Annotated in this window: 41 protein-coding genes and 6 pseudogenes; 19 read left to right on the top strand and 28 right to left on the bottom strand. The window is 70.3% G+C overall.

Annotation, left to right across the window (positions count from 1 at the left end):
• Positions 1 to 27: 27 nt before the first annotated feature.
• A pseudogene (locus J7I97_RS30880) lies at positions 28 to 1229 on the bottom strand (IS3 family transposase).
• Positions 1230 to 1858: 629 nt separating this feature from the next.
• On the opposite strand from J7I97_RS30880, the gene J7I97_RS30875 reads away from it, so the two are divergent.
• From J7I97_RS30875 to J7I97_RS30865, 3 genes are all read left to right on the top strand, one after another.
• On the top strand, positions 1859 to 2128 hold the full coding sequence (locus tag J7I97_RS30875; RefSeq protein ID WP_308369224.1) for an aldehyde dehydrogenase family protein: 270 nt from the start codon (positions 1859 to 1861) through the stop codon (positions 2126 to 2128).
• 732 nt (positions 2129 to 2860) lie between these two features.
• Positions 2861 to 3730, top strand: coding sequence for a papain-like cysteine protease family protein (locus J7I97_RS30870; protein WP_214941505.1), 870 nt, complete (start codon positions 2861 to 2863; stop codon positions 3728 to 3730).
• Between the two features lie 14 nt (positions 3731 to 3744).
• Complete coding sequence (locus J7I97_RS30865; protein ID WP_214941503.1) at positions 3745 to 4677, top strand: hypothetical protein; 933 nt, start codon at positions 3745 to 3747, stop codon at positions 4675 to 4677.
• A gap of 332 nt (positions 4678 to 5009) precedes the next feature.
• On the opposite strand, the gene J7I97_RS40480 is transcribed toward J7I97_RS30865, so the two are convergent.
• Positions 5010 to 5246 (bottom strand): IS3 family transposase, encoded by a 237-nt coding sequence (locus tag J7I97_RS40480; RefSeq protein WP_374195531.1) that lies wholly within the window; start codon positions 5244 to 5246, stop codon positions 5010 to 5012.
• Position 5247: 1 nt separating this feature from the next.
• A pseudogene (locus J7I97_RS40475) lies at positions 5248 to 5907 on the bottom strand (IS3 family transposase); the annotation flags it as partial.
• 204 nt (positions 5908 to 6111) lie between these two features.
• Here J7I97_RS40475 and J7I97_RS30855 point away from each other — a divergent pair.
• A complete protein-coding gene (locus tag J7I97_RS30855; protein ID WP_214941499.1) occupies positions 6112 to 6636 on the top strand; it encodes a DUF6879 family protein in 525 nt (174 codons plus the stop codon).
• 7 nt (positions 6637 to 6643) lie between these two features.
• Positions 6644 to 6790 (top strand): annotated as a pseudogene (locus J7I97_RS39100) (helix-turn-helix domain-containing protein); the annotation flags it as partial.
• A 195-nt stretch (positions 6791 to 6985) separates the two neighbouring features.
• Here J7I97_RS39100 and J7I97_RS30850 read toward each other — a convergent pair.
• From J7I97_RS30850 to J7I97_RS30775, 16 genes are all read right to left on the bottom strand, one after another.
• Positions 6986 to 10783 (bottom strand): SDR family NAD(P)-dependent oxidoreductase, encoded by a 3798-nt coding sequence (locus tag J7I97_RS30850; protein WP_251059316.1) that lies wholly within the window; start codon positions 10781 to 10783, stop codon positions 6986 to 6988.
• Between the two features lie 218 nt (positions 10784 to 11001).
• Positions 11002 to 11907: an SDR family oxidoreductase gene (locus J7I97_RS30845; RefSeq protein ID WP_308365732.1), complete on the bottom strand. Its 906-nt coding sequence runs from the start codon at positions 11905 to 11907 to the stop codon at positions 11002 to 11004.
• The gene (locus J7I97_RS30840) at positions 11900 to 12865 is read right to left on the bottom strand and encodes an acyltransferase domain-containing protein (RefSeq protein WP_214941493.1); all 966 of its coding nucleotides are present in this window, start codon (positions 12863 to 12865) and stop codon (positions 11900 to 11902) included. Before J7I97_RS30840 ends, J7I97_RS30845 begins: the two co-directional genes overlap by 8 nt.
• A 50-nt stretch (positions 12866 to 12915) precedes the next feature.
• Positions 12916 to 14163 (bottom strand): beta-ketoacyl synthase N-terminal-like domain-containing protein, encoded by a 1248-nt coding sequence (locus J7I97_RS30835; protein WP_214941490.1) that lies wholly within the window; start codon positions 14161 to 14163, stop codon positions 12916 to 12918.
• Positions 14144 to 14389 (bottom strand): acyl carrier protein, encoded by a 246-nt coding sequence (locus J7I97_RS30830; RefSeq protein ID WP_214941487.1) that lies wholly within the window; start codon positions 14387 to 14389, stop codon positions 14144 to 14146. Before J7I97_RS30830 ends, J7I97_RS30835 begins: the two co-directional genes overlap by 20 nt.
• Positions 14390 to 14393: 4 nt before the next feature.
• Positions 14394 to 15146, bottom strand: coding sequence for a polyketide synthase (locus tag J7I97_RS30825; RefSeq protein WP_214941483.1), 753 nt, complete (start codon positions 15144 to 15146; stop codon positions 14394 to 14396).
• A gap of 2 nt (positions 15147 to 15148) precedes the next feature.
• The gene (locus J7I97_RS30820) at positions 15149 to 15931 is read right to left on the bottom strand and encodes an enoyl-CoA hydratase/isomerase (RefSeq protein WP_214941480.1); all 783 of its coding nucleotides are present in this window, start codon (positions 15929 to 15931) and stop codon (positions 15149 to 15151) included.
• Positions 15919 to 17178, bottom strand: a complete 1260-nt coding sequence (locus J7I97_RS30815; RefSeq protein ID WP_214941477.1) for a hydroxymethylglutaryl-CoA synthase family protein — start codon at positions 17176 to 17178, stop codon at positions 15919 to 15921. The genes J7I97_RS30820 and J7I97_RS30815 overlap by 13 nt, the downstream gene beginning before the upstream one ends.
• Positions 17179 to 17219: 41 nt before the next feature.
• The gene (fabD, locus tag J7I97_RS30810) at positions 17220 to 18308 is read right to left on the bottom strand and encodes an ACP S-malonyltransferase (RefSeq protein ID WP_214941474.1); all 1089 of its coding nucleotides are present in this window, start codon (positions 18306 to 18308) and stop codon (positions 17220 to 17222) included.
• Between the two features lie 89 nt (positions 18309 to 18397).
• Entirely contained in the window at positions 18398 to 19762 is a 1365-nt protein-coding gene (locus J7I97_RS30805) for a PfaD family polyunsaturated fatty acid/polyketide biosynthesis protein (protein ID WP_214941471.1), read from the bottom strand.
• Positions 19759 to 29013, bottom strand: coding sequence for an SDR family NAD(P)-dependent oxidoreductase (locus tag J7I97_RS30800; RefSeq protein ID WP_214941467.1), 9255 nt, complete (start codon positions 29011 to 29013; stop codon positions 19759 to 19761). Before J7I97_RS30800 ends, J7I97_RS30805 begins: the two co-directional genes overlap by 4 nt.
• Position 29014: 1 nt before the next feature.
• Positions 29015 to 38107: an SDR family NAD(P)-dependent oxidoreductase gene (locus J7I97_RS30795; protein ID WP_214941464.1), complete on the bottom strand. Its 9093-nt coding sequence runs from the start codon at positions 38105 to 38107 to the stop codon at positions 29015 to 29017.
• On the bottom strand, positions 38100 to 46205 hold the full coding sequence (locus J7I97_RS30790; RefSeq protein WP_214941462.1) for an SDR family NAD(P)-dependent oxidoreductase: 8106 nt from the start codon (positions 46203 to 46205) through the stop codon (positions 38100 to 38102). The genes J7I97_RS30795 and J7I97_RS30790 overlap by 8 nt, the downstream gene beginning before the upstream one ends.
• Entirely contained in the window at positions 46202 to 59872 is a 13671-nt protein-coding gene (locus tag J7I97_RS39710) for an SDR family NAD(P)-dependent oxidoreductase (protein ID WP_214941459.1), read from the bottom strand. Before J7I97_RS39710 ends, J7I97_RS30790 begins: the two co-directional genes overlap by 4 nt.
• A 2-nt stretch (positions 59873 to 59874) precedes the next feature.
• Positions 59875 to 83301 carry an SDR family NAD(P)-dependent oxidoreductase gene (locus tag J7I97_RS30780; protein ID WP_214941455.1) on the bottom strand — a complete coding sequence of 7809 codons (23427 nt, stop codon included), beginning with the start codon at positions 83299 to 83301 and terminating at the stop codon, positions 59875 to 59877.
• A gap of 587 nt (positions 83302 to 83888) precedes the next feature.
• A complete protein-coding gene (locus J7I97_RS30775; RefSeq protein ID WP_214941453.1) occupies positions 83889 to 84272 on the bottom strand; it encodes a DUF4180 domain-containing protein in 384 nt (127 codons plus the stop codon).
• A 576-nt stretch (positions 84273 to 84848) separates the two neighbouring features.
• Between J7I97_RS30775 and J7I97_RS30770 the strand changes: the two genes are divergently transcribed.
• The 3 genes from J7I97_RS30770 (at position 84849) to J7I97_RS30760 (ending at position 88027) form a co-directional block, all read left to right on the top strand.
• On the top strand, positions 84849 to 86078 hold the full coding sequence (locus J7I97_RS30770; RefSeq protein WP_214941450.1) for a cytochrome P450: 1230 nt from the start codon (positions 84849 to 84851) through the stop codon (positions 86076 to 86078).
• A 568-nt stretch (positions 86079 to 86646) separates the two neighbouring features.
• The gene (locus tag J7I97_RS30765; RefSeq protein ID WP_374195530.1) at positions 86647 to 87297 is read left to right on the top strand and encodes a formylglycine-generating enzyme family protein; all 651 of its coding nucleotides are present in this window, start codon (positions 86647 to 86649) and stop codon (positions 87295 to 87297) included.
• A gap of 55 nt (positions 87298 to 87352) precedes the next feature.
• Positions 87353 to 88027, top strand: a complete 675-nt coding sequence (locus J7I97_RS30760; RefSeq protein ID WP_214941444.1) for a 4'-phosphopantetheinyl transferase superfamily protein — start codon at positions 87353 to 87355, stop codon at positions 88025 to 88027.
• A 187-nt stretch (positions 88028 to 88214) separates the two neighbouring features.
• Here J7I97_RS30760 and J7I97_RS30755 read toward each other — a convergent pair.
• Positions 88215 to 88538: pseudogene (locus J7I97_RS30755) on the bottom strand (DUF2000 family protein); the annotation flags it as partial.
• 100 nt (positions 88539 to 88638) lie between these two features.
• Here J7I97_RS30755 and J7I97_RS30750 point away from each other — a divergent pair.
• From J7I97_RS30750 to J7I97_RS30740, 3 genes are all read left to right on the top strand, one after another.
• Positions 88639 to 88842, top strand: a complete 204-nt coding sequence (locus tag J7I97_RS30750; RefSeq protein WP_214941441.1) for a hypothetical protein — start codon at positions 88639 to 88641, stop codon at positions 88840 to 88842.
• A gap of 79 nt (positions 88843 to 88921) precedes the next feature.
• Positions 88922 to 89881, top strand: a complete 960-nt coding sequence (locus J7I97_RS30745; RefSeq protein WP_214941438.1) for an ISL3 family transposase — start codon at positions 88922 to 88924, stop codon at positions 89879 to 89881.
• A complete protein-coding gene (locus tag J7I97_RS30740) occupies positions 89854 to 90483 on the top strand; it encodes a transposase (protein WP_214941435.1) in 630 nt (209 codons plus the stop codon). The genes J7I97_RS30745 and J7I97_RS30740 overlap by 28 nt, the downstream gene beginning before the upstream one ends.
• 470 nt (positions 90484 to 90953) lie before the next feature.
• On the opposite strand, the gene J7I97_RS30735 is transcribed toward J7I97_RS30740, so the two are convergent.
• Positions 90954 to 91820, bottom strand: a complete 867-nt coding sequence (locus tag J7I97_RS30735; RefSeq protein WP_214941432.1) for a hypothetical protein — start codon at positions 91818 to 91820, stop codon at positions 90954 to 90956.
• Between the two features lie 103 nt (positions 91821 to 91923).
• The gene (locus J7I97_RS30730; protein WP_214941429.1) at positions 91924 to 92232 is read right to left on the bottom strand and encodes a hypothetical protein; all 309 of its coding nucleotides are present in this window, start codon (positions 92230 to 92232) and stop codon (positions 91924 to 91926) included.
• Here J7I97_RS30730 and J7I97_RS30725 point away from each other — a divergent pair.
• Complete coding sequence (locus J7I97_RS30725; RefSeq protein WP_214941427.1) at positions 92231 to 93916, top strand: serine protease; 1686 nt, start codon at positions 92231 to 92233, stop codon at positions 93914 to 93916. The two genes, J7I97_RS30730 and J7I97_RS30725, sit on opposite strands and share 2 nt — an antisense overlap.
• A gap of 736 nt (positions 93917 to 94652) precedes the next feature.
• Positions 94653 to 95285 carry a GNAT family N-acetyltransferase gene (locus J7I97_RS30720; RefSeq protein ID WP_214941424.1) on the top strand — a complete coding sequence of 211 codons (633 nt, stop codon included), beginning with the start codon at positions 94653 to 94655 and terminating at the stop codon, positions 95283 to 95285.
• A 615-nt stretch (positions 95286 to 95900) separates the two neighbouring features.
• Here the strand turns inward: J7I97_RS30720 and J7I97_RS30715 are convergent.
• Complete coding sequence (locus J7I97_RS30715) at positions 95901 to 96518, bottom strand: hypothetical protein (protein ID WP_251059315.1); 618 nt, start codon at positions 96516 to 96518, stop codon at positions 95901 to 95903.
• Between the two features lie 205 nt (positions 96519 to 96723).
• On the opposite strand from J7I97_RS30715, the gene J7I97_RS30710 reads away from it, so the two are divergent.
• Positions 96724 to 97602 carry a transposase family protein gene (locus J7I97_RS30710; RefSeq protein ID WP_308378374.1) on the top strand — a complete coding sequence of 293 codons (879 nt, stop codon included), beginning with the start codon at positions 96724 to 96726 and terminating at the stop codon, positions 97600 to 97602.
• Between the two features lie 59 nt (positions 97603 to 97661).
• On the opposite strand, the gene J7I97_RS30705 is transcribed toward J7I97_RS30710, so the two are convergent.
• Entirely contained in the window at positions 97662 to 97823 is a 162-nt protein-coding gene (locus tag J7I97_RS30705) for a hypothetical protein (RefSeq protein ID WP_037792689.1), read from the bottom strand.
• 365 nt (positions 97824 to 98188) lie between these two features.
• Here J7I97_RS30705 and J7I97_RS39070 point away from each other — a divergent pair, with 365 nt between their 5' ends.
• On the top strand, positions 98189 to 98314 hold the full coding sequence (locus tag J7I97_RS39070) for a DUF6233 domain-containing protein (protein WP_251059313.1): 126 nt from the start codon (positions 98189 to 98191) through the stop codon (positions 98312 to 98314).
• Positions 98315 to 98689: 375 nt separating this feature from the next.
• Here the strand turns inward: J7I97_RS39070 and J7I97_RS30700 are convergent, their stop codons facing one another.
• Together J7I97_RS30700 and J7I97_RS39705 are read right to left on the bottom strand one after the other, a co-directional pair.
• Positions 98690 to 99343 (bottom strand): DUF5979 domain-containing protein, encoded by a 654-nt coding sequence (locus tag J7I97_RS30700; RefSeq protein WP_251059312.1) that lies wholly within the window; start codon positions 99341 to 99343, stop codon positions 98690 to 98692.
• Between the two features lie 662 nt (positions 99344 to 100005).
• Positions 100006 to 100128, bottom strand: a complete 123-nt coding sequence (locus J7I97_RS39705; protein WP_285441060.1) for a hypothetical protein — start codon at positions 100126 to 100128, stop codon at positions 100006 to 100008.
• A gap of 512 nt (positions 100129 to 100640) precedes the next feature.
• On the opposite strand from J7I97_RS39705, the pseudogene J7I97_RS39065 reads away from it, so the two are divergent.
• The 3 genes and pseudogenes from J7I97_RS39065 to J7I97_RS39055 all read left to right on the top strand — a co-directional run.
• Positions 100641 to 100733, top strand: a pseudogene (locus J7I97_RS39065) (hypothetical protein); the annotation flags it as partial.
• 31 nt (positions 100734 to 100764) lie between these two features.
• Positions 100765 to 101271, top strand: a complete 507-nt coding sequence (locus J7I97_RS39060; RefSeq protein WP_308369226.1) for an ISAs1 family transposase — start codon at positions 100765 to 100767, stop codon at positions 101269 to 101271.
• Between the two features lie 23 nt (positions 101272 to 101294).
• Positions 101295 to 101702, top strand: coding sequence for a transposase (locus tag J7I97_RS39055; RefSeq protein WP_308369227.1), 408 nt, complete (start codon positions 101295 to 101297; stop codon positions 101700 to 101702).
• A 743-nt stretch (positions 101703 to 102445) separates the two neighbouring features.
• Here the strand turns inward: J7I97_RS39055 and J7I97_RS30690 are convergent.
• Positions 102446 to 103567 (bottom strand): NAD(P)/FAD-dependent oxidoreductase, encoded by a 1122-nt coding sequence (locus tag J7I97_RS30690; protein WP_214941417.1) that lies wholly within the window; start codon positions 103565 to 103567, stop codon positions 102446 to 102448.
• 29 nt (positions 103568 to 103596) lie between these two features.
• The gene (locus tag J7I97_RS40055) at positions 103597 to 107079 is read right to left on the bottom strand and encodes a LodA/GoxA family CTQ-dependent oxidase (RefSeq protein WP_214941414.1); all 3483 of its coding nucleotides are present in this window, start codon (positions 107077 to 107079) and stop codon (positions 103597 to 103599) included.
• 320 nt (positions 107080 to 107399) lie between these two features.
• Between J7I97_RS40055 and J7I97_RS39040 the strand changes: the two are divergent.
• Positions 107400 to 107525 (top strand): annotated as a pseudogene (locus tag J7I97_RS39040) (IS982 family transposase); the annotation flags it as partial.

Below are 107525 nucleotides of genomic sequence, written 5' to 3'. Positions count from 1 at the left end.
CGGCCAAACGCAACGGTGTTGCGGTTGTCATGCGGCGGTGGCCAGCGTAGTTGATTGCTGTTCGTAGGTGATCGGGCTGATCTGGCCGAGGCGGGAGTGCCGGCGCCGGGTGTTGTAGCGGGGCGCCCATCGGAAGACCGCGAGCCGGGCCTCACGGGCGCCGCTCCACCGCTTCCGCCCCTGGAGTGTCTCGCGTTTCAAGGTCGCGTTCAGGCTCTCCGCGGTGGCGTTGTCCGCGCTCGTGCCCACCGCGCCGCGTGATCTGGTCACGCCGAGCCCCTCGCAGAGCTGGGCGAACTCATTCGACGCGTACTGAGCCCCGTTGTCGCTGTGGAAAACGACCCCGCGCAGTCCGTCGGCGCCCCGGGCGGCGGCTGCGGCTTTCAGGGCGTCGGTATAACCAGCGAGGTGCGCATGTGGTCGGCGATCGACCAGCCCGCCAGGCGTTTCGAACACAGGTCCAACGCTGTGGCCAGATAAAGGAATTGGCCACCTCCGATCGGGAGATAGGTGATGTCGCTCACGTACTTGGTGTTCGGTGCCGGGGCGGTGAAGTCGCGCCGCAGCAGGTCCGGCACTGGTGTTGCTGACGGCTCGGGGAGGGTGGTGCGGACCTTCTTGCACAGGTGAAAGCCGACAGGCGCATGACCCTGGCGACGCGCTTGTGGTTGACCCGTACGCCGTTGTCCCGCAGCTCGGCGGTGACGCGCGGGGCGCCATAGGTGCCATCCGATTCCCGGTGGATCTCAACGATCCGCTCCGCGAGTTCGGCGTCCGCCCGGGCCCGGCCGGCCCGTGCATCCGCGCTGGCCAGCCACCGGTAGAACCCGGAACGGGAGAGGTTCACTATCCGGCACAGCCGCTTGACGCCAAAAGCGCCACGGTGATCGTCGACGTACTGGAAACGGCTCACCAGCTGGTCTCGCCCGCAAAATACTTCGCGGCCCTGCGCAGGATCTCCCGCTCGAGTTCGAGCTCTTCACCCGCGCCCGCAACTGCCGGTTCTCCTTCTCCATCGCGCCGGCCTCGCCAGCACCGGGCCGGGCAGCCTGCTCGGCATCCCGCACCCATGTGCGCAGCGTCTCGTGGTTGACGCCCAGGTCCTTGGCCACCGACGAGTAACTGCCACCGGGGGTGGCCCGGTACAGCGCGACGGCATCGGCCCGGAACTCAGGGCTACTTCGACGTCCCCAACGGGAACTCCTGTCCTTCGGATCTTCACGATCCAATGATCAGGGTGTCCCCGATCAAGGGCCAGGCCCCGCTCACGCAGTCCATAGTCCGGTGGCAGCCATCCCTTCTTCCGCCTTTCAACGGTCTTTCGAGTATGGGGAGGCGGGTACGGGCAGCCCTGCATCAGATCGGGTTCAGCTCTGGCCCAGGAGAGCCCGAAGTGAGTGGTGCACACAGGCCAGATGGTCTTCTCTGCCTCCTTCACGCTCGGGGTCCTCCCACGCCGGCCACGTTTCTACGGTCGGCCAGCGCGAAGGGCTCTGCTGCGGTCTACCTCCGGAAGCCTCGCCGGGGGTCCCTGATGCTGCGGTTGTCGAAGGGGGCGAACCAGGCGGCTTCCCTGAGGTCGCCCACGCCCATGGACTGGTTCGCGGGGTTCTCAGGGTCCTCGATCCTGAGGCTGATCCTTCGGAGTGGACACCCTGACAATGGATCTTGATGGTCCAGGGAGGGATGTCCATGTGGGACGTAAGTCTCCGTATCCGGAGGAGTTCAGAAAGGACGCTGTCGCGCTCTATCGCGCCGCGGCCGGCAACAGGGTCATGCCCCGGTCGATGTCCTCGGCCGAAGCGGCCTGGGACTCGGCCATCCGCGCGGCGGCCAGCAGGTACGGCACGACGAGCTCGTGCAGGAGGAGATCTCTGGCCCCGTGGTGACCGTCCAGCCCTTCGCCGACGAGGCCGAGGCCCTGCACCCCGCCACCGGTGTCCGCTTCGGCCTGGCCGAGAGCGTGTGGACCGCCGACCAGGACCGCGCGATGCGCGCCACCCGCGCCCTCCGTGAGCGCCCGCTGACAATGCGTCCGGTGATCGAGCGGTCCAAGGCAGGCACTCATTCGCGGCTCGGTGGTCCTTTCCGCGCAAAACCTGGGGCCGGATTCTTCCTTTTGAAATGATGGAGAGTCACACGGCATACACGCTGGGCGATTTCACTATTTGACGTGGCGTCCAATAGAGGTTTGCGGTGTGCCAAGTTTACGTAAAGTCGTACGCCACTGGAGTGCCGAAAATGGCCTGGACCAAGAGGTGTCGGATCGTCAACTGGCAGCAGTCATGGCCCAGTTGGGGATCCATTGCATCATCTCTTTCCGGTGATTGAACTGGCGACATCTTCGCGCGTAGAGCAACGGCGTTCAGAACCCTCCGTCTCTCTGGCAGGATTCCCGGCACCCAATGCACTCAAGGAAAGAGGTGTGGTTGTGCCTGGTCATCGAGAACCGGAGCCTCAGCTTCACCGGCACCGCAAGGCCCTCGACCCGCCCGAATGTGACGTTCGGTCAGCCGATATCGCCAGGCTGTAGCCGTCCCTGGGCCGGCAAGCAAACGACAACAGCCGCGTGCGGATTCAGACCCGCACGTCCGTGAAGTGACGAGCCCGGCGGACCCCCGTGGCGGCGTGGTGGGTCGCCCGGCATTCGTGTTACGGCAAGACCCCGCGGCAGCGGCGGCTCGCGTCCTCGACGGCCGGTCCCCACGGCAGGAACCGGCCCGCCCACGAGGAGATGGTGGCTGTCCGGGGCCGTGTGGTCCTGCGCCGATCGGATCGGTACCGGCCGACGAGCTGACTGTTCACCACCTGTCGGAACGCCTCCAAGCAGGCGAGTTCCCGCATTCTCAGATCAAGGAGCATGATGCACAAACGTCGCGCGTCCCGCCGCAAGAAAGCGCTGATAGCCGCGATCACCGCCGCACTCTCCGGCGGTCTGCTGTTCGGCTTCGGTGCCCTCGCCCAGGCCGGTTCGGTCAGCGGCACGGTCGTCGGCGGGCAGGGCAACTACAAGACCGTCAACCACCGGGCCAAGCCGTCCCTCTCGGCCCAGGTGAACGGCTCCTCGAAGGTGGGCGACAGGATCCAGATGTCCTGCCGGACCACCGGGGACACCGTGGAGAACAACCCGCGGTGGATCTTCACCGGCTCGTACTACATCGCCGACACCTTCATCAACGAGAACACCACCGGCCTGCCGGTCTGCGGTTCGAACCCGAAGCCCACCCCCACCCCCACCCCTGCCCCCACGACCGCGAAGACGCTCAAGATCGACATGCAGAAGCAGGTCAGGACCCAGTGGTGCTGGGACGCCTCCGGCGTGACCATCGCCAAACACTGGGGCCGCTCCGTCAGCCAGGAGCAGTTCTGCCAACTCGCCGCCCAGGGAACCTGGGTGAACTGCAACAACCAGCCCGCGACGCTGGAGGACATGGCGAACGGCCTGGCCAGGCTGGGGCTGAGGGACAGTGGCCGCAGCCTGTCCCGCAACGCCTCGTTCGGCGAATCCGTCGCCGAGATCGCCGCAGGGCGGCCGTTCGCCGTCCGGTTCGGCTGGCGCACCGGCGGCGGTCACATGAACGTCATCTACGGCTACGACAGCACCACCAACATGATCGCGGTCGGCGACCCGTGGCAGACCACCCAGACCTACACCTGGTGGAACCACTCCACTTACGTGAACAACAACTCGTTCCAGTGGACCCATTCCCGCATCGGCATCCAGGGCTGAGGAGAAGACCGATCATGCAGACCATGCGACACTCCAGGCGGTCGGCAGTCCGGGCCGCCGTCCTCGCCACGGCAGCGCTCGCCGCCGCCCTGAGCGCAATCGTTCCCGCACAGGCTGCGGAGGGCGACGGCATCGCGGGCTACCAGTCCGCCCAGCAGACCCTCCGGAGCGACCAACTCCGCGACACCGTCTCCCGCTTCCTGGTCTCGGCCCGGCAGCACGGCACGGGCACCGGCGCGGACGGCGGCACCGTCGGCGCCCCCGGCAACGCACCCGCCTCGGTCGCCGCGCCGCCCCGGTTCGATCTCAAGGACCCGGTGCCGATGTTCGAAATCAGCCCCGAGTTCGTGACCGGCAAGACCCAGGCGACCCCGCAGACCGCGCTCCGGCTCTCCTACCTGGCCTCCCGGGTGACCGCCTCCGACGGCAAACCCGCCGCCGTACTGCTCGCGCCCAAGGGAGACGTCGCTACAACGGGAAGCGGCGTGCAGAACGTCGGAGCCGAGGGCTGGCAGCTGGCCGGTATCCGGGACGGTGACGCCGAGGTCGGCTTTGCCGAGCGAGGGACTCCCCAGGCCCGTACCTTCACCGAGCCGCAGATCCACGCCTGGTACCGGCTCACCGCCGAAGGCACGGTCGAGCCGCTCAACGAGGAGGCGACCAGCGGCCTCGGCGGAAAGCGCGGCATCACCCTCGCCGCCTACCAGAAGCTGGTCACCGCCCGCTACGGCGACAAGATGCCCGGCTCGGAGTACGACCGCAAGGGCCTGGCCGGCGGGTACGCCGGCCTCGGGGACGACCAGCCGGAGCAGGTCGCCGCCACGTCCGGGATACCGGCGACCGAGGCATCCTGGCAGTCGGTCTCCGTCACCGGGGCCGCGGCCCTGGCGGCGATCGGAGGCGCGGTGGCGTATGCGCGCCGCCGGGGGACTGCCACCACCCGCTGACCCGGCTATGTGAGGCCGGGCCCCTTCTCCGTACTCAGCCCGGCGCTTCCACCGTCGGATACTCGGATACGTACGAGCCCGGGAAGGAGGCCCGGCCCCCTTCCCGGGCGGCCCGAGTCACTGTTCCTGCGGGGGCTTGCCCTCCGCCGCGGACACCTCGACGAACGCGACCTGGCCCTTGCCGTTGAGGCGCAGGATCGGGACGGCCTTGTTCCGCGGATTGCCGTTGTTCTGGAAGGAGATGAACCCGCTGGCCCCGGCCACCTGCTGGGTGCCGTCCATCTGGTGGAACATGCGGGTGAAGCTTCCCCGTGATCTTGGACACGTTTCTGTTATGCCGCGAGTGTCTGATCCTGCTGGTAGCGCAGGCGAGTCTCGTGAGGCGTGAGGTAGCCCCAGTTGATGTGCTTGCGTAGACGGCGTCGGTTGTAGAAGGTCTCGATGAACGTGAAGATCTCGGCTCGGGCGGTGGCCCGGTCGGGCCAGAAGCGGGTGCCGATCTCCTCTTTCAGGACGGCGAAGAACGACTCGGCCGCCGCGTTGTCGAAGCAGATCCCGGTCCGGCCCAATGCTTTGCCGCAGACCCAACTCCTGGATCCGGTCCCGGCATTGGGCCGAGGTGTACTCCGATCCGCGGTCAGTGTGAATCACGCATCCCGGTTCCAGACGCCCCAGGCCGGCGGCCATGCCGAGGGCGTCGACGACCAGGTCGGCGCGGTGGTGGTCCGCCGTCGAATACCCGATGATCTCGCGGGTCGCCAGGTCCAGCCACGAGGCGAGGTAGAGCCAGCCCTCGGCGGTGGGGATGTAGGTGATGTCCCCGACGGCTTTGATGCCGGGGCGGACAGCGTGGAAGTCGCGGCCGATCAGGTCGGGCGCCGGGGCGGCCCAGGTGTCGGCCTTCGTCAGGCTGCGGCGGCCGGTGCGGCGACTATGGCCGGCGATGCCGTGCTCACGCATGACCCGCTCAACACGCTTGCGGTTGACCAGGTGTCCCCGACGGCGCAGTTCGGCACTCACACGCGGGACGCCGTAAGTGCCCTTCGAGGCAACGTGGATCACGGTGATCTCGTGCGCCAGCACCTCATCCGCAAGGCACCTGGCCTCGCGGACCTCGATCCCGGCCACCCACGCGTAGTACGTCGAGCGGGCCTTCTTCAGCACCCGGCACAACAGCGTGATCGCGTAGTGGGCCTTCTCCGCGTGGATGAACCGGCATATCGCGCTCACCGGTCGCTCTCCTTCACGAAGAAGGCCGTGGTGAGTTCAGGCGTCTTGAGGACCCGATCATGGTCCTGACGCCCAGCGGGACGTACGTCGTTCAGGGACTGGAGGTAACGGACCCCGAGGCCCTGTCCCAGATGGAAATTCCGGACTACGAGACCGTGGTCGAGGTCCCCAAGGCCGCGATCACCGCCCTACTGGAGGAACCGCGTGGAGTTGATCTCCAGCGCCCAGCGCAACCGGCTCTTTGAGACCTTCACGGAGGACGCCTTCCATCTGGAGCTGAGGGACGACTACTCCGTTGCCGACGAGAACGGCCCGTTCGAGAGCTGGCTCCGTGGGGAGCCCGTCGACTACTCGTACATGGAGCCGTGGACGCAGCTCATCGGGCGCCTCACCAGGGAGGGCAAGACCGTCCGGCGCGTGCGCGTCGTCACCGAACCGCATACGCCTTACATCCAGTGGGAGTACGCCGCCACCTCGCACAACGAGGTGGCCGGCGAGGACATCCGGTGGGTGAGCCGTCACCTTCTTGCCGACGAGCTGGTCTTCCCCGTGGGCGGCAACGACTGGTGGCTGTTCGACGGCCGTCTCCTGGCCGTGGGGCACTTCGACGGTGACGGTCGCGTGCTCGGCTCAGAGCTGGTCGAGACTCCCGATGTCGTCGCCGAGTGCGTCCGTGTCCGGGATCTGCTTTGGGCCCTGGCGACCCCCCACCGCGAGTACAAGCCCTGAACCATCCGTGAGCAACCAGGCACAAGAAACACGCGAGGCACTGGGTGCCCGGCTGCGCGGCTTCCGGAAGGACGCCGGATTCGCTAGCGGCCGGGCCCTTGCCCGCGAGCTCGGCTGGCAGGAATCGAAGGTTTCCCGACTCGAGCACGGGAAGTAGAACGCGAGCGAGCCGGACAATCCCACGGCGGCGAGGCACGAGTACGGGCCGCCCGGTTCCCCGCGGTCAAGACCCTCGAGGAACTCGACGTCACCCACCTGCGCGGCCTGACGCGCCAGGAGGCCGGTCCGGCTGGCGACGCCGCCGCCAGGCACGATCACGGACCAGCCGATACCGCCGACAAGCCGCGGCTCAGACCGGAAGGTGGTGGGCTGCTGCTGGGGTACTGAACGCCGCATGAAGCAGGCGATTGAGCTTCTGATCGAGCATGCGCGTGAGCGAAGGGTAGGCGTGCTTTCCCAGGTGCCTGTGTTCGAACACCCTGCGGAAGTCCCGGCCGAAGACCGGAGCAGCGGCCTGGAACACACCCGCTTCCCGCTCGCCCAGAGTCTGCAGCAGGGGAACATCGATCGGCCGGGCCTTCTCGAACACCCCGGCCCGCTCGTGGGCAGGTGACCGCCACGCCGACATCGCGATGAAGAACCGTACGCCGCCCAGTCCCACATCACTCCCCCGAGCCTGACGGTGGAGGGCCGCAGAGGCAACCGCGGCGCCTTCGCCGAATCCAGCAACACCGGTGAACGGTCCATGGTCTTCCGAAACCGACCGGAGGTACTGGAGGACCGAGTCCAAGGCTGCCCCGGGATCCGCGTCCCCCACGCCGACGGGAATGCCGTGGTACTGATTCCACAGCTCCGAAAAGCCCGCCTTCCACTCCCGATAGATTCCCGTGACGTCGTAGAGACCCTCCTCAGCCAGGGAGTCCAGGTCCCGGACTGCGAGTTGCTCCGGACTGGTGAAGGCCGGCATCGCGTAGGGTGCATCGGGAATGACGAACTCAAGGTCTTCGCGCCTGGTCCAACCAGCCTTCTTCAGCATGGCTCGTGCCAGGCGTCCGTCGGTCCCCTGCCCCGGCAGGAACAGCACCCTGTGTCGACGCGGCACGTAGATGCTCATCGAGCCGAAGTCGTCGCGCCTGACACGTCGCTCCACGGGAACCGCGGGATCCCGTCGGTGAAGCAGCGCCATGGTGGGGGACATCAGCCTCCAGAGCCCCTCCCCCTCATCCGCCGCCTCCCCCATCAGTGTGGAGTACGCCTGCCACTCGGCTTCCCGCTCTCTCTGAAAGCGGTCGAACGGGCAGAGCTCCGCGGTTCGCGATGCAACGTTCTTCTTCGCGCGCTCGATGAAATCCCACAACTCCACGAGCAACCGCTCGGAGGATGACTTGTCCGAATTTTCGACAGCAATTCTACCGAATAACACTTCCAACTCGGCGGGGTTTTCCAAGAAATGCAGATACGCCTCGGCGAATGCCTGCAGGAAGAACACGTAACTCGAACAGAGCAGGGATTTCGCCCTACGCGGTATCTGCGCGCCGTCGTTGTAGGCGAACAGATTGGGATCGCCGTTAATCCAGAATCCTTCGACCCTGCTGTCTTCTCCGAAGATCTTCGGCAGGATGCTCTGGTCCGTCTGCGACCCCAGACATTTGACCAACACATCGGCCCTCACCTCCTTTCCGCTCTCAGTGACGACCGAACGGGCCGACACGTAGTCGATCTCGCTTTCTATGACGGTCACCTTCCCGGTCGCCTGCGCCAGGAAGTAGACGTCCGAGGCCGCCGGAACCGTCGACTGGTCCAGCACAAAGCTCCCGTCCGCTTCCTGAGACAGCGAAGGAAGGGACTCTATGTCCACGCCGGAGAGCTCGTAGAACGGGCGCATCATGTCCACGACGTCGTTGAGCGGTGTCACTCCCTCGCTCGAATTGATCACCCAGTTGCAGAGAGTGGACACGACCAGATTTCGTCGCCGGCAGACGATCGTCACATGTCGCGCACCGTTCTCCAGGGCAGTTCGCATGTTCTCCAAGGCGAAAGCACCGTGCCCGACCACCACTACCGATGCGTCATTGAACTTTTCCGGCGGCGTGTCATCGGCAACTCCCAGCCCGACATGGCCCGTGAAGAGGTGCTCATCCCGAAATCGATGTCGCACGGGCCGGTGGAGCCCGCCCGTGAGGGCGGCTACGCCGGAGACCCGGACGGACTTGGTGACGCCTCCCTGGAGGTACACCGCCTCGTACTCCTGATCCTGGACCTTCCTGACAGAGAGCACTTCGCAGTTGAAGCGAATCGGCTCCTTCAGCTCGGACGACACCGAATTCGCCTGCTGCAGGACCTCGTCCCTGCCCGGGAACACTGATCGCCATCGATGGTCGTCACGCACCGCGGGCGACGCGCTGTCGAAACTGTATGCTGGAGAATCGATTTGAACTTTGGAATCCGCATTGGCAAGTGAGCTCCACACGCCGCCGACACGGTCCCGCTTCTCCAGAACCAGTGCTGCGACGCCGAGTTTCTCAAGCCGTCGAGCGAAGCCGATACCGCCCAGGCCAGCCCCGATGACCAGGATCGGCAGGCGGGGAGACGTGGGCGTCTGCGAAGGAGCAGGAATCCGTTGCACGGGCTTCTTCGGAACGAGCCGCTGTGGAGCTGGCCCGCTCTCGCTCGACCGCTTCCGCGTCTGCTCGAAAATGTATCCCACCAGGGAGCGGACGTCTGCCGACTCCACGGCGAACGTCGTTGGCAGCACGACTTGCAGGTCGGACGCGATCCTGTTGCGCAGCAGTACGCTTCCCAGCGAGTCCAAACCGGATTCCGACAATAAGACGTCGTCCTCGACATGCCCTCCCACGACGTCCCGAGCCGCCGTGCGAACGACCTGCTCCACGTCACCCCTCCCCGGTGGCACCACCGGCGAATCCGGTGCCTGCCGCCGGGTGGTGAAGCGTGAGACAAAGCGGCTATTCAGCGACAGCGTGTCCCAATCCAGCGGGGAGACGCAGACGGCTCCCCGCTCGGGCCCGGCCAGCAGCCGGCTCAACGCCGTGACCCCGAGATCGTTTCCGATCGTTCCGAAACCCGCGGCCCTCGCACGTTCGACCGCTCCGTGACGCACCGCGATGCCGGCCTCGGACCACGCGCCCCACCGGATCGAGAGAACGGGCTCACCCTGCAGCGACCACGACTCGGCCAACGCGTCCAACGTCGCGTTCGCCGCGGCATAGCTCGCCTGGCCGACGGCCCCGAAGATCGAAGAGGTCGAGGAGAACACCACCAGGAAGTCCGGCGGAGCGAACACGCTGCGAAGGTTCTTCGCGCCGTCGACCTTGACCCCGTAAGCCTGCTTCAGCTTCTGCTCCGACTGATTCGCCAACACGCCGTCGGCCAGGACACCCGCGGCGTGGATCACCCCCGCCACCGCCGGCATACCGGCCTCCGTCATGGCGTCCCGCGCCCGGCGAACGCTCCGCAGGTCGCTCACGTCACACGTCAGCAGCTCGACCCGAGCAGATCGGCGCAGTTCCGCGACTTCAGGCGGCACAGGAGATCCCGCGCGCGTCGACCGGGCCAGCAGCACCACGTGCCGCGCCCCCCGGTCCACCAGGAACCCGGCCGCCACCGTACCCAGAGCACCCGAACCCCCGCTCACCACGTACGTCGCGTCCGGACGGGCAGTGAACCCCTCGTCGCCGAGGGTGTGCCGTCGGAGTCTCGGTACTTCGAGGACGCCGGTCCCGGTGAACCGGTAGTCCTCCTCCAGACGGCCGCTCCGGCTCAGGGTCAACGCTCGGAAAATCTGCTCCCTCGATGCCTCGATGCAGTGAACCGCCAGGTCGGACCGCTCCAGCCGGGCAGTCCGGCCAAGCCCCCACAACCCCGCGTCGTCGACCGCACCCGCCGCCGGCAGGAACACGACCCTGCGCGGGGAGGAGGGCGCCCCCTCCGAACAGGCCTGCAGAACGCGCAGCCCCAACAACACATCAGCTTCTCGCCCGTCGCTCAGGACCGCCACGCAGCCCCAGGCCTGTTCGACGAGCACGTCGTCGAGCGCATCCGAGGCGCGCGCCACGCGGCTGACCCACCCGTCCGGCAGATCGACATCGACGTCCGAACCGGACAGCAACAGGTGCGGCCCGGGCAACGAAGCACCTGAGGGCCCCTCCGCCTCGACCCATACCGTCGAGTAGAGACAGTCAGCGGCCTCGGACGGGGGCACGGCAGCCGTGGCAGCACTCGTGGACACACCCTGGGTCCGCGGGATCGACCTGGGCTGAGGACGAGACGCCCCACTGATCATATCGGCACTCCCTGTTCACGTAAGCAGAGGTTTATGGATCCGGTGTGCGGTGATTTTCAAGCTCAGACGCCGGATGTCTCGCTCCTCCCAAGATCCCGGAACTTCTTGGTCGCAATATTCACGCAGAGAGTCGGCGACAACCTGAAAAGCCACCAGAAAGCCTTCCAGAACGCGGGAACCACAATGATCCCCTTGTTCCGGGCGACCGCGTCGAGCGACTTCTTGACGAATTCCTCCGGTGAGATCGGCTTCTGCTCCTCCCACAGGTCCCGCGTCATCTCACGGGTCACCCCCTCGACGCTGCGTCCGTACACGCCTCCCTCGATGAGGGGGGTCCGGATGACGCCCGGGCACAGCACGCTCACACGCACTCCGAGCTGGGCCGCCTCGATGCGCAGATTGTGCGAGAGCCCCACCACGGCGTGCTTGGTGGTGACGTACGAGGTCGTCCCCGCGCTCGGGACCAGACCCGCCAGGGAGGCGGTGTTCACGATGTGGCCGAAGCCCTGATCGATCATCAGGTTGTATGCGGCCTGAACGCCGTTGACGACACCGACGACGTTGACGTCGATCATGCGCCGCCAGTCCTCGATGCGGTAGTGCCGGGCGCCCGCACCCATGCCGTGGCTGATGCCGGCGTTGTTGAACAGGTAGTCCAGACGTCCGGTTCGCGCGACGGTGTCCTTGACGAGCTGTTCGAACTTCGCATGGTCGGTGACGTCGAGCCAGGCGGCGGTCGCCTTCCCACCGGCCTCCCGAAGGGCGACGGCCACCTCTTCGGCCTGCTCGATCTGGAGGTCGGCCAGCACGACCTCACAGCCTCGCGCCACAAGCTCCTGGGCCAGCGCACGACCGATCCCCGACGCGGCGCCCGTGATGATCGCGGTGGCGTTCCCGTAAATCCTGATCCCGCTTGATATTGACATGACCGGATGTCCTCCCTGGATCCCGTACTCGTCCTCAGCCACGTATGGAAGCTGTCTGCTCCTGAAACTCATGGAGCGATTTCAGGTCCTGTCCGAAACGATTGATGGTGTGCACCTGCGCAGAGCCGCTGCCCGGCGGCAGGATGTACTTCACGAACGTCGCGAGTGTCGCGCTGGGCCCGAGGTCGATGAAGGTCGCGTCGTCGGCGGCGGACATCTTCTCGATGGACTTCGCGAAGTCCACCGGCCTCCTCATGGCGGCCCAGATGCCGTCGGCCGTCACTTCGACGACCCGGTCCGTCGAGGCGGACGACACGATCGGGATCTTCGGCGGGGCCAGCGTCACGGTGCCGAGGATGCCGCGCACCTGTTCTTCGACCGGGTCGATGAGTTCCGTGTGCACGCCGTGGTTGACGGGGAGCCGCTGGCAGACGATCCCCTCCTGCCCCAGGGAGCGTTCGAGTCGCTCCACCGCCTCGACCCGACCGCTGACCACAAAGTTGCCGTCGAAATTGCGTCCCGTGACCCAGCAGTCGGCGAACAACCCGGCATGGCTGCACAGGAGTTCTTCCGGACCGAGGACCGCCAGCATCCCCGACAGCGGTGTCCGGTCCGCCAGCGTCCGGGCGAATTCCACGGCGAAGGAGATCCCGAGCTCCAGCGAAAGCACCTCCGCGACCACGGCTGCGGTGATCTCACCCAGGCTGTAGCCCACCAGGACGTCGGGCCGGTACCCCATTTCCTGCACGACCCGCGTGAGGCTGTACTCCACGCACAGCAGCGCCGCGTTCGAGTCCGCCAGCGAGTCGAACGGATCGCTCTTCGTGCGGTCCTGGTCGAAGATCGTGTCCACCACCGACTTGCCGAGCACGGGGTAGGCGATGTCGTCGCAGTGGTCCAGCCAGAGCCGGTAGCGCGGGTGCCGTTCATAGAGCTCGCGGGTCATGTGGAAGTACTGCGAGCCCTGCCCCGAGTACATGAACACGGTCGGTCTCGTCATCGCCGCTCCTTTCGCACGGTCTCCGGCACGGTCCCGGGATGCCGTCGTCGTCAGCATTTCTCAAGGCAGATCGCCGCGCTGACTCCGCCGAAGCCCATGCTCAGACTCACGGCCGTCCGGACTGCGCAGTCCTCCGCCTTCTCACGCACCCAGGGGAACGTCTCGTCCAGCGGATCGACCAGGTTGCGGGTGGGATGCAGCTTCTGCTCCCTCATCTGCAGCAGCGTGGCCACGATCTCCACCGCCCCCGCCGCGGTGAGCCCGTGCCCGGTGATCGACTTGGTCGCGTTGATACGGGCGTCGGTGAGCCCGCAGCGCGCGAGCGCCCGCAGTTCGACCGCGTCCCCGGTGGGCGATCCGGTGCCGTGCGCGTTGACGTAGTCGATGGCCGACGCGGTCAGGCCGGCTTCCCGGAGCGCCGCCTGGATCACGGCCACCTCCCCCTCCACCGAGGGGTGGGGATTGCGGGTGCCGTCCATCGCCCTGCCGCCGCCGCGGAAGCGCGCGTACGGCGCCGGATGCCGGCGCCCGTCTGCCCGCTCGACGACCACCGCGGCGCATGCCTCGCCGAAGATGAACCCGTCGTGGTTCCGGTCGAAGGGGCGGCAGGCCGCGGCCGGGTCGTCGGCCCAGCGGTGGGACCCCATGGCGCCCATCGACTGGAACGCGAGGCATTCCCAGTACGACAGGTCCATGAGCGCACCCAGGGCGATACAGACGTCGACCTCGCCGGACTGCACTGCCCGCACGGCCTGGAGCACCGCGAGCAGACCGCTGGCCGATGCGCCGCCGAGCGTATGGGCGAAGCCCCGGATCGGGAACTGCTCGGTGCAGAACCCGCACAGGTCGGAATCCATGAAACCCATGCCGTACGTCGGGCGCAGGAACTCGGGACGGTCCGCGTGGCGGGCGTGCAGAAGGGTCAACTCGCGCTGCTGGACGTTGGATCCGCCGACCACGAGCCCGATGCGGGACGGGTCGGCATCGTCCAGCCCGGCCTCGTGCCATGCCTCGTACAGCGTGGCCAGGGCTGCCCTGGCCGAGAGCGACGCCGTGCGCACGCTGCGCGCGGCGATGCTCCCGGGCAGGCTCAGCTCCCCTATTTCGGCGCCCAGGAAGACCGCGGATCCGTCGGTGGAGGGGGCCGGAGGCAGCCGGCCCGGGCGCTGCATGAACCCGAAGGCATGGCGACCGTCGAGAAGGGCTGCGACGAAGTCGTCCTTGCCCTGGCCCACCGCGGTGGTAACACCCAGGCCCGTGACGACGACGTCGCGGCCGTCAGACCGCGGACTTGTCATGGATGAGATCCGCCAGCTCGCCTATGTTCTTCGCGTCCGCCAGCTCGACCAGGGGGATGCGCACCGACAGCGACTCCAGGGCCATGATGATGATCTCTGCCCGGTCGATGGAGTTGGCGCCCAGGTCGCGCAGCGAATCGGAGGGTTCGAATCGGTGTCCTTCGAGCTCGGGGATCACCTCGCGGGTGTGTTCCACGATCAGATCGAAGACGCGCGTGTCCGGCATGTGGTCAGCCTCCTGCGTAGTGGGACGTGATGAGAGCCCGGACCTCGGGCTGGTGGAAGGTCTTCGCGTGCATGGCCACTTCGCGCTCGATGTAGTGCGGGAGTTCGGCGCGGAGTTCGGACACCAGATGGCTCTTGAGGGTGACCAGGGAGATCCTGGGCTTCTCGGCCAGCGTCTCCGCCAGTTCGAGGGCGTGGTGCAGCACGTCGGCGCGCGGCAGGACCGGGAAGGGGACTCCCCGTTCCTTCAGCTCGTGGCCGTAGTAGGTCTTCGCCGAGAGCATCATCTCCCCGGCCAGGCTCATGCCGAGTTTCCTGGGGAGGATCAGGGTCGCTCCCATGCCGGGAGTGAACCCGTACTTCATGAAGTTCGTCGTGTAGATGCTCTCCTGGCTGAGGATCACGAAGTCGGCGAACATCCCCATGGCGAAGCCGCCGCCGATGCCGTGGCCCTGCATCGCGGCGATGACGGGTACGGGGCAGTCGAGCGCCAGGCCGTAGATGTCGGCATCGGTGAAGCTGATGCGCCGCTCCTGGATCAGCAGCAGGCTCTCCTTGGTGCCGCCGCTCGCGAAGTAGTTGCCGTAGCCGGTGAGAACGACGGCCTTGCACCGTTCGTTGGCCGCGACCTTCGCGAAGGCGTCCTGCAGGCCCGTGATGAGCTGATCGGAGAAGGTGTTCTTGTGTACCAGGTCCTGCATCGTGATCTGGACGACGGAAGAGGTGATCTCCCGGTACTCGACGGGTGGGCTCTGCATTCCTACTCTCCTTCCCAGGGGAACTGCCCTGTCTTCACGTAGCGCTCGATCTTGCGCAGGTTGTCCTCGTCGGAGAACACCTCCTCGTTGGCCGCGACGGCCTTGTCCCGAGAGGGGAGCAGAAGGTCGTCGAGGTTGCGCAGGTACTTCTTGTAGCGGGTCACTCCCGTCTTGGGCAGATAGCGCAGGCGCAGGAGGTGCCGGCGCAGCAGGTTTTCGCTGTTCTCCGCGCTGACGTCGACGAGTCCCCAGTTCACCGCCTGTTCGGCGGTGAACGGCTGCGTCATCAGCGTGATGTAGTTGGACTTGGCCGGGCCGACCTTCCTGGTCAGGAAGGGCAGGACGCAGGCCGGCATCAGTCCGAAAAGCAGCTCGGACAGGCTGAACATCACCGTGTCCGCGCACACCACGATGTCGCACGCGGCCACGAACCCCAGTCCTCCGGCGTTGGCCTTGCCGCGCACATGTGCCACGGATACGAACGATCCGAAAGCCAGTGAGAGCCACAGGTCGTACAGGGCCGCCGCAGGCGATTCCCCGTTCCGGTCCTCCCCGTCCCCTGCCGCGAGCTCGCCGAAGTCGGCGCCCCAGCAGAACACCTCGGGCAGCCCTTCCAGGACGAGGATCGTGGCGTGCTCCTCGGCGAAGCGCACCACGTCGGCGCACTCCTCGACCAGGCGGGTGCTGATGGTGTTGCCCGCCTCCGGGCGGTGCATCTGGAGGAAGCAGATCCCGTTCTCGAAGCGAACCTTGACGGTTTCGTATTGCGCCTTCAGGACACCCACTCGTACTCCCGGTGGAACTCATCGATCCGCTTCAGGAAGAGGAGCTCCCGGCCGTTCCCGGTCCGGGCCTGCGGAACGATGTCCGTGCTCAGGAGGGCGTTCCGGGTGCCGAATTTCACCGCGTGATTGGCCTGCAGCAGTGAGTCGTACTCCGGCATGGTCAACTCGTACCGGGTGCTGAGGTGCTTTTCCATGCTGAGACCGCGCGTGCGGTCCTGGCTCTCCTGGCGGGACACCCCGCTGAAGAACTCGGAGCAGCAGCCGGAGCCGTACGAGAAGACGCCTATGCGCTGGGGGCTGGAGAGGTCCGCGTTGTCGATGGTGCTGGCCAGTGACAGCATCGTGGTCGCACCCATGATGTTCCCGACACGCTGGCAGTACGTCAGTCCCGGGTGCATGCGCCGCTGGAAGTCCTCCTCGATGACCGCCGGACGCGCCTTGGCGATCTTGCGCATCAGATTGCGGTGCGCGCCCTTGATCATTCCGCCGAAGGGGGTGTGGAAGGCGAGGTAGCCGAAGGACGAGACGAAGTCCACGTCGCCGACCCGGCGTTGGTACTCAAGGAAGGAGTTCTCGCAGCAGTCCAGGTAGGAGAGCAGGGACAGGTCCGCGTTGCCTGCCTCGCTGTCGGGCAGGGGGCGGCAGGTGTCCATCACCTCGTAGCCGTAGTAGCCGCTCGCGCCGACGTCTATCTGGAAGATGTGCGGGGTGTCGCTGATGATCATCGCCACGGCGCCGGCACCGCCGCTCGGCTCGGCGAAGGACCAGTCCTCGGAGAGCGCGTCGCCGCTCTCCGCGACCATGAAGCGCGTGATGTCGGTGGCGATGACCAGGGCCTTCGCGCCCGGTGAGGTCCCCGACAGGATGAAGTTCGCCGCCGTCTGCAGCGCCGCGACCCCCGAGTAGCAGGCGTTCTTGATCTCGAAGAGGCGGCAGTTCCGGTTCAGCCCGAGCAGATCGTGGAAGTACGTGCTCATGGACTTGCCGAAGTCGAACGCCGACTCGGTCGCGGTGATGACCAGCTCGATGGAGTCCCGTTCCTCCGGCGACAGCGCGTCGATGAGGGGTTTGGCCGCGTTGACACCGAACGTCACCGGATCCTCGTACGGCAGCGCGACGGTCTTCTCCTTCATGAGGAGGTTGTCGAACCTCGCGGTGTCGAGACCGCGGTGGATCGCCAGCTTCGCCACGTCGAGATGGCAGGTGCCGGCGAAGATGTTCATTGCTTCGATTCCAACGGTCGTCATGGGTTCTCTCCCTGGAGCTTGCCGTTCGATTGCGGTCCGATTCACTGCGCTGCCGGGACCGGCTCCAGTTCCTGGAGATCGAAGTACCCGCGATATCCCTGCATATAGACGGCCGCCCGGTGTCCGAAGAGGACGGCTGCCGGCGTGGCGGTCTCCAGGTGCCCGTAGTTTCCGGTGGTAGAGCGGAAGCGATTACCGATCGCATATCGCTCATTCCAGTTCCGGACCATTTCCCCGGCACTCTCGGCCGTCTGCGCGACACGCGGCAGGGGTTTATTCTCACTTTTGAGTTCGCGGCGGATCTTTTGCAGCAACTTGGTCAGCACATTCCCGTGACCGATCTCCTCGAATTCCATTCCGGAGTATGCGAGGAGGTGCTCCATGGTGTCCGACCACCGCACGGCCTGCACCATCTGCTTCGTCAGGTTCTCCTTGACGAGGTGATCCTCATAGACCCTCGCGGTCACATTGGAGACCACCGGAATGCGCGGCTTCGAGAAGGTCATTCCTGCAAGGAAATCTTCGAACTCCACGCGGGCCGGCTCCATGTACCGGGAATGGAAGGCCCCGCTCGTCCTCAGCGGCATGAACAGGTGGTTTCCGGTCTGGAACAGCGGCTTCGCAGCCTCGATGTCCTCGGCGCGGCCGGAAATCACCACCTGCGACGGCGTGTTGAAGTTCGCCAGATCGACGGAGTCGAGCCCGTTCTCCGCGAGGATGGTCCGGATCTCCGACTCCGAGGCGTTCAGCACGGCTGCCATCCCGCCGCCCGAAGCCCGGCCCATCAGCTCTCCGCGCTTGCGGACCAGCCGCAGGCCGGTCTCGAAGTCAAACACCTCGGCCGCCAGCAGCGCGTTGTACTCACCAAGGCTGTGACCTGCGACGAAGTCCGGCACCAGACCGGTCTCGCGGAGCTTCTGGTAGTAGGACAGGGCATTGACGACATACATCGCGGGCTGTGTGTACTGCGTCTGGCCGAGCAGTCCGTCTGGATCCTCCCGACAGAGGTCCTTGATGGAGTAACCCAGAATCGAGTCGGCCGAGCGGGTGAGATCCGCGAATTCATCGAAAAGGGAAGCACCCATTCCCTTCTGCTGCGCCCCCTGCCCGGGGAAGATATAGGCCCTCACGGTAAATCCTTTCCCGTCATCCTTCTCATTTGGTCCCGAAGACCGCGATCATGCTTCGCCTCACTCTGCCAGAAAATATACGCCCGCGGCTACCTGCATCCCGAGAGAATCGAGGACGCCTCACGCATCAGCTTCATCGCCATCCGGTCCGGATGGCGGTTCCTCCAGTTTTCCCACGGCGTGCCCCGCACCCATTGATTGAAAGCCCCCAGCGCAGGCCCCGTATGGATCTGCACATTGGCCCGGTCGAAATCGGTGTCCATGAACGACAGCCGGCTGCTGTAGCCGTAGTACCAGCGGAAGATCAGAGTCATGCGCCGCTTCGGACTACGCTCGGCCCGCTCGATCTCCGACTCACGGCCCGTCTTCCGCAGGTGCTCGCAGGTTTCACGCCACACCTCGTCGACGCTCTTCTTGAAGTAGGTGTCCTGGATCTGCCTGCGGGTCTCCTGCGGTATCTCCTCCCACGAGTCGTACCTCTTGTACAACGCGTGCAACCGGTTCGCCCGGGCGGGAAACAGCACGCCCTTCTTCAGGACCTGGACCAGGGCGCCGATCTCGAACATGTCGCCCGCCGGGCAGTAGTCGGTGTCCTGGACGTCGATGGTCTGCAACCGGTCCTTCACCGCATCGCTGATGCCGGCCTCGGCCGTGCACTGGTTGATGGAGCCGGTCATGACGAAGTCGGCGCCCATGGCGAAGGCGGCGGCGACCGCCTGCGGCGTCCCGATCCCGCCGGCGAGCCCCAGACGGATCTTCTCGCCGTAGCCGAACTGCCGTGTCATGTGCAGCCGCAGGCTCTGCATCGAGGGCAGCAGCACGGTGGACACCCCGCGGTCGGTGTGGCCCCCCGAATCCGCTTCGACGGTGAGGTCCTGCGCCACCGGAACCCCCCGGGCCAGCGCGGCCTGCTCGCGCGTGACGCGGCCCTCGGCCACCAGCCGGGCGACCACGTCCTCCGGCGCGGGGCGCATGAACTCGCCGGCCACCTCGGGCCGCGAGACCTTGGCGACGATCCGCGTGTCACGGGCGACCCCGCCTCCCGGCCGGGCCCGCAGCCCCGACAGATGGAACAAGACCAGGGCCGGGGTGACCTTGATGAAGGCCGACGCCTCGATGACGCGCACACCGTGGGCGAGCAGCATCTCGACGTTGGCCGTCTCCCGTGCCGGGTACTGGAGGTCACACAGCAGATTGACTCCGAAGGGCTGGTGGGGCTCCAGGTGCCGCCGGATGTGGACGATGTCGTCCGTCACCCGCTCGGGGTTCAGGCCGGCGGCGCCCAGGAAGCCCATGAAGCCCGCCCGCCCCAGGGCGACCACCAGCTCCTTCGAGGCGATACCCCGGTACATCGACCCCGCCAGGTAGGCGTAGTCGACGCCGAAGTCCCGGCGGAAGGACGCACAGCCGAGCCGCCCTGCCGCGTCCTCACCACGTTCTCCCCTCGCGCTCATTTCGTGTCCCGCGCCTTCTGGTGGCGGGTGGCCCACGCCTTCGCCACGGGGAGGCGCCTGTCCCGCTTGCCGGAGTAGAGCAGCTTGCAGAAGGACCGGACGGTGGTGAGTGCCGCCGGGTCGCCGAGCATCACGAAGTGGTTCGCCGAGTCCACGTCGACCTGGTGGAAGTTCGGCAGCTGCCGCTGCCACTCCGCCCAGTAGACGGCGTTGTCCAGGACCGCTCCGTCCTTCTGCGTGGAGAAAAGCGGCTCCATCTCCCCGTAGAACAGGCCGCTCCGGTTGCGGAAGTAGAAGCAGGCGACCGATTCCGGCCGGGGAAGCGGCGTGATGTCGTAGTCCAGCAGTCCGTAGGCCTCCTGGACTCCCAGATTGCGCAGCACCCGGGCGCGCAGCGTCTGCGCGTCCCCCTTCAGCCCGCGCTGTCGCGCGAGGGTGAGCATCTGGTCGAGCAGGTCGTCCTCCTCCTGGTCCCAGTCGACCTCGCGGACGGACAACAGCGTGGTGGCGAAGTCCTTCGGAGCCGGCTTGGAGGCGGCGAACAGCAGGGCGTTGACCTGCTGCAGCAGCATGTCGGTGCGCGACATGGTCACGTCCCCGACGCTGTCGTCGTAGGTGTCCACCATGACGATGCTCTCGACCGTCCCGCCCTGCTCCTGGAGCCGGCGGGTCACCTCGTAGGCCAGCAGGCCGCCGAACGAGTAGCCGCCGAGGTCGTAGGGCCCCTCGGGCTGGACCGTGCGGATGATCTGCGCGTAGTGCGTCGCCAGCGCCGGGATCCCGTGCAGTGGCTCGCTGTTCGTCATCCAGCCACGGGCCTGGATCCCGTAGAAGGGCCGCTCGATGCAGTCGGTGACCGTCGCGTAGACCTCCACCCCGCCGAGCCCGCCGTGGAACCAGAAGACCGGTCGGCCCTCGCGTCCACCGCCCAGGTGAACGACCTCGGGGATGCGCACCGGCGCGACGGGCGCCGTCCCGGACCCGGCGGATGCGCCGGCCCCGGACCCGAATCGCCGCAACAGGTCCCGGGTCGACCGGCACTCGCTCAGCGCATCGAGATCGGCCGTGGGGTCGACCTCGGCCTGCAGCGCCTGGAGCAGCTGCGTGGCGTGGATCGAGCTGAAGCCGAGGTCCTCCAGCGGCGTCGCGAGGTCGAGTTCGTTCGTCCGCATCCCCAGCAGCTCGGCGACGACGACCGTGATCCGGTCCGCGGCTCCGCCGGCCGGAGCGGTGCCCGTAGCCGGAGCGGTGACGGCCGCCGGAGCAGTCGCCGCCGGAGCGGCGATCGTGGTCGTGGCGTCCCCTCCCGGCGGCACGGGCACCCAGTACCGCTTCCGGTCGAAGGGGTAGGCCGGCAGCGACCGGAGCATCCGCGGGTTCCGCTCGCCGCGCCGTGCCGACGCCCAGGGCACCTTCCCACCCCGCGCCCACAACAGGGCCAGCTTCTCCAGGTGGTTCTCGGCCAGCAGCTCGCGGACCAACGCCTCCCCGGCCCGTCCGCCGAGCAGCAGTTCGAGGTCCGGGTCGTTCCGCCCGGCGTCGCCGGTGAACAGCGGTACGGGGGCGGTCCCCCCGGAACCGTCGAGGTAGTGGGCGAGGCCCTCGACGAGCTCCTTGAGGTTCCCCGCCACCAGCGCGAGCCGGGAGTGCATGGCCTCGCGCCCGCACTGGAGTGTGTGGGCGAGGTCCTCAAGGGACAGGTCCGCCTGCGTGGGCACGAACTCCAGCAGCCGGCTCGCGACGGCCCTCAGCCGGTCCTCGGTGCGCGCGGAGAGGAGCACGATCTGTGGCATCGGGTGGGCGTCCAGGGGCCCCGGTGCGGCGGCGTCATCGGCCCCGGGCTCCCCCACGTACTCCTCCACGATCAGATGGGCGTTGGAGCCGCCCGCTCCGAAGGAGTTGATGGTCGCCCGCAGCGGATACTCCCGTTCCTGGCCGTCGAGGTTCACGACGGGCCGGTGCCACGGCTCCGCCTCCTGCGGCAGGTAGAACGCGGTGCCCGCGAGTTCCACCCCCGGGTTGAGGCGGCCCTTCCCGACGAAGGGGACGAGCCGGCGGTGCCCGAGCTGCAGGACGACCTTGCTCAGCTGGGCTATGCCCGAGGCCGCCTCCATGTTGCCCAGGGTGGACTTGACCGTGCCGACGGCACAGAACCCCTCGTCGCGGGTGTGCTCGCCGAAGGCGTCCCGCAGCGCCGCGAATTCGATGGCGTCGCCCATCTGGGAACCGTTGGCCGACACCTCGGCATAGCTGATCGTGCGCGGGTGGATGCCCGCCCGCTCCAGGTTCTCCACGATCAGCCGCTCCTGCCGGGCCGGGCTGGGCACCATGGGGCCACTGGTGCGGCCCTTGTGGTTGGTCGCGCTCGACCGGATGACGGCGAGGATCTCGTCCCCGTCGCGGACGGCGCTGGACAGCGGCTTCAGCAGCACCGCTCCGACGCCCTCCGCGCAGATGAAACCGTCCCCGTCGAGGAGGGCCCGGCTGTCGCGGCCGCTCCCCGTGAGGCCGGTCAGGCTCAGCCCCTGGTACTTCTTGGGGTGCAGGGAGAGGTTGACGCCACCGGCGATCATCATCTCGCTGCCGCCCCTGCGCAGTTCCTCGCAGGCCATGTGGATCGCCACCAGCGACGAGGAGCAGGTGGTGTCGATCGCGAGGCTCGGCCCCTGCAGGTCGAAGAAGTGCGAGACCCGGTTGGCGATGGCGCTGTAGCTCATCACCGACGTGATGGACTCGTGCACGAGGTCGGACGACAGCAGCTGGTAGTGCTGGTACATCGCGCCGACGTAAACGCCGACCCGGCTCCCGTGCACGTCGCGCAGCCGGTCCCGGGTGTAGCCGGAGTCCTCCAGCAGGGTCCAGACGCACTCCAGGAACAGGCGCGTCTGCGGATCCATGATCGCGGCTTCGCGCGGTGAGACGTTGAAGAATGGTGCGTCGAAATCGGCCGCACCATCGAGGAATCCGCCCCACTGGGCGGGGGCGCCGCCGGGCTGGTTCCGGTCGGAGCCGCCGGAGGGGCGGTGCTCCCAGCGGTCCGGGGGCACCTCCGTCACGCAGTCCCGTCCCGCGGCCAGGTTCTCCCAGAATCCGTCCAGGTCCTCCGCGCCGGGGTAGCGGCCGGCGAGTCCGATCACGGCGATCGCGTCCTCGCGGGTCGCGGGCCGCACCGGCTCGGCCGGTGACGGCACCACGAGCGGCGCCGAGGGCCGTACGACGGTGACCGGGGCTCCGCCCTCGGGCGCGGGGGACCGGTCGGGCTCGCCGTGGTCGCCGACGACCATCCGGACCGCGTCCGCGTGGGCCTGGAGGAAGTAGGCGCTCAGCTCGTGGAGGTTGCGGTACTCGAAGAAGAGCGTCTTCGACAGCGAGCCGAAATCGGCCTCCAGCCGGTTGGTGAGGGAGAGCGCCAGCACCGAGTCGATGCCGAACTGCTCGAAGGGCGCCGCCGCGTCGATCCGGTGACCGGGCAGCTGGATCACCTCGCTCAGGGTCTGCCGGAGGCGCGCGACCAGGGCGGTACGCACCGGGTCGGACGCGTCGCCCGTCGCCCGGCGGGACCGGCCGGCAGCCGGGGCTTCCACCGGGGCGGCCGACCGCGGCGGTGCGGGCCGGGGCGCCTCGGGCGCCGCGGGCCGGCCCAGCACGGTGCGCCTGATCCGGCCGGCGTCGCCCGCGACGACCAGGACCTGGCTGTGCGGCGCCGCCAGAGCGGCGTACAGCGCGCCCATGCCCTCGGTGGTCGGCATGGGTGCCATGCCCAGCCGCTCGCGCATCACCGCCTCGGTACCGGGGTCCACCCGCATCCCGCCCTCGGCCCACAGCGGCCAGTCGACCGACACGGAGGCCCCCGAGCGCTCACCGCGGTCGACCAGCTGCCGCCGGTGGTGCGTGTAGGCGTCCAGGAACGCGTTGGCCGCCGCGTAGTCGCTCTGCCCGGCGTTGCCGAACACCCCTGCCGCGCCGGAGAACGACAGCAGGAAGTCCAGCGGTACGTCCTTGCTGGCCTCGTCCAGGTTCACCAGGCCGGCGACCTTCGGCGCGAGGACCGCGCGGCACTCTTCGGCGGTCTTGCCGCGTACGAGGCCGTCGCGGAGCACCCCGGCCGCGTGGATGATGCCGTGCAGGGTGCCGTGCTCCCGCAGGATGCCGTCCACCAGGGAGCGCACGGCGGCGGCCCGGGTGACGTCGACCCGCGCGTGGCGGACGTCGGCTCCCTGGTCGCGCAGCGCGTCCAGGACGGACTCCTGTTCGGGTCCGAGCGGTGAACGGCCCGCCAGGACGATCTTGACGTCGCGCACGCAGGCGGCCATGTCCCGCGCGACGAGCGTGCCGAGGCCGCCCAGTCCGCCCGTGACGAGGTAGACGCCGCCACTGCGCCAGGGCACCCGGGCCTCCGCAGGCGTGTCGTCCTCGCGCCAGCCGAGTGCCTCCACGCGGCCGGCCCTGAACCGCAGGCAGGACGCGTCGGGATGCCGGCGCGCGGCGGCGAGGCGGAACATCATCTGCTCGGCGGTCTCGTCCGGGTCGACGACCACGACCTGCGGCAGCAGCCCCGGCTCTTCCGCCTGCGCCGACTTCAGCAGCCCGAGCAGGCCGCGGGTGGTGGCGAGTCCGCTCTCGTCGGGGACGACGAGCTGGACGCGGACCCCGTGCCGTACGCCCTCGGCCATCAGGCGGCGCAGGTGGTCCAGCGCCTGGACGGTGTACTCGGTGAACCGCTCCGCGATCCCGGGCGCGGCGGAGGTCAGCCGCAGCAGCCGCGCCGCCGGATCCTGCCGGGCGAGGAGTTCGCCGAGGTCGGGCAGGTCGGGCAGCAGCACGACGCGTTCCCGCGGTTCGACGTCCGGGTCGCCTCCGGGGAAGGCTTCCCGCCAGACCGGCAGGAAGCTCACGCAGGACACCTCATCCGGTCCGGTACCGCCGACCTCGCCCTCAAGGACCCGGTAGGACATGCCCCGTATGCGGACGCAGACCCGTCCCTGGTCGTCGCAGAGGTCGATGTCGAGCTTGAAGACCGTCCCGTCCGCCCGGGAGCCCGCGCTGAAGCGGATCCAGGCCCACATCGACTCCGGGCAGTCGCCGAGCACTTCGAGCTCGTCCAGGGCGAACGGGAGGGAGGGCTTCATGCCGGACACGTCGAGTGCTTCGGCCGCCCCGGTCGCGAGACCGATGCCGAGCGATGCCTGCAGGGTCGCGTCGAGCAGGCTCGGATGCAGGACGAACGCGCCGCGAGCCGCGCGGACCGAGCCGGGCAGGACGAGGCGGGCCAGGATCTGGCCGCGGCCGACGTGCAGCCGCTCCAGGCCCCGGTGCGAGGGGCCGTAGCGGAACCCGATGGCCTCGTACGCCCGGTACAGCTCGGCCGCGGTCAGCTCCCCCTGGCCGCACGCGGCACGGAGGGCCGGAACGTCGAGCAGCGCCGGCGCCACTGCCCTGCGCACCACCTGCCCCTGACTGTGCACCACCGGGGCGGCGCCGGGCCCCGGACCGGGCGTGCCGGTGATCTCGTAGTCGGCTTCGTCGGGGCCCGTGGGCACGAGGGACGTGACGAGGGTGACGGGCTCATCGTCCACGGCCACGGGCCGCGCCCACACCACGTTGCGAAGGGCGAGGGCGTCGGCGCCGCCACCGGGCTCGGGCGTTCCCAGCGTCAGGGCGGCTGCGGCCCGCGCCATCTCCAGGCAGGCGACGCCCGGCAGCACCTTCCGCCCCTTGACCACGTGGTCGGTGAGGTAGTGCTCCTCGCCGGTGAACCGCGTGCGGTAGCGCCGGGCGCCGAAGTCCGAGACGTCTTCGTGCAGCAGCGGGTGCGGCTCGGCCGTGCCGGGGCGAGCCGCGGCGAGTGCCCGCTGATCGGACACCCAGTACCGCTCACGGGCGAACGGGTAGGTCGGCAGGGGTACGCGCGCGTGGTGGTCCGCGGCGAAGAGGGCGGCGTAGTCCAGGTCGTAGCCCTGCACGTAGAGGTCCGCGACGGTCGACAGCAGCTCGGTGCGCGATGCCGGGTCGGTGGCGGCCTGCCGGAGGGAGTCGTTGCCGAGCTTTCGCAGCGCGGCACGCTCGTCGATCCCCTGCGCGGGGACCTCGCCGGCGCTCATGCGGGGGCTCTGCGCCCCGTCGAGCCAGGTGCGCAGGGTCCGGACGAGTTCCCCGCTGTCGCGCACGACGAAGGCCAGCCGGTGCGCGAGGTGCCTGCGGCCGAGGAGGAGGGTGAAGGCGATGTCGCCCGGGTCCAGCCCGGGCCGCTGCTCGCAGTGCTCGATCAGGCGCTCGGCCTGCTCGACGAGTTGCCCGGCGGTGACGGCGGAGAGGGTGACGAGGTGCGCGGTGGACGCGGTGGAGGGACGGGCCGCGGCCGGGGCCTCCTCGAACACGATGTGGGCGTTGGTCCCGCTGACCCCGAAGGAGCTGACCGCGGCACGTCGTGTGCCGTCGTTGCCGGCAGCCCAGGGCCGGTTCACCGTGTTCACGTAGAACGGGGTGTCGGACATGTCGATGTGCGCGTTCGCCCGCTCGAAGTTGATCGAGGGCGGGATGGTGCGGTGCTCCAGCGAGAGCAGGACCTTGATGGCTCCGGCGACGCCGGCCGCGGTGATGGTGTGGCCGAGGTTGGACTTGACGGAGCCCAGCGCGCAGTAGTCCCTCCGGTCGGTGTAGCGGCGGAAGGCCCGCTGCAGCGCCCGGTACTCGATCGGGTCGCCGAGCTCGGTGCCCGTGCCGTGCGCCTCCATCATCTGGATGTCGTCGGGGCGGATCCCGAAGGTGTCGTAGACCGAGGTCTCCAGCCGTTCTTGGGACGCGGCGCTCGGCGCGGTGATCCCGTTCGACGCGCCGTCCTGGTTGATCCCGGAGCCGCTGATGACGCCACGGATGTGGTCGCCGTCGGCGAGCGCGTCACTGAGCCGCTTGAGGACGAGGACTCCGACGCCCTCGCCGGGCACGAAGCCGTCGGCCCGGTCGTCGAAGGTGTGGCAGCGGCCGCTCGGGGAGAGCATGCCGGCGCGGCCCGCCAGCACGTAGAACTGCGGCGTGCACTGCAGGGAGACGCCGCCCGCCAGGGCCATCTCGGTTTCACCGCCCCACAGCCCCTGGCAGGCGAGGTGGAGGGCGACGAGCGAACTGGAGCAGGCCGTGTCGACCGCGATCGCCGGGCCCTGAAGGTCGAGATGGTACGAGATGCGCGCCGGCATCGCCGACAGCGCGTTGCCCCACATTGACTGTGGGGGCGCCTCGGCGCCGAACAGCTGCGCGTACCCGCTCTCCTGGCAGCCGACGTACACGCCGACGCGCCGCCCCCGGGTTCCGGAGCCCGCGTAGCCGGCGTCTTCGAGCGCCTTCCACGACTCCTCGAGGAAGAGGCGCTGCTGCGGATCCATGTAGGTGGCCTCGACGCCCGAGATGTTGAAGAAGGCCGGGTCGAAGCGATCGATCCCGTCGATGAAGCTGCCGCGTTCGCAGCTCTGCGCATCGGCCGGGCGGTAGCCCGACAGGTCCCACCGCAAGACGGGCCCGGTGAGGTCGTGACCCTGTGCGAGGTGCTCCCAGAGCTGCTCGACGCCGGCCGAGCCGGCGAACCTGCCGCTCATACCGACGACGGCGATGGGCTCCCTGGACGGGCCGCCCGCGGCGGTCCGCCCCGCGTCCGGCCGGGCGGCGCGGCGGGACGCGGCCGAAGGCGGTGCGAGCTCCTCGGGCGCGACCCGCTGCCCGGTCGGCAGCGGTACGGCCGGTGCGGCCGGTGCGGCTGGGAGAGCGTGGTCGACGATGTGCCGCGCCAGCCGGCTGACGGAACCGTGGTCGAAGAGGTCGGTCGTGGCGAGGTCGGTGCCGAGCGCACGGTTGATCTCCTGGATCAGCCGCACGCCGATGATCGAATCGACGCCGTAGTCCATGAAGGCGTCATCCGCGGCGATCTGTGACCGGTCGATCTTCAACGACAGTCTCAGCTGCTCGAAGATCGTCTCCCTGACCCGCTGTTCCGGCGCATCGCCGGAGGCGGCGGCCTCCTGGACCCCGGGCCGGACGAGGCCCTCGCCGACCGTCTCCCCCGTCGGGGCCGCAGCCTCCTGCTCCTCCTGCCGGACGAGGCCGTCGCTTGCCGCGGCGATCACCTGGTACCCCAGCTCGTGAAGCCGCCGCGCCGGGAAGGACACGGAGCCGAATCCCTCGTCGTCGAGCACCTCCTCCCAGGTGTCCGGGGAGAGGCCGGGGCCGCCCGGCATGCGCAGCTCGTCGTCCTCGTAGAGCCACCAGCCGTCGAGGAGGCCGAACGTCAGGTGGGTGAAGAGCGAGTGGGTGGAGAGCTCGTTGGCGAGCAGGACACCGTGCCGCTTGAGCGCGCCCTTGGCGTTGCGCAGTGTCCGGCGGATGTCCTTCGTGGCGTGCAGCACGTTGGTGGCCAGGACGAGGTCGTAGGAGCCGGGGGCGATGCCCTGCGCCGCCAGCGGTTCCTCGACGTCGAACAGCCGGTAGTCCAGATAGGGGTGCCGCGGCCCGTACTCCGCCTCCGCGTACATCAGGAAGGACTTCGACAGATCCGTGTAGGAGTACGTCTCGACGTGCGCCGCGAAGGGCTCCAGCCGCTCAAGGACGGTGACGCTCCCGCCCCCGGTGCCGGCGCCGATCTCCAGGATGCGGATGCGGGCGGCCGGGTCGGCGCGGACGATCTCCCGCACCACGGCGGCCACGGCGTCCGCCAGGATCCCGTTGAAGCAGTCGGAGAGGGGGTTGTCCCGGTAGATCCGCTCGACCAGCTCCATCGACGAGTCGGGGAACATCACGTCGGTGGCGAGCACCTCGCCGCGCAGGATGCCCGACAGCGCCCGCAGCGTGGCGTCGAGCAGCGTGAACCGCGCGCGCTGGGCGGCGTCCCCCTGCGCGCCGGCGCCGTACTGCTCCCATTGTGACCACGTGGCGGAGCTGTCCACCGTCACCGCCGGGACCGGCCGCGAGGGGGAGCCGCTCAGGAACCCGCCGGCGCGCAGCCGGCGCACGGATTCGTCCAGCCAGCGCCGCAGTCCGCCGCCGGGGAGCGGGGCCGGAGCCTCGCCGGACAACTGCCCCGCGCTCTTGAGCTGGAGGAACAGCAGGCGGCTCAGCAGGTCCTCGTCCACGTCGGCGGCGGCACCGGGCGACGCGCCCGGTGCCGGGCCCGTCGTACCGGCCTGCTCCCGGCACAGGTGGCGCAGGGGAACCCGCGTGCCTTCGGGCACCATCGTGATGGCTTCGCGCCGAATGTCGTTCAGCATGTCAGGAATTACCCCCGTGGGCCTTGATCAGCCCGAGTTGGTCGAACGTGCCTGAAAGGAGGACGTCGAGAGCCGCCATGCCGTCTGCGGGCTCGATCGAGCCGGCACCGGCCCGGTGCATGCGCTCCCGGTACTCCGGTGCGGCGACGACGCCGACGGTGCCCCAGTAGCCCCAGTTCATGATCTTGACGGGAAGGTCCAGCCCGTCGGCGAGGCGGTGGGCGTAGGCGTCCTCGAACACCGATCCCGCCACGTAGTTGCACTGCCCCGAAGCCTTCAGGAAGGAGTTCATCGAGGAGAAGAAGAGGAGGAAGTCCAGGGGCTCGCCCCGGAAGACCTGGGCGAGTCGGACGCTCACGTCGACCTTGGCCGTGACCGCGGCGCGGAAGCGCTGTTCGTCCATGCGCTCCAGGCTCTGGTCGAGCAGCACGATCGCCGAGTGGATCACACCGTGGACGACCGGATGGGTCCACTTGATGTCCTCGTACGCCCTCTCCAGCGCCGCCCGGTCGGTGGCATCGGCCCGCACGTAGCGCGGTCGGGGACCGAGCTCGCCCAGACGGCTCAGCTTCGCCCGGATTGACTCGTCCTCCTCCCTCCGGCCGATCCACACGACCTGCGCCCCGAAGGTGCGGATCATGTGCTCGGTCCATGCCTCGCCGATGCCTCCCGCGCCGCCGACCACGACGTAGACGCCGCCCTGCCGGTACGGCGCCCGGTGGGTGCGTTCCGCGGCGGTGTCCCGCACGGGCACGAGGGTCTGGCGGTACCAACGGGAACGGCGGTACCCCCAGACGCTGCCGCTCTCCTCGCGGGGCAGCGCGAACACCTGCGCCACCGGCCAGTCGCGGTCCGGGTCGAGGTCGGCGAGGCGCACCGTCCAGCCCGGGTACTCCTTCGCCACCGAGCCGAGCAGTCCGTGCAGTCCGGCGTGGGCGGGGTCGACGACGTCCGTGCGCCGGACCCGCAGAGTCCGCTCGGTCACGACCGTGACGTCGAGCGGGCGGCGGCCGTACCCCAGCGTCAGCAGCGCCTTCAGCGTGCGGAAACAGGCGTACAGACCGGCCTCCTGCGCGTCCACCAGCGCGTCGTCCGCGGCGTCGGCGTCGTGCGCGGCGCCGACGACCGTCTCCCGGGGAGCCAGCCAGACCAGGTGCCCGAGGGCTTCGCCGGTGGCGTCGAGCTTCTCGGCGATGGTCTCGGTCGTGTCCCCGGGGCCCAGGGTCAGGTGTTCGGCACGTGGATGGACGACACGGATCCGCTCCCGCTGCTCCACGGTGCCGCCGATCACGACGACCCGGCCGGACGGGAGGGGGACGTCCTGCGGCACGGGCTGGGGGACCGCGTCCCAGACGGGTGCCAACAGGACGTTCGTACCGTCCGGTACCTCGCCGCCGGGCGCGGCCGGTGCGTGCTCCACCTCGGCGGCGACGGGGTCCGGTGACGGGAGGACCGCCCCGGGCCGCCGGGACGCCGGGGCGTCGTCGAACCAGTAGCGCCCCCGCGCGAAGGGGTACGTGGGCAGCGGGACCCGGCCGGGCAGGGTCACCTCGGACAGTCGCGTCCAGTCGACGGGCGTTCCGCCGGTCCACGCCGCGGCCAGCCGCTCGGCCTCCGTCACCGACACCGTGCCGTCCGGACCGGCCTGTGGCACCAGCTCGGTCCGGCCAGCCCGGTCCTTGCCGGCCAGGCCGGTGAGGATGCCGTCCGCCGCGCCGTCCTCGGCGTACCGGGTCAGCTTCTCCAGCAACTCTCCCAGCGTGGCGGCCACGACGGCCAGCCGCCGTGTCATGGCTTCCCTGCCCTGCTGCAGCGTGTGGGCGACGTCCGCCAGGGCCAGGGACGGGTGGGCGCGCAGGTGCTCGACGAGGCGGGTGGCCGCCGTCCTCAGCTGTTCCTCGCTCCTGGCCGACAGCACGAAGACCTGCGGGTCCCCGACCGGCCGCTCCGCGGCATCCTGCGGATGCTCCTCCACGACCAGGTGGGCGTTGGTACCGCTGAAGCCGAAGCCGCTGACGGCCGCGCGTCGCGCGGAGCCCGGTTCGGCCTTCCACGGCGAGAGCTCGGTGTTCACACGGAACGGGGAGCCGTCGAAGTCGAAGTGCTCGTTGGGCCGGTCGAAGTGCAGCGTCGGGACCAGTTGCTCATTGCGCATGCACAGCAGCACCTTCTGGATCGAGGCGATGCCGGCGGCGGCCGAGGTGTGGCCGAGGTTGCTCTTCACCGAGCCGATGGCGCAGTACCCGGTCTTGTCCGTGTGTTCCCGGTAGACCGTCGCCAGGGCTTCCAGCTCGATCGGATCGCCCAGCTTGGTTCCCGTACCGTGCAACTCGGCGTAGCCGATGCCGGCCGGGTCGATGCCGTACCGGTCGTAGACGTCGCGCTCCAGCTCCATCTGGCTCGCGCCGCTCGGCGCGGTGATGCCGTTGGTCCTGCCGTCCTGGTTGATGCCCGATCCGATGACCACGCCGTGGATGTGGTCACGGTCGCGAACGGCGTCGTCGAGACGCTTGAGGACGAGCGCACCCACGCCCTCGCCGGGCACGAACCCGTTCGCGCTGTTGTCGAAGGCCTTGCAGCGCCCGTCCGGGGACAGCATGCCTGCGCTGGACATGCTGAGGTACGCATCCAGGCTCAGGTAGAGGGTGACGCCACCGACCAGCGCCATGTCGATCTCACCGCTGCGCAGGGCCTGCGTCGCCAGATGGGTGGCCACCAGAGAGGACGAACAGGCCGTGTCCAGGGCGATGGCGGGGCCCTTGAGATTGAGGAAGTAGGCGATGCGTGCGGCGGTGATGGCATTGCTGCCGCTCGTGGCCGCCGCACTCGTCTCACTGCCCTGCCGCTGCATGAGCATGCCGTACTCGCTGCCCATGATCCCGAGATAGACACCGCACTTGCGACCGCTCAGCGAGCGGGGATCGTAGCCCGCGTCCTCGAACGCGTGGTACGCCTCCTGAAGGAACAGCCGCTGCTGCGGATCCATCGCCTCCGCCTCCGCGGGCGGAATGTTGAAGAACAGCGGGTCGAAGACCTCGATGTCGTCGAGGCGCCCCATCCACTTGCAGGTGACCTTGCCCTCCTGGTGGGGACGCGGGTCGTAGTGATCGGCGATGCTCCACCGGGAATCGGGGACCTCGCCCACGCAGTCGCGGCCGTGCGCCAGGTTGTCCCAGTACTCGTCCAGGGTCGCGGACCCCGGGTACCTGCCGGACATGCCCACCACGGCGATCGCGCCGGCCGGGCGGGCATCCGCCGCCGGCGGCACGGCGACGGGCTCGGCCCGCGCCGCGCGCTCTGCCACGGGCTCTGCCACGGGCTCGGGCTCGGGCTCGGGCTGGACGACCCCGACCGGCTCGGGCTCGACAACCCCGACCGGCTCGGGCTCGACGAATCCGACCGGCTCGGGCTCGGTCACTTTACGAAAGGGACGCCCTTTGGGGGCGCCTCCTTTGGCCAGCTCCCGGAGGATGTAGGCCGACAGCTCCACGACGGTGGGGTGGTCGTAGAGCCGGGTCACCGTCAGATCGAGTCCGTAGCGCTTGTTGACGGCATTCATCCACTCGACGCCGACGATGGAGTCCAGGCCGAGGTCGGTGAACTTCGTGTCGGGGTCGATCTCTTCCTCAAGCAGGTACAGGGCTTCGGCGAGGCTCGCCGCCACCTCGCGGACGAGACTCCCCTCGTCCGGGACGGCGGGCGCCTGGTCCGGGACGGCGGGCGTCGGAGGGACGGCGGGCGTCGGAGGGACGAGCCGTCCGGGCGTCGGGCCGGGCGGGACCGCCGGGGCGGGGCGCGGGACGCTTTCCGTACCGGTCGCCGCGGCCGCGTCGGCCGGCCCGTCCGGCACCGGGACGGAGCCCGGCGCAGCGGGTCGCGCGGGCGCCGCACCGACGCTGTGCCCGAAACCGGCGTCCAGGGCGGTCAGACCGATGCCGCGGGGCTTCGCGACGATCCGGGTGCCGGGTGCCGGGGCAGCGGCCGGCGCCTCCTGAACCGCCGCGGCCGCGCGCACCACCGGCTCGGCCGGTTCGGCTGCCCTGACCATGCCGGGGCCGGCCGTCCCGGCACCGGACCGGGGACCGTCGCCCGCCCAGAACCGCTTGCGGGCGAACGGGTAGGTCGGCAGTGAGAGCCGGCGCGGCAGCGCGTTCGGGTAGTAGCTGCGCCACGGCAGGTCCAGCCCGTTGGTCCACAGTTCCAGCAGCTTGCCGAACTTCCCCTTGTCCACCCAGGCCGCGATGGTGCGTTCCATGTCCTCGTCCTCGGCCAGGGCGGAGACGACGCCCTGGGAGCGCTTTCCGCGCCCCCGGTACGCCCCGGCGTCGTCCTTGCCCTCGACGTAGTCGCCCAGCCGGGCCGTCAGCTCGGCCGCCGAGCCGGCCAGGAACGCCAGCCGCTCGACCATGTGCTCCCGGGCCACCTGGAGAGTGGCCGCGACAGCGGGCACGTCGGCATCCTCGATCCGCTCCTCGCGCACCCAGTCCAGCAGGCGCCGGGCCTGCTCGCCCAGTTGCTCCTCGGTTCTCGCCGAGAGCACGATGACCGACCCCAGCGGCCACTGCGCCGGATCGTCGGCCACCACGGGCCCGGCCGGTACGTACTCGCCCACGATGACGTGGGCGTTGGACCCGCCGGCCCCGAACGAGGAGATGCCGGCGAGACGCGGGTACTCCCGAGGTCCGTCGGGTGTGTCGATCACCGGCCGCCGCCACTCCGCCGGCTCCCGCTGCACCCGGAAGGGCGTGTCGCCGAAGTCGATGTGCGGGTTCAGCGTCTCCGAGTGGAGCGAGGGCACCAGACGGCCGTGGGCGAGCTGCAGCAGCACCTTGGTGAAGGCCGAGATGCCGGCGGCGCTCTCGGCGTGTCCGATGTTGCTCTTGACCGATCCGATCGCGCAGAACTGGCGGTCGTCGGTGTGGCGGGCGAACGCCTTGGCGAGGCCGGCGATCTCGATCGGGTCCCCGAGCGAGGTGCCCGTACCGTGCGCCTCGACGTAGCTGATGGTGCGCGCGTCGACCCCCGCCCTGTCCAGGGCGCGGGCGACCACGTCGGCCTGGGCGTTCGGGTTGGGGACGGTGTAGCCGTTCGTGCGGCCACCGTGGTTCACCGCTGTCGCCCTGATGACTCCGTGGATGCGGTCGTTGTCGGCGATGGCCCGGTCCAGCGGCTTGAGCATGACCGCCCCCACCCCCTCGGCGGGCACATAGCCGTCGCCGCCCTGGCCGAAGCTCTCGCAGCGGCCCGTGCTGGACGCGAAGCCGGCCTGTCCCAGCAGGAGGTACTTCGCGGGGTGCAGGGACAGGTTGACACCACCGGCGATGGCGACCTCGCAGTCACCCGTCTGCAGGCTCTGGCAGGCGAGGTGCAGAGCCGTCAGGGACGAGGAGCACATCGTCTTGACCGTGAGGCTCGGCCCCTGCCAGTCGCAGAAGTAGGAGACGCGGTTGGCGATGTTCGCGGCGTTGCCCGGAACCACCCGCCCGTCGGCCAGCGCCTGCTCGGTCGCGCCGTAGAGCTGGTATTCGTCGTACATGGAGCCCACGAACACGCCGACGTTGCCTCCGGCTCCGTTCGGGAAGGGCGCCGTCAGGTCCTGGCGCGTGTATCCGGCGTCCTGGAGCGTCTCGTAGACGCACTCCAGGAACAGGCGCTCCTGCGGGTCGGTGAACTCGGCCTCGCGCGGCGACATGTTGAAGAACAGCGGGTCGAACCGGTCGACGTCGTCGAGGAAGCCGCCCCACTTGGAGTTCGTCGTACCCGGCCGGGATCGGTCCGCGTCATAGTAGGCACCGGCGTCCCAGCGATCCCGGGGGACCTCGGTAACGCAGTCCCGGCCCTCGGAGAGGTTCCGCCAGAACGTCCGCAGGTCGGGTGCCTGCGGATAACGCCCGCCCATTCCGATGACGGCAATCTCCACGCCGCGCGGCGCGGATCCGGTGCCCTCCGCGCGGTGCGCCGGCCCGGTCGCGGGTACCGCCGCCGCGTGACCCGTGGCGACGGACGCGGCGGACGCGGCGGACGGCTCTGCCGGTGCAGGAGCAGGAGCAGGGGGCGAGGGCGCCGCGGCGGCCGGGACGGTCCCTCTCAGCTCCCGCAGCCGGTCCTGGTGGACCTCGATGAAGTACCGGCTCAGCGCCTTGATGGTCTGGTGCTCGAAGAACAGCGTCTTCGGCAGGTTTCCGAAGGAGACCTCCAGCCGGGCGGTGAGGTTGAGGGCCTGGATCGAGTCGATGCCGTAGCGCTCCAGACGGCTGCCCGCCTCGATGCGCCGTGCGGGCACCTTCAGCACCTCCGACAGCAGCGCGGTGATGTACGCGACGGTCCACTCCCCCAGGCCGTCGTCCCGGACCGCCGCCGGGGCGACGGGAGTTCCGGTGTTCACGGGTGCCGTGTGTTCTCCGGCTTGCTGCATCGTCAGCGCCTTCCTGATCCGGTCCGTGTGCCCAGCGGCGACGAGTACCTGGTGGTGGTTCGTGTGGAGGCACCGGCCGAATGCCCCGATCCCGGCGTCGCGTTCCAGCGGGGAGATCCCGAAGCGGTCGCGCAGCACCGTCCGGGTACCGGCGTCGGCGCCCATACCGCCCTCGGCCCACAGCGGCCAGTTGATCGAGAGGGTGCGGCCGGACCGACGCCCGTCGGCCACGAGCCCCTGGCGGTGCTCCGCGAAGGCGTCCATGAACGCGTTCGCAGCCGCGTAGTCGGCCTGACCGACGTTCCCCGTGACGGCGGCGCCGGAGGAGAAGGTCACGAAGAAGTCCAGATCGAGGTCCTCGGTCGCCTCGTCGAGGCTCACCAGACCGCTCACCTTCGGTGCGAGGACCTCGCGGAACTCCCGTGCGGACTTCCTGAGGATGAAGTCGTCCGCGACCACGCCGGCGCTGTGGACGACCCCGTGGACCGTCCCCGCCGTGCGCCGGATCCCGTCGACCAGAGCCCTGACCGCGGCTCGGTCGGCGACGTCGACCGGTTCGTAGGACACCTCCGCGCCCGAGGCCCGGAGCCGTTCGAGGATCCGGCGCGACTGCTCCGTCTCCGGGGAACGGCCGACGAGGACGAGCCTGGCGTCCTTCACCTGCCGGGCGATCTCCTCCGCGAAGATGCGGCCGAGGCCGCCCATACCGCCGGTGATGAGGTAGACGCCTCCGGACCGCCACGGCGAGCCGGGGGACTCCGCCGGGCACTCCTCGGCCCAGGTGAGCACCTCACGCCGGTCTCCGCGGAGCCTCACGGTGGCGTCGACGGGGTTGCGCCGCTCCCTCGCGAGGAGATCGAGCCGTACAGCTACCGGGGTCTCGGCGGCCACGACGACGACCTGTCCGGTGATCCGCGGGTTCTCCAAAGCCGCGGTCCTCAGCAGTGCGCCGAGACCGGTCAGCACCGCTGACTCCGGTCGATCGGTCAACAGGATCTGGAGGACGTACTGCGTCTGCGTACCGTCCCGCAGCAGTTGCCGCATCCTCTCGAACACCTGTAACGCGTACTCCGTGTAGCGGCCGTCGAGGGTGGCGGCCCGGGCGTTGAGCGTCACCACCTCGCAGCCCGGACCCGCGGTGGCACCGTCCACGAGAGCGCCGTTCTCGGCGAACACCACGGCCCGCCCGCCGATGGCGGGGACGGCCGCGTCGGGCAGCGGCTTCTGCTGCCAGCGCGGGGAGGCGAACACCTGGCCGTCCGCATGCGCGACGGCTGCCTCGGCCGTCGCCTCCGGGTGCAGCGCCCGTACCGAGAGGCCCCGGACGCGTACCCGGACTCGTCCGGCGTCGTCACACAGATCGAGATCGAAGGTGCGGGTGGACCCGCCCACGGTGTCCCGGGCGCCACGGCGGCCCCAGACCCACAGGGCTTCGCCCGGCGCGGCGAGCACCTCGACCCGCTCCACCCCGAACGGCACGAATGCCGTCCGCCCGGCGTCCGGTTCCCCGGCCATCATTCCGGCGCAGGTCTGGAGAGCCGCGTCCATCAGGCCCGGGGGCAGGAGGCAGCCTTCCGCGTCGACGCGCGCCGCTTCGGGCAGCACCAGGCGTGCGAGCACCTGGGACTCCCCGAGGAGCAGGTGCTCGATGGCGTGGAACGAATCGCCGTACCCCATCCCGGCGGACCGGAACGCGGAGTATAGCTCCGTCGCCTCCCAGCGCCGTTCGCCGCATGCGTCCCGCAGCCGCGCGAGGTCCACGGAGGCCGGTGCCGCCTCGCACGGCACCACCGATCCCGTGCACAGCACAGCGGTCCCGGCGTCCTCGCCGGCGACGGACATCTGGAAGCGGACCGCGTCCGGGGAATCGGGCTGGAGCACCACGTGCAGGTCGCGCGGCCGGTCGTCGATGCGGAGCGGCCGGATCCAGACCACGTCCGCGAGGGCGACGCCGACGCTGTCCGCCACCGTCCGGCCCCGGGAGTCGGCCGCCGCCGCAAGGGCCATCTCCAGGTACGCGGCGCCGGGCAGCGTCCGCACCCCGTGCACCAGGTGATCCCTCAGGACCGGCTCTTGGCCGGTGAAGGTCGACCGGTAGCGCCGGCCTCCGGGCTCGGAGGTGTCACGGTGCAGCAGGGGGTGGAGCACGGCAGCCGCCGGCGGCGGTACGGAACCGGCGGGGGCCGGGGGGCTCGTGGCCACCCAGTACCGCTCCTTCGCGAACGGGTACGTGGGAAGCGGGATGCGGAAGGGCCTGCGCGGAGCGTAGAGCCCGGCCCAGTCGACGGCACGGCCGCCGACCCAGTCCTCCGCGACACGGCGCCAAGCGCGGGCGGAGACCAGCGAGCGGACCAGGTCGCGGTCCTCCTCGCTCTGCTCCTCCCACTCCGGCGCGCCCGGTGCGCGGCCGCGGAAGACCTCGACCGTGCCGTCCTGCCCCAGATGGGTCCTCAGCCCCCGGGCCACCGCGTCGAGGGAGTCGGCGGTGAAAGCCAGCCGGCAGTCCAGCGCCGCCCGCCCCGCCTGGAGCGAGAAGGCGAGGTCGACCAGATCGAGCTGCGGCTGCTCCTCGACGAAGGTGAGCAGATCGCGTACGCGGGTGTCCAACTGCCCTTCCGACACTGCCGACAGGACGATCACGACAGCCGATGACCGGGCGTGTTCAGTCGTCTCACGCATGGCGATACTCCTCCAGCACCACATGGGCGTTTGTTCCGCTGAATCCGAAGGAGCTGACGGCGGCCCGCCTCAGCTCGTGGCCGTTCCGGGCATCCCAGAACTGGAGGTCCCTGCTGACGGTCAACGGGCAGTCGTCAGGTTCCAGGAGCTCGTTGGGAGTCTCGACGTGGAGGGACGGTACGAGCAGGCCGTGGCGCAGGCCGAGCAGCACCTTGTGGACGCCGGCGATGCCGGCAGCGGCGGAGGTGTGCCCGATGTTGCTCTTCACCGAGCCGATCGCACACGCCCTCGGGGCGACTCCCCGCTCGCGGTAGACCGTGGAAAGGGCGTCGAGCTCGATCGCGTCCCCGAGGGTCGTCCCCGTACCGTGCGTCTCGACGTAGCCGATGGACGCCGCGTCGATGCCGTACCGGTCGTAGACCGTACGGAACAGTTCCATCTGGCTGTTGGCGCTGGGCGCCGTGATGCCGTTGGTCTTGCCGTCCTGGTTCGTACCCGACGCCAGAACCACGCCGTGGATGTGATCGTGATCGGCTTCGGCGTCACTCAGCCGCTTCAGCACCAGGGCTCCGACGCCCTCGCCCGGCACGAAACCGTCGGCTCCCTGGTCGAACGACCGGCACTGCCCCCGCGCCGACAGCATCCGCGCTCCCGACATCCTGACGTAGGTGCCCGGAAGCAGGTACAGCGACACACCTCCGACCAGGGCGATGTCGATCTCACCACTGGCCAGCGCCTGCTGAGCGAGGTGCAACGCGACGAGAGAGGACGAGCAGGCGGTGTCGAGGGCGATCGCCGGGCCCTTGAGGTTGAGGAAGTAGGCGATGCGTGCGGCGGCGATGGCGTTGCTGCTGCTCGTCGCGACGGAGTCTTCCTGACTGTCGTTGCCGGACACCAGAAAGCTGTACTCGTTGCCGCTGATGCCCAGATAGACACCGCACTTCATCCTGCTCATCGACCCCGGGGCGTAGCCCGCGTCCTCGAAGGCCCGGTACGCCTCCTGCAGGAACAGGCGGTGCTGCGGGTCGATGCCTTCCGCTTCGGCCGGCGAGATGTTGAAGAACAGCGGGTCAAAGCAGTCCGCGTCCTCCAGATAGCCCATCGCATTGCAATAGGCCTTGCCCTTCGTCCCGGGGCGGGGATCGTAGTACCGGGACATGTCCCAGCGTTCGGCGGGCACTTCCCGCACGGAGTCACGACCGTCCCGGAGGTTGGCCCAGTACTGGCGGAGGTTCTCCGCGTCCGGGTAACGCCCGGACATGCCGACAACGGCCACGCGGTCACCGCGAACGGCGGTGTACGGGGCGTTCCCGGGCACTGGCGGCACCCGCACCGGTTCCGGTTCCGGTTCCGGTTCCGGTTCCGCCAGTGGTTCCGGTTCCGCCAGTGGTTCCGGAACCGGTAACGACACCGGTAGCGCAGCCGGTTCCGGGACCGGGTCCACCACCGGGGAAACGGCCTCCGCCTCCGGTATCAACTGCCCGACATGGGCCGCCAACTCCATCACCGACGGATAGTCGTACAACCGCGTCGCCGTCAACGACGTGCCATACGCCTTGTTGATCGACTTCACCCACTCCACCCCGATGATGGAGTCCAGACCCAGTTCCACGAAATTACGCCGAGGATCGACCTCGCCCTCCGACAGGAACAACACCGCCGCGAGCCCCGCCCTCAACTCGTCCCGCAACACACTCGCAGAACGACCCGACCCACCGACCCCACCCGACGCAACCGCGGCCACAGCCACCGGAGCAGCCACCGGAGCAGCCACCGGAGCAACCGGCGGGGCCGAAGGAACCGGCCGCCCCGCCCCCTCGCCCGTGTCGGTCAGTACGACGTTCCGGGGCTTGCCCACAGGGGCCGTCTTCGGGACGGCCGCCGCGCCCGGATCCTGGAGTTGGATCCGGGGCTTCTTCCCGGGAACGGCACGCGGCGCGGCCGGCTTCCCCGGCTCCTGTGCCGGGGGCGCCGGCGGGAACTCCCGCGCAGCCGGGGGTGCCGCAGCACGGCGCCCGTCAGTGGCCCAGTGCGGCGAGCGCGCGAAGGAGTAGCCGGGCAGCGCGATGATCCGCGGCCTGTCGCCCGTGAACAGCGCCGACCAGTCCGGGACGGCGCCCCGGCAGTAGAGCTCGGCCAGGGCACAGCACACCTCCCGGTACCGCTCCGCCGGTACGCCGGGTGCCCGAAGCACGTCCAGCAGCGCTCGCGCCTGGACGTCCGACAGCGAACGGTCCCGGTCGCGTGGCGCTTCGCCGCGCACGACCATGGGATGGTCCCGGCCGCTCTCGGCCGCGGACAGTACGGAGAGGACGTCGCCGACAGCGCTGACGACGATGGTGCAGCGGTGGGCGAAGTGCTGCCTGCCCTCCAGGAGCGTGTAGGCCGTGTCCCGCAGCCGCTGGTAGTCGAGTTCTCCTTCTGCGAGCGCCGACCGGAGCTCCTGGATACGGCGCTGGAGTCCCTCCGGAGTCTTGGCGGAGAGAAGCAGCGGCAGAGCCGGTGCCTCGGTGACCGGGGCCCGGCGGGCGGGCTCGGCGTAGCTCTCCACCACCATGTGGACGTTGGTCCCGCTCATGCCGAAGGCGCTGACCGCGCCGAGCCTCGTTCCCGTGGGCCCGGCCGGCCAGGACCTGGTCACCTTATTGACGTAGAAGGGGCTGTCCTTCCACCCGATGTAGTCGCTGTCCTGGTCGCAGTTCAGACTCGCCGGGACGACGCCGTGCCGTACCGACTGGACGAGGGCGATCAGGCCGACCAGCCCGGACGCGGCCAGGGTGTGACCGACATTGGTCTTAGTGGAGGTCAGCGCGCAGAAGCCGGTCTTGTCCGTGCGTTCCCGGTACGCCTCGTTCAGGGCGTTGACCTCGACGGGATCGCCGAGTTGCGTTCCCGTGCCGTGAGCCACGATGTGCTCGATGCGCTCGATGTCGATCCCGTGCCGCTCGTAGACCTGCCGGTAGAGCCGCGTCTGCGCCGCCCCGTTCGGGGCGGTGATGCCGTTCGTCCGGCCGTCGTAGTTCATACCGCTGCCGCGGATGACCGCCAGGATCCGATCGCCGTCGGCTTCCGCCTGGGACAGGCGCTTGAGGACGAGGGCGGGGACGGCCTCACCGAGGACCATGCCGTCGGCCCGCTTGTCGAAGGCGCGGCACACTCCGCTCTCGGAGAGCATCCCCGACTTGCCCATCTCGGTCAGGCCGCGACCGGTGGTCGCCAGGTTGGCGGCGGCGACCACTGCGGTGTCGCACTCGCCGGCGCGCAGGCTCGCGGATGCCTGGTGGGCGGCTGTCAGTCCCGAGGAGCAGGCGGTGTTGACGGCCAGCACCGGGCCGGAGAAGTCGAGGAGGTAGGCCAGGCGCGCAGCCATGATCGCCTCGTGCTGGGCGGTGATGCCGCCCTCTCCCCCGGTCAGGTCGCCATAGTCGCCCTGTTCGGCACCGACGAACATACCGATCGTCCCGGCGCGCAGCCTGCGCTCGCCGTAGCCCGCGTCCTCCAGGGCACGCCAGGTCTCCTGGAGCAGCAGTCGCTGGCGCGGGTCAAGGGTGCGCGCCTCGCGCGGCGATATCTCGAAGAACGCGGCGTCGAACTCCGCGATTCCCGGAACGAATCCGCAGCGGACGGCCTCCGGCCCCTTCCAGTCTGCCTGCCGGTCCGCCGGGACGGGTGACAATGCGTCCTTCCCCTGCAGGAGGTTCTCCCAGAACTCGTCGACGGACCGAGCGGCGGGGAAGCGGCCGCTCATGCCGATGACGGCGATCGGTTCCGGCTCCGTGTGCGCCGTGGGCCGCGGGGCCGGAGCGGACGCGGACCGGTCCTCGGCCGCGGTGACGGGGGCCTCCGCCGCCGGGGTCCTGGAAGGCTCCGGGGTCACGGATGGCGCATGGGCCATGTCCGAGGCCGCTGCCCGCTCCGTGCGGTGCCGGCGCAGTGCCTCCCCGTGTTCCGCGGTCAGGTGGGCTACCAGCTTCTCCGGGGTGGAGTGGGAGAAGAAGACCGAGGGCAGCACCTCGATCGCGAGGCTCTCGCCCAGGGCCCTGGCCAGCTTGACCAGGCTGACGGAGTCGAACCCGAGCTCGGAGAAGTTCTCGTCGGCGTGGATCTGCTCGCGGGGCACCCTCAGTACATCGACGATCGCCGCCCTGAGGGTCGAGAGCACCAGCGCCTCGGCGTCCGTGTCCTCCATGTCCTCCCCTCCCTCTGTGTCTGGAGCATTCGGGTTGTCCGCGGAGCGGGTGACGCCCGCACGGGGGGCGGGTGCGGGGGCGGGTGTAGGTGCAGCAGGGCGGACCTCGGGTCGCGGGGCCGCCGGCGCGGTGTCCGCGTCGAGCATGCGCCGTACGCGTAACGGATCGCCGGCCATGACGATCTGCTGTGTCTCGCCCTGCCCCAGGAGGCGTTCGAAGAGCGTGAGGCCCTCGGCCTCCCCCAGCAGGCGCAGCCCGCTGGTGGAGAGGTACAGCTCGATGCCCGACGCGTCGTCGAACCCCATGCCCCCACCGCTCCACAGGGGCCAGTTGATGGCGATCGTCGCGCCGGACGACGCTCCCCGGCGTACCCGCTCGTCGCGATGGCGCGCGTAGGACGTCTGGAAGCGGTTGGCCACCGAGTAGGCGCAGCCGCCGAAGTCGCCGAGGACTGCCGACGTCGAGGAGAAGTAGCAGACGAAGTCGAGGGGTTCCGCTGCCAGCACGTCGTCGAGCACGCGCGTGCCGTCCACCTTGGCGGAGAGCACGTCCCGGAAGGATCGAACGTCACCGGCGAGCAGCGAGCCGCTCTCGGCGACGCCTGCGGCGTGTACGACGCCGTTGACCGGGCCGAACCGCTCGCGCGCCGCGGCCACCGCCTCCCGCATGGCCTGCCGGTCGGCGACATCGGCCTGTCGGTACAGGACCTCGCCGCCCAGCGACTCGATCCGCGCGATGCTGCGCCGCTTGCGGGCGTCGAGGGCAGAGCGCCCGGTCAGCACCAGGCGTGCCGACCAGTTCCTGGCCAGGTGCTCGGCGAGCAGAAGACCCAGGCCGCCGGTGCCCCCCGTGATGAGGTAGGTGCCGTTGGGCCTGAGGAGGTGCTTGCCGGCACGGGCCGGACTCGGAAGGACCCGGCTGACATGGCGAACCCCGGCGCGGTACAGCGCGCTGCCGGACGTCCCGGCCGTCCACTCGTTCCACAAGCGTGCGAACCAGGCGCCGCGGGGCGTCCTGCCGGGCGTGTCCTGGACCTCTTCCAGGATCGCGGCGAACTGCACGTCGGGAAGCACCCTGCCGAGGGAGCGATCGAAGCCGAGCCACGACTCCGCGTACGCCCGCTCGACGCCGTCGCGGAACTCTCCGGCCTGCAGGACACGCCCCACCGGCAGCCCCGATGCGGCGATCGCCCGCAGGAGGTGCACGGTGGTGGTGTACGAGCCGGGCTCCGCCGCGTCGTCCAGGGACCACAGGTTCAGTACGCCGCCGACGGCGCCGTACCGCGACCGGATGTCCTCGAACACGCGGACGAAGTCGTCCGGGGTCCGGTGATCGGCTTCGTAGGCGTGGTCGGACGTCCGGGCGAATCCCCGTCCCCGCGTGACGAACAGCAGGGTGACGGCGGGATCCAGCTCGCGAGCGGTACGTGCCAGCTCGGCCCGGTCCGCCGGGTCGGGGCAGAGGCAGACCAGGGTGCGCGGCGCATCGGCCCGGCGGGCGGCGGGCAGCGCCTCCGGCTCCCAGGACTCCGTGAAGAGGAGGGGTGCCGGATTCCGGTCGTCACCGGCCGCCGCGGCGCCGGACGGCTCCGTCGCCCCGTGCGGAGCGAGGGCCGCGGCCGAGCGCGTGGTGTCGATCCAGTACCGGTTCCTGGCGAACGGGTAGGAGGGCAGGGCGATGCGGGCCGGGCACCGGCTCCCGTGCAGGGCATGCCAGTCGACGGTGCCGCCCTCGACCCACAGCTCCAGCAGCCCCGCGAGGTCCCGCCGGGCGAGCGCTTCGGACAGGCCCGTGTCGGCGGCCGATGCGCGCGCCCTGCCGCGGACCAGCCCCTCGGCGTCCTGGCGTCCGTCACCGAAGTCCCGGAGACGGGCGACCAGGTCCGGCACGGCGGACACGACGAGACCGAGCCGCTCCCGCATGGCCTCGCGCCCCACCTGCAGGGTGTGGGCGAGCGCGGGCAGGTCACCGGTCGAGAGGTTCTCCCGCTCGATCCAGTCCGCGAGTTGCGCCGCCTTCTCCTTCAGGCGCTCGGTGGTGCGGGCCGACAGGACGACCGGGACGGGGCCACGGGGGGCGACAGCGGGGTCCGGCGCGTCGGCCGGGTCCGGCCGGTACTCCTCAAGGACCAGGTGCGCGTTGGTACCGCCCGCCCCGAAGGAGGAGATGCCGGCGGTCCGGGGGAGCTCGCGCTCCTCGCCGTCGACGGTGACGACCGGCCGCGTCCAGTCGGCGAGCGTCTGCTGGACCGTGAACGGCGTGCTGCCGAAGTCGATGTTCGGGTTCAGCCTGGTGGAGTGGATCGAGGGGGCGATCTTGCCGTGCCTCATCTGGAGCAGCACCTTGGTGAGCCCGGAGATGCCGGCGGCGCTCTCGGCGTGGCCGATGTTGCTCTTGACCGAACCGATCGCGCAGAGCCGGTCGTCGCGCGTGTGCTCGCGGAAGGCACGGGTGAGTCCGGCGACCTCGATGGGGTCCCCGAGCGAGGTGCCGGTGCCGTGCGCCTCGATGTAGCCGACCGCGTTCGGGTCGATCCCGGCCTGGCGCCATGCGTCGGTGACCACGCGAGCCTGGGTGGCGGGGCTGGGGACGGAGTAGCCGTTCGTCCTTCCACCGTGGTTGACGGCGACGCCCCGGATGACCCCGTGGATGTGGTCCCCGTCCCGTACGGCCCGCTCCAGGGGCTTCAGCAGAACGGCGCCCGCGCCTTCGCCCGGTACGTATCCGTCGCCCCCCTCGCCGAAGCTCTCGCACCGGCCCGTACTGGAGACGAAGCGGCTCTGACCGAGGAGCAGGTACTTGTTGGGGTGCACCGACACGTTGACCCCGCCTGCGATCGCCATGTCGCACGCACCGGACCGGATGCTCTGGCACGCCAGGTGGATGGCGGTCAGCGACGAGGAGCACATGGTGTCGACGCTCAGGCTCGGGCCCTTGAAGTCGAAGAAGTACGAGACCCGGTTGGCGACGGCCGCGATGTTCCCGGAGACGGTCACCGGGTTGCCGAGGACCTGCTCCTGGGCTCCGTACAGCTGGTATTCCGAGTACATGACGCCGACGTAGACGCCGATGGCGGGGGTGCGGCCGGATTCCGTCGGCGCCTTCAGCCGGTCCGGGGTGTATCCCGCGTCCTCGACGGTCTCGTGGACGCACTGGAGGAACAGGCGCTCCTGCGGATCCATCCGCTCCGCTTCGACGGGCGAGATGTTGAAGAACAGCGGGTCGAACTCGTCGACACCGTCCACGAATCCGCCCCACCTGCTGTACGTCTTGCCGGGCGCGTCCGGGTCCGGATCGAAGTACGCCCGGTGGTCCCACCGGTCGGCAGGTATCTCGGTGACGCAGTCGCGTCCGGCGGCCAGGTTCGCCCAGAACTCCTCCACGGTGCGGGCCTTGGGGTAACGCCCGGCGAGTCCGATGATCGCGATGTCCAGCCCCTGCCGCTCGGGGAGAGCGGGCCCGGATCGGGCCGCCGGCAGCGAGGGCGCCTGCGGCTTCCGCGCCGACCACCTCGTCGACGACAGGCTCTTGCGCCGCAGGGGACCCGTGGACCGGGCACCGGGAGGGGACGCGGCCGCGCCGGGGGCCGGGGTCTCGGCGGCCGGGGCCGCCGTGTCCGCCGCGTCTTCCCCGAGGAGACCCGCCACGTCGAACCGTCGGGTGGCGACCAGGTGCCGGGCCAGCGCGCGGGGCGTACCGAACTCGAAGAACAGGGTGGCGGGCAGCGGGCCGAAGACTGCTTCCATCCGCACCGTCATGGTCATCGCCATGACCGAGTCGACACCGAAGCTCTCGAAGGCCGCCTGGGCATCGACCCGGGCGAGGGGGAGCTTGGTGGTCTCGGAGAGGAGGCGCTCAAGGTACGCGCTCGCCTTCTCCTCAAGCACGTCGCTGTCGTAGTGCGTCACGAGTCCGTCCCATCGGTGGAGAAAGCAGGAAAGTTCCGCTGCGTCGGGACCGGGGTGTCCCCCCGGGTGTGGCCGGCAGGAGAAGCAGGAACCCTCACCTGGCTGTGCTCGGAGCGCAGGATCCGGTTGAAGTCCCCGACATCCGCCGCCTCCGGCAGGCCGTCGTCCCCCGACGGCCAGATGACGGACTGGCTGTGCCCGAACCGCTCACCGCCGGCTACGAGGTCCTGCCGGTACCGCGCGTAGGCGTTCAGGAAGGCGTGGGCCGCGGCGCCGTCGACCTGACCGATGCCGCCGTCCACCCCTGAAGGGGAGGAGAACGTCACGAAGAAGTCCAGCGGGAGCGACCGGGTCGCGGCGTCCAGGTTGACCACACCCGCCGCCTCCGCGGCCAGGACGTCCCGGAAATCGCGGCCCGGCGTGTCGACGATGAGCGCCCCGCCCGCGGTACCGGCACTGTGGATGACTCCGTCGATCGCCCAGTGGCGCTCCAGGATCCGCGCGACCAGCGCGTCCGCCTCGGCGGGACTGGAGAGGTCGGCCTGCTCGTAGCGCACCGCGCCGTCGGCCGCCTGCTTCCGCAACGCCTCATGGGACGCGGGGGCCAGAGGGGACCGGCCGACGAGGATGACGGTCGCGTTGCCCGTCTGCGTGGCGATCTCCTGGGCGACGTCCTGTTCGAGGGCACCCGTCGCGCCCGCGACGAGATAGACCCCGTTCTCCTTCCACGGCAGCGTGCCGGGGCCGGAGCGGGCCTCGTGCTCGGCCCAGACCGGTACCTCGCGGCGGCCTTCGACGTACCGCACGAGCATCTCCTCGGGGCAGCCGAGGTTCTCCCGGATCCGCACCACGGCGCGCTCGGGGGTGTCCGTCCGGTCCAGTACGACGACCTGTCCGGTGACGGCCGGGTTCTCAAGGCCGGCCGTCCTGAGGACGGCCGCGAGCCCGGAGAGCAGCGTCGCGTCGGGTGTACCGGGAACCACCAGCTGAACCTGGTGCCGGCCGGTGGATCCGCGCAGGAGGGAGCGAAGGTGCGTCAGAACCTGCAGGCCGTACGCGGTGTACCGGCTGTCCGGGGCCTCGTCCTCGGTGGTCAGGAGGAACACATCGGCGTCGTCGCCCCGGAGGAGGGGCTCCAGTTCGGGCAGTCCGGCGAGCAGCACGGTCTGGCGCGCGGCGGAGAGGCCGGACGGCCGGGCCGGTGCGGGTCGGGCCCGCCACTGCCGGCTCAGCAGGACCGGCTGCCCGCCGCGGGCCTCCGTCCCCCCGGCAGGGGTCGCGGCGCGGGGTTCCCCGCCGGGAGCGGGCACGGCCGCTGCCGGGTCGTCGCGGTCGGAGGCGGCCCGATCGATCGAGAGTCCGCCGATCCGGACGCGGACCCGGCCCTGCTCGTCGGCCAGGTCGAGGTCGAACCCGGGGACCCGCGCCTGGCCGGCCTGCTGGGCGCCGGGCCGGACCCAGGCCCACATCGAGGGCGTGCAGGCATCGAGAACGAGGACTTCCTCGATGGCGCGGACCACCGCGGGCCCACCGCCGTCGTACGCCCGGTCCCGCCCGGCCGACCCGCCGAGGGCGTCGGAGCACGCCCGCACCGCGGCGTCGAGCAGGCCCGGGTGCAGCACGAGACCGTCCTCGGTGTCGCGCACCGGATCCGGCAGCGCCAGCTGGACGAGGGCTTGCCCGAGTCCGGTCCAGACGCGCCGGACGGCGCGGTACGCGGGCTCCTGTGCGAGTGCGTCGCCGTGGCGGCGGTCCTCGTACTGCTCGGCGGTCGGGACGGACGTCCCGCAGGCCCGCCGCAGGGCGGGCAGGTCGAGCACGGTTTCCTCGGCACCGTCCGCGAAGTAGAGGACACCCTCGCCGTGCTCGACGGCGTCGCAGTCGCCGCCGCCCGGCGGTGTACTCGTGATCCGGAAGCGGATGTCGCCGTCGTCCTCCGGGCGCAGCCCGACGTGCACCTCGCGGGGGCCGTCCGCCGGATCGAGCGGCCGCGCGAACACGATGTCGCGCAGCACGACCGGCGCCGAAGGTTCGACGGCGGCCCGGCTGCCGAGGCAGCTCGCGGCCACGGCCATCTCCAGGAGGGCCGCGCCGGGCACGACGCGGGCGGCACGCTCACCCAGGAAGCGTTCCTCTCCGGTCACGACGGACGTGAAGCGCTGCTCGGTGAAGTCGGACGTGTTGACCTGCGCCAGCGGATGCAGCGGCGCCGGTCCACCAGGCGCGGCCGAGCCGGCGGTGGACAGGCCGTCGAAGGCTGAGTACCGCTCGGCCGCGAAGGGGTAGGCCGGCAGCGCGACCCGCCGCGCGGTCGCGGTGCCGTGGAGGGAGCGCCAGTTCACGGGAACGCCGCTGACCCACAGTTCGAGCAGCTTCTCGTACTTCCCCTTCTCGGCCCACGCCGCGATCATCACGTCGAGGTCTGAGTCCGACGCGAACAACGTCAGTGTCCGGGCCGCACCGGTGATCGAACCGCGGACGATCTCACCGCCCGCGAAGTCGTCCGCCAGGAAGCGGCCGAGCCTCTCGACCAGGTCGGGCACGGAGGAGGCGACGACACCGAGGCGTTCCTCCCGTGGTTCGCGGCCGACCTGCAGGGTGTGGGCGACGTCCGCGAGCGCGAGGTCCGCGTTCTCGGGGCGGCCCAGCCACTGCGCCAACTGCTCGGCCCGCGCCCTCAGCTGCTCGGTCGTACGGGCGGACAGCGGTATCACGGCACGCGGGTCGGCGGCGGCCGGCACAGGCTGCGGCGGGCTGTCGGGGACGTACTCCGCCATCACGACGTGAACGTTGGAGCCACCGGCCCCGAACGCGGACACGCCCGCGACGCGCGGCAGCGTGCGGCCCGTGCCGTCGTCCGACACGGGGGACGGCCACTCGGCGGACTCCTGCTGCACCACGAACGGGGTCTGCCCGAAGTCGATGTGAGGGTTGGGCGTCGAGGCGTGCAGGGACGGCGCCAGACGACCGTGCTGGAGCTGGAGCAGGACCTTGGTGATGCCGGCGATGCCGGCCGCGCTCTCGGCGTGCCCGATGTTGCTCTTCACCGAACCGATCGCGCAGAACCCCCGGTCGTCGGTGTAGGGACCGAAGGCCTTGCACAGGCCGGCGATCTCGATCGGGTCGCCCAGGGAAGTGCCGACGCTGTTCGCGTCGATGTAGCTCACGTCCCGCGCGTTCACACCCGCTCGCCTCAGGGCCTCGCCGATGACCTCGGCCTGCCCCACCGGCTCCGGGACCGAGTATCCGCTCGTCCTGCCGCGGTGGTTGGCGGCGGTGCCCTTGATGACTCCGTAGATCCGGTCGCCGTCCGCGACGGCTCGCGCCAGCGGCTTGAGCAGGATCGCGCCCACGCCCTCTGCCGGTGCGTAGCCGTCGCCCCCGGCGCCGAAGCTGGCGCAGCGACCGTCGCTCGACGCGAGCCGGCCCTGGCTGAGGAGCAGGTACTTGTTCGGGTGCAGCGAGAGATTGACTCCGCCGGCCACCGCCGTGTCGCAGTCGCCCGACTCCAGGCTCCGGCAGGCCAGGTGCACGGCCATCAGCGACGACGAGCACATCGTGTCGACGCTCATGCTCGGACCGTGGAAGTTGAACACATGGGACACCCGGTTCGCGACGGACGCGGAGCTGCCCGACACGATCGGCCCCGCGCCGGCATCCTGCGCCGAGGCGCTGTGGAGCTGGTACTCCTGGTACATCACTCCGACGAAGACGCCCACCCGGCCGTCGAGCAGGTTCCCCGTACGGTCCTTGCCGGTGTCCCGGACGTAGCCGGCGTCCTCCAGCGTCTCGTGCACGCACTGGAGGAACAGCCGCTCCTGCGGGTCCATGATCTCCGCTTCGCGCGGGGAGATGTTGAAGAACTGCGGGTCGAAGTCGTAGGCGCCGTCGAGGAATCCGCCCCACCTGCTGTAGGACTTGCCCGGGGCCCCCTTGCGCGGATCGAAGAAGCGCCTGTGGTCCCAGCGGTCGTCCGGGATCTCGGTGACGCAGTCCTTGCCGGCGGCGAGGTTCTGCCAGAACTCCCGCACGTCACGCGCCTGGGGGTAGCGGCCCGCCAGCCCGATGATCGCCGTGTCGCCGGTTCCCGTGCCTGGGGCCGGGTCGGCCCCACGTCGCGCCGGAGCGGCGGAGGACACGGGCCGTGTTCGTCCCGCCGTCAGGACGGGCCGTTCAGGGACGCCCGGAGCGACGGCGGGAGTCTGCCGGGACCCGCCTGCCGGGGGAAGAAGCTCCCCGACCTGCCGTGGATGGGTCTTGAGGAGGTGGCGGGTCAGAGCGGAGATGGTGCGGTACTCGAAGAACAGGGTCTTCGGGAGCGAGCCGAAGACCTCCTCGAGCGTACGGGTCATCTCCATGGTCATCACGGAGTCGACGCCGTAGTCCTCCAGCGGTGCCTCGGCGTCGATCCTGTCTGCGGGAAGGTCGATGACCGATGCCAGGAGCCGCTTGAAGTAGGTCACGGCCTGCTGTGCGGTGGTCTCGTCCGGGCCTTCCGCGGGCGCTGCCTCCCTGTTCCCGTCAGCGACCTCCGCCGCCGGGACGTCCGGCGAGGGCAGGGGCCGGGGCGCGGGGCCGTCCACGAGGAGTCCGGCGAGGAGGGTCCGTGCGATCTTCGGGCGATCGCCCGAAAGCACCATCACGTGGTCGGACGGCGACGCCAGGGCCAGGTACAGGGCGCGCAGCCCCTCCTCGTCCGGCAGCGGCACGAGCCCGAAGCGGTCGCGCAGCGCCCGCTCCGTCGGCGCGTCGATGCCCATCCCGCCGTCGGCCCACAGGGGCCAGGCGACCGAAAGGGTCCTCCCCCGCCGCTCGCCCCGGGCCACCCGCGCGTTGCGGTGCGCCGCGAAGGCGTCCATGAACGCGTTCGCTGCCGCGTAGTCGGCCTGCCCGACATTGCCCAGCGCCCCCGCGACCGAGGAGAAGGCGACCAGGAAGTCGAGGTCCGCGTCCTGCGTGGCCTCGTCCAGGTGCACCAGTCCGGCGACCTTCGGTGCCAGCACCCGGGAGAACTCGTCCGCGTCCTTCTTGATGACGAACGCGTCGCTGGTGAACCCGGCGGCGTGCAGGACCCCGTCGATCCGGCCGTACCGCTCCCGGGTCTCCCGGACGAGCCTCACGACGTCGTCCCTCACCGCCACGTCGGCCTGCACGTAGGCGGTCTCCGCGCCGTGCTCCCGCAGTCGTTCCAGCAGCGTGTCCTTGTGCGCGTCGCGGGGCGCGCGGCCGGCGATCACGATCCGGGCCCCACGGGCGCGCTTCGCGATGTCGTGGGCGAAGACCGTGCCCAGGCCGCCGGCGCCCCCGGTGATCAGGTAGACGCCTCCGTCCTTCCAGGGCGTCACCGCCGTCCGGCGGTCGACGTCCTCCACGCGCCACTTCAGGACCTCGCGGAGGCCGCCGAGGTACCGCACACCGAAGTCCGCGAGCGCCGCGCGGTCCGCCGTCACGCGGGACGCGGCGCGCTCCGGGGCCTCGTGCCGGTCCACCAGCACCATCTGGCCGAGCAGCCGCGGATTCTCCAGCCCGGCCGACCTCAGGATGGCGGCCAGCCCCGTCCACAGCGACGCCTCGACGGCCGGGGCGACCAGCTGGACCCTGACCGGGTGGTGGGCGGGCTCGCCGAGCAGCCGCTTGACCTCGTCGAAGACCTGCAGCGCGTGGTCGGTGTAGCGGTGGCCGACGTCCGTGGCGCCCGACGTCAGCCGGACCACGCGCGCGGTGTCCCGCGTCTCCAGCTCCGCGGCGACCTCGGGGAGGTCCACGACCAGCACCAGGCCCTCCGGGACCGGAGCCGTGGCCTGCGCGGGGTCGGCGGCCACCCAGTGGGGTACGGCGAACAGCTCCCGGGGGGTCGTCGGCGCAGCCGTGTGGGCGCGCAGGGCGACGCCCTTGAGCCGGAGGCACACCCGCCCGTCGTCGTCGCAGACGTCGATGTCGATGCGACGCAAGCCGTCGCCCTCCCGGCCCGCGCCGTCCCGCACCCAGGCCCACGCCTCCGGTGGGCAGGTACCGAGAAGCTCGACCTCGTCCACGGCGAACGGCAGCAGCAGCGCTTCCTCCCCGGCTGCCACGGACAGCAGGCCCGCGCATGCCTGCAGGCCGGCGTCCACGGTCGACGGATGGAGCCCGTAGGCGTCCCGGGTGTCCCGCACGGTCGGCGGCAGCGCGATCCGTGCCAGGACCTGTCCCGCCCCCGTCCACAGACGCCGGACGCCTCGATGACCCGGGCCGTAACCGATACCGCGCGCCTCGGCGGTCGCGTACAGCGCGTCGGCGTCGGGTCCGGGGGTCCGGCACTCGTCACGCAGTCGCGCCAGGTCGAGGCGGGTGTCGGGGTTCACGGTCGCGGGTTGCGTGGTCACGTCCACCACGCCCTCGCTGTGGAGCACCTCGGCGGTTCCGGCGACCGGGTCGCCCGGGACGAGGATCTCGAATCCGACCTCGCCGAGTTCCTCGGGCCGCAGGCGGACCTGGACGGTCAGCCCCGGTTCGTGCAGGGTGACCGGCCGCGTCCAGACGACGTTCCGGAGCTTCGAGACGCGGAACGGCTCGTCGAGCGAGGCCGCCACGGCGGCGCGCGCCAGTTCCAGACAGGCGGCACCGGACAGCACGGGCTTGCCGCCGACCCGGTGGTCCCGCAGGAAGAACTCCTCGCCGGTGTAGACCGACGTGAAGCGCTGCCCGTTGAGGGTGGACGTGTTGGCGTGCAGGAGCGGATGGAGCCGCGCCGGGCCCGCCGCCCGGTCCTGGCCAGCCGCGCCCCCGTCGGCCAACCAGTGGCGCTCCCCCTGGAAGGGGTAGGTCGGCATCGATACGCGGCGCGGCGCGGATGCGGACTCGTCGTGGAGCTTCGTCCAGTCCACCACGAGACCGGTCGTCCAGAGCTTCACGACCTCGCCGTACGCGCGCCGCGCGAGCGCCGCGTCCAGTGTCCGTGCCCGGTCCGCGGCGGCGGTGAGGGCGGCCGAGGTGTCCTGCCGGCGTGCCACCCGGCCCAGGTACACGTCGGTGATCCCGTTCTCGCCGTCCAGGAACGCCCGTAGTTTCGCCACGAGTTCACCGGTCGTCGCCGCGACGAGTCCGAGGCGTTCCTCGTACGCCTCCCGGCCCGATTGGAGGGTGTGGGCGATGTCCGCGAGCTCGGTCGCGGCGCCCTCGCCCTCGGTCGTCCAGCGCAGCAGCTGATCGGCCTGGGCCCGCAGGCCCGCGTCCGTCCGCGCGGAGAGGACGATGGCGGCGGGCCCGCTCTGCGCAGGGGGACCGTCTGCGGGGCGGGGAGCCGGAACGTACTCCTCGACGATGACGTGGGCGTTGGAGCCCCCCGCCCCGAAGGACGAGATGCCGGCGATGCGGGGCGTCGCGGTGCCGTCGGCGCCCGTCGGGCGGCTCCACGGTGTCAGTTCCCGTGCCACGTAGAAGGGGCTGCCGTCGAAGTCGATGTGGGGATTGAGCACCTCGGAGTGGAGGGAGGGCGCGAGTTGGCCGTGCTTCATCTGCAGCAGCACCTTCGTCAGCGCGGCGATGCCGGCCGCGCTCTCGGCGTGCCCGATGTTGCTCTTGACCGAGCCGATCGCACAGGTGTGCGTCCGGTCGGTGTACTCGCGGAAGGCGCTGGTCAGTCCGGAGATCTCGATGGGGTCTCCGAGCGAGGTGCCGGTTCCGTGCGCCTCGACGTAGCTCACCGCTTCCGCGTCGACCCCGGCCTCGCGGAGCGCGTGGCCGATGACGTTGTGCTGCGCTCGGGGGTTGGGGACGGCGTACCCGTTGGTCTTGCCGCCGTGGTTGACCGAGGTGGCCCGGATGACGCCGTAGATGGTGTCGTTGTCCTCGCGGGCGCGGGCGAGCGGCTTGAGCAGGACCGCGCCGACCCCCTCGCCGGGAACGTAGCCGTCGCCGCCCTGTCCGAAACTCTCGCACCGGCCCTTGCTCGACGCGTATTTGCCGCTGCCGAGCATCAGGAACTTGTTGGGGTGCAACGACAGGTTCACGCCGCCCGCGACGGCCAGTTCGCAGCCTCCGGTCCGCAGGCTCTGGCAGGCCAGGTGCAGCGCGGTGAGCGACGACGAGCACATGGTGTCGACGGCCAGGCTCGGGCCGTGCAGGTCGAAGACGTACGAGACCCGGTTGGCGATGGTCGACGCGCTGCCGGACAGCGTGACGTTGCGGCCGCGCGCCTGCTCCTGGGCGCCGTAGAGCTGGTACTCCTCGTACATCACCCCCACGAAGACGCCGACGTTGCCGGGCAGGCCGCGGTCGTCGCAGTGGCTCAGCGTCTCGCGTGTGTACCCCGCGTCCTCCATCGTCTCGTGCACGCATTCCAGGAACAGCCGCTCCTGCGGGTCCATGAACGCCGCCTCGCGCGGGGAGATGTTGAAGAAGAGCGAATCGAAGCGGTCGACGCCGTCCAGGAACCCGCCCCACTTGGTGTACGTCTTGCCGGGCGCGTCCTTGTCCGGGTCGAAGTAGGGGCCGTGGTCCCAGCGGTCGGCGGGAATCTCGGTGACGCTGTCGCGGCCGTCGGCCAGGTTCCGCCAGAACTCCCGGATGTTCCGCGCCTGGGGGTAGCGTCCGGCCAGCCCGATCACCGCGATCTCCGTGTCCCGGCCCGCCGGCTCCCTGCGGCCTCGCCGCGCGGCCGTCCGGCGGACGTGCCCGGACCCGGCCCCGCCACGTGAGGTGACGGCGTCCACCGGGGCACCGGACGGCTCCTGGGCCTCCGCTGCGAGCAGCTCGGCCAGGCGCGGCCGATGAGCACCGAGGAAGTACCCGGACAGGGCGGTGATGCTCTGGTACTCGTAGAACAGGGTCTTGGACAGCGATCCGAAGACCCCCTCCAACCGGTTGGTCAGGTTCATCGCCATGATCGAGTCGATGCCGTACTGCTCAAGGGCGTCGTCGGGGTCGATCCGCTCGGCGGGTACGCGCAGCTCGGAGGCGAGGAAGTCGACCAGGTACCGGCCGACCCGCTCCTCCAGCGTGCCCGCCGGGAGGGGGCCTCGGTCCTCCGCGACGGCGACGGCCGGGGACGCCGCTTCACGGTGCGGGAGCGTGCCGCCGGCCCGCTCGGCGGACCCGTTCGCGGCGTACGCCCTGGAGGTGAGCCCCCGGAGACGGCAGCGCGGCACGCCGGCGTCGTCGAGGAGGTCGATGTCCAGCTTGCGGATGCCGAGGTCGGGCCGGTCGCCGTCGCCGTACCGGACCCACGCCCACATCTGCGGGGTGCACGGCCCCAGGACGTCCAGCTCGTCGAGCGCGAAGGGGAGGTGGAGCGTGGCGGGGGCGGAGCCCGCGGGGGCGCCGTCCCGGCCGAACAGTCCGACGGTGGACTGCAGGGCGGCGTCCAGCAGACTCGGATGCAGTACGTACCCGTCGGCGTCGGCCGTCGTCCCGGACGGCAGCCGCAGCCGTGCCAGAGCCTGCCCGTCGCCGATCGCCACGCTCTCGATGCCGCGGTGCGCGGGACCGTAGTCGAGACCCATGGACCGGTAGACGTGGTAGCACTCCTCCGCGTCCAGCCGCGCGGCACCGCACGCCGCGCGCAGCGCGGCCACGTCCACTGCCGCCGGCTCGCCGGCACCGGCGAGGGCCCGCACCGTCCCCTGGCTGTGAACGACGGCGTCCGCGCCGAGATCACCTTCCGGAACACCGGAGATCTCGAAGGTCACCTCCCCGGCGGACTCGGCCTCCGCGGTGTACAGCGTCGTGACCAGGCGCGCGGCGTTCTCGGCGACCGTCAGGGGCTGGGCCCACACCACGTTGCGGAGCACGGTCCGACGGGTACGTCCGTCGAGCGACGCGTCCAGGGCGGCCCGGGCCATCTCCAGGTACGCGGCGGCCGGCAACACCTTGCGGCCGTTGACGACGTGATCGGTGAGGAAGGGCTCCCTGCCCGAGAAGACCGAGTCGAAACGCTGGGCGTCGAGGGTGGAGGTGTTGGTGTGGACGAGGGGGTGGAGCCGGCCGGCACCGGAGTCGACGGGGGCGGGTTCCGCGGTCAGGTCGCCCACCCAGTAGCGCTCGCGAGCGAAGGGGTAGCCGGGCAGGGGCAGCATCCGGGGGCGTTGAGAGCCGTACAGCTTGCCCCAGTCGACGCTCAGGCCCTTGACCCAGAGACCGAGCAGCCGGTCGAACTTGCCCTTCTCGATCCAGAGGTCGACGGTCGTGGCCATGTCGCCGTCGTCGCCGAGGGCGGTGAGCGCCTCCCGGTGCTCCTTGACGTTGCCGAGGTGCAGGTCCTCGACGTCCTCCTCGCCCGCGGCGAACGCGGCGAGCTTCCGGATGAGTTCGGCGGGTGAGCCGACGGACAGCGCGAGCCGCGCGTCCATCGCCTCACGGCCGAGCTGAAGCGTGTGGGCGACGGCGCCCAGGTCGAGCGCGGCCGGGTCCTGGGAGTGGAACCAGTCGAGCAGGTCCCGGGCCCGCTCCCGCAGACGCTCGGTGTCCTTCGCCGAGAGGACGATCAACCGCGGGGCGCCCTCGGGAGCGGGGACGGGCGCGGGGTCGGTTCGGCGGTACTCCGCCACGACGACATGGGCGTTGGAACCGCCGGCGCCGAACGAGGAGACTCCGGCGATCCGGTCGCCCTCCGTCGTCTCCCCGTCGCCGCCCACGACCGCGGGCCGCGGCCACTCGGTCTTCTCCCGCTGGAGACGGAACGGCGTCCGGGTGAAGTCGATGTTGGGGTTGGACTCCCGCGCGTGCAGGCCGGCCGCGATGGACCCGTGCTCCATCTGGAGGACGACCTTGAGCAGCCCGGCGATGCCGGCGGCGGCTTCGAGGTGACCGATGTTGCTCTTCAGCGAGCCGATGGCGCAGTGCTGCCGGGAGCCGGTGTCCGACGCGAACGCCTGGGTCAGCCCGTCGATCTCGATCGGATCGCCCAGCTCGGTGCCGGTGCCGTGTGCTTCCACGAAGCTCACCTCGCCGGCGGAGACCCCTGCGCGGGCGAGCGCCTCGCGCACGACCTCGGCCTGCGCGACCGGGCTGGGGACGGTGTAGCCGTTGGTCCGGCCGCCGTGGTTGACGCTGCTGCCCCGCAGGACGGCCCGGATGTTGTCGTTGTCCCGCTCGGCGTCGGACAGTCGCTTGAGCAGGACGACGGCCACGCCCTCCCCCGGCACGAATCCGTTGCCACCAGCTCCGAAGCTGCGACACCTGCCGTCGTCCGACAGCATCCGCTTGCCGGACATGAGGGTGTAGTTCGACGGGTGCAGGTAGAGGTTGACCCCGCCCGCGACGGCCAGGTCGCACTCGCCGCGGAGCAGGTGCTGGATCGCCTCGTGGACGGCGCTCAGGGACGACGAGCAGAGCGTGTCGACCGGCAGACTCGGCCCCGTGAGGTCGAGAAGGTACGACACCCGGTTCGCCACCGACGCGAACGAGGTCAGGGGGTGCAGCTTCTCGTTCCGCTTCCGCAGCTCGGGCCCGTACAGGTCGAACCCGGTCTTCGAGACGCCGGCGAAGACGCCCACCTTCCGGCGATGCGCGTCGGCCAGGCGCTGCCGGGTGTAGCCGCCGTCCTCCAGCGCGTTCCAGGACTCTTGCAGGAACAGGCGCTCCTGCGGGTCCATGCTCATCGCCTCTTGCGGCGAGATGGCGAAGAAGAGGGGGTCGAACTCGTCGAACCCGTCCAGGAACCCGCCCCATTTGCCGTAGCTCAGGCCCGCCGCCACCGCCTCGTCGCGGTCCGGGTGATAGAAGCCCTCCAGCGGCCAGCGGCCCTCGGGAATCTCTGTGACGCAGTCCCGTCCGGTGGCCAGGTTCTCCCAGAACTCCCGCAGGTTCCGGGCCATCGGGAACCGTCCGCTCATGCCGATGACGGCGACCGCGTCCTCGGTGGGCGCTGAGGTGGGCGAGGCTGCCGCGGGGACCTGCCGCCCGCCCGCGGATGCGGCCGCCGGCCGTGCTGCCGCGGCGGCCTGCCGGGGCTTCTCCGTCCCAGTCCAGTCCAGACATCCCTGCCTGCGCGCCCGGAGGAGATGGCGTGCGAGGGCGTCCAGGGAGTTGAACTCGTACAACAACGTCTTGGGCAGATCCGGGAAGACGTCGGCGAGTTTCCGGTTGAGCCGGGTGACGACGATGGAGTCGATGCCGTAGGTCGTCAGCGGCACCCGGGCGTCGATCTTCGCGACCGGGAGGCCGATGACGGCGCTGAGCATCTGCCCGAGCCTGCGGACGATCCTGTCGCGCAGCACCTCGTCGTCGATGTCGACGTCCTCGGCGACGGCGGGAGCGGGGACCGGGGCGGATCCGGCGGTGGCCGCCTGCTGCCGGAGCAGCGTCCGGCGGATGCGCGGGCCGTCGCCCTCGACCGCCATCACCTGGAAGTGGTCCGATCCGAGGGACTCGTGGAAGACCCTGATGCCCGACTCGGTGCGCAAGGCGTGCATGCCCGTCTGTTCCCGCAGTTCCCGCTCCGTCTCCGCGTCGACCCGCATCCCGCCCTCGGCCCACAGCGGCCAGTTGAGCGAGAGGCTGCGTCCCGAACGCAGACCCTGCGCGACCAGACCGCCCCGGTGGTGGGCGAACGCGTCCAGGAACGCGTTGGCGGCCGCGTAGTCGGCCTGGCCGACGTTGCCCGTGACCGCCGCCGTGGAGGAGAACAGGGCGAAGAAGTCCAGTGCGTCGTCCTTGCTGGCGGCGTCCAGGTTGAGGGTGCCGGCCGTTTTCGGGGCGAGGACCTCACGCAGCTCCTCGACGCTCTTGTGCGACACGAAACCGTCCCGGAGCACCCCGGCGCCGTGGATGATGCCGTGGATGGCGCCGTGCTCGCGCCGCACGCCGGCCAGGTACGCCTCGACACCGTCCGGATCGGCCACGTCGAGCCGGGTGTACTCGACGCGCGCATGCGGACGGTACAGGCTCTCCAGCAGGTGGCGCCGGTCGGCGCCGGGTGCGGAGCGGCCGCTCAGCAGGAGGGACGTGTTCCGTACGGATCGCAGCAGGTCTCGGGCGAAGATCAGTCCGAGCCCGCCGAGCCCGCCGGTGACGACGTACGTGCCGCCTTCGCGCCAGGGCAGGGCCGTGTGCTCGGGACTCGGCAGCTCGTGCCAGGTGAGTACCTCACGGACGCCGTCGCGGAAGCGCACGACGCGGTCGTCGCTGCGCTCGCGACTCGCCAGGATCTGGAGTGCGGTGGGCTCCGGAGCGGCGGCCAGGTCGACGAGGACCAGTTGGGGCACGATCCCGGGGTTCTCCAGGCCTGCACTCCTGATCATGCCGATCAGGCCGGACAGGAGGGTGTCCTCTCCCCGCAGGGAGCAGACGAGCTGAACCAGCGTGGAGGGCAGTTCCGGGTCTCCGGCCAGCGAGCGGAGCGAGGTGAGCACCTGGCCCGCGAGGTCGGCGTAGCGGTCTGCGAGGCCGGTGGCCCCGGAACGCAGGAGGCGCACGTCGATCGTCGCGTCCTGCTGACGCAGCGCGTGTTCCAGTTCCGACGGTCCGGCGAGGAGCACCACGTGTCCCGGCTTCCGCCCGGTCGCGGGGCCGTCGGCGGCCCGCCAGACCGAGTGGCACCGCAGCAGCTCGGCCGGCGGCACCGCGTCCGGGGCGTCCGCAGTCGCATCCGCTGGTTCCTGACGGTTCCTCAGGTACTGCTTGACGTACTCCCTGGAGACGCGATCGGCCTTGAGATCCAGCAGAAGCCGTTCCAGCCGGTTGTCCATGATCAGCGCCCCTCGTTGTCGGTGTTCGCGCCGGTGCCGTCGAGGACGGACCGTCGGATGTGCTCGGCAGCTGCTTCGACGCCGATGGAGCCGTTCAGCACCTCGTCGAGGAGGTCGTCGATCAGTGGATCCGGCAGGCCGTCCTCCGGCTCCCCGTCCGCGACGGGGTGGCTGTCGGGGAGCCGGCCGTCGACCGGCCGCTCCGCGATCCAGTACCGCTCCCGGGCGAAGGGATACGTGGGCAGCGGAACGATGCGCGCTGCCCCCGCCGGGTGGAGGCTGCCCCAGTCCAGCTCGAAGCCGTTCACCCACAGGTCGAGCACCTTGCCGTACGCGCCCTTGGCCAGCCACGTCCCGACCACCGCGGTCATGTCCGCGTCGGCGGTCAGCGCGTTCAGCGCGCGGTCGGAGCGTGCCGCGCGACCGCGGTGCAGCCCGGCGCCGCCGCCGTCGGGGCGGTCCAGGAAGGCCCGCAGCCGGTCCCGCAGCTCGGCGAACGAGTGTACGACCGTCCCCAGTCGCTCGCTCATGGCCTCGCGTCCGACCTGCAGGGTGTGCGCGACATCGGCCGGCGTCGCCCCGGCCCGCTCAGCCTCCGGGAGCGCGCGCAGCAGCGCGCTCACCTGCTCCCGCAGCCGCTCCTCGTCCTTGGCGGACAGGACGACCACGGCCGGCCCGCCGACCCCGTCGGCCCCGGGGGCCGGCTGGTCGCGGACGTACTCCTCGATCACCACATGGGCGTTGGAGCCGCCCGCACCGAAGGACGAGACGCCGGCCCGGCGCGGCACCTCGGTGCTGACGCCGTCGACGGTGACGACCGGCCGCTTCCACTCCGCGTTCTCGCGCTGGACGACGAACGGAGTCTCGTCGAAGTCGATGTGCGGGTTGACCTCGTCGGCGTGCAGGCTGGGGACGAGCTCACCGTGCTGCATCTGCAGCACGGCCTTGAACACGCCCGCGATACCGGCGGCGGCCTCGGCGTGCCCGATGTTGCTCTTGACGGAGCCGATCGCACAGTACCGCTCGTCCCGGGTGTCCTGGGAGAACGCCCGGGTCAGGCCGTTGATCTCGATCGGGTCGCCCAGCGCGGTCCCGGTGCCGTGCGCCTCGACGTAGCTGATCGTGCGCGCGTCGATGCCCGCCCGGTCGAGCGCGTCCCGCACGACCCGGCCCTGTGCGACCGGGTTCGGCACGGTGTATCCGTTCGTCGTCCCGCCGTGGTTGATGCTGGTGCCGCGGATGACGGCGTGGATGTGGTCGCCGTCCCGCTCGGCGTCCTCCAGCCGCTTGAGGACGAGCGCGCCGACGCCCTCACCGGGGACGAAGCCGTTGCCGCCGGCACCGAAGCTGCGGCACTCGTCCCCGTCTGCGAGCATCTGCAGACCGCACAGGTTGACGTAGCTCGACGGATGCAGGTACAGGTTCACACCGCCTGCCACCGCCAGTTCGCAGTCGCCGTGGAGCAGGTGCTCGCACGCCTCGTGGAGCGCTGTCATCGAGGAGGAGCACATCGTGTCGATGGGCATGCTCGGACCGTTGAGGTTCAGCTTGAACGAGACGCGGTTGGCTGCCGACCCGAACGAGGTGTAGGGCTGGACGGTGTCGCCGCGGCGCCAGCGCTCGGGGCCGTAGAGGTTGTGTCCGGCGCGGGTGATCCCCACGAAGACGCCGACGCTGGAACGGTGTTCCCGCTCAAGGCGGCTCCGCGTGTAGCCGGCGTTCTCGAACGCCCGCCACGCCTCCTGGAGGAACAGCCGCTCCTGCGGGTCGATCTCCAGGGCGTCGTTCGGCGTCATCTCGAAGAACAGCGGGTCGAAGTCGGCGAATCCGTCGAGGAAGGCGCCCCACTTGCTGTAGCTCCTGCCCTTCGCGACGGCTTCCTCCTTGTCGGGCTCGTAGAAGCCGTCGAGCGCCCACCGGTCGGCGGGGATCTCCGTGACGGTGTTCCGGCCCTCGCGCAGCACCGACCAGAAGGCGTCGAGCGTCTCGGCCTGGGGGAAGCGCGCGCTCATGCCGACGATCGCAACGCCACCGGTGTGCCCGGACCGCGGTGCCGGACGAGCCTGCGTCCGGCCGTGGCCGGGCGGCGGGGCGGCCCCGGCCGGGGCCTGCACGTCCGGGACGACGGATCGCGGGACGGACGCCGCCGCTCCCTGTCCGGCGGCCGGATCGGGGGTCACTCCGAGGGCGCGGGCCACGGCCTCGCCCCGCTCCGTGACGAGGTACTCCGTCAGCGCCTCGATGGTGCGGTACTCGAAGAACAGGGTGCTGCTGGTCTCCCCCAGGTCCTTCTTGAGTCCGGTCAGCAGCTGGAGGATGAGGATGGAGTCGATGCCATAGGCGGACAGCTGCTCACGGGCGTCGATGGATTCGGCCGGGATCAGGAGGGTCCGCGCGACCAGCTCCTTGAGATAGGTGCGCACGACCTCGCCGAGCACCGCCCCGTCCACCCGGGACGCTCCGGCCGGCGAGGCTCCGGACACCGGCTCGGCCATCGGCTCGGAGAGGGGCTCGGCCGCGGGACGCCGCGGTCCGCCGCCGGTCTGACGGATCACCCCGTCGCTGAAGCCAACCACCACTTGCTGGCCCAGCGGGTGCGCGTCCCGCGCGGGGAACTCCACGCCCTCGAAGCCCTCCCGTTCCAGCTCCGACTGCCACGTCTCGGGCCGCAGGCCGGGCCCCCCGGGTTCGCGCAGATCGGTGTCGTGCGGCCACCAGCCGTCCAACAGCGCGAACGTCAGCATGCCGAAGACGGTGTAGCCGTCGATCTCGTTGACGACCAGGCCGCCGCCGGACCTCAGCAGCGCCTTGGTATTGCGCAGGGACGCGCGGATCTCCTCGGTGGCGTGCAGCACGTTGGTCGCGATGACCAGGTCGTACCCGCCCTCGTCGAACCCCTGCTCGGCGACGGACCGACCGGCGTCGAAGATCTCGCAGCGCAGGAACGGATGCTGCGCGCCGAACTCCCGCCGGCCGTGGATGAGGAACGCCTTGGAGAGATCGGTGTAGCAGTACTCGCCGACGTGCCGCCGGTACGGCTGGAGCCGCCGCATGACCGTGGCGGTCGTGCCGCCCGTTCCCGCACCGATCTCCAGGATGCGTATCCGGGCTTCGGGATCCTGCGCGAGCCTGCTCTCGACGAGTGCGACGACACAGTCACCGACGACGTCGTTGAAGTAGTCGGCGATCATATTCCGCTTGTAGATGCCCTCGACCAGATCCAGCGAGGAGCCGGGGAAGATGACGTCGACGGCGGGGACGGCGCCGGTGAGGACGTCCGGCAGCGCGCGCAGCGTCGTGTCGACCAGGTCGACGGACGCGCGCAGTTCGGGGTCCGCGAGCCACTCGCGCCGGCTGCGTTCCCACTCGGCGGCGGTGGCGTCCGGATCGACGGCGCCGGCGCCGGCACGGTAGGAGCCCTCGTTTCCGGTCGCCGCGAGCCAGCCCTGCCGAGCGAACAGCTTCAGGGACTCCGACGCCCAGCGGTCGTACTTCCCGAGGATCCCGCCGGCCTGCCGGAAGGAGTCCGCGTCGACGGTACCCGGCCCCATCCAGCCACGCCCGTGCAGCGCGCACCACAGCAGCCGCAGGAGCAGTCCGTCCAGCGTCCGCAGCTTGGACTTGGCCCGTGCCTCAACGGTCCGCAACTGCTCCCCGCGCGAGGGCAGCAGCGGGGCGAGCGGCTCGCTCCGGCGCTCCGCCGGGTCCAGCACGCGGATCGCCTCGCGGTCGGTGTAGCCCTCGAACCGCTCGGGCTCGCTGGTGTTGAGGTAGGCCACCTGCCCGAGCGGAGCGGCCAGCAGCCGTTCGACCGCGTCCATCGCCAGCGCGGGGTCGATGTCGCCGAGGCCCTCGCGCCGGTAGATGCGCTCACGGACGTGCTCCGGAACGTCGAGTCCGCTGCCGACGGCGCCCCAGTAGCCCCAGTTGACCACCTTCACGGCGTACGGGCGTGCTCCGGAGAGCCGGCGGGCCAGGGCGTCCTCGAAGGCGTTGCCGGCCACGTAACTGCAGTACCCCATGGTCGGGTTGACCGACGCGATCGAGGAGAAGAAGAGCATGAAGTCGAGTCCCTCGGCGTCGAAGACCTCCGCCATGCACACGCTGGCGTCGATCTTCGCGCTCAGGCCCTGCCGGAACTGCTGCTCGGTCGTGTTGGGCAGGCTCTGGTCCACCAGGCCGAAGACGGACTGCACCACCCCGTGGACGGTGCCGAACCGCTCCTGGATCCGGGCGTACGCGCCCCGGAGGGAGTCCGTGTCGGCGGCGTCGGCCTGGACGTACCACGGCGCCCGCCCGAGCGCGGCCAGTCGGTCGATCTCCGCCTGGATGCCGGCGTCCTTCTCCCGGCGGCCGATCCATACGACCTGCGCCCGGTAGCGCCGGATCATGTCCTCGCTCCAGAGCCGGCCGATGCCGCCGGCCCCGCCCAGGACGACGTACACCCCGCCCTCCTTGTACGGGGAACGGGCCGGTGCCGGCAGCTCCACCCGGTACAGGTCGCGACGGAACCACTGGCCGTCGCGCAGCGCCCGTACGGTCGTGGGCCCGGCGGCGAGCAGGGTGCGGGCGGGGAGCTCGTCGGACAGGCCCAGGTCGAAGGAGCCCACGCTCCAGTTGGGCAGTTCCTTGGCCATGACCTCGGCCAGGCCGAGCACGGCCGCGTCGGCGGGCAGCACCGACTCGCCCGGCCGCACGGGCTGGGTCTGGCGCGTCACCACCGTCCACGACAGCTCCTCGGCGCCGTAGCCCAGCTCGAACAGCGCCTTGACCAGCCGGAAGAACGCGTCCACTCCGACGGCGGTGCGCCGCAGCAGCTCACCGGGCTCCGCGGCCGCGTCCGCCGGGGAGATCCACACGAGGTCGCGGACCCGGCCCACGCCCCGCAACTGCCCGGTAAGCGATGCCGTGCTCGCCGAGCCGTCGGCGAGGAAGCGGGCGTCGGGGCACTCGGCCGCCAGGGCGGCCCGCTCCGCGGCGCTGCCGCCCACGACGACGATGCTGCTCGGGACGGACCGGCCGGGGCCGGGCTCGGGGGCCTGTTCCCCGACCCACACCGGCGCCAGCGCCAGGTGGGCCGCGTCGGCCCGCGGACCCGGCGCGGGAGTGCGCTCGGTGGGCCGTGCGGGCACCGCGGGTCGAGCGCCGTCCCCGGAGGGCAGCCAGTGGCGCTGCCGCTGGAACGGATACGTCGGCAGGGGGACGCGGCGGTACGTGCCGCTCTCGAAGAGCCGCTCGTAGCGGAGCTGGTAACCCTGCAGGTAGAGGGCGGATACGGCTTCCAGGTGCTCCCGGCGGGCCGTCCCGGTCGCGCCCTCGGCGCACTCGCGCAGGCAGCTGTCGCCGTACTGCTCCAGAGCGGGCTGCGGGCTCACCGCGTTCTCCGTGAGGTCGGCGGTGTGCACCTCCGGTTCCCGCCCGTCCGTGAGCCACCGGCCCAGAAGCGTCACCAGGTGGTCGGTGTCGCGGGCCACACACGCCAGCCGGACGGGGCAGTGCCGCCGGCCCCGCACCAGGGTCGAGCCGATGTCGCCCAAGTCGGTGTCCGGGTGGCGGCGCAGGTGCTCCACCAGCCGTTCCGCCTGCGTCCGCAACTGCTCCGCGGACAGGGCGGACAGCACCACGAGGTGGTCCTCGCCGGGCGCGCTGGCGCGGCGCGGCAGGTCGGGTGCCTCCTCGACCACCACATGGGCGTTGGTACCGCTGAACCCGAACGAGCTGAGCGCCGCGCGCCGCGGCCGGCCCGGCTCGACCGTCCAGGGCCGGTGCACCGTGTTCACGTAGAAGGGGCTGCCCTCGAAGTCGATGTGTGCGTTGCCCTGGTCGAAGTGGAGGCTGCGCGGCAGCTCGCGGTGGCGCAGGGCGAGCAGGATCTTGATGAGCCCCGCCATGCCCGACGCCGGCGCGGCATGCCCGATGTTGGTCTTGACCGAGCCGATGGCGCAGTACTCACGTCGGTCGGTGTAGTGGCGGAACGCGCGGGTCAGCGCCTGGAACTCGATCGGGTCGCCGAGCTGGGTACCGGTGCCGTGCGCCTCGACCAGCTGGATGCCGGCGGGGTCGATGCCGTAGGTGTCGTACACCTGGCGCTCCAGCCGCTCCTGCGACTTGGCGCTCGGAGCCGTGATGCCGTTGGACGTTCCGTCCTGGTTGATGCCCGAACCGCGGACCACGCCGTGGATGTGGTCACCGTCGGCGAGGGCGTCCCGCAGGCGCTTGAGCATGACGACGCCGACGCCCTCGCCGGGGACGAAGCCGTCCGCGCCCTCCGCGAAGGTGTGGCACTGACCGGTCTCCGAGAGCATCCCGGCCTTGTGGGCATTCAGGTAGTAGTCGGGTGCGCATTGCACGGACACTCCGCCGACCAGGGCCGTCTCGACCTCGCCCGTGCGCAGGGCCTGGCACGCGAGGTGGAGGGCGACGAGGGATCCGGAGCACGCGGTCTCGACGGCGATGGCGGGACCCTGCAGGTCGAGGAGGTACGAGAGGCGCGCCGGGATGATCGCCTCGGCGTTGCCCCACATGGCCTGGGCGGGGGCGTCCGCGCTGGAGCCGGGCAGGTAGTCGCTGACCTGGGTGCCGATGTAGACGCCGCAGGACCGGCCGCGGATGGCGTCGCCCGCGTAGCCCGCGTTCTCCAGCGCCTTCCACGCCTCCTCCAGCACGATCCGCTGCTGGGGGTCCATGTAGGTGGCTTCGAGGCCGGATATCTGGAAGAACAGCGGATCGAACCGGTCGATGTCGTCCATCAGCGAGGCGTACCGGGGGTGCGGCGCGCCCGGCGCCACGAGGGCCGACATGTCCCAGCGGGAGATCTCGCCGACCAGGCTGCGGCCGTCGGCGAGGTGCTGCCACAGCTGATCGGTGTCCTTGGCCGTGCCGAACCTCCCGCTCATGCCGATGATGGCGACGGGCTCGTCGGCGGGGACGGCCGGCCGCGGCGCGCCGGTCGCGGCGGGCACGGGCACCGGAGCGGGTACGGGCACTGCGGCGGGTACGGGCACCGGGGCGGGCACGGTCACCGGGGCTGCCGGGAGCGGTGGCACGGGAACGGGCGCGGGTGCCACCGCCGGTACGGGGGCGGCCAGGAGCGGCGACGACGCGTCGAGGTGGTGCTCCACCACGTAGCCGGCGAGCGCGCGCACCGAGCTGTGATCGAAGAGGTCCGTGACCGAGAGCAGGATGCCCAGGTCTGTGCTCAGCTGCTGCGTGAGCTCGACGCCGAGGATGGAGTCCACGCCGTAGTCGGCGAAGGAGTCCTCCTCGGATATCTCCCGTCGATCCAGCCCCAGCGACGTCTGGAGCCGGTCGACGATCACGGACCGCACCCGCTCCCGCGCGTCGTCCGCACTCCGCGGTACGGGGGCGGGCTCGCCGGTGGGCTCGCCGGTGGGCTCGCCGGTGCCGGCCACGACGATCTGGTGGCCGACCTCGTGCACGGCGGCGGCGGGGAAGGACGCGGCGGCGAAGCCCGACTCCTGCAGCACCTGCTGCCAGGTTTCGGGAGCCAGCCCCGGGCAGCCCGGTATGCGCAGTCCGGTGTCCTCGTAGCGCCACCAGCCGTCGAGCAGCCCGAAGGTCAGGTGCAGGAACGGGGTACGCGACGCCAGCTCGTTGAGGACGAGTGCGCCGTCCTCGCCCAGCAGCGCCCGCGCGTGCCGCGCCGCCGCCCGGACGTCGCGGGTCGCGTGCAGGACGTTGGTGGCGAGGACGATGTCGTAGCCTCCCTCGCCCAACCCCTGCTCCGCGGGGGCGCGCTCCACGTCGAACAGCTCGAACCGCAGATAGGGATGGTCGGCGCCGAACTCCTGCCGCCCGTTGCGCAGGAAGTACTGCGAGACGTCGGTGTAGCAGTACTCCGCCACGCTGTCGCGGTACGGCGCCAGCCGGCGCAGCACCTTCTCGCTGGTGCCTCCGCTGCCGGAACCGATCTCGAAGATGCGGACGCGGTGGGCGGGGTCGCGGGCGAGCAGGACCTCGACGCGGGCAGCCACCCACTCGGCCACGAGCTCGTTCAGCGCCGTGGCGCTCTCGCAGTCCCGGTACATACCTCGCACCAGACTCATCGACGACCCGGGGAAGATCACGTCGGTCGCGCGCCGTCGGCCCGAGAGGACCTCGGGCAGCTCGCGGATCACCGGCTCCAGCAGGTTGACGTAGGGGTTGGTGCCCCCGCTCTCCCGGCACACCGCCTCCCAGCGCCGCCACACGTCGGCGCCGTCGAGCAGCGCCCTGTCGGTGGGGGCGTAGCGCTCGGTGACCGCCTCCAGGTAGCCGTGCTCGGCCAGGATGCGCAGGCTCTCGTCGAGCCAGCGGTCGTAGCCTCCGCCCGGTTGCAGGGCGGCTCTCAGGTCGGCGACGGCGCCGCCGGCGCGGTTCATGCCTAGCGTCTGCATCTGCAGCAACAGCAGTTCGCACAGCAGGGCGTCGTCGAAGCCCCGGGCACTGCCGGAGTCCACGAGCACGCGCTGCAGCAGCCGGTCGTCCGGGCCGCCGGAACCGGTGGGGCGGGTGTCGTCACCGGCCCGCCGCGGGGCAGTGGTCTTCTCCACGGCGAGCTGGTGGTACGGCCCGCAGAGCAGGAGGTCCAGCGCGGCCATGCCTTCGGCGGCTTCGATGGAGCCGATGCCGCTCCGCTCCATCCGCCGCTGGTACGCGGACGAGGCGACGACGCCGACACTGCCCCAGTAGCCCCAGTTCATCACCTTCACGGTGGTGGGGCGGCTCTGCTGCCACAGCCGGGCGAACGCGTCCTTGAAGAGGCAGCCGGTCACGTAGTTGCTCTGTCCCGCGGAGCGCTGGAACGAGTTGGTCGAGGAGAAGAACAGCACGAAGTCCAGCGGCTCGTCCGCGAAGACCTGCGCGATGCGGACGCTGATGTCCACCTTCGCGCGCACGGCGGCCCGGAAACGCTGCTCCGGCATCCTGGCCACGCTCTGGTCGAGCAGCACGAGCGCCGAGTGGACGACGCCGTTGACCTCGGGGAAGCGAGCCCTGATCCGCGCGACGGCGGCCGCCAGTTCCTCCCTGTCCGTAGCATCGGCCTGCAGGTACCAGGGGGCCGGTCCCAGCTGGGACAGTTCGTCGATCCTGGCCCGGATGGCCTCGTCCTCGGCGCGGCGGCCGATCCAGACCACCTGCGCCCCGTAGGTGCGTACGACGTGCTCGGTCCAGACCGCGCCGAGTCCGCCGGCGCCGCCGATGACCACGTAGACCCGGTCGCGCCGGTACGGCACGGACTCAGCGGGGAGCGCGTCGAACGTCACCGGTGCCAGGTTCTGCCGGAACCAGTGGCCGCCGCGGTGGGCCCAGCTGTCGCCGGACGGCTCCGCCGGCAGGCGCAGCGCCTCGCGCAGCACCCCCTCCAGCAACGCCTCCACGTCGGCGAGGCGCATCCGCCACCGCGGGTTCTCCTTCGCCAGCGACCCGAGCAGGCCGTGCACGCCGGCGTGGGTCGGGTCGACGCGGTCGGTGTCGACGACGCCCTGGCTGCGGACGGTGAGGGCGGTCCACTCCAGGTCCCGCTTGTCGTAGCCGAGTTCCAGCAGCGCCTTGGCCAGCCGGAAACCGGCGTACACGCCTTCCTCCTGGCGGGTGATCAGGCCCTCGCTCTCCAGGAACACCGTCGCACCGCCGCTCGCGACCCAGACGACGCTGCCGTAGGGCCCACCGCGCGCGAGCCGCTCCCGCAGGCCGTCGACGGTGTCGTCGGCCCGCAGCAACAGGACGTCCACGTCCTCCCCGTGCCCCGTGAGGAGGGAGGCCAGTTCCTCCGGGTCCGCGCCGACCAGCAGCGTCCGCCCCCCCGGCCCGCCGCCGTCCGCCGACAGGACGGGCCGGACGGGCTCCCAGCGCGGCTCAAGGAGCACCGGGCTCCCGGCGGCGGGCCGCTCCGACACCGGCGGCGGCTCGGCCGCCGCGGGCAGGGGCCGGGTGCGGAAGGCCCTGAACCGCACGCAGACCTCGCCGTGCGCGTCGCACAGGTCGACGTCGAACGTGTCGCCGCTCTCCGTGGTGCGCCTGAGCCACGCCCACATGACCGGCTCGCAGGGGGCGAGGACCTCCACCGCTTCGACGGCGTAGGGAAGGTGGAGGGCGCCGCCGTGCCTCAGGCCGGCGGAGGACTGCAGTGCGGCGTCCAGCAGCCCCGGCGGCAGCACCTGCGGATCCATGCCGTACTGGGGCATCTCGGGCAGCGCCACCTCGGCGAGGACCTGGGCGTCTCCCACGAGGAGTCGCCTCACTCCCTGGAAGGAGGGCCCGTACGCGATGCCCTGACGCCGGTAGACGAGGTACATCTCGGTCGCGGTCATCTCGTAGCGGCCGCACTCGGTCCGCAGGGCCGCGAGGTCGAGCCGTGGCCTGGCCACCGGTCCGCCACCGGGCTCGATGCGCCCCTGGCTGTGCACGACGGGACCGTCGGCTCCGCGAGCCAGGACGCGGTAGCGGGTCCCTGCGGCGCCCTCCGGCTCCAGTTCGACGTGGAGGTCGAGCGGGGCGTCCCCGACCCTCACCGGCCGCAGCCAGACGACGTCGCGGAACGTGATGCCGGCCGTCGGCGCGTTCTGCCGCGCGGGGAGCGCGGCGTGGGCGGCACGGGCCAGTTCCAGGTGGGCGACGCCCGGCAGGATCTTCTCCCCGGCCACGACGTGGTCGCGCAGGAAGGACTCCGATCCGGTGAGCGTCGTGTCGAACCGGAGTCCCGTGGCGACGCCACGGCCGGGTACGGCCGTGAACAGCCCGTTCGCCGCCGGCCGGTTCGTGTGCTGCCGCCACAGGCGCTTCCTGGCGAAGGGGTAGCCGGGCAGCGCGACCGGCGCGGTGCGCCGGCCGCCGAACAGCCGGCGCCACGCCAGGTCGTACCCCTGGCAGTAGGCCCTCGCCGCGGCGCGCAGCGCGTCCCGGAGACCGTTGCTGTCGTGGTGCGGTCCGGCCGCCTCCTCCAGCAACCGGTCCCCGGCCTGCCGGGCCGCGTCGTTCGGCGCGAAGTCCTTGGGCACTTCGCCGGTGAGGACGTCGGGGTCCTGCCCGTCCGCGGCCCACGAGCGCAGCAGGCGCACCGCCTCGGCGGCGTCGCGGGCCACGACGGCGCAGCGGTGCCGGAAGTGGGGCCTCCCGTCCAGCAGCGTCGCGCCGACGTCCCTCAGGCCGTGCGGTTGCTCGGGGTCCTCCAAGAAGTCGATCAGGTCGGCGACACGCTGCCGCAGCGACTCCTCGGACTTGGCCGACAGGGCCAGCAGGTGGGCGGACATCTCCGTGACCTCGTTCTCTCGGCTCTCCGGGCGACTCTCGACCACCATGTGCGCGTTGGTGCCGCTCATGCCGAAGGAGCTGATGGCGGCGGTCCTTCCGCGCCCGGCGGCCTGGGGCCAGGCCCGGTTCGTCTTGTTGACGAAGAACGGGCTGTCCTTCCAGTCGATGTACTCGTTCTCCTGCACGCAGTTCAGGGACCCGGGGATCGTCTCGTGGCGCATGGCCTGCAGGACCCCGATGAGGCTGACGAGCCCGGAGGCCGCAAGCGTGTGCCCGACGTTCGGCTTCACGGACGTCAGAGCGCAGTAGCGCCGCTTGTCGGTGAAGCTCCGGAACACGTCGTTGAGCGCGTTGACCTCGACGGGGTCGCCGAGCCGCGTGCCGGTGCCGTGGGCGACCACGTAGTCGATGTCGGCCGGGTCGATGCCGTGCCGCCGGTAGGTGTCGCGGAGCAACGCGGTCTGGGCATCGCCGTTCGGGGCGGTGATGCCGTTGGACCTGCCGTCGTAGTTGATGCCACTGGCACGGATGACGCCGTGGATCCGGTCGCCGTCGGCCACCGCCGCCGAAAGCCGCTTCAGCACCACGACGGCGACGGCCTCGCTGAGCACCATCCCGTTCGCGCGCTTGTCGAAGGCGTAGGTGACGCCGTCCTCGGAGAGCATGCCGGCCTGTCGGGTACGGGTCAGCAGCTGCGAGGTGGTGATCAGGCTGACGCCCGCGGCGAGGGCGACGTCGGACTCGCCGGCACGGATGCTCGCGCACGCCTGGTGAGCGGCGACCAGCCCCGACGAGCAGGCCGTGTTGATGGCCATCACGGGGCCGCTCAGGTCGAGCAGGTACGACAGGCGTGCCGCGAGGATACCGTCGTGGTTGGCGGTGACGCTGCCCGCCTCGGGGTCCGGGGTGTCGTAGTCCCCCTGCTCGACCCCGACGAACATTCCGATCCTGCGGGTCGACGCGGGCGTCCAGCCCGCGTCTTCGAGGGCGCGCCACGATTCCTGGAGCAGCAGCCGCTGGCGCGGGTCCAGGCTCCGCGCCTCGTTGGGGGATATCTCGAAGAACAGCGGGTCGAACTCGTCCGGGCCGGACAGCTGGCCGACGCGGAACGCCGCGAAGGGGCTGTCCTGCGGCTCGCCCCACAGGTCGAGGCGCTCGCGGGAGACCGGGCTGACGACGTCGCGGCCCTCCGCGAGGACCGACCACAGCGCGGAGGGGTTGTCGGCGCCGGGGAACCGCCCGCTCATGCCGATGACCGCGATGGCGTCGTCGTCCTCCGTACGCGGCTCCCGGACACCGCCGTCCGCGTCCGCGCCCGGGGTGCCGGCGGCGTCCTGGACGGTCTCGGCGCCGAGGCGCGGCCGGCCGGCGGGGACCGCCTCGTCCCGCGCGGGCGCGGGCTCCGCCGCGGCAGGCCCGGAGACGGCGCCGCCGACGCCCCGGTCGCCGTAGAACGCGGCCAGGAGTTCCTTGTGCTCGGTGGCGAAGTACTCCCGCAGTTTCCGCAGGGTGGAGCGGCTGTAGAAGAGGGCCGGCGTGACCTCGACGCCCCAGTGCCGGCCCAGGCCGGTGGCCAGTTCGGCCAGACTGACCGAGTCGAAGCCGTAGTCGGCGAGGTTGTCGTCCTCGTAGAGCCTGTCCGGGGACAGGTCGACCGCGGCGCTGACGATCCGCCGCAGGTCGTGTGCCAGGCGTTCCTCGGCTTCGCGGGTCGGCGCCGTGTCCGGGCCGCCCCCGCCCGCGGGGGCGGCCGGCCGGACCGCGGCCGCGCCGGCCGCCGGTCGCGCCGGGGCGTCGGCGGGGGGCGTCAGCCCCAGGAAGCGCGACACACGGCTCGGCTTGCCGACCAGGATCATGTGCTGGGCGGCTTCCTGGGACAGCAGCCGTTCGAAGAGGGCGATGCCGTCCGCCGTCTCCAGGAAGTCCTGGCCGCTCGACTTCAGCAGCATCGTGGTGGTGTCGTGGTCGAAGCCCATGCCGCCCTCGCGCCACAGCGGCCAGTTGACGACCACGGTCCGTCCGGACAGGCGGCCCGCCCGCACCTGGGCGTCACGGTGTCGTGCGTAGGACATCTGGAAGCGGTTGCCGACCGCGTAGTCGCAGGTGCCGAAGTCGCCGATGACGGCGGCGGTGGAGGAGAAGTAGCAGACGAAGTCCAGCTCTTCGCCCGCCACCGCCTCGTCCAGTGTCAGCGTTCCCCGGACCTTGGGGCCGAGGACGTCCTCGAAGGAGCGCAGGTCCTTCTCCAGGATGCTGCCCTGCCCCTGGACACCGGCGGCGTGGATGACGCCGTGCAGTGCCCCGAAGCGCTCGCGCGCCTGTGTCACGGCCTGCTTCATGGCGTCCGCGTCGCAGCTGTCCGCCTGGACGTACAGGACCCGCTGTCCGGCGGCGAGACCGTGCAGTGCCTCCTGGCGTGCCTCGTCCAACGGGGAGCGGCCGGTCAGGACGAGATTCGCCGCGAAGTGCTCGGCGAGGTGCCGGGCCACGATGAGCCCCAGCCCGCCGCAGCCGCCGGTGATCAGGTAGGTGCCGCCGTGCCGGAGGGCGCCGCGGCGGTTCTCGTCGAGCGTGACCTCACGGACGCGGCTCACGAAACGGCCGCCCGAGTGGTACAGCGCGCTGACCGCCCGCTCCTGACGCAGCTCTCCGACCAGCCTCGTCAGCCAGGCGGCGGTGTCCGCCGGCCGCAGTGGATCGTCGGCGTCCTGGAGCACGGCCGCCACGGACAGCTTCGGCATCACCATGCCCAGCGAGCGCTCGAAGCCGAGATGTGCCTCGAGCAGCGCGCGCTCCCGACCGTCGCGGTACTGCCCGGCCACCACGTAGCGGCGTACGTCGAGCCCGGCGCCGGCGATGGCCTGGACCGTCAGGACGACATCACCGAAGTCGCCGTCGACGGCGCCTGGTTCGAGCGCCTCCATGCTGACGACCGCGTCGACGGGAGCGGGTCCGGCCGCGATGTCCCGGAAGGCGTCCAGGTAGTCCTGGGCCGAACCGCGGCGGACCTGGTAGCGGTCGGGGTGCGTCGTGCGGAAGGTGTCTCCCCGTCCGATGAACACCGCGTGCAGGCCGGGGTCGAGTTCCCGTGCGGCCCGCGCGACCGCCTCCTGACGCTCCGCTCCGGTGCACAGGAAGACGATGCCGCGCGGCGCGCGCGCCGTTCCCGCGTCCAGAGGCGCAGGCTCCCAGTCCTCCACGAAGGCGAGTGGCCGGGTCTGTTCCCCGGCGGGCCGGGCCGGGTGTGCCGCGGCGCCGGCCGCCACTGCCGGCTCGGCCGGGGCCACCGTTCGCGGCGGCCGGAGCGCGAGCGCGGGGGGCGCGTCGAGCCAGTGGCGTTCCTGGACGAACGGGTACGTCGGCAGGGAGATGCGACGCGGCTCGGCGTCGCGAGCGAGGGACGTCCAGTCGAGGGCCAGGCCCTTCACCCAGACATTGGCCAGCTTGTCGTGCCGGCCCTGTACGAGCCACTGCTGTACCAGTTCCCGCATCTCCTCGTCGGCTTCGAGGAGGGCGACGGAGTCCCTGTGCTGCCGCACGCCTCCGCGGAAGACGTTCGCGGTCTCCTGCTCGCCGCCGAGGAACGCGCGCAGTCGCTCGCGCAGCGCGTCCCGCCCGTCGACGACCAGCGCCAGGCGTTCCTCCATGGCCTCACGGCCGACCTGGAGGGTATAGGCGAGGTCCGCCGGGTCGGCGTCGTGGCCGGCCCCGGCCAGCCACGTGAGCAGCGCCTGGGCCTTCTCCCGCAGCCGCGCATCGTCCTTCGCCGACAGAACCAGCAGCTCTGGACGCGGCGCCCGGGCCGGACGTGTCGCCTGCTCCTGCTCGGACCGGTACTCCTCGATGATCACGTGCGCGATGGCGCCGTGCGCGCCGAACGACGAGACGCCGGCGATCCGGGGCAGGGTCCGCCGCACCCCGTCGACCGTCCGGGTGGGCTGCTCCCACGGCTCCAGCCGGTGCTGTACGTAGAAGGGCGAGTTCGGGAAGTCGATGTACGAGTTCAGCTGCTCGGAATGGAGGGAGGGCACGAGCATCCCGTGCCGCATCTGGAGCAGGACCTTGGTGACGGCGACGACACCGGCCGCGCCCTCCAGGTGGCCGATGTTCGACTTCACCGAACCGATCGGACAGTACTGCTTCCTGTCGGTGTGCTTGCGGAACGCCCGGGTCAGTCCGGTGATCTCGATCGGGTCGCCGAGGGCGGTGCCCGTGCCGTGGCCCTCCACGTAGCTGATGTCCTCGGCCGAGAGCCCGGCATCCGCCAGCGCGGAGGCGACCATGTCCGCCTGCGCCAGTGGGTTGGGCACGGTCATGCCGTTCGTCTTGCCGCCGTGCACCGTGGCGACGCCGCGGATCACACCGTGGATGTGGTCCCCGTCCTCGACCGCCTGGTCGAACGGCTTGAGCAGGACGCAGCCGACGCCCTCACCCGGAACGTAGCCGGTGCCGCCCTCGCCGAACGAGCGGCAGCGTCCGTCCTCGGAGAAGAAGTTCATCTGGCTGAGCGAGACGTACTTGTTGGGGTGCAGCGAAAGATTCGCGCCGCCGGCGAACGCGAGCGACGAGGAGCCGTTCCGGATGCTCTCGACCGCCATGGCGATCGCGTACAGCGACGAGGAGCAGGCGGTGTCGACCGTCAGGCTCTGCCCGTGGAGGTTGAAGAAGTACGAGACGGCGTTCGAGGCGGCGGCACGGTCGGACAGGACGACGTCCTCGCCGCTGAGCAGCTGGTACTCGTTCCACATCATGCCCAGGTAGACACCGACCTTGCGGGCCTTGCCGGGGCTCAGGGACTGGCGTGTGTACCCCGCGTCCTCCATCGATTCCCAGGCGGCCTGGAGGAACAGCCGGGTCTGGGGGTCGGTCAGCGCGGCCTGGTTCGCCGACATGTTGAAGAACAGCGCGTCGAAGTTCTCGGCGCCGTCGATGAAGCCGCCCCACTTGCTGGAGCTCTTGCCGGGCGTCTTCTCGGCCGCGTAGTACGCGTCCTTGTCCCACCGGTGCGGCGGGATCTCCTCGATGCAGTCCTGGCCGCGCTCCAGCACCTTCCAGAACTCGTCGAGGTTCCGCGCATTGGGGTACCGGCCACTCATGCCGATGATCGCCACGTCACGCGGGCGTCCCGCGGTCCGGCCGTTCTCCCCCTTCGCCGACGGAGCCTCGTGAGGGGCGGGGGCGACGGTCCGGACCTCCTGGAACCGGCCCTGCGGCGTGACCGGCCGGGAGGGCACGGCGGCTGCGGGCGCGCTCGCGGCCACCGTCGCCGGAGCCGCCGCGGCGGACCGCTCCAGCCCCAGCAGCTCGGTCAGGCGCGCGGCCTGGTGCTCGGTGAAGTACTCCGCCAGTTCCTGGATCGTGCGGTACTCGAAGAACAGCGTGCCCGGGAGGGAGGGGAAGTCCTTCGTCAGAAGCCGCATCAGCTCCATGATCTGGATGGACTCGATGCCGTACTCCCCCAGCTCCGCGGCGGTGTCGATCCGCCCCTTCGGAATGTGGAAGACCTGCGACAACCGGTCCCTCAGGTACTCGACCGTCCGTGTGAACATCTCACCCGAGTCCTCGACGGGCACCGGTTCCACGCCTTTCGTGACGGCCACGGCCACGGGCTCGTTCTCGGCCACCGGCTCCGGCTCGGCCCCGGCCCGCTCGGCCCCTACGACGCGCAGGACTCTCTCGATCTTCTGACGCTCGCCCTTCGTGACGACGACCTGGGTCTCGTCGGACATCAGGATCTGCAGCAGCGCCCCAATCCCCTCCTCGGTCCGCAGCCCTCGCAGACCCGAGTGGTCGCGGTAGAGGGTCTTCGCGGGGCCTTCCTCGGCGAGCTCGCCGAGCATGCCGCCCTCGTCCCAGTAGGGCCAGTTGACCGATACGCTCCGGCCGCGCCGCCGGCCCTGCGCCCGCAGCTCCTCCCGGTGCTGGACGTAGCCGTCGAGGAACCGGTTGGCGGCGGCGTAGCTTCCCCGTCCGAAGTCGCCGACGTAGGCGGCGATGGACGAGAACACGAGGAAGAAGTCGAGCGGGTCCTCGGCGGTCAGTTCGTCCAGGTGCACGGTTCCGTGCGTCTTCGGCGCCAGGACCGCCTCGAAACCGGCCCAGTCCGCGTCCATGACGCCCGTACCGCCCATGACGCCCGCACCGTGGAAGACACCGTCCAGATTGCCGAATCGTTTCCGCGCGGCAGCGAGCGCCGTGCTGACGCTCTCGCGGTCGGCCACGTCGCAGGCGAGGTAGAGGACCTCGGCCCCGACGGCCTCCAGTGCGGCGAACTCCTCCCGCAGCGCAGCGTCCGGCTCCCGGCGGCCGAGCAGGACGAGGCGCGCCCGGCACTGCCCGGCGAGGTACCTGCCCAGGTGCAGCCCCAGGGCTCCGGCGCCACCGCTGATGAGGTAGACGCCGCCCTGCTTGAGAGGCAGCTCGGAAGCACCGCTGCGCGCCCCCGCGTTCCAGGGCCGCAGCACCCGCTCCGAGCGGACGCCGTCGGCGTGCCGGATCTCGTGCCAGCCCCGCGGGGCGGCGCCCTCCGCCCTGCCGAGTTCACGCAGGACGCTGTCGGCGACGGCTTGCGCGTCCCGCACGTCGGCGACCTGGAGGCTTCCCACCCGGAACAGGTGGTCGACCGGCGTCATGGCACGGCCGAAGCCCGAGAGCGCCTCCGCTGCCGCCCTCTGCGGTCCGGGCCGGTCCGGCAGTACGGACAGGTACTGGACCTCCTGCTCGGTACCGGTCCGGTGCACGGCCCGGAACAGGTGCAGCAAACCCTCCAGCTCGATGGTGAGGTCGGACGGGTCCGGGTCCAGCGGCCAGAAGTTGACGATCGCCCGCGGTGACAGGTCCCGTTCGTCCAGGGTCCGCAGGAGCCGGTCGAAGTCCTCGGCACTGCGGCGGTCCACCGTGAACAGGTCCGGTCCCGACTCCTGGAACGCGCTCCCGCTCCGCACGCGCACCACGCGGCCCGCGTACCTCGTCCCGAGTCGGGTGCGGCGCGTGTCCTCGTCGTCGAGGATGAGCAGGGTACGCCCGGCGCCGGTGGACTGCGCCTCCCGGGCGGAGCCGGCGTCGACATCGACATCGGCGTCGGCGTCGGCGTCGACATCGGCGTCGGCGTCGGCGTCGACATCGGCGTCGGTCCAGCGCGGCACGTAGTAGTGCAACGCCTCGCTCTTGTCGGCCGTGACCTCCTTGAACACCAGGCCGGTGAGCCGAACGCACTCGGTGCCGCTGTCGTCGCAGATCGCGAGATCGACACTCATCGTGCCGTCACGGGCGATCCGGTTGACGGTGGCATGGCAGTAGGACTGTCGCGCGATCGGCGCGAAGACCACGAGCTCTTCGAGGCTGAACGGAATGCGCAGCACGCCGTCCTGCTCTCCGATGCCGCGCAGAGCGTTGAGCGCGGCGTCGAACAGCGAGGGATGCAGGGTGAAACGGTGGTAGTCCTCTTCGAGGCCGTCGCCCAGCACGATCCGGGCCAGCGCCTCGGTCTCGCCGCAGTACAGCGTCTCCATGGCCTGGAAGGTCTCGCCGTACCCGAACCCCAGTTCCCGCAGGCTCGCGAAGATCTCGGCGTTCTCCCGGCGGGTGGTGCACCGCGCCTTGATCGCGGGGATGTCGATCGCGCCGCGCGGCCGCGTCGGCGGCTCGGCGGCGTAGCCGGCCCGGCCCTGGGAGAAGACCGTGCGTTCTCCCTCGGTGCCGTCATGGATGACGAACTCCAGCGCGTCCTCTTCGATCGGGGTCAGCTCGATGTTCACGGTCCGGGACGCGCCGTCCATGACGATCGGACGGCCCCAGATGATGCCGCGCAGGGTAACGCTGTCGGAGCCGGTGGCCAGCCGGGAGGCGGTGTACGCCATCTCCATGTGGGCGACGCCGGGCAGCAGGATCTTCCCGTCCACGACGTGGTCGCGCAGGAAGAACTCACTCGCCGACAGGTGCTTGGCGAAGCGCTGCGACCGGAGTGTGGAGACGTTGCTGTCCAGCAGCGGGTTCAGTGCCGCGGACGCGGGAAGGGCGTGCGGCTGCGCCGCGCGGCCGGACCTCGCCGTGCCGGCCCAGTAGGTCTCGCGGGCGAAGGGGTAACCGGGCAGCGACGCGCACGGGAGCGGCCGGTCGCCGAAGAGGTTCTCCCAGGCCAGCTCGTAACCCTGGCAGTAGAGGTCGGCCAGGGCCCGGACCGAGTCCCGGTACCGGGCGTCCCGGTCTCCCGCGCGGGCCCGCCCCACCAGCTCGTTCCCGTACTCGGTGAGCGCGGTCTGCGGGCGGAAGTCCCTCCCGGACAGCCCGCGGAACACATGGGGGTCCCTTTTGCCGTCGAGAACCTGCTGCAACAGCCGCTCGGCGTCCTCGGGGGTGTCCGCGACCAGCGCACAGCGGTGCGCGAAGTGGTGCCGCCCCGCGAGCAGGGTGCTGCTGATCCGCCCGAGCCCCACGTCATCGGCCCCACCGGCCCGGAGGAAGGCGAGCAGGTCCGCCACCCGCGTCCGGAGCGCCTCCTCGGTCTTCGCCGACAGCGCGAGCAGGTACGAGGGCCGGGAGACGGCCGGATGCGTGGCCGATCCGTCGCCGTGGCTCTCCACCACGACGTGGACGTTCGTCCCGCTGATGCCGAAGGAGCTGACGGCGCCCATCCGCTCGCGCCCCGGCCGGGCCGGCCAGGGCCGGGCCTCCTTGTTGACACGGAACGGGCTGCCCGTCCAGTCGATGTACTCGCTCTCCTGCTCGGAGTGCAGGCTCGCGGGCACCGTCTGATGACGGAGGGCCTGCACCAGGGCGATCAGGCTGACCACGCCCGAGGCGGCCAGGGTGTGCCCGATGTTCGTCTTGACCGAGGTCAAGGCGCAGTACTGGGTCCGGTCGGTGTACCGGCCGAACGCCTCGGTCAGCGCGTTCACCTCGATGGGGTCACCCAGCCGGGTACCCGTGCCGTGGGCGATCACGTGCTCGATGTCGGCCGGTTCGACGCCGAACCGCCGGTACACGGAGTCGAGCAGGGCGACCTGCGCGGACTGGCTGGGCGCGGTGATGCCGTTGGTCCGGCCGTCGTGGTTGAGACCGCTCGCCGTGATGACCGCATGCACCCGGTCACCGTCGGCGAGGGCCTTGGCCAGCGGCTTCAGCACGACGGCGGCGATCGCCTCGCCCATCACCATGCCGTTGGCACGCTTGTCGAAGGCGTAGCAGACCCCGTCGGGCGACAGCATCCCGGCCTGGGTGGCGTGCTCGTAGAACTGGGACCCGGCCATCAGGCTGACGCCCGCGGCGACCGCGGTGTCGCACTCGCCGCTGCGAAGGCTCAGGCAGGCCTGGTGCACGGCTGCCAGGCCGGCCGAGCACGCCGTATTGACGGTCAGCACCGGCCCGGAGAAGTTGAGGAAGTAGCTGAGCCGAGCGGCCAGGATTCCGTCGTGACCGGAGGTCAACGTCTGTTCGTCCCCGCCAAGGCCCGGGTAGTCGCTCTGTTCGGCGCCGACGAACATGCCCATGGTGTTGTCGCCGAGCTGCTTCGCCCGGTATCCGGCGTCCTCAAGGGCCCGCCACGCCTCCTGCAGCAGCAGACGCTGCCGCGGGTCCATGTGCTCGGCTTCCTTGGGGGAGATCTCGAAGAAGAGCGGGTCGAACTCGGCTTCGCCGGGCAGCCATCCGCCCCTGACCTCTGACGTGCCGGCGACACCGGCCCAGTTGCCCAGCCGGTGCGCGGGGATCGGCGTCACCGCCTCCCGGCCCTCGGCGAGCAACTGCCAGAACTCGTCGACCGTGCGGGCCTGGGGAAAGCGTCCGCTCATCCCGATGACGGCTATGCGGTCGCCGGCGTCGTCACCGGGAGGCGTCGCGGGGCGGGACCCGGGGGCGGGCTCGTCCCGTGACACGGTGGACGCCTCCCCCTCGGCGGGGGCCGTCCCGTCGACGGTGTTCTCGTCCGCGGCCGCGTACTTCCCCGCCACGGCGTCGGCGTACGGCTCATCGAGCAGCCGGTCCGTGAGCATCTCCAGGGTGAAGTACCCGTAGAAGAGCGACGGCGCGATGTCGATGCCGTAGTGCTCGCCCAGCCGGAGGGCGAGCAGCGTGTTGCCGACCGAGTCGCACCCGAGGTCGGACAGCCGGTCCCGCGGATGGATCTCGTCGGCCGCGAGCTTGAGCACGCCGCTGACGAGGCTCCGGAGATCCGCCTCGACACGTTCCCGGACGTCGGTGCCCGTCCGCTCCCCTCGCCCTGTTCGCGCGGTCATGTCCGGCTCCGGTCCTTCCTGCTCGATCGCAGGAACCGGCTCCCGACCCGGCGCGGGCGCCGGCGTCCCGGTGGGAGCGGTCGTGTCGGTGGCGTCCGGTGTGATCCAGAAGCGGTGACGGTCGAACGCGTAGGTCGGCAGTCGAAGTCGCCGTCCCGGGAGCGACGTGAACAGGTCCGCCCACCGGTGGTCGTGTCCTGCGGCGAAGGACTCCGCCAGGCCCAGCAGCCGCTCCCGGTACTCGGCGGCGGAGAGGTCGGTGCCGATGTCGAACTCGGCCTCGGCGGCGGGCCGCGGTGCTCCGGCCGGCCCGCCGCCCGAGGACGTGCCCGCGGGCTCGTGGAAGCAGTCGTCGGCTCGCCCGGTTTCCAGCAGCAGCGTCAGCTTCGCCCGGAGTTCGTCACGGTCGCGCACGACCAACGCGGTCCGGCGGTCGAGGTGTTCACGCCCCAGGAGCAGCGTGGCGCTGAGGTCGATCAGGTCGGCATCGGAGCCGTCGCCGTCGAGCCATTCCCGCACGTCGCGGATCCGCCGACGGAGTGCCGTGCCGGTTCTGGCAGACAGACAGACGAGGTAGGCGTGGCAGTCCTGCGGAACGGCCGGCGCGGTGGCCGGCGCCTCTTCCAGCACGACGTGGGCGTTCGTGCCGCCGATACCGAACGAGCTGACACTCGCGCGACGAGGCAGTGGTTCGTCGGCCCGCGACCGCAGGGGCTTCCACTCGCGCGGCCGGTCCACGATGTAGAAGGGCGTGCCGTCCAGGTCGATGTGCGGGTTCAGCCGCTGGAAGTCCCGCAGACCGGGTAACTGCTTGTGCTCCATCGCGAGCAGCACCTTGATCAGCCCAGCGATCCCAGCGGCGGCTTCGAGGTGGCCGATGTTGGGCTTGACCGAGCCCAGCCCGCAGTAGTTGTGCTCACCCGGGTTCACCGTCTCGCCGCGCGCTCTGCGGAAGCCCCCCACCAGCCCCGCGATTTCGACCGGATCGCCGGTCGGCGTCCCCGTGCCGTGCGCCTCGACGTATCCGATGGTCTCGGGGGAGACGTCCGCCCGGGCGATGGCGTCCGCGACGACCTGCGCCTGCGCGTCGTCGCTGGGATGGGTCAGGGTGCGCGTCCGGCCGCTGTGGTTCACGGCGCTGCCCTTGATGACGCCGTAGATGTGGTCACCGTCGCGCACGGCGTCCGCGAGGGGCTTGAGCAGGACGGTGCCGCCGCCCTCGCCTCGCACGTAGCCATCGGCTCGCTCGTCGAAGGGATGGCACGAGCCGGTGGGCGACAGCATGCCGGTCTTGGCGAAGGAGGTGTGCCGGGCCGGGGTCAGTACGAGGTTGATCCCGCCGGCGAGCGCGAGTGCGCACTCGCCTTGTTGCAGGGACTGGACCGCGAGGTGGAGGGCGTGCAGGGAGGCGGACGACGCCGTGTCCACGACCACGCTGGGCCCGTGGAAGTCGAAGAAGTGGGAGACCCGGTTGGCGATGACGGCGCCGATCGTTCCCGTGGAGTGGTGCGCCGCGACCTCGCGCAGTTGCCTCTCCTGAAGCTCCTTGTAGTCCATGTTGAACGAGCCGATGAACACACCGACGTCGCGCCCGGAGAGCGCGCTGGGCGCGATGGCAGCGTCTTCGAGACAGGACCAGGCGAGCTCCAGCATGATCCGCTGCTGCGGGTCGGTGCTTTCCGCCTCCAGCGGGGAGAGGCGGAAGAACTGTGCGTCGAAGGAGTCCACATCGTCGATCAGGCCGGCCCATCTGCTGGGAGGGCTACCCGCATCGTCGCCGGAGACCTCCGCCGGCACGCCTCCCCCCATGTCCCATCGGGCCTGGGGCACTTCGCCGACCTGCGACCGGTCGTTCCTGATGACGTCCCAGAACCGGCGGTAGTCGTCCGCCCCGGGAAACCGGCACGCGATGCCGATGACGGCTATGGGGACATGCTGCGACATCAGTGGATACTCCCCTTATCGTTCGCGATGTTGTGAGGCACCACCACGGCCACCCACTACCGAACCTGGGCACGCCGAACCGGCAGGCAGGAACGTCTCCTGGTGAACGGCTCCAACGGTGAATGCCGCCTGAATGTGTCGCAGCCGGCTGCTGGTCTCCGCAGCCGGTGTGCCCCTGTCAAAACTCACGAGCTCCGCGTGGCCACGCTGCTGCCTTCCCTAGGAATGCGCGCGCTCTCCGACAGCAGCGCGCATCCCGATGGAGAACAGCTGGCCAGGAGGTGCACCTGTGCCGGGGCCCACGTTGTCCCATGTCCCGGAGGTCGGCAACTGTGGGACCTGGACTGCACGTTGACACGCATGGCGCGGTGTCACGCGAGCCGGGGCGACCATGCCGTCAGGCCCCGGTCAGCAGTTGTGCGTCCGGCCGTTCGAGGAGCGCTCCGGGCGCCCGCTGGGCAAAGATCGGCGCCGGACGTCCGGGTCGGCACAGCTTCGGCCCGGCCCCCGCCGGGGGCCGGTGGGCCGTACGCGCTCCGGGGCGCACGGCCGACTCACGTCCATTTTCGCCTTACAGGACGGGCGCGCTAGCCCCGCCCTTTCGCGCCCGCGGCCTCCAGGCGTGCGTCGAGGGATTCAACGTCGGGAAGGAACCAGATATGGCTTGCCGTGTTGGATTCATGAACCAGAGCACGCAGTGCGGTGCTGGTCTCCATGTGGCGGGAGATATCACCGATGACGGCCAGCCGCAGTCGGTAGTTGACGAACTTCTGCATGATATCACCAGCGAAACCGGTACTGAGCGAGAAGAACTTCTCGTCAAAGCGACTCACAGGCACGACCACGACCTCGGCATCAAACAATGCCGCACCGATCAAGTCCAGCGCATCCTGCTCGGTGACCACCGTGGGCCCTTTGGGATCGCACATCAATACCTGCACCCCGCGGCGCTCCTGCAGTAAGTCCGTCATTTCCAGTCCCCCAAGATCATGATCGCATATGCCGGAGGAAATTAACACACGCCTGTTCACGGGTCAACGCCACATCTGCACGCCAGTAAACTATTCAGCCAATTCGTAAGGTAGAGGTTTACCGACCGGCCGACACCTGCGGTGCCCGCGCGGACCCCTCCGGGGGCCGTCGGTGCTTGCGGAGTCTTCTCGCTGGTCAGACGGGTGGCGGACGGGCCCGTGACGCGGAGCCGGGAGAAAAGCGGGCGCCGACGGATGCGGAACAGTTCCACCGAGACCTGCGGGATTCGAGCCAGGCACGAGTGGCCGAAAAGCGGTCGGCAGAGGTTTCCAGCCGACGCCCCGGAACGCAGCGGCGTGGCCGCGGGCGCACCGGCCGACGATCCCGCGGTCCACGAAGGCGGTGAGCGGTGAAGACATCTCGCCCGATAGCCCGAGGCCGGTTCCGCTCACCGGGGAAGTCTTGCGGGACACGGCGTTTAGTGATCGACTGCCCGCACCGGCTCCCCGCACGACCCTTTCATCAGTGCGCACCACATTCGTCGTTGATATTTCGATTCACATACGGGAGGAAGCATGTCCAGCGGTCACACCGGCGCGGCTCCGCTCCAGATCGACGAGAAGGAGTTCGAGCACGATCCGCATGCGTTATACGACGTGATGCGCTCCGAGGCACCGGTCCGCGAGATCATCGCGCCGGGCGGTACCAAGGTCTGGCTCGTCACGCGCTATGACGACGCGAAGTCCGTGCTGACCGACAATCGGCTGTCCAAGAACATCGAGGCCGGCCAAAAGGTCATCCAGCGGCACACCGATGGTGAGACCGGCATGGTGTTCGCCAGCGAGTTGGCGGCGCACATGATGAACGCCGACCCGCCGGACCACACCCGGCTGCGCAAGCAGGTCAACAAGGTGTTCACGCAGCGAGCGGTGGAGAAACTGGGCCCCCGGATCGATGAGATCACCACTGAACTCCTCGATGCGATGGAGGGCCACGATGAAGTGGACCTGATGCGCGCCCTCGCCTACCCGCTGCCCATGGCGGTGATCTGCGAGCTGCTGGGCGTTCCGGCCGACGACCAGGAGCGCTTCAAGGGCTGGGTCCCCACCCAGCTCTCCGGCGGGGATCCGGAGAGCATGGCGCAGGCCACGACGGCACTGCTCGGGTATCTGTACGAGCTGATCGAGAGCAAGCGGTCGGAACCGGCGGACGACCTGCTCACCGGTCTGGTGCGCTCCAGTGACGACGGGAAGCTGAACACCAAGGAACTGGTGTCGATGGCGTTCCTGCTGCTGGTCGCAGGCAACGAGACGACGGTCAACCTCATCGGCAACGGTGCGTACGCGCTGCTCCGCCACCCCGACCAGCTCGCCGCACTGCGCGCGGACCGCTCCTTGATGTCCGGGGCGGTCGACGAGCTCCTCCGCTACGAGAGCCCGGTCAACACGTCGTCGCTGCGTTTCACGACCGAGCCGATCGAGATCGGCGGAGTGGTCATACCGGAGGGCGAACTGGTCGTGGTCGCCCTCACGTCGGCCAACCGGGACGAATCCCAGTTCCCGGACGCCGGCAGCCTGGACATCCATCGTCAGGCGGGCGCCAACCTGTCCTTCGGACACGGCATCCACTACTGCGTCGGAGCACAGCTGGCCCGGCTGGAAGCGCATATAGCCTTCGACCGGCTCATCGACCGGTTCCCGCACATCCGGCTGGCAGCCGACCCGGCCGACCTCCGCTGGCAGCCCGGTACGGCGCTGCGCGGGCTGAGGGCTCTGCCCGTGTCGCTCGGCGCCGCACAGGGCTGACCCCCCTGCCCGCGGAGCAGGCCGCGGCACGCGACCTCGCGTCACTCGGACCCGGTGGCGCGGCGCCGGCGCATCCCCGTGCCCATGGCGCCGGACACCCGCCCGGCGGGCACGGGGGTGCGCAGCAGGGCGCGCGGGACCGTGCGGCGGGACGGTCGCACCGCGCACACCGGGAGCAGACGTGTCCCAGCCCGGCCTGCCGGCTCCGCGACCCCAGCTGAAACGTGCTCGGTCGGCCGGGCCGCCGCTCCGGCAATGCCCTGGTCGGCTCGCGCCGGGTCACAGCGCGCTGGCCTGGCCTGAAAGGATCCGTTGGCGCCGCCCGGGTGTGCCCGGTGCGGCACACTGCGAGCGTGATGGCAACCAGGTGTGGTTCGCGGCAGACCAGGTAGAACGCGGCGACGAGTGCCGGCCCGGTCGCACCCGTCGTCCGGCTGAACGGGACGAGAGTCCGCGATCACGTCCGCGGGTGCCTTGACGGTCATCGCACGTTGAGGACACGAACCGAATGTGGAGGAGTAGGACTGCGATGAGCCGTGGATCAACACGCCGTTTGGCTGCCGACCCCATGATCGACCTTCCCACGGGAGAGATCATGCTGCGGGACGAGGGCACGATGACGGACTGGAGGGTCGAGGTTGCCGCCTTCCAGCTGGCGCCGACTCCGGTCACCCGCGAGCTGTATGCAGCTGTGCTGGGTGAGGTGCCGGAGAGCTCTGCGGGGCCTCGAACCCCGATCACCGAGGTGTCATGGAACGACGCCGTCCGGTTCTGCAACCTGTTCTCGCGGATCGCCGGGCTCGAATCCTGCTACGCCACGGGCGACAGCCGCGACGCGGAGGACGTGGTGTGCGACTGGGCAGCCGACGGTTACCGCCTTCCGTCGGAGGCGGAATGGGAGTTCGCCTGCCGGGCCGGGAGTTCGGACGTCCGCCACGGAGAGCTGGACGAGATCGCTTGGTACCGCGGGAACTCCGGGGGCGAGGTGCACGACGTCGCGATGCGGGAGCCGAACGCGTGGGGCTTCCACGACATGATCGGCAATGTCTGGGAGTGGTGCTGGGACGTCTACGACCCCCGGGTCTACGGCCCGTACCGCGTCTTCCGCGGTGGCGGCTTCTTCGACGAACCCCGGGGGTGCCGGGCGTCGTGCCGCCGCAAGAGCCACCCGACCCTCGCCATCGACGACCTCGGGTTCAGGCTCGCCCGATCGCTTTGAGCGCGGTGCGCGGGAGGCGAGCTCGGGAACGAGGCTGTGAGCGTGGGGTGCCGTTGTGATCGATGAGCTGTTGCCGTCCCCCGTCGGCACGGGCAGCACGTTCGTCGACTACGACGCGGCGCTGACCGCCTTGTACCCGCAGGAGGTCGCCGCCGTCGCGAGCGCCCGGCCGAAACGTCGACAAGAATACGCGAACGTCCGCATGTGCGCGCGCCGCGCCATGGGCGAACTGGGCGTGCCGCCGGCGCCCGTGCTGTCGGGCGGGCGCGGTGAACCGCTGTGGCCCGACGGCATCGTCGGCAGCATGACCCACTGTCCCGGGTTCCGGGCCGCCGCCATGGCCCGCTCCTCGGCGTTCCTGGGGCTCGGCATCGATGCCGAGCCCAACCTTCCCCTGGCGGAGGACTTGCTGGAGTTCATCGCGCTGCCCCAAGAGCGTGCGCGGGTGGAGGCATTGATGCGGTCCTCGCCCGGAGTCTGCTGGGACCGGTTGTTGTTCAGCGCCAAGGAGGCGGTGTTCAAGGTCTGGTTCCCGCTGGCCGAGCGCGGACTCGACTTCACCCAGGCGGACATCCGCATCGACCCCGGCTCCGGCACCTTCTCCGCGCGACTGCTCGTCCCGGGCCCCACCGCCGACGGGGGACGCGTCGAAGGGTTTGACGGCCGGTGGCTCTCCCGCCAGGGCATACTGCTCACCGCGATCGCCCTGCGGCGGACGACGGGACGGTGACCGTCGCGCCTTCGGGGGCCTGCGTCCGCACGGGGGAGAGGCCGGAATCGCCCCTTCAGGTCCCGCACGGTTCTCGTCGGAGACGGGCGCCGGGAGCTGGCCCCTCCCCCCCCTGCGCTGTTCGTCCGACTTGAGGGCGAAATCCGCCCTCGCCGACAGGTCGTGAGCCGTCATCCGGGCGTGAGGACGACGTGAACACCGCGGTCGGCAGTCCGCGCCGCACGGCCCACTCGTGCGCCGCCGTCACCGCTTCCCGCCCTCGAAGACCAGAACGGGCTGGCGGAACATCGTCAGGTAGGGGGTACCGTCGCTGTCCTGGTACGGCTCGCCGACCACGTCGGGGAGGACCGTTCCGATCCCGCTGACGAGGAACGCGGTGACATTCAGCCACTGTCACGTCTCCAGGTCGTCGCGCAGCGGCACCGCGAATCTTGGTGTCGAAGCGCACGGGCGCGTCCTCACCACTCTGATCGACCTGCTCGTCGTTCTCGTTCTTCGTCTCGTCGCTCATGGCCCGAGACTGCCGCCAACCGTGAGTTGATGACCCAGCTCAACAGCAGTCCTCACCGGACCCGCTGACTCAACCCCAGACCGGCCGACAAGAGCGTGATTTGACGGCAACCGAAGACAGCACCGCCACCCTCACCATTGTGCCGGAGAAGGTGAACCTCTCAACAGAGCACGGCGGTCAGATCAGGGTCTACAACCACTCGGCCACGACGATGTACGGCCAGACCTCGCTCACCGCCGAGGATGGCAACGCTCGGAGGAAGCCGGCTGATCAAGGTGCTCCCTCTTCAGCAAGTGGACTCTGACCGCGGCCTCGGCATACTGGCTCAGGCGCGAATTCCGTGAAGTCCGCACGTAGATCTCGACAGTTCGCGATCATGGCGGGTGACTGTTGATGATCTCCTGGCCACTCTGTTTCCCCAGTTCGTGCTGCTGCGGGTGGATGCGATCAGAACGGCCGGCCAGTCGGTTCGGGTTCATGCGCGAGGCCAGGCCCTGGGAGCGGAGTGCCCAGGCTGTGGGATCTGGTCCGAGCGCGTCCACAGCGGCTACGAACGGCACGTCAGCGAGACCGCGGTCTGCGGGCAGGAGTTGGTACTCCACCTGCGGGTCCGCCGATTTTTCTGCACTGCGGCCGAGTGCGGGAAGCGGACCTTCGCCGAGCAGATACCGGGGCTGACGTTCCGTTATGGCAGGTGCACCGTTTCGCTGCGGAAGGTCCGCGAGGCCGTCGCCCTCGCGTTGGGCGGCCGGGCCGGTGCCCGGCTGGCCGAACGCCTGTCAGTAGGGATCGGCCGGGACGCTCTGATCCGCCTGGTCCGCGCGCTGCCGGACCCGCAGGTCGGGTCGGTACGGGTGCTCGGTGTGGACGACTTCGCTCTGCGCAAGGGACACAACTACGGCACGGTCCTGATCGACATCGAAGGCCGCCGACCAGTCGACGTCCTGCCCGAACGGTCCGCCGACGCTCTGGCCGACTGGCTCACTGCGCATCCGGGTGTCGAGGTGATCTGCCGCGACCGGGCCCACTGTTATGCCGACGGCGCGACCCGCGGAGCCGGCACCGCGACGCAGGTCGCGGACAGGTATCACTTATGGGCGAACCTCGGTGAGGCGACCGAACGGCTGGTCGCCCGCCTTCGTCCGGCATGGACTCCGCCCGCGCCAGAGCGGGAGAGCGTGCTGCTGCCCGAGGGGCCGAGGGCTCAGCGCACCCGCGCGCGCCACGCCGCCGTCCACGCGCTGATCACAAGGGCGTCAGCCACAGCAGGATCGTCGCCGAGCTCGGCCTGGACCCGAAGACGGTACGGAAGTTCATGCAGGCCAGCACACCGGAGGAACTGATCGGCGCCGGCCCCACTGGCGGCAGACAGACCAGCCTGGACGGCCACGCCGCCTACCTGACCGCCCGATTCAACGAGGGCTGCACCAGCGCCGACCGCCTCCACCGGGAACTCGCCGAGCGCGGTCTGACTGACAGCGAGCGGACCGTCCGGCGCTTCGTGCACCGGCTGCGCGACAACGCCGCGCCGACTGCCCGCCCGCCGGTCCCCAAGGTCCGCGAGGTGACCACACTCATCCTCACCCATCCCGACAACCGGCCCGAGGCCGGCCGCGTCCTCCTGAAGGAGCTGCGCGACGGTTGTCGGGCCTTGGACGACGCCTGCGAACTCATCGCGCGGTTCGCCTCGATCCTCGTCAACCGCCGCGGCCGAGAGGACCTCGAGCAGTGGACCGCGGACGCCGAAGCCGGCGCCAGCCCCGAGCTACGTGGATTCGCTAGCGGTCTACGCAAGGACTGGGAGGCCGTCATGGCGGGCCTCACCCTGCACTGGAACAGCGGCCCAGTCGAAGGGCACGTCAACCGCATCAAGATGCTGAAGCGCCAGATGTTCGGCAGGGCGAAGCCCGGCCTCCTCCGCAAGCGCGTGCTCCTCGCACGCTGAAGATCACTACGTGCGGGCTTCACGGAATTCGCGCCTGAGCCAGCACTTCAAGGCCATTGACACACCCTGCAGATGTTGGTGAGAGTCGTGAAGCGAATGGCCGCACTCCACTACAGGGTCGGCTGCAATGCTCAGACACCCCTACGCAGGAGCCAACTGAGCAGAGCTTTCACCGGCGACACAGGGTCATGGACATCAGCGAGACACCTTCCGGTGGCGCCGGAAATGGCGCAGCCGGCCGCTCCCACCGCGGCCAGAGCGGCGGCGCCGAGCAGCCAGGGAGCCTTCTGCCGGAGCGCGCTGGCCTGGGGCGCGACTGCCCGATCCTGGCAGTCTGGGGCGGCTGCGGTCACCTGGTAGCGGGCCCAGATCTTCGCCGGCTTGCCCTCCTCGTTCCAGTGCACGACGTAGAGGGCGGGCTGCGCCTCAAGCCGTATCCCAAGCCGGGGCAGGCGGGAGGGGTTCGAGCATCAGGGAGATACCCGACGGCGACGCCGGACGAGGGCATAGGTCACCGCGCCTGCAACAGCCAGAGCCGCGGCACCGAGCGACCAGGCGGTCACTTGCCTTGTGGCTAGCGCCTCCGCCTCGTCCTGGCAGCCGTGCCGGGCCGCGTCATCGGTCCGGGCCACCCGGTAGCGGGCCCAGACCTCGTCCCTGCCCACCCAACGGACCTCGTAGAGACCGGGCGCGGCATCGCATCGAATCACCGCCGTCGCCGTCACGACCGCCTTGGCCCCGCGCATGACGGGCTTGTCGGTGAAACCCGGTGAGGTGAGGGGCTTGTCGTAGCCTTCGGCCATGGCTGTGGGTGTCACCTTGGCGCCGGGCTGGAACGTCCGTACGTCCCAGGGAGACTGCGGCCAGGAGTCACTCACGGGCCAGCGCTCCTCCAGCGGCTCCGGGGGAAGGGCTGCGACCTTCCCCGGGCAGGCACCGCGTTCGGCTTCGCCGATGTCCGCGACGTTGACGGTCACCCAGGCGTTTGCCTTGATGCCCTGGGCGGGCCCGTCGGGCATGTTCGTCTCGACGGCGTAGACGCCTGGCGGGGTGTCACACGCCACGGTGGCCACGGCGGTCATGACCGGATCGTTCATCCTCAGCGTCCCGGGCCGGATGAATGCCTTGGAGATCACCCATTTCCCGTTCATCCCCGGCAGGTGCGAGGGCGCCGTGAACGTGAGCTGCTCACCGGGGCGCGCCGTCAGTTGGGCGCCCACGGGAAGCGGGGTGGGCGGATCCGCGGCCGGCGTCGCGGAGGCACTGCCCGCCGCGGGCGATAACAGCAGCAGCGCCAGCACAGTGACCCCACTGATCCTCGTCCTCATCGTACCCATTCGCCCTCTTTTCATCTCCGTTGACGATCTTCCATGCCGCTGCATAGCCTGCCCCTCAGTCGAACGGACGTGCAATTACGGTCCGTTTGACCCGAGTATCACCTCACCAGGAAGCAAGTGCTTTGAGATCCAGATGGTTCATAGCGTTCACCCTCAGCCTGTTAGCAACCCTCTTAGGCACCGGTCCGGCTCTCGCCGCGACCGACACCCCGAGCGCTCGCCCCACCGCTCCCACGGCCAGCACCAGCCCAAAGCCCAGCCCCACTGCGAAGCCGAGCGCCACCGCGACTCCGAAGGCAACCGCCACCCCGAGCCCGCCCGCCAGCACCCCAGCCGCAACGGCCACTGCGCCCCCGCCGGCATCCTCAGACAAGCTGCGCGCCGAAGAGACGTACTGGACGGCCGAGCGCATGGCCGCCGCCGTACCCGTCGACGCCGCACGAGGTGAGGCGCCGGCCGACGGGGCTGCCGGCAAACAGCGAAGCGCCATGGCCGCCGCCCCGCCCGGCACCCCGGCAGGCAGCTACTTCGACGGCATGCCGATGGTAGGCACCTTCTTCTACCGGCAAGAGGAGATCGGCAAGGCCGACACATCCTGCACCGGCAGCGTGGTCCGAAGCGCGGGCAAGAGCATGGTGCTCACCGCCGGGCACTGCGCAGACGAGATGAAGAAGCCGACCAGCCACGCCATCTTCGTGCCGCAGTACCGCAACGGCAAGGACGTGGGCGCCCAGCCGTACGGCATCTTCCCGGTCAAGGCCAATGGCGTCTACCAGGACCCTCGTTACCGGCACAACAGCAAGGGCGCCGTGTCCGACCTGGACTTTGCCTTCGCCCTGGTCGATCCGAACGCCAGGGGCACCGTCGAGAACGTTACCGGGGCGCTCACCTTCACGCCGGTGAACACGTACGAGCACAACGTCACCGTCGTTGGCTACCCGTCCAGCGCAAGCCACAACAAGGATCACAAAGCCCTCCGCTGCAACGTGCCCACCACCCGGCTGAGCGGCTTCCGCCAGATGCAGATGCAGTGCAGCGGCTTCTGGGGCGGAGTGTCGGGCGGTCCCTGGATCACCGACTACGACGCCACCAGCCGCACCGGCAAAATCATCGGCAACACCGGCGGCTACAACGGCGGTGGCAACGATGCCAACGTCGACTGGGTCACGTACTCGCCCATTTACGGCAAGGACGCCCAAGACCTGTACAGCGACGCCAACGCCGGACGCGACCCGAACGGCACCTCCCGGCCCCCGTACCAGGGCTCCGCTGACAGTCCGCTGCTGCCCGGTCAAGGGGACCTGTGGACGCATGCCAAGACCATGGCCTCCGGCGACTTCACCGGCAGTGGCCGCAGCAGCCTGCTCGTGGTGTGGACGGACGGCGAGGTGACCCTCTTCCCGGGCGATGGCCAAGGAGCGTTCCTGCCGGAGCGGCAGCTCCTCCCCCCGAACGGCGGCTGGAAGGAAGTCGCGAACATCACCGCAGGCGACTTCACCGGCTCCAACCAGTTCGACCTGATGGTCCGCTGGTCAAGCGGTGAGATGACGCTCTACGGCGACGTCGGAGCCAACGCCCTGTCCGTCGCCAGCGCAACCCAGATGGCCCCGGCGGGCTCGATCTGGAGCCACGCCACGCAGATAGCCGCCGGCCGCTTCAACGCCAGCACCTACGTCACCGACCTCATGGTGCGCTGGTCCGACGGCGAGCTCAGCCTCTACACCAACGTGGGCGCCGGCACCCTCGGTCAGGAATACAAGCTCAAGGACCCCAACAGCACCTGGAAGGAAGCCACGCTGCTGACCTCCGGGCAGTTCTCCGGCAGCCAGAAGTGGGACCTCATGGTCCGCTGGGACAGCGGCGAACTCGATAACTACGTCGGCACCACCACCGGCGGCCTCGGCGGCGAGCAGCGCATCCACGGCCCCAACAAGACCTGGACGCACAGCGTGATCATGAGCACGGGCCAGTACACAGACGACGGCCTCACCAACGACCTCATCATCCGCTGGACCGACGGCGAGACCACCATGTACAGGAACACCACGGTGAACGCTCTGGGCTCCGAGCGCATGCTCGTCCCCCCGAAGGGCTGACGACCTGCCCCTGGCCACCGGCTGACGTCGTACGCAGGCCGCCCCCAGGCGGTCTGCGTACGTTCAGTTACGCATCTGGGTCCGCAGTGCGACCGATGGTGCGTCCGCTCTGCACCGGCGTCTACGACAGCGGGACCATGTGGTCGATGTCAAGACCGCTTCGGCCGTTCACCATCGTCTCGTCGTAGTACGACGCCCATGTCCCCCCGGTCAGCGCGCAGCCCGGGCCGATCTGCGGGGCGACGACGGCCTCGGCGATCAGTACCTCCTGGCGCGTATTGCAGCCATCTGACGCGTTGTCGCCCGCGCTCCAGTGCTTGAACGCGGTGCGTACGTAACCGGCACGGGGACTCCTAGGCGACGTGGAGCGCGGAGACCGCGACCCCGATCGGAAGGACTTCGGGTACGGCGGCCTGGGCCTGGGCCTGGGCGGTGGCAAGCAGGGACAGCGGGAGTACCGGCCAGGGCCATCGAGGCCGCCGTACGCATCAACGTGATCATCACCCAGCCGGTTCTAGATGATTGAGTCCAAGGGGTTCAGTGGTCGAAGGCGGTTAGTGAGCGGTGGGTCGGGGCGTCAGTGTCCCCAGGTCAGTCTTCACACACCGACCATGGACTCCCTCCCCTCATGTCCGCAGGGATCCCTTGGACTTATGTGACGATCCATCGATGGCTGTCACCACGCTTGTGTAACATCCGAATTCGGATCTCAGTCATTACTCGGAGGGGTGTCTGGATGTTAGAGCTCGCGCGCTCGTGGGTCGACGGATGGACCGTCTCGCGGCGGGCACCGAAGCCGGTGGACGTGCCGTGGGGGCTGAGCATCCAGGTCGGGCTGCCGGCCCAGGCGGTCCGTCACGTCCTACTCGACGCCGATGTCGAGACCGCCCGCGGGCTCGTCGGCGCGATCACCGAACCGGCCACCTGCATCAAGGCCTTTCTGGAACCGGACGTCATGGAGCCGTGGTTCTCGCCCGAGTGGGAGCCGACCGATCCCGGCTTCCTAATGGCCGTCGACCTGCGTCCGTCCGTCGTGCGCGCGCCTGACGGTTACACAGCCACCGCCGAGACCGCCGACGATGTCATAAGCGTGCGCATTCTGGCCGCCGAGGGGGAGCTCGCCGCGCGCGGTCAAATCGGTCTGACAGGTGCCGCCTGCGTCTTCGACCAGATCGTCACCGAGGAGGCTCACCAGCGCCTCGGCCTCGGGACGGTTGTGATGGGCGCACTCACCAACGCGGCCATCGAGAACGGTGCGGCTACCGGCATCCTGGGCGCGACCGTCCAAGGCCGAGCGCTCTACGAAACGCTCGACTGGAAGGTCCTCGCACCGCTGACCGGCTTCATCTACAAGCCCGTCGCTCCCTGAACCGCAACCCAGGTCCCGGAACGGCGCCATGCGCCGGGGAGGCGAGTTGCGGCGAGGCGTTCAACAGGTCGTCGGTCTTCACATGCACAGCGGTAGCGAGGGAGTCGAGATCAGTTCTTCACACACCGACCATGGACTCCCTCCCCTCATGTCCGCGGGGATCCCTTGGACTTAATTATCTAGAAGGGTGGGAGCCGCGTGTGGGTGAATCGCGGGGGAGTCCGTCTTAACCGGGTTAAGACCATCGATCACGTCATCACCTCCGGCCGCCGGTGCCGGCACAGCTAGCGGTGAGGGCACGCCGGGGGCGTTCGAGGCGGCACCAGCCTCTGCCCTGGGCTTACGGGGAGACCCGGTTAAGGGCCTTCTCTGCCTCGATGTGCTGCTGCGCCGCGGGGAGACGCCCGATCCGACGGCGCCGTCCTTAACCGTCAGCGCGCCCGATTCGACCTTCTCTTGCAGGCCTTCGGCGAGGCCAAGCAGCGCCAGACGTTGAGAGACCCATGCCTCGGTCTTTCCGAGGCGCGCCGCGACTCTGGTTTGGGTCCCATGGACGCCCAGGAGTTCCTAGATGGCAGGCGAAGCCCCGCAGCAGGGACTGCATGGCCATGGTGGTTAGGACATAGCAGCCGAGCTGGACGTCGCCGCCCGCGCGGGCGAGGCGGAGGGCCTGGATGAAGTGCCGTTGCGCGACATCATGCTGACCCACGTCGAAGGCCGTCCATCCCGCCAGCCGTGACAGCTCGGAGGTGACGGAGAACAGGTCCCGGCCCACTTCGTGGTGAAGGAGCCCCGAAGCAGTGGGGCGCCACTTTCCTGGAGGCAGACGGTGACGGAGTTGGCCTTCCAGTTCCCGCCGCCGTATTTGGAGTCCCAGCGCCGGGCCTCGTCGGTCGCGTCCCGGAGTTCGTCCAGGTCGGCCCGGCCGACCTGCTTGCCGCCGGTGAGGTCGGCGGCCTCGTAGGCGGGAGTGACCAGCCAGCGGGTCACAGGGGTGGTGAACGCGGACACGGCGAAGCCGGATCCGGTCAGAAAGTCGCGGCGGTTCACGAAACTCCAGAACGACGTGGCCACTCGGACCGCATCAGCACGGTCCTGCGGGAAATCCAACCCCACATCGGCTTCCGGTGTCTCCGCATCGCCCATACCGATTTCGCCAAGCGCCACCGGCCGGCCGAGCCGTTCGGCCATCGCCTGCGCGAGGAACGTCGGCACCGGCCACTTGGGGATCATGCCCCGCTGGCACCAGTTCGCGATGGAGGTATGCGAGTAGTCCGTGGTCAGCCCGGCCTGCTGGGCGAGCTGTCCCGGCAGCGCGCTCCGGGCCTACTCAGCAGCCGGAGATCATCTCGGTGACGCGGTCGGCCGGCCCGCATAAGCGGGCAGCCTGTAGCTGTGCTCTGTCGAACTGGCAAGTCCGTTACCGCAGTTGGCAAATGTGCTGGTGGTCTCGACTGATGTTTCCGATGCTGTCGTGGCGGTCCGCTCCCGCACGAGATCCAGTGTTCCAGCGGGATGTACGGGATGCGGCGAGCTCAGCGTGTGGTGCCACAGCCGCTACGTACGGCGCCTCGCCGATGTCCCGCTCGGCGGCCGGCCTCTGCGCATCGACTTGTCCGTACGGCGCCTGTACTGCGAAAACCCGGCCTGCCCGAAGGTGACCTTCACCGAGCAGGTGCCGGGCCTGACCGTGCGCTACCAGCGGCGCACCCCGCTGATGCAGCGCCTGGTAGAGGACGTCGGTGTAGTGCTGGCCGGCCGGGGCGGGGCCCGGATGCTGCGGATCCTGAACGTCACGCTCTCGCGGAGCACCGTCCTGACCCAGTTGATGCGGGTGCCGCTTCCGCCCCTGGAGACACCCCGGGTGCTGGGCGTGGACGACTTCGCATTCTACGGCGGCACCTACGGCACCCTCCTGGTCGACGCCACCACACGCCTCCCGCTCACGCTCTGGGAAGGACGGGACGCGGAACAGCTCAGCCGATGGCTCCGAGCGCACCCCGGTGTCGAAGTCGCCTGCCGCGACGGCTCCCTCGCCTACCGGCAGGGCATCACCGCTGGTGCCCCCGACGCCGTCGCTTCCACCTCTGGCAAGGCCTCTCCCGCCGAGTCCAGGAGGAGCCATACCTCCGTGGCCCGGGAGCTCGGTTTGGACCGTCGCACGGTGCGCAAGTACGCCAGGGCCCGCACCTGGCAGGAAGTAATGCGCCGCCCGCCCCGCACGCCCTCCACCCTGGACCCCTACCTCGACTACCTGCAACAACGCTGGGACGAGGGACAGCACGGTCCGTCTCTGCGCCCGGACGCGACGACATGACGATGGCCTGGGCGCAGGCCACCGTCGTGCGGTGTCAGGACCGGACTGGTGTCGTGCGGCTACCAGCGGTACCAGCGGCCGCTGCCGCCCTTCGGGCGGGCAACGAAACCGATCAGCCACAGGACCAGAACCGCGATGGCGACCCACCAGAGGATCTTCACCGCGAAACCGGCACCGAAAAGGATCAGAGCGAGCAGAAGAACAAGAAGCAGGGGAACCATAGTTATCAACCTCCGAAACGCCTTCTGCCCAACCGCCCTCCGCCCATGCGTTCGAACCTTATGTGTTTCTTATCCTTCATGGCGGGCAAGAGCAAGCACCCACGTTCCAAGACACTCCAACAGGAACCCGCCCGACGCTGGCAGGTGCCGCCCGCGAGCACGATCACGACACGAGCCCATAGCCCCCGGGCCAACTCCGCGCACACGGGTGGTTTCACGACTGACCTGCCCTCACCACGGCCATGTCCCAGCACGAGCGACCGCGGCAGTGGTTCCCCTCCCCCGCCCCACGGCACTGCCGCGGCCGCACCCTCACCGCGCCTCGGGCGGCGCGGGCCGGCTCCCCTCCCCGTCCACATCGGGACATGCTGGGACGCCTCGAAACGCTGCACAGCCGTCAGCAGCCGACCGAAGTACGCCGAGCGCTGGCCGAGGGCGTCCCCGCCTGCCCCCACTGCCGGCCCGACGCCGCCCTGGGCGTGCTGGAATGAGTACCCGGCAGCACGGTGGAGGAATGAGCCCAGTCCTGCGCGTGATCGTCTACCCGCCGGATGCCCAGGGCGGGCGCCGCATCCGCTGCGACGGCAAAATTCTCGGCCGCGCCCCAGGGCCCGGTGCCCTTGTCGAGTTCCGGCGGCGGCCCTGGATGTGGCCGCAGCCGATCATGCTGCTGTTCCCGACAGGGTTCGACCCCTCACTGAGCGACGTACAGCTGGCCTGGGTGCAGGCAGAGCGGGACGCTGCCAACCAAGGGACGTCCCATCCACACCAACTTCCAGGCCGACCGCCTGGAATCCGTGCTATGGCGGGGACGGCGTGCCCATGCCCCGCCGTAGCTTCGGTGGCCTCGTATCGGCTCTGGTCGCTCAGCGCACGCGTTCGATGCGCGCCCGCCGGATCAGATTCTTGCCCGGCTCCCGCACCTTGTCGAAGGCCGCGTTGTTCAGCAGGACACAGCTGCCCGACGGACCGTTCACCGTCACCGTCGTCGCCTGACCGTTGTCCAGATTCGTCACCTTCAACTTCGTCCCCACCGGAAACGTCCCGCTGCTCGCCGCCGGCGCACCCGCCTCACCCGACAACGTCACCGTCGACCCCGGACACACCACCTCCCCGGTGGCCGGCGGCACCTGCACACCCGCCGCACCCGCCGCACCCGCCGGGGCATCACCACCACCAGTCACACGTTCGATGCGCGCCCGCCGGATCAGATTCTTGCCCGGCTCCCGCACCTTGTCGAAGGCCGCGTTGTTCAGCAGGACACAGCTGCCCGACGGACCGTTCACCGTCACCGTCGTCGCCTGACCGTTGTCCAGATTCGTCACCTTCAACTTCGTCCCCACCGGAAACGTCCCGCTGCTCGCCGCCGGCGCACCCGCCTCACCCGACAACGTCACCGTCGACCCCGGACACACGACGTCGGGGACGGCGGCATTGCCGGTCGCCATCGTGACGACGAACCCTCCGGTCACCAGGGCTCCCGCGACGACAGAGAGCACGATCTTCTTCTTGGAACTCATGGTCCGCTTCCGGGACATTGGCACTCCTCGATCCGATGGACGCTGTTCCCCTGTCCTTCATACGGGCCGACATCACGAGCGAGTGCAGTCTTGTCACCGCCTTACAAAATCCATCCTTGAGGAGGCTTTGGGCGCTGGTTGGCATGCCACGGCGGCTCGAGGCTCATAGAGCACGTTCAAAGAAGCAGGTCACAACCCCAACCCCCTTGGGGCGACGTGTGTGCGCCGCTCACGCCGACGGTCTCGATCGACGCGCGGCCGAGGAACCACAGGCAGCCTTAAGGTTCAGTTGACCTGCCCTTAACCATCCCAAGGCAAAAGGGCAGCGAGGCCCGCAGGATGGTGGCCATCCCACGGTTGGCGGGGCCGAAGCCCATGGAATATTAGGAGGGACCCGTGTCGGCGTACACGTGAACGTTCGCGAGTACGCCGACACAAGCTCGGTTGTAGCCCCCGGCCCCGCCCGCCAGCCAGCCCGGGGGGCATCGCCCATTCGGCGGCGTCCGCTTCACCGAAAAAACGACACACCCGGCCCGGCGGATCCGGTCGACGCCGGTCCCCGCAGAAGCCGGGACGGACGTCATCGGGCGCGAGCTCCGGCCGCAGGTGGAAGGCCGGTCGTGTCAGATGTCGGTGCGGTGCAGTGCGTTCAGCAGCCTGATCTAGCGCTGACGCTCGGCTTCGCCAGCCGCCAGCCGGGCCCGTACCGCGTCGGTGGCTGCGGTGTCGTCGGCGATGGCGGGCTCGACCACTGCCCAGCCCGGCGAGCCGTGCACGGTGGGCACCAAGCTGACCGACGACCTGGCCCCCTTCAACGTGAAGGTCCGCAACGTGCCCTGGACAGGCCAGAACACCCCCTCCCCCTCCCCCAGCCCGGGCCCGAGCCCGAGCCCGTAAGGGCTCGCAGAGAATCAACGTGTCACCTTCCGGGTTTCGTGTCGTTGGTGTGGTATGGGCATACCGGAGTCGGTTCGCGGTCAACTGGCAGCGAAGTTCGCGGTGTTGTATCCGCATCTGGACGAGCGGCAGCGGCGGCTGCTGATGGGCGCCGAGGCCCGGATCCTGGGACACGGCGGGATCCGGGCTTTTCAAAGTCCTGGTGATCACGTAGTCCGCAGGCCAGAGCCGCCCGGCCGGGCCCGTCACGCACGCAACGAAGCTCCGGTTGAACGGGGTGACCTTCCCAAGTCGCCCTGAACCAACCAAGCTTCGATGTGCCGTCACTGCCACCGTGTGTCTCATCAAGTCGGCTGCTCTGGACCGTCTGGCGGGGCTCTCGCTGGTGGAACGGCTGCGGATGCTGCCCGATCCGCGTCGGCGGCGCGGGGTGCGTCACCCCTTCGTGGCGGTGCTGCTGGTTGCCGCCTCGGCGGTGGTCGGCGGCGCTCGGTCGTATGCGGCGATCGGTCAGTGGTCCGCGAGTGCTCCCCAGCACGCTCTGGCCCGGCTGGGCGCCCGCGTGGTGGGCGCTGGGAGTGCGTGTCGCACCGAGTGCCGCCACGATCCGACGGGTCATCGGTCTGGTCTGCCCCGGCGGCCTTGCCGACCTGACCGGCGCCGATCCCGCCGGCGCGCAGTCGCTGGCCGTGGACGGCAAGGCCGCCCGCGGCTCCCGGCACGGCCAGGCACCCGCCGCCCACCTCCTGGCCGCGATGACCGGCGACGGCCGGACCGTCACCCAGCTGCGGGTTCCTGACAAGACCAACGAAATCACGTGCTTCGCCGCGCTGTTGGAGCCATACGACCTGACCGGGGTCACCGTCACGGCCGACGCCCTGCACACGCAGCGCGGCCACGTACGTTTCCTCGTGGAGGAGAAGAAGGCGCACTACCTGCTGGTGGTCAAGGCCAACCAGCCCGGGCTGCACCGCGGGCTGCGGTCACTGCCTTGGAAGGAGGTCACCGCACGGCGCTACACCTCGAGGTGAGCCACGGCCGCAAGGAGACCCGTGTGACCAGAGCCCTCACCGTCACCGGCCTCGGCCTGGACCTCCCTCATGCCGTCCAGGCCGTGCGCGTCCTGCGTCACCGCACTGATCTCAGGAGCGGCAGGCGCAGCCGCCAGACCATCTACGCGATCACAGACCTGACCTCGCGACAAGCCTCGCCCCAGCGGCTCGGCCAGCACGTCAGGTCACAGTGGACCATCGAGAACCGGCTCCACTTCGTCCGCGACACCACCTTCGGCGAGGACGCCTCGAAGATCCGAACCGGCCACGGACCCGAGAACATGGCCACCTTGCGCAACCTGGCGATCAATACGCTCCGGCAGCACGGACACCGCAACATCGCCGCCGGCCTCCGCCACGTCTCCTACGACCCCTTCAACCGGCCGCTGGACCTGCTGAACATCCCCTGACCAGGCCACCTACATGATCACCGCGACTTTGAAACGCCCATGGGGACTCCCCCAAGGGAGGTTGGGCCTCCGCGCGTGCTCGGTGTCGGTCGACAACATCAACCTTCGGGTCTGCGATGGGGGCAACCCTGACGGGCGCCGTGCGGTGGGGTACCTGTACTTCCGCAGCGAGCTGGTGCTCGTAGAGCAGGCGACCGGGGGCAGCGGCTCCTGCAATCCTCCCTACACAAGCTGGGGGTGGGGGGATGCGGGATGGTTTAAGTGACGGCCTGCACGCGCGATGGAGCGAACGGCGCGGATCAGGGCTGCAACAGCGTGCGTTTCTACTTCGACGGCAAGATCTAGGTCTCGCGGGCCGGTGTGGGCCCTGACAGTCGGGCGTCGGTGAGCCCAAAAGAGGCAGTGGGATGATCTTCGGGCTTGAGTAGCAGCGGTACAGCCGTGTGCGTGCCATGGAGCTGACCGTGTGGGTCGGCGGGCGGCTAGGTTGATCGGCGCCTCTTGGCCGGCGGCTTGGCGGGCCGGGATGAGGTGGCGGGGGTGCGGTGATGCCGGTGATCGTGTCGGGGTGGGTCGGGGCTCAGTCCGGTCAGACCAAGACCCGGGCCATGATGACCGCCCTCGCCCGCGACTTGCGGCTCTGATCACCGCAGGCAGCGCGGGATGGGCGGATACCGAACGGGCCGTCCCAGGCTGCACCGGCTGAGAGGGTCCACCGGCCGGACCGCCACCGGTCCTGGCGGTCACCCGGTCCCGGCGGGCGCCTGCAGCAAGGGCGAGTGGTCCGGGAGCCGGCGGCGTCGGAGCCAGAACGGCGTGTCCCATCGGCGTTCGATCCGGTAGCAGGCCGCGCGGGCGTGCAGGAACTCGGTATGGACCCCGGTGACGAGACCGGCGTAGCGGCGGATCGCGTCCTCGTCGCCGCCGGCATTCGCGGTGAGCGCGCCGGCAGCGGCGATGCCGGTCGCGAGCGCGGAGGTGATGCCGCGGGCGGCGACGGGATCGGTGGCGGTGGCCGCGTCGCCGACCGCCGCCCAGCCGGGGCCGGCGGCAGGAAGGGCGCGGGACGTGCCGGCGCGGAGCACGGCGAGGCGTTCCGGCGGCCGGGCATGCACGGGCAGCCGGGCGCCGATGTGCCGGCTGAGGCCGAGTGCGGCCCACCATCCGTCCGGTGTCCGCAGTCCCGCCTGCCCGACCAGGTCGGCATCGGTGACCGCCATGACGACGCGCTCTCCCGAGGGCAGGGGCGCGGTGTACCACCAGCCGAAGGGCGTGGACTCGATGAGTGAGGTGTGCTCGGTGCCGTCCTCGAACCTGCCGCTCCCGTCGCCTCCCTGACCGGTGTTCGGCACGCAAGCGGTGATGGCCACGAGGTGGTCGGTGTGCACCAGCCGTGCGCCGATCCGGCGGGCGAGCCCGGCACGCGCCCCCGTGGCGTCGACGACGTACGATGCGGTGACCTCGGCCCCGGAGACGGTCGCCCGCCAGTGGTTCCCCGTGCGTGTCACGCCGGTGACGCTGCCCGGGCGGTGGCGCACGCCGGCGTCTCGGGCCGCCTCACGCAACGAGGCGTCGAACCGCCGGCGGTCGAGATGCCAGCCCGGGCCGTAGGGACTGCGGACGAAATCCGATGTGGTCAGGGCGGCTCGCCCCCAGGCGGAGCGGTTGCCGTAGCACGGCAGGTGGCCGCCCGTGGCGACCCGGTCGAGGACGCCGAGGCGTTCCAGCAGGGTGCGCGCCGGGGGAGCCAGGCTCTCTCCGACCCGCCACTCGGGCGCGGAATCCGGGTGGACGAGGACGACTTCGGCACCGGAGTGCGCAAGGGCGAGGGCGGTGGCCGCCCCCGCCGGCCCGCCACCAGCCACGAGGACGTCCGCGCCGGCGCCCGGCCGGGTCAGTGGATCCCGCCCATGCCGTGAATGCGCACGCGCAGCGGGCTGTCGGGTTCAGCCACCGGCTGGGGCGTCGACAGGCTCACCCGGGTGACCGGAACCTGCGGGTCAGGCAGCGGGCAGCCGGCCTCGACCCACTCGTCCACGATGTCCTGGGGGGTGCCGGTGACGGGCAGCTCTTCCACGAGCGCGGGCCTGTCGACCGACGCGAAGAATGCGCGTATGAAGTCCGTGCCGCCCTGCGTACCGCCCTCCGCACGGGCCGCACCCTCCTCGCCCGACTCGCCGCGGGCGCGATTGGCGGGGTGGGCGACAGCGGCCAGCAGCGCCTCCGTCGGCTGCAGGGACCACCAGGCGGCCGGCCGCTCCACCAAGTGCTCCGGGTTGCCCGGCTGCGGCCCCACCACGGCGCCCACGTCGGAGAACAAGCCGTCCGGGCGGGCGCGCATGGCATCCGTGAGGAGGACCATCGACTCCAGCGGGGAGAAGGTGCGCGGCGGGGACGGCTGTCGGCCGAGCGAGTCGATCCACTCCCGCCACAGGCCGGTCTCCTCCTCGTCGAACACCTTGTACATGGGGCCGTTCCAGCTGAACAGGTCGAAGATCCTGCTGCGTTTGTGGTCCCCGGGGGTGACCCAGTCGGAGGTGCTCAGAGTCCGCAGCAGCCCCTCCGGGTCGGCGAACCAGTCGTTCAGATAGCTGCCGCCGAGCCTCTTCCCCTCGTGGTTGCGCGCGGCCCAGGGAGCCCTGTCCTCGATCATCCTGATCAGCCGCTGTTCGACGGTGGGCGGTCGGAGCAGCCGTGAGGCGATGTCCTCGCCCAGGGTTCCTGTGGTCTGGAACGCCACGTAGCCGTTCCAGATGCGCTGCCACTGCCGCTGGACCGCGTCGTCGCCCCCGCCGGCGTACATCTGGTCGAGGTGGAGCATGATGGCGTCGCGGGCGAGCGCGCCGTGTCCGTGAGCCGCGTTGTCGATGCCGATGTGCATGCGGTAGAAGCGCGAGTCGATCTGGTGGTGGTCCAGCAGCTCCGCCATGGGCACGACACCGAGGATCTCCCACTCCAGGTGCAGCGTCATGCCGAGGAGCTCGGGGAAGAACTCCTCGGGATACAGGGAGATGGCCAGTTCGAAGGCGGGGACGGTGTACGCCGAGTCGAGGATCTCGGGCCGGGTGGAGAAGGCGTAGGAGTCCACCGGCGGCAGGAAGATGCCCAGTTGCTCCAACAGGTTCTGGTACAGGCTGGAGTGGTTCAGCGCCGGGTTGCCGTCGCCGACCTCCTCCTTCCAGATGGTGAACAGGAGGGCGTGGACGTCGTCGATCGGCTTCGCCGGGGTGATGTTGCGCAGCCAGACGCCGTCGAGCAGATTGAAGGGGGCCATCTGGCGGACCCGCTCGACGACCGACTCCCGGGTGCGGAAGAGCGGGTCCCTGCGCGGATCGGCGGCGTCGTAGGCGTCCGCCTCCTGGGCGAGCTGCGTGTAGATGAGGTCGAGCCGCTCCTCCAGGTTCTCCCGGGTGTAGCGGAAGGGCCGCAGCGTCTGCGGTGCATGGGGGCTGTTCTGGGTGACCACGGCGTCGGCGAGGACCTTGCGGACGTACTCGCGCGAGGCCTTGACCTGCTCGGGGAACCGGTCGGGATGCTGCAGCGTGTAGAACCATTCGCGGTCGCTGAGCCCAACGTGAACGGAGCGTTCGGACTCGACCAGGGCGCGGCTGCCGTCCGGGGCCCGGCGGGGAACCACGAAGCCCAGCCGGCTCCACTGCTCGACCATGTCGTTGTCGCCGGCGTGCTCGCGGATCCGCTTCCACTGCTCGGCCACGCGGGTGCGGTACGCGCCGTCGCTCTCGCCCGCTCCCCGGACCAGTTTCGGCTTGTGGATCACCTGTTGCCCGACCCCGCGGGCCCAGGGCTGCCGGAACGGGAACTGTCCGGCGCCGTCCGCGCCCTGGTCGCCCGCAGCGCGGATCAGGGCGAGAAAGTGGGATTCGGGGTACACGTCATCGGGCCGCTGGGCGGGCCACCAGTGCGTGTGGCACTCGTAGAAGTCGGCCTGCCAGGGCAGGGCCATGTACTTCGTCAGATCGCCCGGCGCGAAGTCCTCGCGGACGCGAAAGGGTCCGGACCAGGTCTGCGGCTGCTGGACGATGTACGTCGTCTCGATGCCGGGATAGAACGGGCCCCCGGAGCAGGCGTCCAGAGCCGCCTCCACCAGGGCGTGCGGTTCCTGTGCCAGGGCCGGCTCCCCGGGTACGGGAGCCCGGCCCGTCCAGTCGGCGGTGAAATCGCCCTCGGCCCAGCGCCGCATCCGCTCGTACTGGCCCGGCAGCAGCGCCATCCACGTCAGGGGCCGGCCGTCCACCGGGTCCCCGTCGTCGCCGGCGAGCTGCGGCATGTACTCGGAGGTGGCTTCCGCGACGTTCGGCTCCGGGCTGCGCAGGCGCTCGAAGACGCTGGTACGCAGATCCTTGCTGCCGGGCGAGTTCGAAGCCAGTTGCCCGAGCATCCCCGGGGCTGTGAAATGGCCGGCCTCGCCCTCGCCGTGGCCTCTCAGCGCGGCGGCATTGACCCACTGGTAGTCGCTGATGCGCTGCAGGATCGGGTAGATGTGCAGGGTGAACGAGACCTGGTCCTCCTGCCCGTACCCCTGGGCCTCGGCGACCACGTCGTAGAGGGTCACGAGATTGGTGGTGTGCGGGGAGAAGTCGGGCGGTCCGACCAGCACCCACGCGGACCGCGCCTCAAGCGTCCGGCTCGTGCCGCCGCCGTCCCCGCCCCCGCTGCCGCTGCCGCTGCCGCGCAGTGTCACGGTGGCGGCCACCGGCCCGTCGGACACGTCGTCGTACCAGTAGTCGTTGTTGGCGTAGTGGGTGATCGGATTCTCCGCCGCGGTCGTCCCGGAGTGGCCGGAGCCGCCGAGGACCAGCAGCCGGCCCTTGTCGTCGGTACGGAGCTCCCCGAGCGGCACCGGCCTGCCGAGGAAGGTGCCCGTGTCGAACCGGGCCGTGCCGCCGTCCTGGGAAGGACCGGTCACGGTCCGGGGGCCCGGCTTGATAACAAGCCGGGCGCGGGCCACGGGGTCGTTGACGTCGATCCCCGGGTTGCGGCGGTTGCGCGGGTCCTGGACCCCGGTCACCGCTGCTGCGGTGGCAGTCTCGCCCGGCGTATTCTCCGGCGCGCCGTGGAAGCGCCCGAGGAACTTGAACCAGTCGGCCTTGGAGTTCGCGAGCTCGACCGTCCACGAGATTCTGGCGTCGTCCGCCGTCAGCTCGCCCAGGACGTTCCCGTCCTTGTCGTAGCCGTACACGCGGAATCGCGCCGCCTGCCGCTTCACCCGCCCGGCCGTGTCCTTGAAACCGCCGTCGGGCTCGGGCGGGACTCCCGGCCGCTCGGGGCCGATGAAGAACTCGGTGGGGCTGTTACCCACGCGAGAGATGCCGATGGCCGGATGGATCTCACAGCTGACCACGTCGTCGAGATTCACAGATACCCGCCTCCCCTGTCGCCTCCGGAGCCCGCGACAAGAGGATGGAACAAAGGCGGCGTCAGGTCACGGACCGTCACCTGTTCGGAGCGGTGCGGGTGTCAGCCAGCCTCCCTACGGCCGACCCTAAACGGACTCGTCGAACGTCGAACTTCTGCTCCAGCGCCAGGCCGCCCGCCAGGCCACCGGGGCCGGGAACGGGAAGGGGAAGGGGAAGGGGAGACAACGACCGGCGGCCTGCGGTACAAGCCTCCCGCCCTAGATGATCAATTCCAAGGGGTGCCTGCGGTGACGAGAGCGAGGGTGTTCAAGATCGTTGTGTGACGAACAACCTGAACACCCTCGCGACCGCACTCTACGTGACAACGGATGACCTGCTGAAGGAGCGGCCTGACCTGGCGCCCTGGCGGCCGGCGGTTGGTATCGCACCACGTCTGAGCGATGCC

This window comes from Streptomyces sp. ISL-87 (genome assembly GCF_018614095.1).
Classification (GTDB): Bacteria; Actinomycetota; Actinomycetes; order Streptomycetales; family Streptomycetaceae; genus Streptomyces.
This window is presented reverse-complemented; position numbering and strand designations above follow the sequence as displayed.

Coding starts and splice junctions, on each gene's coding strand:
- J7I97_RS30870 (WP_214941505.1), top strand. CDS start 2,861: ATGATGCACAAACGTCGCGCGTCCCGCCGCAAGAAAGCGCTGATAGCC.
- J7I97_RS30865 (WP_214941503.1), top strand. CDS start 3,745: ATGCAGACCATGCGACACTCCAGGCGGTCGGCAGTCCGGGCCGCCGTC.
- J7I97_RS30840 (WP_214941493.1), bottom strand. CDS start 12,865: ATGACGAGACCGACCGTGTTCATGTACTCGGGGCAGGGCTCGCAGTAC.
- J7I97_RS30835 (WP_214941490.1), bottom strand. CDS start 14,163: ATGACAAGTCCGCGGTCTGACGGCCGCGACGTCGTCGTCACGGGCCTG.
- J7I97_RS30830 (WP_214941487.1), bottom strand. CDS start 14,389: ATGCCGGACACGCGCGTCTTCGATCTGATCGTGGAACACACCCGCGAG.
- J7I97_RS30825 (WP_214941483.1), bottom strand. CDS start 15,146: ATGCAGAGCCCACCCGTCGAGTACCGGGAGATCACCTCTTCCGTCGTC.
- J7I97_RS30815 (WP_214941477.1), bottom strand. CDS start 17,178: ATGACGACCGTTGGAATCGAAGCAATGAACATCTTCGCCGGCACCTGC.
- J7I97_RS30805 (WP_214941471.1), bottom strand. CDS start 19,762: ATGAGCGCGAGGGGAGAACGTGGTGAGGACGCGGCAGGGCGGCTCGGC.
- J7I97_RS30800 (WP_214941467.1), bottom strand. CDS start 29,013: ATGCTGAACGACATTCGGCGCGAAGCCATCACGATGGTGCCCGAAGGC.
- J7I97_RS30795 (WP_214941464.1), bottom strand. CDS start 38,107: ATGCGTGAGACGACTGAACACGCCCGGTCATCGGCTGTCGTGATCGTC.
- J7I97_RS39710 (WP_214941459.1), bottom strand. CDS start 59,872: ATGGACAACCGGCTGGAACGGCTTCTGCTGGATCTCAAGGCCGATCGC.
- J7I97_RS30780 (WP_214941455.1), bottom strand. CDS start 83,301: ATGTCGCAGCATGTCCCCATAGCCGTCATCGGCATCGCGTGCCGGTTT.
- J7I97_RS30775 (WP_214941453.1), bottom strand. CDS start 84,272: ATGACGGACTTACTGCAGGAGCGCCGCGGGGTGCAGGTATTGATGTGC.
- J7I97_RS30770 (WP_214941450.1), top strand. CDS start 84,849: ATGTCCAGCGGTCACACCGGCGCGGCTCCGCTCCAGATCGACGAGAAG.
- J7I97_RS30765 (WP_374195530.1), top strand. CDS start 86,647: ATGATCGACCTTCCCACGGGAGAGATCATGCTGCGGGACGAGGGCACG.
- J7I97_RS30740 (WP_214941435.1), top strand. CDS start 89,854: ATGCAGGCCAGCACACCGGAGGAACTGATCGGCGCCGGCCCCACTGGC.
- J7I97_RS30735 (WP_214941432.1), bottom strand. CDS start 91,820: ATGGGTACGATGAGGACGAGGATCAGTGGGGTCACTGTGCTGGCGCTG.
- J7I97_RS30725 (WP_214941427.1), top strand. CDS start 92,231: ATGGCCGCCGCCGTACCCGTCGACGCCGCACGAGGTGAGGCGCCGGCC.
- J7I97_RS30730 (WP_214941429.1), bottom strand. CDS start 92,232: ATGCGCTCGGCCGTCCAGTACGTCTCTTCGGCGCGCAGCTTGTCTGAG.
- J7I97_RS30720 (WP_214941424.1), top strand. CDS start 94,653: ATGTTAGAGCTCGCGCGCTCGTGGGTCGACGGATGGACCGTCTCGCGG.
- J7I97_RS30715 (WP_251059315.1), bottom strand. CDS start 96,518: ATGATCCCCAAGTGGCCGGTGCCGACGTTCCTCGCGCAGGCGATGGCC.
- J7I97_RS30705 (WP_037792689.1), bottom strand. CDS start 97,823: ATGGTTCCCCTGCTTCTTGTTCTTCTGCTCGCTCTGATCCTTTTCGGT.
- J7I97_RS39070 (WP_251059313.1), top strand. CDS start 98,189: ATGCTGGGACGCCTCGAAACGCTGCACAGCCGTCAGCAGCCGACCGAA.
- J7I97_RS30700 (WP_251059312.1), bottom strand. CDS start 99,343: ATGAGTTCCAAGAAGAAGATCGTGCTCTCTGTCGTCGCGGGAGCCCTG.